Below are 114,452 nucleotides of genomic sequence, written 5' to 3'. Positions count from 1 at the left end.
ATTTTTTTTGATGTGATTTTCTGAAATCTTTGTCCTTTGTTCAAGACAGGAAGGGCTAAGAGGAAGATGATCAGAAAAGGACGCGTAATTTGGCCATAAACTAGGAAAACTGTCACAAAGATACTGACCAAAATATGACTGAGAATTAAAGTTTGTAGTGATTTCATAAGTTTCCTCCTAATCGTCGTCTTGATCTTCTCTAGCTTTTTGAATACGAAGAGTGACGACAATATGCACTGTTAATCCGAAAAAGAAGGCTGCAACGATGGTCGACAAGATACTTCTGGTATTCAGAAGAGAGGTAAGATAGCTCTTGCTATCATCCATTAGGATATTGAGAAGTGGCATTCCAAAGAACATGGCTATTCCATAGATCAGACCAGCTTTAAGTCCGGGATTACGTAACTGTTTCTTTTCCTTCTGGCTCAACATATCAGGATCGATAGCAGCAATACCAGTTTTTTTAGTTTGAGTAGTGACATAGAGAGCACAAACCAAGGAAACCAGAAAAATAATGATTGGATATCCGAAAGCGACCATTTGGGGATATTTATAAGCAAGGACAAAGGGGATGAAATTGCCTAGAGTCATGAGGTAAAAGAGAATCATAAAGACTTTATTCCCGATGTGGTCAGCCTCGCGTCGTTTGTGTTCATCAAGTGGCCCTGAAATGCCATAGATACGTTTGATTAGTTTTTCATAGAGGGGTTCTTTTTTCATTTTTCTTCTCCTTTTTAAAAATCATCCTCCCAAAAGAGACTGTTGAGGTCAGTTTGGAGGCTTCGAGCGAGATTGAGACAGAGTTCCAGGGTAGGATTGTACTTGTCGTTCTCAATCATGTTGATAGTTTGCCTAGAGACACCGATATCCTTGGCAAGTTCGAGTTGGGACTTTCCCAGTTCCTTGCGGAATTCTTTTACGCGATTCATGCTTCCTCCTTTTTAGTTTATGTCACATATATTTGACTATAGTATATTCTTTTAAGAACATAATGTCAACTATTTTTGACATATTTTTAAAAGAATCTTGGTGATAATATTCCTATGTGAAAATCTTTTAGCGATTTTATGCTATAATGAAGAAAAATAAGAGTGATTTGGATACCCTGAATGCTATCCAATAAAGAAAGAGCAGAAAATGAACCATAAGATTGCAATTTTATCAGACATTCACGGCAACACTACGGCTTTGGCTGGAGTGCTTGAGGACGCTAAAAATTTGGGAGCGACTGAATATTGGCTTTTGGGAGATATTTTTCTTCCTGGGCCGGGAGCAAATGACTTGGCGGCTCTTTTGAAAGACCTACCACTTACAGCATCGGTTCGAGGCAACTGGGATGATTGTGTCTTAGAGGCTTTATATGGGCAATATGGTTTAGAGGATCCAGAAGAAATTCAGCTTCTCAGGATGACCCAATATCTGATGGAGCGTCTAAACCCAGAGCATATTGATTGGTTGAGGAATCTACCTATGGTAGCCAAGAAAGAAGTCGAAGGCTTGCGTTTTTCTCTTTCTCATAATTTACCTGAGAAAAATTATGGTGGTGATTTGCTGGTTGAAAATGGTACAGAAAAATTTGACCAGTTACTTGATGAAACTATTGATGTAGCCGTCTATGGTCATGTTCACAAGCAGTTGCTTCGTTATGGTAGCCAAGGTCAACAAATCATCAATCCAGGTTCGATTGGTATGCCTTATTTTAACTGGAAAGAGCTGAAAAATCACCGAGCCCAGTATGCCTTACTCGAAGTTGAAAATGGTGAATTGGTCAATATCCAATTTAGAAAAGTTGCCTATGACTATGAAGCAGAGCTAGAATCAGCTAAGACCAAAGGCCTTCCTTTTATCGAAATGTATGAGGAATTACGACGTGAGGACAACTATCAAGGCCATAATAGAGATTTGTTAGCTAGTTTAATTGACAAGCATGGCTATGTAGAGGATGTGAAAAATTATTTTGATTTTTTGTAAGAGTTGCTTTAACTAACAGATACTAAATAAACGATTGGACTAGCCAATCGTTTTTAATATATCTTATTGTAATTGAGATTTATCTGGTAGGTAAGATCCACCGAGATAGGTCTTGCTGAGTTTTTCAAGGGTTCCATCTTGGTAGAGTTCTTTGAGAACCTTGTCGAATTGCTCTTTAAATTCTTTTTGGTCGCTTGAGAAGATGATGTAGTTGTTTGGATTGTCATTGCTTTTCAAGTCAACTACGTTCAAGTCTAAACCTCGGTCTTGGATAATTTTTTGAACAGAGATTTTATCAAAGATTAGGAAATCAAATTCACCGTTGGCGAGGTCAGTCAGACGCTTAGCCACATCTTCGCCAGAATATTGGATGGTAGCAGGATTGTCGGAGTGGCTTTGATTCCAGTCTGTAACAACCTTGGCAGTAGAAGTTCCAGTGTCATCCTGAGTAGTTTTACCAGCGATGTCTTGAAGAGAAGTAAGTGCCTTGTCTTTTTTGCTCACAAGAACCAAAGGATTTTTTGCGATAGGTAGAGAGTAGAGGTATTTGTCTGCTCTTTCTTTGGTGTAGCTCAAGTTGTTGGCAGCAGCTTGGTAACGGCCAGCATCCACTCCAGGGAAGATACTTTCCCAAGCAGTTTTTTGAAATTCAATCTTGTATTGATCCAGTTTTTCATCGACTGCTTTTAAAACCTCAACATCATATCCAGTTAGGCTTCCCTCTTGCTCAAAGTCAAAAGGAGGGATGTCTCCAGCAGTTGCTACGACAATGGTTTTAGGACTAGCAGTGGCAGTAGAAGTACTATCTTGTTTGGCTTGTCCACAGGCGACCAACAAGGGACTAATGGCTAATAATAAGAATAATTTTTTCATGTGTGTCTCCTTTACTTAATGGTATCTAGCTTACCAGACAATCAATCAAATAGCCAATATATATTCTTTATGGAAGTGATAGAAAAATATTATAATTTTCAGTTTGAGTTTGTAATCTAAAATTTAAATCAGATAAGAAAAAGATAATTTAGGCCACAAATGAAAAATCTCTGCAAGCTCTTTCAAAATATGGTAAAATGGAAGCAGTAGAAATAGAAAAGGAAATCAATTATGAAATTTCTTGAGTTAAATAAAAAACGTCATGCGACCAAGCATTTTATTGATAAACCAGTTGATCCTAAGGATGTTCGTACAGCTATCGAAATCGCAACCTTGGCCCCAAGCGCTCACAACAGTCAGCCTTGGAAGTTTGTTGTGGTTCGTGAGAGAAATGCTGAACCAGCAAAATTGGCTTACGGTTCAAACTTTGAGCAAGTAGCATCTGCCCCTGTAACCATTGCCTTGTTTACTGATACAGACCTAGCCAAACGCGCTCGCAAGATTGCTCGAATTGGTGGTGCCAATAATTTCTCAGAAGAACAACTACAGTACTTTATGAAAAATCTTCCAGCAGAATTTGCACGTTATAACGAACAGCAAGTCAGTGACTACTTGGCCCTTAATGCAGGGTTGGTTGCGATGAACTTGGTCCTTGCATTGACTGACCAGGGAATCGGTTCAAATATTATCCTTGGTTTTGATAAATCAAAAACCAATGAAGTCTTGGAAATCGAAGAACGCTTCCGTCCAGAGCTCTTGATCACAGTAGGATACACAGACGAGAAGTTGGAACCAAGTTACCGCTTGCCAGTAGATGAAATTATCGAAAAAAGATAGGAAGAAAAAAATGACAGTTTTTGATTTTACAGCAGAAGTAGAAAAACGTAAAGAAGACCTCTTGGCTGACTTGTTTAGCCTTTTGGAAATCAACTCAGAACGTGATGACAGCAAGGTAGATGCTCAACATCCATTTGGACCTGGGCCAGTAAAAGCTTTGGAGAAATTCCTTGAAATCGCTGACCGTGATGGCTATCCAACAAAAAATGTTGACAACTATGCAGGACATTTTGAGTTTGGTGAAGGTGAAGAAGTTCTCGGTATCTTTGCCCACATGGACGTGGTGCCAGCAGGTAGCGGATGGGACACTGATCCTTATACTCCAACCATCAAGGATGGTCGTCTCTATGCGCGTGGTGCTTCAGATGACAAGGGTCCTACAACGGCTTGTTACTATGGTTTGAAAATCATCAAAGAATTGGGACTTCCAACTTCTAAAAAAGTTCGTTTTATCGTCGGAACTGATGAAGAATCAGGTTGGGCAGATATGGACTACTACTTTGAGCATGTAGGACTTGCAAAACCAGACTTTGGCTTCTCTCCAGATGCTGAATTCCCTATTATCAATGGTGAAAAAGGAAATATAACAGAATACCTTCACTTTGCAGGTGAAAATACTGGTGCAGCTCGTCTTCATAGCTTTACAGGTGGCTTGCGTGAAAACATGGTACCTGAGTCAGCAACGGCAGTTGTTTCAGGTGACTTGGCTGACTTGCAAGCTAAACTAGATGCCTTCGTAGCAGAGCACAAACTCAGAGGAGACATTCAAGAAGAGAATGGTCAGTACAAGGTAACTGTAATTGGTAAATCAGCCCACGGTGCTATGCCTGCTTCAGGTGTCAATGGTGCGACTTATCTTGCCCTCTTCCTCAGCCAATTTGCCTTTGAAGGACCTGCAAAAGACTACCTCGATATTGCTGGTAAGATTCTCTTGAATGACCACGAAGGCAAGAACTTGAAAGTAGCTCATGTGGATGAAAAGATGGGTGCCCTTTCTATGAATGCGGGTGTTTTCCGCTTCGACGAATCAAGTGCTGACAATACTATTGCCCTCAACTTCCGTTATCCAAAAGGAACAAGCCCAGAGCAAATCAAGTCAGTTCTTGAAACCTTGCCAGTTGCTTCAGTTAGCCTTTCTGAACATGAGCATACTCCTCACTACGTACCAATGGAAGATCCACTCGTTCAAACCTTGTTGAATGTTTATGAAAAACAAACAGGTCTTAAAGGTCATGAACAAGTCATCGGTGGTGGAACCTTTGGACGTCTTTTGGAACGCGGTGTAGCCTACGGTGCCATGTTCCCAGATTCTATCGATACTATGCACCAAGCCAACGAATTTATCGCCTTGGATGATCTCTTCCGTGCAGCAGCTATCTACGCTGAAGCTATTTACGAATTGATCAAATAATGCTATAGAAGTCTGAGATTTAATGCTTAGACTTCTTTTTGGAGGAGAAAATGTCTCAAATCGAAAGAATCAAGCAAGCTATCATAGAGGATCCACAGAATGCCAGCTATACTGAGCAAGGCATCGAGCCACTCTTTGCAGCACCAAAAACAGCTCGTATCAATATCATTGGGCAGGCGCCAGGTCTCAAAACCCAGGAAGCAGGGCTATACTGGAAGGATAAAAGTGGGGACCGCTTGCGAGAATGGTTGGGTGTGGATGAAGACACCTTTTATAACTCAGGTTACTTTGCAGTCATGCCCATGGATTTCTACTTTCCAGGTCATGGGAAATCGGGTGACCTGCCACCTCGTCCAGGTTTTGCAGAAAAATGGCATCCAAAACTCTTGAAGGAGTTACCAGATATTCAATTAACACTCTTGATTGGGCAGTATGCCCAAGCCTACTATCTACATGAGAAAGTTAGTGGTAAGGTGACAGACCGTGTGCATCGGTTCAAGGATTATTTGCCTGATTATTTCCCTCTGGTGCATCCTTCACCACGCAATCAAATCTGGATGAAAAAAAATCCTTGGTTTGAGGCAGAAGTGGTTCCAGAATTACAAGCATTGGTACAAAAGATTATTCATCAATAAAGGAGAAAAAGGATGGATGCCTATCAACAAGTAGCTAATAAGTTACAAGAGTTGGGGATTACCTATGATGTGGTGGATCATCCACCTGCATTCTCGACAGAGCAGGCAGATAGCTATATTGAAGGCCTGGAAGGGGTTCGGACCAAATCTATGTTTTTGACCAACAAAAAGAAAACCCAGTACTATTTGCTCATCATGGATGACAAGAAACCATTGGATATGGATGACTTTAAAGTTCAAGTGGGAGCTAATCGGATCCGCATGGCCTCATTGGATTCCTTGGCTGAGAAAATGAACCTACCAGCAGGAACAGTATCACCTTTTGGTTTGTTAAATAATGAAGAAAAAGACATTCATGTTTATTTTGATAAGGATATTGTATCAGAGGATGTCATGACCTTCCACCCTAATACAAATGAAAAAACGATTTTTATTAAAACCCAAGACTTGTTTCGATTTTTAGAGTCGATTGGATTTACCTATGAGATAGTAATCTTACCTTAATGCCATTATAAAGGAGAAATGATGAAAGAAATTACTTTTAATGATTTTTACCAACTATACCAGAAAGAGTCGCTTTCTGTATTAGATGTGAGAGAAGTAGAGGAATTTGAGACTCTTCATTTAGAAGGCGCTCGTAATTTACCTCTGAGTCAACTGGCAGATACTTATGAGCAACTAGATAAAACCCAGCCTTACTACGTGATCTGTAAGTCAGGAATACGTTCCGCACGTGCCTGCCAATTTTTAGCAGAACATGGCTATGAGGTTGTCAATGTCCAAGGTGGCATGGATGCCTTTGAATAAGAAAAATTTCCTTCGAAACCTTTAAAAAAATGGGAAGGCTTCGAAGGATTTTTTTGCATTAAAATTTGGAAAATTGAAAACATTTCAGAATTGTTTCGTGACAGCCTTTTCTAGCCTTTAATCATGTTATACTAAGAAAGTATTTTATTTTTAATAAGGAGAGTTTATGGCTAAAAAAGGTGCTTTAACAGGATTACTCCTGTTTGGAATATTTTTTGGAGCAGGTAACTTGATTTTCCCTCCAACTCTAGGCGCACAGTCTGGAGAAAACTTCCTTCCTGCCATTGCAGGATTTGTATTTTCAGGTGTTGGGATTGCCGTCCTAACCTTAATCATTGGAACCCTTAATCCAAAGGGCTATATCTATGAAATTTCTAAGAAAATTTCACCATGGTTTGCGACAATTTATCTTGCAGCTTTGTACTTGTCGATTGGTCCATTCTTTGCCATTCCACGTACAGCAACGACATCATTTGAAGTTGGTATTAGTCCGCTATTAGATCAAGCAGATAAAGGTTTAGGTTTGATTGTCTTCACCATTCTCTACTTTGTAGCTGCCTACCTAATCTCGCTGAATCCTTCAAAAATCTTGGATCGTATCGGTCGAATCTTGACTCCAGTTTTTGCTATCTTAATTGTTATTCTGGTTATCCTTGGAGCTTTCAAGTATGGTGGGAACGCACCACAAGTAGCGTCAGGAGCTTATCAAGCATCAGCCTTTGGCGCAGGTTTCCTTGAAGGATACAATACACTTGATGCGCTTGCATCGGTTGCCTTCAGTGTTATTGCAGTTCAAACCTTGAAACAACTTGGTTTCTCAAGTAAGAAAGAGTATATTTCAACCATTTGGGTGGTTGGAATCGTTGTAGCACTCGGATTTAGTGCTCTCTACATCGGTCTAGGTTTCTTGGGCAATCATTTCCCAGTAACAGAAGAAGCAATGAAGAGTGGAACTCCTGGAGTTTATATCTTGTCTCAAGCGACTCAAGAAATCTTTGGTTCTACTGCTCAGCTTTTCCTTGCGGCTATGGTAACCGTTACTTGCTTTACAACGACTGTAGGGTTGATTGTATCAACTGCCGAGTTCTTTAACGGACGTTTCCCACAAATCAGCTACAAGGTTTATGCGACAGTCTTTACCTTGATTGGTTTTGCTATTGCAAATCTTGGTCTGAGTGCTATTATTAAGTACTCTGTACCAGTTCTCGTTATTTTGTACCCAATTACGATTGCCATTGTCATGATTGTGATTGTGAACAAGTTTGTCGCTCTTTCAAAACCAGGAATGCAACTAACGGTTGGCATTGTCACAGCTATTGCTATTGCAAGTGTTTTAGGATCTACTTTTAAAGTCGAGGTCCTTGCAAATATCGTGAACGCTCTACCATTTGCGGAGGCTTCTCTACCATGGTTGGTACCAGCTATTATCGGTATTCTACTTTCTCTTGTTCTTCCAAATAAACAAGAAAGTGAAGCTTTTGAAATGGAATAAAAAAACTTGGCATTGGCCAAGTTTTTTTCTATTTAGTCTTAGTTGCTTAGTTTTTTTCTGTATAACCAAGGTCTGTTAACATTTTCTTAGAGGCTTTAAAACTTACGTTTTTTCCAACGCCTGAGTATTCTTCTGGTAAAGCTTTTCTAAGTTCGTCAATGCTTGCAACTGAAAGATCGATTTCAAGATCTTGAACGACTTTACCATCTTTAACTTCGATTGAGAAGGTTACCCCTTTGAGTCCCTTATAGCCTTTGTAGGTTTCTTCAAGAATACTTTTTACAGCATCTGCAGTATTATTGAGGACTTCAGGGTCAGCTACATTATGAGCAGTTTGTTTGACAACATTATCACCGTCAACCGTATATGTTAAGGTTGATACGACACCAGGCTGAGAATCGTTCACAAAGGTAGCAGTTTTTAATTCTGATTTCTTTTCAGTAGTACTAGATTCAGAAGTTTTTACCTCAGTCGTTTCTGGTGTAGAAGAGCTAGAAGAAGTGGTTGAAGATTGTTTTGAACATCCCAACAAGAATACCAAAGGCAAGGCTAAGAAAAGTGTCGTTTTGAAATATTTGTTCATTTTGTATTCCTTTCATCATAACGCTTTACTTAATTTTACCATAGATTAATTTTAAAATCAAAGTATTTTAAGTTTTTCTTTTTTGCACATACTACGATGGGAAAAGTGATATAATGGTAACAAGAGGTGAAAAAATGAATCAAACTGTAGAATATATCAAAGAACTAACTGCTATTGCGTCACCAACAGGTTTTACGCGTGAAATTACGAATTATCTAGTTGAGACGCTTGAAAAACTAGGCTATCAACCAGTCCGCACGGCTAAGGGTGGAGTGAACGTTACCATTAAAGGGAAAAATGACGAGCAACAACGCTATGTGACTGCTCATGTGGATACTCTGGGAGCTATCGTCCGTGCTGTTAAACCAGACGGTCGTCTCAAGATGGACCGTATCGGTGGCTATCCTTGGAACATGATTGAAGGCGAAAACTGTACAGTCCATGTGGCTAGCACAGGAAAAACCGTTTCAGGTACGATTTTGATCCACCAAACTTCTTGTCACGTTTACAAAGATGCTGGAACTGCGGAACGTACACAGGACAATATGGAAGTTCGTTTGGATGAAAAAGTTACCAACGAAAAAGAAACACGCGCACTCGGTATCGAAGTTGGAGACTTTATCAGTTTTGACCCACGAACTGTCGTGACTGAGACAGGCTTTATCAAGTCTCGTCATTTGGATGACAAGGTCAGCGCAGCTATTCTCCTTAATCTCCTCAAAGTCTACAAAGAAGAAGGGATTGAACTTCCTGTCACTACGCATTTTGCCTTTTCAGTTTTTGAAGAAGTGGGACATGGTGCTAACTCAAGTATCCCTAGTCAAGTTGTTGAGTACCTAGCAGTAGACATGGGAGCAATGGGAGATGATCAGCAGACAGACGAGTACACAGTCTCTATCTGTGTCAAGGATGCTTCAGGTCCTTATCACTATGAATTCCGTCAACATTTGGTTGCTTTAGCAAAAGAGCAAGACATTCCATTTAAACTAGATATCTATCCATTTTACGGTTCGGATGCTTCTGCGGCCATGTCAGCTGGAGCAGAAGTCAAGCACGCGCTTCTAGGAGCGGGTATTGAGTCTAGTCACTCATACGAGCGTACCCATGTTGATTCTGTCGTAGCAACTGAACGTATGGTCGATGCCTATCTCAAGAGTGAGTTGGTGGACTGAAGGGTCGATAAAGTATTATGTATGAAATACTGAAACAAATAGCAACGCCTGCTATAATAACAGGGGTGATTTCGAGTTTGTATGCTTATTTTCAAAAGAAAAAAGAGGAATATCGTAAGTATGTGTATGAAAATAAACAAGAAAACTTTAAAGAACTAGTTGTTTATGTTGATGAACTGGTAGATAAAGGGATTACTAATCCAGATTTAGAAAAACTACTTTTTAAAATTTCTCAAAAAATTAATCCGTATGGACGAAAAATAAAAACTTTTGGAAAATATCAGTGGATAGAAGATGATGGATATGTTTGGTATCAAATAGAAATTATAGAGAAAAAACTTGCTTCTCAAATACTTCAAATAGAAGATTTAAAAGAACTAGCTCATCGGATACAAATTTCTAAACAATTACTAGATATTAAAGTAGAAAATAATATTCCGCTCATAAATTCAGCTAAAATATGGTTTTATTTATTTCAGTATATGATGTTATTACTTCAGCTATTTTTCATATACTCTGGGTATAAGAGTTTTATCGAACAATCCACTGAACTCTCTTCGTTTTTGATTTTTTGCTTGATTTTTGTAATGATTTTAATTTTTTTACTCCCAGAATTGACTGTTAATGAAAGCGATGATAGAAACTCTGAAATAGGCATTACAGTGCTCCCTTTCTTTATTGCCACAGTTGATGCTGGAATAGCGTATTATTTGTATAATAATTCTTCTATTGTTCTGTTTGTTGGAATGGTTTCACTTTGTCTAAGTCTTTGTGTAGTATTTTCAAAAGCTATTATTTTCGGGGAAAATGAAATTGGTAAAGTATCTACAATTTATATTGAAGAATATCGAAAACTTCAGGGACCCAAGTTAAGTAAGAGACGCTTTAGAAATTATTTTAAAGTCATTCCATTTTTAAATAAGATTAAGATTTTATTTCATAAAGATAAGAGGGAGGGGAATGATGACCTATAAACACAGACTCTTTGACCTTAATCACTCCCTTTTAGAGTTGAAAGGAGAAACTTATGTGCCTCATCTGTCAACGAATTGAACTCATCAAGTCTGGTGACAATCCTTACTTTGTGAAGGAACTGGAAACAGGCTATGTTGTTATTGGAGACCACCAGTATTTTGAAGGTTACACTCTATTCTTAGCCAAGGAACATGTCACAGAATTACACCAACTAGATCCAAGCGTTAAACTTCGCTTTCTAGAGGAAATGAGTCTGGTTCAGGAAGCTGTTTCTAAGGCTTTTTCTGCTCAAAAGATGAATGTAGAGTTGTTAGGAAATGGAGATGCACATGCCCACTGGCATATTTTTCCAAGACGAGAGGGTGATATGAAGGGACACGGTCTTAATGGTCGTGGTCCAGTTTGGTGGGTTCCATGGGAAGAAATGATTGCTGAAGAATATCAAGTTAAGGGAATTAAATTAGAAGACTTGATTGCAAGATTATCTGAGACTTTAAACCAGATGATTAAATGAAAGGATAACAGATGAAAAAAAGATACCTTATCTTATCAGGATTATTAGCCTTGACATTGGCAGCTTGTTCACAAGAAAAAACAGCAACTACAGAGGCCAAGTCTTCTACAGAACAAAAGACTGTACAAGAAGGAACCGCGGGAAGTAAGTCTCAAGAAGCTAGTCAAAAGAAAGCAGAAGTGGTCAACAAAGGAGATCACTACAGCATTCAAGGAAAGTACGATGAGATTGTTGTCGCTAATAAGCATTATCCTATGTCAAAAGATTACAATCCTGGAGAAAATCCTACTGCAAAGGCAGAACTGTTAAAACTCATTGCAGCTATGCAACAAGCAGGTTTCCCAATTAGTGATCACTATAGTGGCTTTAGAAGTTATGAAACTCAAACTCAGCTTTATCAAAACTATGTAAATAAAGATGGCAAGGCTGAAGCTGACCGCTATTCGGCAAGACCTGGTTATAGTGAACACCAAACTGGTCTGGCTTTTGACCTGATTGAAACAAATGGAGACCTAGTCACTGAAGAAAAGGCAGCCCAATGGCTTTTGGACCATGCAGCTGACTATGGTTTTGTCGTTCGTTATCTAAAAGGTAAGGAAAAGGAAACGGGTTATATGGCTGAGGAATGGCACCTTCGCTATGTTGGCAAAGAAGCCAAAGAAATCGCAGCTAGTGGTCTCAGTTTAGAAGAGTACTATGGCTTTGAAGGTGGAGACTATGTTGATTAGTCGCAAAACATCTTGCAAGATTACTTAAATTTTGATAAAATGAATAATAATTAAATAGGAATCTGCAAGACTAGTATCTCAGGGGAAGTATATCAGGGAGGAGAGCCGTGACTGAAAGCTCTCTATATGAAAGCTGGGTGAATTCACTTGCCTATGGATTCAGAAATAAAGGTCTGACTTGTCAGATGAAAACGGATGGTACCGCGTGTCAACGCTCCGAGTGGAGTTTTTGGCATGTGGTTTTCTTTTTATCTACGAGCGACTGATGGAGGAATTATGTCAACTATTGAAGAACAATTAAAAGCGCTTCGTGAAGAAACGCTAGCTAGCTTGAAGCAGATTTCTGCTGAAAATAAAAAAGAGCTGCAAGAATTGCGCGTCTCTGTCCTTGGTAAAAAAGGTTCCCTTACTGAAATCCTGAAAGGGATGAAAGATGTTTCTGCAGAAATGCGTCCTGTTATCGGGAAACACGTCAATGAAGCTCGTGATGTTTTGACAGCTGCATTTGAAGAATCAGCTAAGCTCTTGGAAGAAAAGAAAGTGGAAGCTCAACTAGCAAGTGAGAGCATTGATGTTACACTTCCAGGTCGTCCAGTTGCGACTGGTCACCGTCACGTCCTCACACAAACTAGTGAAGAAATAGAAGATATCTTCATCGGGATGGGTTACCAAGTAGTGGATGGTTTTGAAGTAGAACAAGACTACTACAACTTTGAACGTATGAACCTTCCAAAGGATCACCCAGCTCGTGATATGCAGGACACTTTCTATATCACAGAAGAAATCTTGCTTCGTACTCACACGTCTCCAGTTCAGGCGCGTGCTATGGATGCCCATGATTTTTCAAAAGGTCCTTTGAAGATGATCTCACCAGGACGTGTATTCCGCCGTGATACGGATGATGCAACCCACAGTCACCAGTTCCACCAAATCGAAGGTTTGGTTGTTGGGAAAAACATCTCTATGGCTGACCTTCAAGGAACCCTCCAGTTGATTGTGCAAAAAATGTTTGGTGAAGAGCGTCAAATCCGTTTGCGTCCATCTTACTTCCCGTTCACAGAGCCATCTGTTGAGGTGGATGTTTCATGCTTTAAGTGTGGAGGAGACGGCTGTAACGTATGTAAGAAAACTGGTTGGATCGAGATTATGGGTGCCGGTATGGTTCACCCACGTGTCCTTGAGATGAGTGGCATCGATGCAACTGTTTACTCTGGTTTTGCCTTTGGTCTTGGTCAAGAGCGTGTAGCTATGCTTCGTTACGGAATCAACGATATCCGTGGATTCTACCAAGGAGATATCCGCTTCTCAGAACAGTTTAAATAATGATTAGAAAAGTGGAAATAGCAGATGTTGAGGTGTTGGCAAAAATTGCCAAACAAACCTTTCGTGAAACATTTGCTCATGATAATACGGAAGAGCAGTTACAGGAATACTTTGAAGAGGCTTATAATCTGAGAGTTTTGTCAACTGAGTTGGAAGATCCTGACTCTGAAACCTATTTCATTATGCATGAAGAGGAGATAGCTGGTTTTCTCAAAGTCAACTGGGGAAATGCTCAAACCGAGAGAGAATTAGAGAACGCTTTTGAAATTCAACGTCTCTATGTGCTACAAACATATCAAGGATTTGGACTTGGTAAGCAACTATTTGAATTCGCTTTGGAACTTGCAGAAAAAAATGGTTTTTCCTGGGCTTGGCTAGGTGTTTGGGAGCATAATACAAAAGCTCAAGCATTTTATAATCGATATGGTTTTGAAAAATTTAGCCAACATCGTTTTATGGTTGGGCAAAAGGTAGATACGGATTGGTTACTGAAAAAGAAATTAAGGTAAGAAGATAATTCTTCTAATGAAATGATAGGAAAGGAAAAAAACTAGAGTGACAACTGTCATTCTGGAGAATTAAATTATGCTTGTATCTTATAAATGGTTAAAAGAATTGGTGGACATTGATGTACCATCACAAGAGTTGGCTGAAAAAATGTCAACTACAGGGATCGAGGTAGAAGGTGTGGAATCACCTGCTGCTGGTCTCTCAAAAATTGTCGTTGGTGAGGTCTTGTCTTGTGAAGATGTGCCCGAAACACACTTGCATGTCTGCCAAGTCAATGTGGGTGAAGAAGAAGCCCGTCAAATCGTCTGTGGAGCACCAAATGTGCGTGCAGGCATCAAGGTCATGGTGGCTCTTCCAGGTGCTCGCATTGCGGACAACTACAAAATCAAAAAAGGGAAAATCCGTGGTTTAGAATCTCTCGGAATGATCTGTTCACTTGGTGAATTAGGGATTTCTGACTCAGTTGTACCGAAAGAATTTGCAGATGGCATCCAAATCTTGCCAGAAACTGCTGTTCCAGGTGAGGAAGTCTTCTCCTATCTAGACTTGGATGATGAAATCATCGAACTTTCCATCACGCCAAACCGTGCAGACGCTCTTTCTATGCGTGGGGTAGCTCACGAAGTAGCAGCTATCTATGACAAGGCAGTCAACTTCAAAGAATTTACTTTAACAGAAACAGACCAAGTTGCGGCGGATGCTCTTTCTGTCAGCATTGATACAGACAAGGCTCCTTACTATGCAGCTCGTATCTTGGACAATGTGACCATCGAACCAAGTCCACAATGGTTGCAAAACCTCCTCATGAACGAAGGCATCCGTCCGATTAACAATGTCGTCGACGTGACCAACTATATCTTGCTTTACTTTGGTCAACCCATGCATGCCTTTGACTTGGATACTTTTGAAGGGACTGAAATCCGTGTGCGTGAAGCACGTGCTGGTGAAACATTGGTAACCTTGGACGGTGAAGAACGTGACTTGGAAACAAATGACTTAGTCATCACTGTAGCAGACAAGCCAGTAGCTCTTGCAGGTGTCATGGGTGGTCAGGCTACAGAAATCTCTGAAAAGTCTACTCGTGTGGTTCTTGAAGCTGCTGTTTTCAATGGCAAATCTATCCGTAAGACAAGTGGTCGCCTCAACCTTCGTTCTGAATCATCTTCTCGCTTTGAAAAAGGCATCAATGTGGCAACTGTTAACGAAGCTCTTGATGCGGCAGCAAGCATGATTGCGGAATTGGCTGGTGCGACAGTGCGGAAGGGCATCGTTTCAGCAGGGCAGTTGGATACATCTGATGTAGAAGTTTCTTCTACTCTTGCAGACGTCAACCGTGTCCTCGGTACAGAGCTTTCCTACGTAGATGTAGAAGATGTCTTCCGTCGTCTTGGATTTGGCCTTTCTGGAAATGCAGATAGCTTCACAGTAAGCGTACCACGTCGTCGCTGGGACATCACTATCGAAGCGGATCTTTTTGAAGAAATCGCTCGTATCTATGGTTATGACCGCTTGCCAACCAGTCTTCCAAAAGATGATGGAACAGCTGGTGAATTGACTGCGACACAAAAACTCCGCCGTCAAGTTCGTACCATCGCTGAGGGAGCAGGTTTGACAGAAATTATCACCTACGCTCTTACAACTCCTGAAAAAGCGGTCGAGTTTACGATTCAGCCAAGTCATTTGACAGAATTGATGTGGCCAATGACTGTGGACCGTTCAGTTCTCCGTCAAAATATGGTTTCAGGTATTTTGGATACAGTTGCCTACAACGTAGCACGTAAGAATAAAAACTTGGCTCTTTATGAGATTGGAAAAGTCTTCGAGCAAATCGGTAATCCAAAAGAAGAATTGCCAAATGAAATCAATAGCTTTGCCTTTGCCTTGACTGGCTTAGTTGCTGAAAAAGACTTCCAAACAGTAGCTGTCCCAGTTGACTTCTTCTATGCCAAGGGAATTTTGGAAGCTCTCTTTGCTCGCTTGGGTCTTGAAGTGACTTATACAGCAACCTCTGAAATCGCTAGCCTTCACCCAGGACGTACAGCCTTGATTTCACTCGGTGACCAAGTCCTTGGTTTCCTCGGTCAAGTACATCCTGTTACAGCTAAATCTTACGATATTCCAGAAACTTATGTAGCAGAGCTCAACCTTTCAGCTATCGAGAAAGTTCTTCAACCAGCAGCTCCATTTGTGGAAATTACTAAATTCCCAGCAGTCAGCCGTGATATCGCTCTTCTCCTCAAAGCAGAAGTGACTCACCAAGATGTGGTTGATGCCATCAAATCTGCAGACGTGAAACGTTTGACAGATATCAAACTCTTTGATGTCTTCTCAGGTGAAAAACTAGGACTCGGTATGAAGTCAATGGCTTATAGCTTGACCTTCCAAAATCCAGAAGATAGCTTGACTGATGAAGAAGTCGCACGCTACATGGAAAAAATTCAAGCATCACTTGAAGAAAAAGTGAATGCAGAAGTGCGTTAAAAATTTTCAATCCATCCCTAGGGATGGATTTTTTAGTAGAAAAAATCATCAAGCTTTAGCCTGATGATTGAATCAAATTGACGGGGAAACAACTCCTTTTTAATACTGTTACAAGATGATCAAACATCGGTATTTTTTGTCATCCAATCAGCTATGAAGTGATAGGTATCGTTTCGATTATTCTCGTTTAGAATTTCGTGACGAGCCTCTTCAACTAATCGGAGGCTTACTTTCGAATGTGAAGCCTTTAGGAGATTTACAAATCTTTCTATACCTTTACCATTTTCTCCTAGAGGATCTTCTTGTCCTGAAATCACGAGAATTGGGAGTTGGGTTGGAATCTCATCAATCACTTGTTTACTAGCTACTTGATTTGAGAAGTAAAAAATAGATCTGTACATAGGAATAGTAGGTATGAATTGACAGAATGGATCATTCAGATAAGCTTGGTTGGATTCTTCATTTTTTGAGAGCCAATCGACAGATGTTTTAGGGTTCTTAATACTTCGATTAAAGCTATCAGTTGATAGATAAGTCAAGAGTTTACTACGGTGTTTATTCCCTTTTATAAGTCGGATGCATTCTGTTAGGATGAGAGCGAATCGAGTCAGAAATTGAGGCTGTTGACCAGTCGCCATGATAATTAAGGCATTGATAGGTGGTTTTCGTTTAGCTACATAATAGCGACACATAAGAGACCCCATAGAATGCCCTAGAAGGACGATTGGAAGTTCTGGATAGCTTTCTTGAATGAAGGAGGTCACTCTTTCAATATCATCGATGAGTTCCTCGGGAGATTCAGGAAAGACTCCGAGTTGACTTGGATTTTGAGCAGTATAGCCGTGGCCGAGATGATCATGGCTGATAACAGTAAAGCCTTCGTTATTCATGGCTAGAGCAAATTCTTCATATCGTTCCACGTACTCTACCATTCCATGTACAAGCTGAAGAACGGCTTTTGGCTGTTCAGCTTCCCAAATGATTAAGTTATTGTTGTTTGGTTCGAGTTTAAGTCTTTTTTTCATATCAGATTCCTTGCCGATGATAATCTATAGTCTATCAAAAATATACCATAAAATAGCACGATAAGCTAGGCAGGATGATGAAGATTAGTAGTTACAATTCAGGACTGAAAATGAACATTTGAGGACATAGTCGACGGATTTATCAAGAGATGAGTATAATAAATTTATCACTTAAAATCTGGAGAACTAAAATGCTTGGTGATAAGCTAATAAAGTTCCTATCCAGAAAATATCCTTCTTGAAATAAAGATTTAAAAATGTACATAAATCATTGTAAAAGCTATCAAAAAGGAGTATAATGAGTGCAATAAATTTCGGAGGTGGATGATGCTCGAAGTAAGAAATCTAGAGAAAAGTTTTGGACCTAAGCAAGTTTTGTTTGGTGTTGACTTTCAAGCACGACCAGGTCGTATTTTGGGGCTGGTTGGGAAAAATGGAGCTGGGAAAACAACTATTTTTCACAGTATTTTGAAATTTTTAGACTATCAAGGGGAGATTGAGCTTGATGGTCAAGATATTCGTCAGGAGACTTATGCTCGCATTGGTTATCTCCCTGAAGAACGTAGTCTTATGCCTAAATTGACAGTCCTTGAACAAGTTCGTTACTTGGCGACCCTAAAAGGCATGGACACCAAGGAAATCAAAGAAAAACTCCCTCAATGGATGGAAAAACTGGAAGTCAAGGGAAAACTGACGGACAAGATTAAGAGTCTCTCAAAAGGAAATCAACAGAAGATTCAGTTGATTATCACTTTGATTCATGAACCCGACTTGATTATCCTAGATGAGCCTTTTAGTGGCTTGGATCCAGTCAATACCGAACTTCTTAAGCGGGTTATCTTGAAAGAAAAAGAGCGTGGAGCAACTATTATCTTTTCTGACCATGTCATGACCAATGTCGAAGAACTTTGTGATGATATCCTGATGATTCGTGATGGGCGTGTGGTCTTGCATGGACCGGTTCAAGAGGTTCGCAATCAATACGGCAAAACACGACTTTTTGTTTCAAGTGAACGAAGCAAGGAAGAACTGGAAAATCTTCCTCATGTTAAACAGGTTAGCTTGACCAAGCAAGGTAGTTGGAAGTTGATTTTAGATGATGAAAGTGCAGGTAGAGAACTCTTCCCAATCTTGACTCAAGGTCAATATATCGCGACTTTTGATCAACAAGCGCCAACAATCGATGAAATCTTTAAATTAGAATCAGGGGTGGAAGTATGAGAAATATGTGGGTTGTAATCAAAGAAACCTATCTAAGACATGTCAAGTCGTGGAGTTTCTTCTTTATGGTAATTTCGCCTTTCCTCTTTTTAGGTCTATCTGGAGGAATTGGTGTTCTCCAAGGTTCTTCCTTGGCTCAAAATAGTAAGATAGCAGTAGTTAGTTCTGTTCCTCTTGTTACAGAAGAACTTAAATCGACCAATGGTCTTAACTTTGACTATAAGGATGAAGCGAGTGCCCAAGAAGCCATCAAGGATGAAAAAATAAAAGGCTATCTAACCATTGACCAGGAGAACAGTGTCCTTAAGGCAGTCTATCATGGTGAAACTTCACTAGAGAGTGGCATTAAGTTAGCAGTGACCGCTAAGTTGAATGAACTCCAATCCCAACTCAACCGTTCAGAAGCAAATTTGTCTCAGGAACAGGAAAAACGCTTGGCTCAAACGGTTCAATTTACAGAACAGATTGATGAAGCCAAGGAAAATAAAAAGATGGTCCAAACCTTTGCGGCTGCAGGACTGGGCTTCTTCCTTTATATGATTTTGATTACTTATGCCAGTGTCACTGCTCAAGAAGTAGCCAGCGAGAAAGGAACCAAAATCATGGAAGTGGTCTTCTCAAGCATTCGTGCTAGCCATTATTTCTATGCACGCATGATTGCCTTACTTCTTGTGATTTTGACTCATATTGGTATTTATGTCGTTGGTGGTCTTGGAGCTATCTTATTCTTTAAGGATATGCCTATCTTGGCTAATTCAGGTATTCTAAACCACTTGGGAGAGGCCTTCTCGCTTAACACCTTATTATTTATCTTAGTCAGTCTCTTCATGTATGTAGTCTTGGCAGCCTTCTTAGGTTCCATGGTTTCTCGTCCCGAAGATGCAGGAAAGGCCTTGTCTCCGTTGATGATTTTAATAATAGCTGGTTTTGTTGGCGTTACTGCACTAGGAGCTGCAGGAGACAATTTGATTTTGAAAATCGGTTCTTATATTCCTTTCATTTCGACCTTCTTTATGCCTTTCAGAGCTATCAATGGTTACGCTAATGGACTAGAAGCTTGGATTTCGCTTGCTATAACGGTTATTTTTGCAGTTACTGCAACAGCCTTTATCGGACGCATGTATGCTAGTTTGGTCCTTCAAACAGATGATTTGGGGATCTGGAAAACCTTTAAACGAGCTTTGAGTTATAAATAAAGTCACGGACCTGTGAGTGTATCTCCCAGGTCTTTTATACTCTTCGAAAATAAAATTCAAACCACGTCAGCGTCCATCTGCAACCTCAAAACAGTGTTTTGAGCAGCCTGTGGCTAGCTTCCTAGTTTGCTCTTTGATTTTCATTGAGTATTAATTAGCTGAAATATTTCACATTTATTTCTCCTAAACCTTTGACTATTAGGCAAAATTATCGTACAATAAAGAGTACATGATAAAATGAGATCAGAGTTTATCCACTCTGGCGTTAGTAGTAAAAAATGAGGAGAAACGCTTTGGAATTAGAAGTATTTGCTGGGCAAGAAAAAAGTGAACTATCTATGATTGAGGTGGCTCGTGCCATCTTGGAACTCCGTGGTCGTGATCACGAAATGCATTTTAGTGATTTGGTTAATGAAATCCAAAACTATCTCGGTACCTCTAATAGCGATATTCGTGAAGCTTTGCCTTTGTTCTACACAGAGTTGAACTTTGACGGTAGCTTTATCTCACTTGGAGATAACAAATGGGGTCTTCGTTCATGGTATGGAGTTGATGAAATCGATGAGGAAATCATTGCTCTTGAAGAAAGTGATGATGAAGAAGTAGCACCTAAGGCTAAGAAAAAACGTGTCAACGCCTTCATGGATGGTGATGCAGATGCTATTGATTACAGTGCAGATGATCCAGAAGATGAGGATGCATACGAAGAAGATCCAGCTCTTTCTTATGATGATGAAAATCCAGATGATGAGAAGAATGAAGTGGAAGCCTATGATGCTGAAATCAATGAAATCGCCCCAGATGATCTAGATGAAGAAGTCGATCTTAATGAAGAAGACGACGAAGATTCTGAAGAAGAGGAAGAATAAAAATAAAAAGGAGTTGGAGCTGGAATCGGTCTATCAAGTCTCGATTTCCTAGATCCAGCCTCTTTTTACTTTTTAGTTTGAATGAGTTATGCAAGATGGAATGGCAAGCCAACGATTTGTTCTATTTGACAAATGCTTCATTTTGAGGTAATATATTGTTCGGGCACCTCCTTTAGAGGTCGGAGCTCCCTAGTTATTAGGGAGCTATTTTTGTTTTTTCCAGGAAGCTTTTCTTCTTGGGGTGTAGTTATTGATGAAGGTCTTGTTTTCTCAATCCCCTGTTAGTAAACAAGACCTTGAGCATTTTAGAAAGAGGAATCTATGTCTACGAAATATATTTTTGTCACTGGTGGTGTGGTGTCGTCAATTGGGAAAGGAATCGTTGCAGCGAGCCTTGGGCGTCTTTTGAAAAACCGTGGTTTGAAGGTGACCATTCAAAAATTTGACCCTTATATCAATATTGACCCAGGAACCATGAGCCCTTACCAGCACGGAGAAGTATTTGTAACAGATGATGGGGCTGAGACAGATTTGGACCTAGGCCACTATGAGCGTTTCATCGATATTAACCTTAATAAATACTCAAACGTGACAACTGGTAAAATCTACAGCGAAGTTCTTCGTAAGGAACGCCGTGGAGAGTACCTTGGAGCAACTGTCCAAGTTATTCCTCATATTACAGATGCCTTGAAAGAAAAAATCAAGCGTGCTGCTCTTACGACAGACTCTGATGTCATTATTACAGAGGTTGGTGGAACAGTCGGCGACATCGAGTCCCTTCCATTCTTAGAAGCTCTTCGTCAGATGAAGGCAGATGTGGGTGCAGATAATGTCATGTATATCCATACGACCTTGCTTCCTTACCTCAAGGCAGCTGGTGAAATGAAAACCAAACCAACTCAACACTCTGTCAAAGAATTGCGTGGTCTGGGAATCCAGCCAAATATGTTGGTCATTCGTACAGAAAAACCAGCAGGACAAGGGATTAAAAATAAACTAGCCCAGTTCTGTGATGTGGCGCCAGAAGCAGTTATCGAGTCCTTGGATGTGGATCATCTTTACCAAATCCCACTTAATCTGCAAGCACAAGGCATGGATCAAATCGTCTGTGACCATTTGAAAATTGATGCACCTGCAGCAGATATGACAGAGTGGTCAGCTATGGTTGACAAGGTCATGAATCTCAAAAAACAAGTCAAGATTGCCCTTGTTGGTAAGTATGTTGAGTTGCAAGATGCCTACATCTCAGTTGTTGAAGCTTTGAAACACTCTGGTTATGCCAATGATGCAGAAGTGAAGATTGATTGGGTCAATGCTAACGATGTGACAGCTGACAATGTGGTAGAACTTCTATCTGACGCTGACGGAATCATCGTTCCAGGTGGTTTTGGTCAACGTGGAACAGAAGGTAAGATTGAAGCGATTCGCTATGCGCGTGAAAATGATGTACCAATGCTTGGAGTCTGCTTGGGTATGCAGTTGACCTGTATCGAGTTTGCCCGTAATGTCTTAGGTCTTGAAGGAGCTAATTCAGCAGAGCTAAATCCTGATACCAAATACCCTATCATTGATATCATGCGTGATCAGATTGATGTTGAGGACATGGGTGGTACCCTTCGTTTGGGACTTTATCCTTCTAAGTTAAAACGTGGTTCTAAGGCAGCGACAGCTTATCATAACAAAGAAGTGGTCCAACGTCGCCACCGTCACCGTTATGAGTTTAACAATGCCTTCCGTGAACAGTTTGAAGGGGCAGGATTTGTCTTCTCAGGTGTTTCACCAGACAATCGTTTGGTAGAAATTGTGGAAATTCCAGAAAATAAATTCTTTGTGGCTTGTCAGTACCATCCAGAGCTATCAAGCCGTCCAAACCGCCCAGAAGAACTCTACACTGCTTTTGTAACAGCAGCGGTTGAAAATAGTAAATAGTCATGATTAAACCTTTGAGAGTCGTCTCAGAGGTTTTTCCTATATAAATTTAGGATATCACTTGCAAAAAAATATCATAGTGATATAATTAACATGAATAAAAACAGGAGGAAATCTCATGAAAAAAATTACACTATTTAGTTTGTCATTGGCAGGGTTGGCTATGTTTATTCTTCCTCAATCTGCCAAAGCTTTTGAATTACAAGAGGTATGGCCTATTAAAGGTGGTATTCGATACGAGAATGGGAAAGTCAGCAAGATTAATAATGGATATGAAGTAAATATTAAAGTGTTAGATTTACCTAGTAATAGCGCGATCGAATGGACAGTTAGATTGAATGGAGAAAAGCAAAATACTAACTTCTTAGCGGAGGAAAGAACTGTATCTAAAACTGAAGATAAGGGACGTTTCTTGCACTTTTATATCCCCTATGGATATCGTGGGGATATTGTAGTAGAGGCTAAGAGTGGAAATGAAGTAAAGACCTGGTCCACTAAAGTAGTTGACGATGTTTATTCAGATGACGCTAAGAGTGGTTACTTTGTTCTCGATGGGGACCAAATCTTAGAAAGTTCATGGGATTCTCTAAATGAATCTTATATTGCAACCCTTCCAACTGAAACATCAGGAAAATCTGTTGTTGCCTGGCGTGAAGAAGGAACTCTTAATTTAATTAAACCAGGAAGAATTGTTCGGAAATATAATAGTAGTGGATCGTATGTAGAACTTTCTCCAATCTTTGAAACTGCTAGCTGGCTAAAATCAAAACAAAACTGGTACTATCAAAAACAAGGCCAACTAGTTAAAGATGCTTGGATTAAGGATCAGGGAAGCTGGTATTTTATGGATGATAAAGGGGTTATGTTTAATCAAACATGGCTTCATCAAGGTGGCAGCTGGTATGCCTTTAAATCATCAGGAGCTATGATTTCAGCTGATTGGTTATATGATAACGGTTCTTGGTATTACCTAAAAGACTCAGGTTCAATGGCGACAGGCTGGCTTAAAGATGGTGGTACTTGGTATTATCTAAAAGACTCAGGTTCAATGGCAACAGGCTGGATCAAAGATAACGGTTCTTGGTATTACCTAAAAGATTCTGGTGCAATGGCAACAGGTTGGGTCAAAGATAATGGTAAGTGGTACTATCTGGCTTCATCTGGTAATATGCTTAGCAATACACGCACACCAGATGGATATTATGTAGATGCCAGCGGTGTTTGGAAATAATCATGAAACAGAGAAAATCTATTAGGGAGGTAGATTTTCTTTTTTTCATTTTCACAATTATGAAAATCTGGAAAAAGGACATTATTTTTGGTAAGATAAGGGTATGGATTTTGAAAAAATTGAACAAGCATATACCTATTTACTAGAAAATGTCCAAATCATTCAAAATGATTTGACGACAAATTTTTACGATGCCTTAATTGAGCAAAATGGAATCTATCTGGATGGTCAGACGAATCTGGAAGATGTCAAGAAAAACAATCAAGCTTTAAAACGATTGGCTCTTCGAAAAGAAGAGTGGTTACGAACCTACCAATTCTTATTAATGAAGGCAGCGCAAACGGAACCTCTTCAGGCCAACCACCAGTTTACACCAGATGCGATTGGTCACTTGATGATTTTTTTGATGGAGCAATTGTGGCCTGCTAAAGATCTAAGTCTACTAGAATTGGGCTCTGGGATGGGAATTCTGGGGGCTAGCTTTTTAACGTCCATGAACAAAAAGGTAGATTACCTAGGGATTGAGATAGACGACCTCTTGATTGATCTGGCGGCGAGTATGGCTGAAGTTATGGATCTTCAAATGGGCTTTGTCCAAGGAGATGCAGTACGTCCACAAGTATTAAAAGAAAGTGATTTTATTGTGAGCGACCTCCCGATTGGCTACTACCCAGATGATCAGATTGCCTCACGTTACCAAGTGGCAGCAAAGGATGAACATACTTATGCTCATCATCTATTAATGGAGCAATCTCTCAAGTATCTTAAGACGGGAGGCTATGCTATTTTCCTTGCTCCAACAGATCTTTTGACGAGCCCCCAGAGTGACTTCTTGAAATCCTGGCTGACTGATCAGGCTCAACTAGTAGCTATCGTAGCTTTACCAGAGGATCTCTTCGCTCAAGGAGCCCAGTCTAAGACCATTTTTGTTGTACAAAAGAAAGTGGTAGAAGGCTTTGAACCCTTCGTTTATCCACTTGCTAGTCTTCGTGATCCTGAAATTTTGTTGGAATTTAAGGAAAATTTTCAAAATTGGTGTCAAGAACATGAAATCTAGTATAAATTTTGATATAATAGTTGAAAACGCTTAAAAAAGGGGAAACATTATGACAAAAACCATTGCAATTAACGCTGGAAGCTCTAGCTTGAAATGGCAACTTTACCAAATGCCAGAAGAAAAAGTATTAGCAAAAGGGTTGATTGAACGAATTGGATTGAAAGATTCTATTTCTACAGTTAAATTTGATGGTCGTTCAGAACAACAAGTCCTTGACATTGACAACCATACTTTGGCAGTTAAGATTTTGCTTGATGACTTGATTCGTTTTGATATTATTAAATCTTATGATGAAATTACTGGTGTTGGACACCGTGTCGTTGCAGGTGGAGAGTACTTCAAAGAGTCAACAGTCGTGGAAGGTGATGTAATTGAAAAAGTTGAAGAGTTAGGTCTTCTTGCTCCATTGCACAACCCTGCAAACGCTGCAGGTATTCGTGCATTCAAAGAATTGTTGCCAGATATCACGAGTGTCGTTGTTTTTGATACTTCCTTCCATACAAGTATGCCAGAGAAAGCTTATCGCTACCCTCTACCAACAAAATATTACACAGAAAACAAGGTTCGTAAATATGGAGCTCACGGTACAAGCCACCAGTACGTTGCTCAAGAAGCAGCCAAGTTTTTGGAGCGTCCACTTGAAGAGTTGAAGTTAATCACCTGTCACATCGGTAATGGTGCTTCTATTACAGCTGTTAAGGGTGGGAAATCTGTTGATACCTCAATGGGATTCACTCCACTTGGTGGTGTAATGATGGGAACTCGTACAGGGGATATTGACCCAGCCATCATTCCTTATATAATGCAATATACAGAGGACTTTAACAAGCCTGAGGACATCAGTCGTATTCTCAATCGTGAGTCAGGATTGATGGGTGTTTCTGGTAAGTCTAGTGATATGCGTGATGTAATTGCTGCCATGGAGGCAGGAGATCACGATGCCACTTTGGCTTATGAAATGTATGTTGACCGTATCCAAAAACATATTGGTCAATACCTTGCAGTCCTAAATGGAGCAGATGCTATTATTTTCACAGCGGGTATCGGTGAAAATTCTGTTCATGTACGTAAAGATGTCATTTCAGGGATTTCTTGGTTTGGTTGCGATGTAGATCCAGAGAAAAATGTATTTGGTGCGACTGGAGATATTTCGACAGATGCAGCAAGTGTACGTGTACTGGTAATTCCAACGGACGAGGAATTGGTCATTGCACGTGACGTTGAACGTTTGAAAAAATAATAATCAGAAAATCGACCTTCAATGATAAAGGTCGATTTTTTTGATCTAGTAGAACTACCATTTAGTCAGTGAAACTTCACCACTATTGAGCCAAATTTTTTCACCAGTGGCTAATTCTATCTGTAGTTGTCCTTGGTCAGAGATGTCACAGGCTTTTCCTGAGATAGTTTGGTGATCTTGCTTAAAGGAGACTTCTTTTCCTAAAACGATAGAGTGCTTTTTATAGAGATAGAGGAGTTCATCGGCTTCTGTTTCGTAGAAACATTTCCAGATTTCAGCAATCAATTCATTGCGAGTAATGGGAGTATTTTGAGAAAATAAGCTTCCAGCTTTAGTTTGTAGATTCTTGGGAAATTCAGCGATAGAAAAGTTGATCCCGACCCCAATGATAACATCTGTAACGAGTCCAGTTTCGACAGAGGTAATGGCTTCTGTTAGAATACCAGCAATTTTTTTATGGTTCAGATAAATATCATTGACCCACTTGATATCCACATCAATCAAACTAAGATTCTTGATAGCCTTGTAGATAGCCCCAGCTGTTAGAAGTGTATAGGCGGGAAGTTTCTGGTAAGGGAGATTGGGTTGTAGGTGAAGGGACATGTAAATTCCCCCCTTATCAGGTGAGTAATAAGGACGTTGAAAACGACCGCGTCCCATAGTCTGGCTAGTGGAAAGGTAGAGTTTATCCCCTTTAGCACCAGCTTCCATAGCCTCTTTAGCATCGGTTTGGGTAGATTTTGTTGAGGGTTTAAACTGGACAGTAATGGGACTATCCGCTTCGATTTCCTGTGGCAAGATAAGGTCTCCGTCCAGAAGTTTATACCCACGATTTTTGATACTGTCAATCTCCAGCCCCTCTTGTTGGAGACGTTGGATCGCCTTCCATACGGAAGTTCGAGATAGGTTTAATCTCTCAGCTATTTTTTCTCCGCTTAGATAATCAGTTTCAGTAGCTAGTATTTTATAGACTTCTTGGTAGGATTTCATGCTAGACCCTTTCTGGAATAATTAGATTTATTGTACCATATTTTTAAAAAAGGGATAGCGATTTTCAAGTAATCTTAGCTAACTATAAAATTTTACCCAGTTTTAGTTAGGAGTATAGAGGTAAAGAGGTTTTCAAATCGCTTGAAAAATGGTAAAATGTTTTAATAACTTATTTATCTGAATGTGATATTCAGAAGGAAAGGATCTGTTGTGAAATCAATAGGTGTCATTGAAAAGTTAAAAAGTTTATCGAAACAAGAAGGACTTCTTTTAGGAGTTATTCTGAGTATTTTTCTCCCTTTTTATCTTTTTGTTATTATTTTTATCTCTTACTTACTTTGGTTAGTATATACCGGGGAGATGAAGGGAATCTTGAAACGTTTGTCTCAACACCCTATCTTGCTCTTTTTTATTGCTTATAGCACTGCAATTTCTCTTCTAGCACAAAATGTGATGGGAGTAGTTTCTTCGGTGGCCATGTTTCTGTTTGCCATCTTCTTTTACTATTACCAAGCTCAATTGACTCCTAAATTTTTCAGGTTGACGATTGAAGGAGTTTTAGCCTCGAGTGTCTTGGCAGCAGTCTTTGCAGCCTTGGAACATTTCCAAATTGTAAAGAAATTTGATTATACCTTCCTCTCACCACGGATGCAGGTTTGGCATCAAAACCGAGCGGAGGTTGCCTTCTTTAACCCTAATTACTATGGAATTATCTGTTGTTTCTGTATCATGATTGGTTTTTATCTGATTAGCACAACTAAGTTAAGGTGGTTACGAATCTTTTCTATGATTGCCATCTTTGCTAATTTATTCGGTTTAAACTTTACGCAGAATCGTACAGCTTTTCCAGCCATCATCTTTGGAGCCATCATTTACCTCTTCACGACCATTAAAAACTGGCGTGCCTTCTGGCTTAGTATTGGAGTTTTTGGGGTTGGTTTAGCCTTTCTATTTTCTAGTGATTTGGGTGTTCGAATGGGAACCTTAGATTCATCTATGGAAGAACGTGTTTCTATCTGGAATGCTGGAATGGCCTTGTTTAAGCAAAATCCATTCTGGGGTGAAGGACCGCTAACCTACATGCACTCTTTCCCTCGTATTGGAGCACCTTATCATGAACATGCTCATAGTATTTATATAGATACGATTTTGAGTTATGGAGTTGTCGGTACCGTTCTCTTGGGGATTGCTTCTGCCACTCCGGTACGAATGTTGATTGATATGAGTCAAGTACCTAGTAAGCGTCCTATCCTTGGACTTTACCTCTCTTTCTTGACAGTAGTAGCTGTGCACGGAATTTTTGATTTAGCGCTGTTTTGGATTCAATCATCTTTTATTTTCCTGTTAGTGATGTGTAGTTTACCACTAAAACATAGTATGATTGATGAATTAGTTGATTAAGAAAAAGATAGTAGAACTAACATTTTCTACTATCTTTTTTTCAATTCAATTATTGAATAGCTTGAACCAAGTCTTCAGCTTGTTGTTTTAGTGAAGTAGCAACACTGTCTTCAAGGACTAGTTTACCATCTCCCCAAGCAGAATCATTGATACGAGCTGCAGTGAATTCACCTACAACTTGTGTACGGATGAATGGCAAGAGGTCTTTGTAGATTGCAAAGAGTTGTTCATGACCTGCATTTGCTACTGAAGACACAGTAACAATTTTATCTTGAAGGGCAGATGGACCACGAGTTTCAGATAAGTCAAGAGCGCGTGAAAGCCAGTCAAGCAAGTTTTTAACTGTTCCAGGAATTGAGAAGTTGTAGACTGGAGAGAAAATCCAGATAGCATCAGCAACCAGAACAGCTTCACGAGCTGCTGCTACAGCTGGAAGAGTTGGAACTTCAAGTTCTTGGTTAAAAAGTGGGATTGCTGAGTAGTCAAGGTAGCTAATCTCAGCATTTCCTGCAAGAGCTTTTTCGGCTTCTAGCGCCATTTGGTGGTTGAAGGAACCTTCACGAAGTGAACCAACGATAAATAATACTTTTTTAGACATAGGGAGTCTCCTTTATATTTTAATCAGAGCTTTCTTTGTTGTTATAAATAATGTTACAACAAAACAAAATCATTTGCAAGAAATTTGCCCAGAAAATAAAAATCGATGATAGTCAAGATTATTTTTAGGAGTAGAGATTATGAAAAGTCTGTGAAATCAATGATTCAAGCGTCATATATTCCTGTCATAAGAGAAGTTCCGAGACAAATCCTCCTCTTTTACTCACTTGTAATTCACTTGGATAGATGGTAAAATAGACGAGTGAAAATGAGACAGAAAAAAGAAAAAAATTCCTTATTATTTCAGTACGGTATTGGTATGACCCTGCTGGCACTAGTTGTGACTTCTTCCTTTCTCTATTTGGTGTGGCTTAGCATGAAGCCTTATCAGACAGCGAAGGTAGAAGGGGAAAAACTTGCCAAGCAGTATGCGAATCTAGAAACGGTCAGTCAGGTTGATTTCTTCAATGGTTTAGAGAGCTATTATAGTGTCCTTGGCCAAGACAAGAATCAAAAGCCAGTAGCTGTTTTAATTGAGAAAAATAGTCAAAAAATCTATGTGTATCAACTAGAAAGTGGCACTTCACAAGAAAAAGCAGAAGCAGTTGTCAGAGAAAAAGGAGCAACTGATATTGACGCGATTACCTTTGGGCGGTATGCTGATAAGCCTGTCTGGGAAATCAAGTCTGGTGGAGACTACTATCTAGTGGATTTTGAATCTGGTGCCCTAATCGAAAAGGAGAAACTATGAAATTATCTAAACGTGTCTTAGAAATGGAAGAAAGTGTCACTCTGGCTAGTGATGCAAGAGCAAAGAAATTAAAGGCTGAAGGAAAAGATGTTCTTTTCTTAACTTTAGGTCAGCCCGATTTTCATACTCCTGAAAATATTCAAGATGCTGCTGTTGCAGCCATTCGAGATGGTCGCGCGTCTTTCTATACGGTAGCTTCAGGTTTGCCTGAATTGAAAGCAGCGGTCGATACCTATTTTGAACGCTATTATGGTTATTCTGTAGCGGCTAATGAAGTCACTTTTGCTACTGGTGCCAAGTTCTCCCTTTATACTTTCTTTATGGCTGTGATTAATCCTGGAGATGAGGTTATCATTCCAACACCTTACTGGGTTAGCTATGGGGATCAAGTGAAAATGGCTGAAGGTATTCCAGTATTTGTCCAAGCTAAGGAAGACAATCACTTTAAAGTAACCGTGGAGCAATTAGAAGCAGCTCGAACAGATAAGACTAAAGTCTTGGTACTAAACTCACCATCTAATCCGACTGGGATGATCTATTCTCGTGAGGAATTATTAGCCATTGGAAACTGGGCAGTTGAGCATGATATTCTGATTCTAGCAGATGATATTTATGGACGTTTGGTCTATAACGGAAATGAATTTGTCCCAATCTCTAGTCTGTCAGAAGCCATTCGCAAGCAAACCATCGTCATCAATGGTGTATCTAAAGCTTATGCTATGACAGGATGGCGTGTTGGTTATGCAGTAGGTGATCCAGAAATTATTGCTGCTATGAGTAAATTGACTGGTCAAACGACTTCTAACTTGACTGCTGTATCTCAATACGCAACAATCGAAGCGCTAACTGGCTCACAAGACTCTGTAGAAACTATGCGTCAGGCTTTCGAGGAACGTTTAAACACCATCTATCCACTCTTGTGTCAAGTCCCTGGCTTTGAAGTAGTCAAACCTCAAGGAGCTTTCTATCTCTTCCCAAATGTTAAAAAAGCTATGGAGATGAAAGGCTATACAGATGTAACAGCATTTACAACAGCTATTCTTGAGGAAGTTGGTCTGGCCTTGATTACGGGAGCAGGCTTTGGTGCGCCAGAGAATGTCCGTCTCAGCTATGCGACAGACTTGGAAACTCTTAAAGAAGCTATTCGTCGTTTGCACCTATTTATGGAAAAATAAGAAGTTAAACCTCCGTCCTCTTTGCGGAGGTTTTTGTAGCTAAAAACTTATGAATTTCTATCAAACTAGCTAGCTATCAGCCATTATTTGTGGTAAAATAGTGAGTAATAATGTCTTTGGACAAGTTAAACGAAAAAAGGAAGATAAATGATGACAAAACGTGTAACAATTATCGAAGTAAAAGATTACGTTGGTCAAGAAGTCACTATCGGTGCTTGGGTTGCCAATAAATCTGGAAAAGGGAAAATTGCCTTCTTACAATTGCGTGACGGAACAGCCTTTTTCCAAGGTGTGGCTTTTAAACCAAACTTTATCGAAAAATTTGGAGAAGAAGTAGGTCTTGAAAAATTTGACACCATCAAACGCCTAAGCCAAGAAACATCTGTTTTTGTGACAGGGATTGTCAAAGAAGACGAACGTTCTAAATTTGGTTACGAGTTGGATATTACAGACATCGAAGTGATCGGTGAATCTCAAGATTACCCAATCACTCCAAAAGAACATGGAACAGACTTCTTGATGGACAACCGTCACTTGTGGTTGCGTTCTCGTAAGCAAGTTGCTGTCATGCAAATCCGTAATGCTATCATCTATGCAACTTATGAGTTCTTTGATAAGAATGGCTTCATGAAATTTGATAGCCCAATCCTTTCAGGAAATGCTGCAGAAGATTCTACAGAACTTTTCGAAACAGACTACTTTGGAACACCAGCTTACTTGAGTCAATCTGGTCAGCTTTATCTTGAAGCAGGTGCTATGGCTCTAGGTCGTGTCTTTGACTTTGGTCCAGTATTCCGTGCGGAGAAATCAAAAACTCGCCGTCACTTGACAGAGTTCTGGATGATGGATGCTGAGTATTCATACTTGACACACGACGAGTCACTTGACTTGCAAGAAGCTTATGTTAAAGCGTTGCTTCAAGGTGTTCTAGATCGTGCTCCACAAGCCTTGGAAACATTGGAACGTGATACAGAGCTCTTGAAACGCTACATTGCAGAGCCATTCAAACGCATCACTTACGATCAAGCCATTGACCTTTTGCAAGAGCATGAAAATGATGAAGACGCTGACTACGAGCATCTTGAACATGGTGATGACTTTGGTTCACCACACGAAACTTGGATTTCAAACCACTTTGGTGTACCTACCTTTGTGATTAACTACCCAGCAGACATCAAGGCTTTCTACATGAAACCAGTTCCTGGGAACCCAGATCGCGTGCTTTGTGCAGACTTGCTTGCACCAGAAGGTTACGGAGAAATCATCGGTGGTTCAATGCGTGAGGAAGACTACGATGCCCTTGTCGCTAAGATGGAATCACTTGGTATGGATCGTACAGAGTATGAATTCTATCTTGACCTTCGTAAATACGGTACTGTACCACACGGTGGATTTGGTATCGGTATCGAGCGTATGGTAACTTTTGCAGCTGGAACTAAACACATCCGTGAAGCCATTCCATTCCCACGTATGTTGCACCGTATCAAACCTTAATAGCCATAAAAACGCCGTCTGGCGTTTTTATACTCTTCGAAAATCAAATTCAAACTACGTCAGCTTCACCTTGCCGTACTCAAGTACAGCCTGCGGCTAGCTTCCTAGTTTGCTCTTTGATTTTCATTGAGTATTACTTTAAATGAAAGAGGTGGAGAAAATGTAGGCAACTCTAAGTAAGTCTTTTAGAAACAATCATATTACATATTGAAAGAGAGAAAACAATGTTTAAAAGAACTTACAAACGCAATATTCCACTCTTAGCAGGTCTGGAATTCACTTCATATTTTGGGATTACCAGTTTTTGGATTTTATTTTTCATCCAAAATGGTCTATCCTTGCTTCAAATCGGCCTATTAGAGAGTATCTTTCATGGGACAAGTCTCTTGTGTGAAATCCCATCTGGTATGTTGGCTGATCGATTTAGTTACAAGACTAATCTTTATTTGGCTCGCTTGGCCAGTATTGTGTCCTCTATCTTGATTTTGTTTGGTCAGGGGAATTTTTGGATTTATGCGATTGCCATGATGGTTAATGCTTGGTCCTACAATTTTGACTCGGGGACCAGTACCGCTTTCTTATATGATTCGGCGGTTGAAGCGGGTCAAAAGGACCGTTATCTTCAGATTTCTAGCTTTTTGTCTGGTGTGGCAGAAGTCACCCGAACCCTAGGTACAGTTGTGGCAGGCTTCTTTATTCATGGAGCATTGGCTTGGACCTATCTGATTGCTATAGGATTTTCATTTCTTTCTATCATTTTGATTTATTTTATGAAAGAACCAATGGCTAAGAGAGAGAAAAATGAAGTCTTAACCTTTAAAACGATTGTCCTGCAAGTTCGAAAAGAATGGCAGGAAAAACCAGTACTCTTTTACTGGATGATGACTTATCAGCTAGTAGGGACACTCATGTGTATGTTTTACTTTTATTATCAGCAGAAAATAAGTGACTTAGCAGGATGGCAGGTTTCACTGGTTATGCTTATTGGTAGTGGGTTAAATCTTATAGCAGTTTATGTAGCTAGTCAAATCGGTAAAAAATGGAATAGCAATCGAGTTTTTCCGACTCTTGTTGCACTAACGGGCTTGTCCTTGTTGTTGGTGTTTTTAGGAACCCCCTTTGCTTTTCTTCTTGTATATCTTTTAACTGATACACTTTATGCAGTTTATCAGCCTATCTATTTCAATGACTTACAAGGTTATTTACCTTCCAGTGTAAGAGCAACTATGCTTAGTATCAATTCCATGCTCTTTAGTCTTTCCATGATTGTCATATTTCCACTGACAGGCTGGTTGATTGATCGTTGGGGTCTTGTAGCTGTCTTTTTAGTTCTAGGCCTTATCTTGCTTTTAACCTACCCTATCCTAATAATCGGTCTAAAAAGGATGGGCAAGGTATTGGACAAGGACTTAAAAACTGAGTAAAGCACGAAACCCTATTTGCCCAAAGAGCCTTCTTGTGATAAAATAACAAGAAGAAAAGGAGAAGAGTATGATCGATGTAGAAGAAATTCTAAGTAAGATGAATCCCAATCAAAAGATCAACTATGACCGAGTCATGCAAAAGATGGTTCAAGTTTGGGAAAAAAATGAAGAAAGACCAACCATTCTCATGCACGTCTGTTGTGCTCCCTGTAGCACCTATACTTTAGAGTATTTGACCAAGTATGCAGATGTAACTATTTATTTTGCTAATTCAAATATCCATCCTAAAGCTGAGTATCACAAGCGTGCCTATGTGACAAAAAAGTTTGTTAGTGATTTCAATGAACGAACTGGCAACAAGGTTCAATATCTAGAAGCACCCTATGAACCCAACGAATACCGTCAGCTGGTCAGAGGTTTGGAAGAAGAACCTGAAGGTGGCGATCGTTGCAAGGTTTGTTTTGACTATCGTCTGGATAAGACAGCGCAGGTGGCCATGGACTTAGGATTTGATTACTTCGGTTCTGCCCTGACGATCAGTCCTCACAAAAATTCGCAAACCATCAATAGTATCGGGATTGATGTGCAGAAAATCTATACCACCCATTATCTTCCGAGTGACTTTAAGAAAAATCAAGGCTATAAACGTTCAGTGGAGATGTGTGAAGAGTACGATATTTATCGCCAGTGTTACTGTGGCTGTGTCTATGCCGCTCAAGCACAGAATATTGACTTGGTACAGGTCAAGAAGGATGCAACTGCCTTTATGGTAGATAAGGATATCGAAAAAGACTATTCGCATATCAAGTTCACTGTTACGAAGTTAGATATCTAGACGAAAACCTGCCCAATGTGGCAGGTTTTTTGCTAGGAAAAGGTGATGGAGAGAAGTCGATGGACCGATCTATGAATTCCTAGTCCATGACTCGAGAGACTTCAATAAATTAGTTGAGACTTAAGATTTGTGGATAAAAATGAAGTTTTGCTCAAAGGAGCTTTTTGAAATTTAGAAGACCCCAAAATAGTTCAATACTGTGGTAAAATTATTCCTTTTTTGCATTTATACAACTTATTTAATGCTGTGTTTATTCTTGTGATATAATGTCAAATTATAGAGTGGAGGTCATTTAAAATGATTGATAAAGTAATTGAACAATATAAAAGTCATGATAATCTTGATATTCGAGTAGAATTGCATAAGAAGTATTCAAAAAATAAACTGGGATTTAATAATTGGATATTTTCTAACTATCAAATTACTGATGAAGTAAAGGTGCTAGAATTAGGATGTGGTACAGGAGAACTGTGGAAAAGTAATAGTGATTCTATAGATAAAATGAAGCAGTTGGTTATAACAGATTTTTCTAATGACATGGTAGAAACTACGAAGTCAGTGATTGGAAATAGAGACAATGTCACCTATGAAATAATGGATATTCAAAAGATTTCTTTTGAGAATGAAACCTTTGATATTGTTATTGCTAATATGCTTCTACATCATGTGAATGATATTCCTAAAGCTCTTTCTGAGGTGAATAGAGTCTTAAAAACAGGAGGCATTTTTTACTGTGCTACATTTGGTGAAAATGGGGTTGTAGATTATTTGGCAAGTTTATTTAGAGATGAAGTTAATCAAGATTTAGAAAATAAAACGTTTACTTTACAAAATGGTAAAAGGTACCTGAGTAGGTATTTTAACTCTGTCGATACATTACTCTATGATGATGAGTTACAGGTAACTAGAATAGATGACCTAGTTAAATACATCCAATCGTTTAAAGGAATTTCAGAAATAGGTTCACTAGAAAAGGAAATAATACGTAAAAGATTGGAAAGTGAGTTTAATAATGGTATGTTGATCATTCCTAAAGAATATGGTATGTTTATCGCTCGAAAAGAAAGTTAAGGGAACGAAAGTATGAAAAATTACGGAGAAGCTTTTCGATATTTTAGAAAATTAAACGGATATTCTTTAGAGTATGCTGCAGCTGATTCTATATCAAAATCTCAACTCTCTAGATTTGAAAGGGGAGAAAATGAAATTTCTCTCTCAACGTTTTTTGAATTATTATCAAATATCAATGTTTCGATAGAGAATTTTTGCAATTACTTAGAACATTATAAAAGATCGGAGCTTGATGATTTTTTGGTTAATTTATCTCCAAATTTTTATAGTTTGAATACTAAAGGATTGAAGGAAATAAAAAATGAGCAACAAAAACTTTTTGAGAAGAGTGGGGAAAAAACTCATAAAATAAATACAATTATGGTTCAGGGATTATTAAATCAAATAGATTGTAATCATATAGTTAGTAGAGAAGATCTAAATTTAGTATATGACTATTTATTCCAGAAGGAACGATGGGAGTCCTATGAGATAACACTGATTGGTAATTTATATCATCTTTTTGAGATAGATTATATTTACAGGGTCGGAAAAGAAATACTAGAGCGTACACATTATTACGAAAAAATTGGCAAGAATAGAAATTTAGTTGTGTCAGCTTGTTTAAATTTTTGGTTCTGCTGCCTTGAGAATTCACATCTAATATATGCAGACTACTTTGAAATGAAATTAAAAAAATTTTTAAAAGATGACACAAAAGTTTTTGAAAAATCTACATTCAAATTTGTAGAAGGATATAAAATATACCTGACAGAATCTAAAGAATCTGGAATTAAGCAAATGCAAAATGTCATTAAATATTTTGAGTTTATTGAGTCTAAAAATATTGCTTTATATTTTCAAAAACGATTAAATGAACTGGTAGATTAAATAGCATTTTCTCTGTTAAGTCATTTTTTTCAAAGATTGTACTATAGGATTGATGCTATGCGGAAATACAATAACTAAATTTTTTGATAGGAAGGTGACCTGTATTTTTTATACTAATCATCTTCTTATTTTTTGTATTAGACGATAGAAGATTGTTGTAAACTTACAGGGAACAAAGACATTAAAAAAGTATTAGTATATCTATTTATTTTGCATATCTTGCGAATTCTATCATAATGGATTTATTCCTTTTTGTGTTTACACAACTTATTTTACACTACCCAAAAAACGAGGTCAGGATTTTAATCCTGACCTCTGACAACTTTACCGATTCTTTAGTTCTACGTAGCGTTTGTACCAAATGTTGACATAGGCTTCTGAAAAGGGGCCTCGTTCATTGTTAATCCAATCAACAAGAATCTTGACATGCTCTTTCAAAATATAGTCTAAGTCAGAAGAATACTTCATTTTTCGCTTGTGTCGTTCATACTCCTCAACGTCCAAGAGGCGTTTCTCACCATCTGTAAAAACTTTAACATCCAAATCATAGTCAATGTATTTTAAAGCTTCTTCATCCAGATAGTAAGGACTAGCCATATTGCAGTAGTAGGAGATACCATTTTCACGAATCATAGCGATAATATTAAACCAATATTTCTTGTGAAAGTAAACAATAGCCGGTTCTCGAGTTACCCAACGACGACCGTCACTTTCGGTAACAAGTGTGTGGTCGTTGACGCCGATAATAGCGTTCTCTGTTGTTTTTAGTACCATGGTGTCCCGCCAAGTACGGTGGAGACTCCCATCATGCTTATAACTTTGAATTGTAATAAAGTCGCCTTCTTTTGGAAGTTTCATAACTAACCAACTTTCTACAATTTATAAGTTTATCGATTACTATTGTATCACATTTTTGTTTAAAGTTCTTAGTTTTTTCATGAAAAAATTAAAGATATTCTCTGAGAGCGCTGGCTATATCCGAAAAATCGTAACCTTTTCTAGCTAAAACTTGGGTCAAACGTTGCTTGAGTTCGTATCCTTCATACTTTCGTGAGTATTTGGGGTATTGCTTATCGAGCTCTTTAAAAATTAGCTCCTGAATAGTTTCTTCATCGACCTGGTTATCTAGTTGATCAAAGGCAGACTTGGCTTCTGTATAGGAAAATCCTTTATTGGTTAGGCCTTGGATAATCTTATCCTGTAGAGCACGGACAGGTAATTTCCCCTGGTATTTTTTCAATAGTTTTTTAGCTGTGCGCTCTGCGACTTCCGTCATATCAAATTCTTGTAAGACGTCTTGGATAACGGCCTTAGTAACTCCTTTTTGAGAAATCTTCTGCATCAGCATATAGCTTCCCTTATCTCCTGAAAGCTGATTGGAATTGATAATAGCGTAGGCATACTGACGATCATTGATCCAATTGTCATCCTTTAGAGACTGAATGACTTGGGGAATGATTTTCTCATCAACTTCATGTTTACTAAGATAATCTCTAACTTCTTTTTCAGTACGGTCCTTGAAGGATAAGTGGTAGAGAGCTAGATTTTTACTGTAGGAAAATTGCGCAAAGGATTTAATCTCAGTTAGTTCCTCAGCTGAGATCTCTTTCCCTTTTGTTAACATAAAGCGAACAATGGTATCCTCGGTAATGTAGCAGGTTTGGTCGCTATCAAGTTCGAGCAGATAGAGTCTTTTTTTCTTTTCAAGTTTTGTGATTTTCATATTTTCCTCTTACCCAAATGCTTCAAAGGCCGCAACGAGTCGAAGCTTGTTGCTATCAACCAGCTCTCTCCCGTAATAGTCGAGAAATAGTTCAGCATATTTGGGATCTTTTAAGTTGTAATTGAGGGACCAAATTGCCCAAAAGAGATCGATATGCCGATCACTGAAATCAGCCAAACCAAGATCAATAAAGCAAGAGAAATGGCTAGCGTCTTTGAGAATAAAGTTTGGTAGACAGGCGTCCCCGTGAATAAAGGCATCTGTCTTTAAAAGGTGCCCTTGTTCTTGGATGAGTTGGAAGGCCTCTTCGCGACTGTTAATCTGGAATTGGGGTAGGAGCGCCTTGGCATAGAACTCCCCTTTTTCATAGTTTTTAAAGGCTCTGTCTTTATAGGTCTGTAAATGATTTTCTGATGGAAAATTGTGTGGGTTTAAGCTGTGAAGCTTTTTAAGAGCCTCTGCCATTGTTCGGCAGATTTTTTCTGGCTGATCTAAAAAAGCGAGAGCATCACGACCAATAGCCTCTTTTGTCAGGAGGTAGTCTTTATCTGTAGATAGATATTCGATAACCGGAATTCCCAGTCCTCTGGTTTCAAACCACCTTGCAATGCTAGCTTCTCGCTCTAATCTTCCCTTTTGATCTATTTTTAAATAGTAACCTGAGTCAAGATAAAGGACCCTTGCGCCTGAATGAGAAGAGCTGTCAGAAAGGCTTGCTCCCTCTATATAAGTTCGTAATTGCTCAGGAAAATCCAATGAGGAAAAAGATATCTTTGTATTCATGGTTTTATTGTAACATATTCTTAACCATTGAGAAACTACGTGGTATAATAGACTTATGAATCTAAAAGTCAAACAAAAAATTCCATTAAAAATCAAGCGCATGGGGATTAACGGGGAAGGAATTGGTTTTTTCCAGAAAACCCTCGTTTTTGTTCCTGGTGCCCTCAAGGGAGAAGATATCTATTGTCAGGTAACTTCTGTTAAGCGTAACTATGTTGAGGCCAAACTGCTTGAGGTCAATAAAAAATCTAAGTTTCGAGTAGTTCCAGACTGTACTATTTATAATGAGTGTGGAGGCTGTCAAATCATGCACCTGCACTATGACAAGCAGCTGGAGTTCAAGACGGATCTCCTCCATCAAGCTCTGAAGAAATTTGCACCTGCTGGCTATGAAAACTATGAAATCAGACCAACCATTGGCATGCAGGAGCCTAAGTATTATCGGGCTAAACTACAATTCCAAACGCGAAAATTTAAGGGGCAAGTTAAGGCAGGTTTGTATGCTCAGAATTCTCACTACTTGGTTGAGCTAAAAGACTGTCTGGTTCAAGACAAGGAGACGCAGATTATTGCCAATCGCATTGCTGAACTCTTGACCTATCATCAAATTCCGATTACAGATGAACGGAAAATCCTTGGGGTTCGGACCATCATGGTTCGTCGAGCACGGAAAACTGGGCAGGTTCAAATCATTATCGTTACTAATCGCCAATTGAATCTGACTCTCTTAGTTCAAGACCTAGTCAAGGATTTTCCAGAAGTGGTGACAGTTGCAGTCAATACCAATACTGCGAAAACCAGTGAGATTTATGGAGACAAGACCGAGATTATTTGGGGGCAGGATAGTATACGTGAGGGTGTTCTTGATTATGAATTTTCTCTTTCACCTCGAGCTTTTTACCAGCTCAATCCTGAACAGACTGAAATCCTCTATAGTGAAGCTGTTAAAGCATTGGACGTGACTGAGGACGACAACCTGATTGATGCCTATTGTGGTGTTGGAACCATTGGTTTTGCCTTTGCCAAAAAAGTTAAAAATCTGAGGGGGATGGATATTATTCCAGAAGCTATTGAGGATGCCAAAGAAAATGCTAAGCGCATGGGTTATACCAATACTCACTATGAAGCAGGAACTGCAGAAGAAATTATTCCTCGTTGGTACAAGGAAGGCTACCGTGCAGATGCCTTGATTGTGGACCCGCCACGTACAGGTTTAGATGATAAGCTCTTGGATACCATTGTCAAGTATGCTCCTGAAAAGATGGTCTATGTTTCCTGCAATGTGTCTACCTTGGCGCGTGATTTAGTCCGTCTAGTAGAGGTCTATGATCTACACTATATCCAGTCTGTTGATATGTTTCCACACACGGCTAGAACAGAAGCAGTGGTCAAATTAACCAGGAGAAAGCCAGCTTCTAGATAAAAACGGCAACTGGAAAGTTTTTGAAAAGAAGACTTCTAGTTACAGAGTAAGATTTGCAAGCTATCTTTAAATATGATAAAATAAGTAGAAAATAAAATGAAAAAAGAGGTATGTGAAATGTCACGTAAACCATTTATCGCTGGGAACTGGAAAATGAACAAAAACCCAGAAGAAGCAAAAGCATTCGTTGAAGCTGTAGCATCAAAACTTCCTTCAGCAGACCTTGTTGAAGCAGGTATCGCAGCTCCAGCTCTTGATTTGACAACTGTGCTTGCTGCTGCTAAAGGTTCAAACCTTAAAGTTGCTGCTCAAAACTGCTACTTTGAAAATGCTGGTGCTTTCACTGGTGAAACTAGCCCACAAGTTTTGAAAGAAATCGGTACTGACTACGTTGTTATCGGTCACTCAGAACGTCGTGACTACTTCCACGAAACAGACGAAGATATCAACAAAAAAGCAAAAGCAATCTTTGCTAACGGTATGCTTCCAATCATCTGTTGTGGTGAAAGCCTTGAAACTTACGAAGCTGGTAAAGCAGCAGAATTCGTAGGTGCTCAAGTTTCTGCTGCTCTTGCTGGATTGACTGCAGAACAAGTAGCTTCAACAGTTATCGCATACGAGCCAATCTGGGCTATCGGTACTGGTAAATCAGCTTCACAAGATGATGCACAAAAAATGTGTAAAGTTGTTCGTGACGTTGTAGCTGCTGACTTCGGTCAAGAAGTAGCTGACAAAGTACGTGTTCAATACGGTGGTTCAGTTAAACCTGAAAACGTTGCTGAATACATGGCTTGTCCAGACGTTGACGGAGCTCTTGTTGGTGGTGCATCACTTGATCCAGAAAGCTTCTTGGCATTGCTTGACTTTGTAAAATAAGCTTCAAATATCTGAGACAGACAGTTCCCTCCTTCGAGGTTAAGACTGCCTGTCTTCTTTTTAGTAAAAAGGCGTGCGAAAGCACGCTCTTTTCTGCATTTTGAATGAAAAGGAAAGGAGAATTATGCTTTATATTTGGTCTTATCTCAAACGTTATCCTAAGTGGCTAGTGTTAGACTTCTTCGGAGCTATTTTCTTTGTCATTGTCAATCTAGGTCTACCGACTGTTCTTGCTCGTATGATTGACCAGGGGATTAATCAAGGTAATGAAGAAAAGCTCTATTTTTGGGCTGTCGTCATGTTGATTATTATCGTCTTGGGGACATTTGGGCGGGTTGTTCTATCCTATGCTGCTAGTAAACTGACCACCAATATGGTTAAGGACATGCGAAATGATGTTTATGCGAAATTACAAGAGTATTCTCATCACGAATATGAACAAATTGGAGTTTCTTCATTGGTGACTCGTATTACCAGTGATGCCTTTGTCCTCATGCAGTTTGCAGAGCAGACGCTTAAGTTGGGTGTTATCACTCCCATGATGATGTTGTCGAGTATTCTCATGATTTTCTTAACTAGTCCCTCACTAGCTTGGATTGTCGCTTTTTCCGTTCCTTTTCTAGCTGTAGTAGTCCTTTATGTGGCAGTGAAAACGCGTCCCTTATCTGAAAAACAACAAAAAACACTGGATAAAATTAATCAATATGTCCGTGAAAATTTGATGGGGCTTCGTGTCATTCGTGCCTTTGCTCGTGAAGACTTCCAAGAAAGCCGTTTTGAAGAGAAAAATGCAATCTATGCGGATAACTCAAATCGTTTGTTCAAATTGACTGGTTTGACGGAGCCACTATTTGTGCAAATCATTATTGCCATGATTGTAGCTATCGTTTGGTTTGCTTTGGATCCTCTCAAACAGGGAAGTTTGCAGATTGGGGATTTGGTAGCCTTCATCGAGTATAGTTTCCACGCCCTCTTGTCTTTCTTATTCTTGTCAAACCTCTTTACAATGTACCCTAGAACGGCTGTATCTAGTGAACGTTTGAAGGAAATCATGAACATGCCCATTTCCATTGATCCAAATGAGGACGGAATTCAAGAAACAGAAACCCATGGTTATCTAGAATTTGATAATGTAACCTTTGCCTATCCTGGGGAAACAGAAAGCCCTGTGTTGCATAACATTTCCTTTACTGCTAAACCGGGAGAAACCATTGCTTTTATCGGTTCGACTGGGTCAGGTAAGTCTACTCTGGTTCAGTTAATTCCTCGTTTTTATGATGTTACACTGGGGAAAATTAAGGTCGATGGTGTTGATGTCCGGGATTACCGTCTCAAATCACTCCGCCAGAAGATTGGTTTTATTCCACAAAAAGCCTTGCTCTTTACAGGGACTATCGCAGATAATCTCCGTTACGGAAAAGAGGACGCTAGTCATGAGGACTTGCACCAAGCAGCTGATGTAGCCCAAGCCAAAGACTTTATCGAAAGTCGAGAAGAAGGTTTTGCAACTCATCTGGCTGAAGGGGGAAGCAATCTATCAGGTGGTCAAAAGCAACGCTTGTCGATTGCCCGCGCAGTCATCAAGGGTCCAGATATCTATATCTTTGATGATTCCTTCTCAGCCTTGGACTACCGTACAGATGCTATCTTGCGCCGTCGTCTCAAGGAAGTGACGCAAGATGCTACAGTATTGATTGTTGCGCAACGTGTTGGAACTATCATGGATGCTGACCAGATTATTGTGCTTGATAAAGGCGAAATTGTTGGTCGTGGCCGTCACGAGGAATTGATGGAAACCAATGACATCTATCGAGAAATTGCTGAGTCGCAGTTGAAAAATGCGTCTCTGACAGAAGAATAGGAGGTAAAGGATGAAACAACAATCTAGTCTAGCTCGTCTATGGAGCTATTTAAAAGCCTACCGTTTCTCTGTTTTCTTTGCAGTCTTCTTGAAAATAGTCAGCGTCATAATGAGTGTTATCGAGCCATTTGTCTTAGGGCTTGCCATTACAGAATTAACCTCTAATCTCCTTGATATGGCTAAAGGAGTTGCAGGAGCAGGGATTAATACCAGCTATATCGCAGTGATTCTGGTGATCTATCTCTTGCGTGGTCTTTTTTATGAGTTGGGTTCATACTACTCAAACTACTTTATGACCAATGCTGTGCAGTCTATGATACAGGATCTGCGAAATGAGATGAGTAAAAAAATCAATCGCATCCCTGTGTCCTACTTTGATAAGCACCAGTTTGGGGATTTGCTAGGTCGTTTTACTAGCGATGTAGAGACCGTATCTAATGCTCTGCAGCAATCCTTCTTACAGATTGTCAATGCAGTCTTTACCATTCTTTTTGTTATGGGAATGGTCCTCTATCTAAATATTCAGCTGGCTATCATTGTTATCTTGTCGATTCCGATTACTTATTTTGGTGCTAAAACGATTCTAAATCGTTCCCAGCCTTATTTTAAACAACAGGCAGCTATCTTGGGACGCATGAATGGTTTTGTGCAAGAAAACTTGACAGGTTTTAATGTTTTGAAGCTCTATGGACGTGAAGAAAACTCGCAGCAGGAATTTGTAGCTATTACAGATGAATTGCAACAGGTCGGATTCAAGGCGAGCTTTATTTCAGGATTGATGATGCCTGCCCTTCATATCGTGTCTGATTTAACCTATCTGATTGTTGCAGTATTAGGTGGATTGCAGGTTATTGCAGGGCGCTTGACGATTGGTAACATGCAGGCCTTCGTTCAGTATGTGTGGCAAGTCAGCCAGCCAATCCAAAATATCACTCAGTTAGCTGGGCAAATGCAAAGTGCTAAGTCTTCGCTTGACCGTGTCTTTGAAGTTTTGGATGAACAGGAAGAAGTTCAAACTGCTGAAGTGAAAGAACTAGCACCATTGACAGGTCAAGTTAGCTTCAAAAATGTCGATTTCCAATATGTGGAAAACAAACCATTGATTCGTAATTTCAACTTAGATGTTGAACCTGGAGAGATGGTAGCTATCGTTGGACCTACTGGAGCAGGGAAAACAACCTTGATAAACCTTCTCATGCGTTTTTACGATGTAACAGCTGGTGCTATTTTAGTGGATGGACAAGATATTCGAGACTTGTCTCGTCAGGACTATCGTCGCCAGTTTGGCATGGTCTTACAGGATGCCTGGCTCTATGAAGGTAGCATCAAGGAAAATCTTCGCTTTGGAAATCTTGAGGCAACAGATGAAGAAATCGTTGAAGCTGCTAAGGCGGCCAATGTTGACCACTTTATCCGCACCCTTCCTGGTGGCTATAACATGGAAATGAACCAAGAGTCAAGTAATATTTCTCTTGGGCAAAAACAGTTGTTAACTATCGCGCGTGCTCTCTTGGCGGATCCTAAAATCTTAATTTTGGACGAAGCAACCTCATCAGTCGATACTCGTCTAGAGCTCTTGATTCAAAAGGCCATGAAACGTTTGATGAAGGGAAGAACAAGCTTTGTTATTGCCCATCGACTTTCGACTATTCAGGAAGCTGATAAGATTTTGGTGCTGAAAGATGGACAGATTATTGAACAAGGAAATCATGAAAGTCTTTTGGCTGCAAAAGGTTTCTATTATGATCTTTATCAAAGTCAATTCTCTGGGAAAGGCACAGAAAACAACTAAAAATTACAGTTTCCTATTCTTAAATTATCAGTCTATTACAACTTTTTTAATATGGGTTAATTTTCTTGCTTTTGTCTACTAGGTGTAGTATACTGAGATAGTAATCAATAAATATGGTTGCAAAAATAATATTATGAGGTGAGAAAAATGGTAGAATTGAAAAAAGATGCATTAAAAGACGTAGCAACATTATCTAAACCAGCGGCAGAAGCGCTAGTAAATACAAAGGAAGTTTTGAATCAAGCAGTAGCAGACTTGTATGTAGCCCATATCGCTCTTCATCAAGTACACTGGTACATGCGTGGACGTGGATTCATGGTATGGCATCCTAAGATGGATGAATACATGGATAGCCTTGATGGTTACCTTGATGAAATCAGCGAACGCTTGATTACACTTGGTGGCAAACCATACTCTACTTTGACAGAATTCCTTCAACACAGTGAAATCGAAGAAGAAGTTGGAGAGTTCCGCAATGTAGAAGAAAGTTTGGAACGTGTTCTTGAAATTTATCGTTACCTCATCACTCTTTTCCAAAAAGCCTTGGATGTAACAGATGAAGAAGGTGATGATGTAACCAATGATATCTTCGTTGGTGCTAAGGCAGACCTTGAAAAAACTGTCTGGATGCTTGCAGCAGAATTAGGACAAGCACCTGGTTTGTAAGATACTCTATTTTGTCAAAAATCCGTAGAAAGTTTCTACGGATTTTTTCTATTTCGGAGGGCGTTCCAAAACAGTCTTTTTTCAAGATTTTTGATAAAATAGAACTATCAATAAAAAGGATGAGAGCATGACAAAGAAAATCGTAGCCATCTGGGCACAAGATGAAAAGGGTGTAATCGGAAAAGAGGATCGCTTACCATGGCATTTGCCAGCAGAGTTAAAACATTTTAAAGAAACAACCTTGAATCATGCCATCTTGATGGGACGTGTCACCTTTGATGGGATGGGACGACGTTTGCTTCCAGGACGTGAGACTCTGATTTTGACGCGCAATCCTGAAGAGTCAATTGAGGGTGCTCTGGTTTTCCAAAATGTTGAGGACGTTTTAGACTGGTATCAGAACCAGGATAAAAATCTCTATATTATTGGAGGCAAGCAGATTTTTCAGCTTTTTGAACCATATCTCGATGAGATTATTGTGACACAAATCCACGCTCAAGTTGAAGGGGATACTTATTTCCCGGAAGATTTTGATTTGACTGTTTTTGAGACTCTTGCAAGCAAATCTTATACTAGAGATGAGAAAAATGCCTATGATTTCACCATCGAATATAGAAAGAGAAAGGAAGTCTAATGGAGCGCAGTATTTTTGGATTTTTTACAGCTCTTTTGTGTGCTGTCTGTCTTATAGCTGGAACACACGCTTTTCGTAAAAAGCGCTTTGGACTTGCTACTCTACTTTGGCTAAATGCTTTTACAAACCTGGTGAATAGCATTCATGCTTTTTATATGACCTTATTTTAGATAGAAAAATCATTTAGAACGGAAGGGAATCATGCCTACAAATAGGAAAAATGATATGATGGTTTATTGCTCATTTTGTGGCAAAAGCCAAGAAGAAGTTAAAAAAATAATCGCTGGGAACAACGCCTTTATCTGTAATGAATGTGTGGAGTTGGCCCAGGAAATTATTCGTGAGGAGTTGGCTGAGGAAGTCTTGGCAGACTTGTCTGAAGTACCAAAACCAATCGAACTCTTAAACATCTTGAACCACTATGTAATCGGTCAAGATCGTGCCAAACGTGCCTTGGCAGTGGCTGTATATAACCACTACAAACGCATCAATTTCCATGACACTCGTGAAGAGACAGAAGATGTGGATTTGCAGAAATCAAACATTTTGATGATTGGTCCAACTGGTTCAGGGAAGACTTTCCTTGCTCAAACACTTGCTCGAAGTTTGAATGTACCATTTGCTATTGCAGATGCAACAGCTCTTACTGAGGCTGGTTATGTCGGTGAGGACGTGGAAAATATTCTCCTCAAACTCTTGCAGGCAGCTGACTTTAATATCGAACGTGCAGAACGTGGAATTATCTACGTAGACGAAATCGACAAGATTGCCAAGAAGAGCGAGAATGTGTCTATCACACGTGATGTTTCTGGTGAAGGGGTGCAACAAGCTCTCCTTAAGATTATCGAAGGAACTGTAGCTAGTGTGCCACCTCAAGGCGGACGCAAACATCCACAACAAGAAATGATTCAAGTGGACACTAAGAATATCCTCTTTATCGTGGGTGGTGCCTTCGATGGCATCGAAGAGATTGTCAAACAGCGTCTAGGTGAAAAAGTTATTGGTTTCGGACAAAACAACAAGGCTATTGACGAAAACAGCTCTTACATGCAAGAAATCATTGCAGAAGATATTCAAAAATTCGGTATTATTCCTGAGTTGATTGGACGCTTGCCAGTATTTGCAGCCTTGGAGCAGTTGACAGTAGATGACTTGGTTCGCATCTTGAAGGAACCAAGAAATGCCTTGGTCAAACAATACCAGACCTTGCTTTCTTATGATGATGTTGAGTTAGAATTTGACGACGAAGCACTCCAGGAAATTGCCAATAAAGCTATCGAACGTAAAACGGGTGCCCGTGGTCTTCGCTCAATTATCGAAGAAACCATGCTAGACGTTATGTTTGAAGTTCCAAGTCAAGAAAATGTGAAAACAGTTCGTATCACAAAAGAAGCAGTCAATGGAACAGCTAAGCCAATCCTAGAGACAGCCTAGAGGTGACTATGGAAATCAATACACACAATGCTGAGATTTTGCTGAGTGCAGCCAACAAGTCCCACTATCCACAGGATGAACTTCCTGAAATTGCTCTTGCAGGGCGCTCAAATGTTGGTAAATCAAGTTTTATCAATACCATGCTCAATCGTAAAAATCTAGCTCGTACCTCTGGAAAACCAGGAAAAACACAACTACTCAATTTCTTTAACATTGATGATAAGATGCGTTTTGTGGATGTGCCTGGTTATGGTTATGCCCGTGTTTCCAAAAAGGAACGCGAAAAATGGGGACGTATGATTGAGGAGTACTTGACCACTCGAGAAAATCTTCGAGCGGTTGTTAGTCTCGTTGACCTTCGCCATGATCCATCGGCAGATGATGTACAGATGTACGAATTTCTTAAATATTATGAGATTCCTGTCATCGTTGTGGCGACCAAGGCAGACAAGATTCCGCGTGGTAAATGGAACAAGCACGAATCAGCTATTAAAAAGAAATTAAACTTTGATCCAAGTGATGATTTTATCCTCTTTTCATCCGTAACAAAAGCAGGAATGGATCAAGCTTGGGATGCTATTTTAGAAAAATTGTGAGGAATACAAATGGCAAAAACAATTCATACAGATAAAGCTCCAAAGGCAATCGGACCTTACGTTCAAGGGAAAATCGTGGGCAACCTTTTGTTTGCTAGCGGTCAAGTTCCACTATCTCCTGAAACTGGAGAAATCGTAGGTGAAACGATTCAAGAACAGACAGAACAAGTCTTGAAAAATATTGGAGCTATTTTAGCAGAGGCAGGAACAGACTTTGACCATGTTGTTAAAACAACTTGCTTCTTGAGTGATATGAACGACTTTGTACCTTTTAACGAGGTTTACCAAACAGCCTTTAATAAGGAATTTCCAGCTCGTTCAGCTGTAGAAGTAGCTCGTCTTCCTCGCGATGTAAAAGTCGAAATTGAAGTCATTGCAGAGATTGGATAAGCGAGTTGAAGTTTGGTTTTTCCAAACTTCTTTTGACATAAGGAGACAATGATGACAAAGAAACAACTTCACCTGGTGATTGTGACAGGAATGAGTGGTGCAGGAAAAACTGTAACCATTCAATCTTTTGAGGATTTAGGATATTTTACCATTGATAATATGCCGCCTGCCCTCTTACCAAAATTTTTGCAGTTGGTTGAGACCAAAGATGATGACCACAAGTTAGCCCTAGTGGTTGATATGCGTAGCCGTTCTTTCTTCTCAGAGATTCAGGCTGTCTTGGATGAATTGGAAAATCAAGATGATTTAGACTTTAAAATCCTCTTTTTGGATGCAGCAGATAAGGAATTGGTGGCACGCTATAAGGAAACTAGAAGAAGTCACCCTCTGGCAGCAGATGGTCGTATCTTGGACGGGATCAAGTTGGAACGCGAACTTTTGGCACCCTTGAAAAATATGAGTCAAAACGTAGTAGACACAACAGAGTTAACTCCCCGTGAACTTCGTAAGACGATTGCAGAGCAATTTTCAGATCAAGAACAGGCTCAGTCCTTCCGTATTGAGGTTATGTCTTTCGGGTTTAAATACGGCATTCCCATTGATGCTGACTTAGTTTTTGATGTCCGTTTCCTCCCAAATCCCTACTATCTACCAGAACTTCGCAATCAGACAGGTGAAGATCAGGCCGTTTATGACTATGTCATGAATCATGAGGAATCTGAAGATTTCTACCGCCATTTGTTGGCCTTGATCGAACCAATCCTACCTGGCTATAAAAAAGAGGGCAAATCAGTTTTAACCATTGCTGTAGGTTGTACAGGTGGACAACACCGAAGTGTTGCATTTGCCAAACGCTTAGCCAATGATTTGTCTAAGAATTGGTCTGTAAATGAAAGTCATCGTGATAAAGACCGAAGAAAGGAAACGGTAAACCGTTCATGAGAAAACCAAAAATTACGGTGATCGGTGGAGGAACTGGAATCCCAGTTATTTTAAAAAGTTTGCGGGAAAGAGATGTCGACATTGCAGCTATTGTAACCGTAGCTGATGATGGAGGCTCTTCAGGTGAACTGCGTAAAAATATGCAGCAGTTGACACCACCTGGGGATTTACGCAATGTACTTGTTGCCATGTCAGATATGCCAAAGTTCTATGAGAAGGTTTTTCAATACCGCTTTTCGGAGGATGCAGGTGCTTTTGCTGGACATCCTCTGGGGAATATTCTCATAGCAGGGCTTTCTGAAATGCAGGGTTCAACCTATAATGCTATGCAATTACTGAGTAAATTTTTTCATACGACAGGTAAGATTTATCCATCTAGTGATCATCCCTTAACCTTGCACGCAGTCTTTAAAGATGGTTCAGAAGTAGCTGGGGAAAGTCACATTGCAGACCATCCAGGCATGATTGATCATGTTTACGTCACCAATACCCTGGATGATGAAAAACCACAAGCAAGTCGTCGAGTTGTGAATACCATTCTTGAGAGTGATATGATTGTCTTAGGGCCTGGTTCACTCTTTACCTCCATTTTGCCGAATATCGTCATTGAAGAGATTGGAAAAGCCCTTCTTGAAACCAAAGCAGAGGTGGCTTATGTTTGCAATATCATGACCCAGCGTGGCGAGACAGAGCATTTCACAGACAGTGACCACGTAGAAGTCTTGCAACGTCATTTGGGTAGACCATTTATTGATACTGTGCTTGTTAATATCGAGAAGGTACCTAGAGATTATATGGATACCAACCGTTTTGATGAGTATTTAGTACAGGTTGAGCATGATTTTGAAGGCTTACGTAAGCAAGTCCCACGTGTCATTTCATCCAACTTCCTACGTTTGGAAAATGGTGGCGCCTTCCACGATGGGGATTTAATCGTTGATGAATTGATGCGCATCATACAGGTGAGAAAATGAGTTTCACAGTAGCAGTAAAAGAAGAAATCCTAGGTCAACACCATCTGAGTCGCTATGAATTATCAGCCATTATCAAGATGTCTGGAAGCGTAGGTTTGTCGAGTTCTGGCTTGACCTTGTCCGTTGTTACAGAGAGTGCTAAGCTTGCCCGCCATCTCTATGAATCTTTCTTACACTTCTATGGCATCAAGTCGGAGATTCGTCACCACCAGAGAAGTAATCTACGGAAAAATCGCGTCTATACTGTATTTACTGATGAGCGAGTCCAAGAACTTTTAGCGGATTTACGTTTGGCTGATTCTTTCTTCGGCCTGGAGACAGGGATTGATCCGGATATTTTAGGAGATGAAGAAGCAGGACGTGCCTATCTATGTGGCGCCTTCTTAGCGAATGGCAGCATTCGTGATCCCGAGTCAGGCAAGTATCAGCTGGAAATTAGTTCAGTTTATCTAGATCATGCCCAAGGGATTGCTTCGCTCTTGCAGCAGTTTTTGTTAGATGCCAAGGTGATTGAACGAAAAAAAGGTGCAGTGACCTATCTCCAGCGAGCAGAAGATATTATGGATTTCCTGATTTTGGTGGGAGCCATGCAGGCGCGAGATACTTTTGAAGGTGTCAAGATTCTCCGAGAAACTCGTAATGATCTCAATCGTGCCAATAATGCAGAGACGGCTAATATTGCTCGTACGGTTTCAGCGAGTATGAAAACCATTAACAATATCAGTAAAATCAAAGATAGAATTGGCTTGGATAATCTTCCAGCAGACTTGCAGGAAGTTGCCCGTCTGCGTATTCAGCATCCAGACTATTCTATCCAGAAGCTGGCAGATAGTCTGACAAATCCACTCACCAAAAGTGGTGTCAATCATCGACTAAGAAAGATTAACAAAATCGCAGAGGAATTGTAAAAACCACGAATCGTATAATTCGTGGTTCTTTTCTTATAGACTTGTAGAGTGTTTTGGTTGTACTTTTTGTTCGGGGTCGATATAGTTGATAGCATTATTAACAGCAGTTGGTGCTTCACCTAGACCGGTCGCAATCAAGTCAATCTTACCTTCGTAGTAGCAACAGTCACCGATAGCGTAAATTCCAGCTTGGCTAGACTCCTGCTTGCTATTGACGATAATCTTGTGACGGTTAAGGTCAAGTCCCCATTTTTTAAGATTACCGACAGAAGATTTAAAGCCATAGTTGACAAAGAGGTGGTCCAATTCAATGGTTTCGGTTTCATCGGATTTGACTTTTGTAATTTCAAGCTTGTCTAAAGTTTTTCCATCTCCAAGAAGTTGACTCGGAACAAATGGTGTTTTGATAGTTACAGAAGACTCTTGCAAGGCTTGTACGCTATGCTCAAGTGCACGGAAGTTATCGCGACGGTGCACAAGTGTAGTTGAAGCAATCTTTTCAAAAGCTAAAGCCCAGTCAACGGCAGAGTCACCACCGCCCAGAATGGTTACCTTCTGACCAGCGTATTGTTGAATATTAGAAACGTGGTAGCGGATATTGTCATAGCCTTCAACACCTTCTAATTCGAGTGGACGTGGTTTGAAAGCACCTCCTCCCATAGCAATAATAACGGTTTTAGAAGTATGGTTTCCCTTATTGGTTGTAATCTTAAAAACATCATCCTCTTTTTCAATCTCAAGAACAGTTTCATTGAGGTGAACAGGCGTCTCAAACCCTTCAAGTTGTTCCAAAAGGCGGTTAGTCAATTCTTCCCCTGTGAGGTTTGGAAAACCAGGAACATCGAGAATTTGTTTTTCAGGATATAGGATAGCAGGCTGACCACCTAGTTGAGGAAGAGAATCGATGATTTGTACTTTGGCTTGACGAAGGTGAGCATAAAAGGCTGCGAAAAGACCGACAGGTCCACCTCCTACAATGGTAATATCATATAGTTCAGACATGGTTTCTCCTTAATTCATTTCTATCATTTTATTCTATCATATTTTCTACCAATTTGTGATAAAATGCTTAAAGTCCCTGATATAGCTATTTCTTGGATAGAAGGGATTATAATTTGTGGACTTTTTTAGGAACTTTTTAAATTTTCGAGGACTTTTTCAAAAATGGAAACAGTCCTTTTTTTGCTATCTTTTGATAAGTGACTGTATGTGTCCATAGTCATTGAAATTTTAGAATGGCCTAGTCTAGTTTGAATTTCTTTATAACCAATACCAGCATTCAGTAAAATACTAGCGTGAGTATGACGAAAAGCATGAAAACTTAGACGAGGACAACCAGCGTCTTGTAAATGTTTCTCAAGTCTAAAACGGAGTCCTCCAGCTTCTCTGTAATTATCAAAAGTATTAGGGAATACTTTTTCAAAAGTCATACCTATTTCTTTCCCTAATTGTGCTTGCCTGTTTTTATAAAGGCGAAGCATAAGCATTGTTTTATTATCCAAGTCAATTACTCTTATGCTTGATTTAGTCTTAGGGCTTGTAATTTCTTTTGTCATAGTTAGAGTTTTAGTAACTTCTATTGACCCGTTTTTTAAGTCAATATCAGACCATTCCAGGGCTAGACATTCACGGATACGCAAACCAGTAGCTAAAAGCGTCTTATAAAGCACCGTGTCATAGAAATTTTTGTAAGTGTTAGGTAACTGATCCAGATAAGTTAAGAATTTTTTCAAATTCTCATCATCAAGATATTTCAATGTCTTTTCTTTTTTTGGCTTGCAACGTGGAACAATGATATCACTAGCTGGATTTGTAGAAATAACTTGTAATGAGACAGCATAAGACATGATACGCTTATTTAAAGCGTGTAAATGGTGGTATTGTTGATACCCTTTTCCAAGTTGGTTATAATCTTTAGCCCATTGGTTTACCTGGTGCTGAATGATAGCAGGGGTTATTCTATCAAGTTTATAATCTCCAAAAGCTGGTAGTAGGTACTTTTTTATATTGGTTTTTGTTCCTACTAGGGTGCTCTGCTTTACGGTATGGGAGTAATTTTCTAGCCAAAGATCCGTCAATTCTTGATATGTGGTAACTTTAACTACTTTTGTGACAGTCGAGCCGCTTTTCTCAAACTCTACTTTGGCTTGTATAGTCTTTGCTTTTATTTCCTTCTTCGTTCTTGCTGATATAGTAGTTTTGACCTTTTTACCTGTTATTTGGTCAATACCTAGATAAATGCTTGATCGATATACTATTGACCCGTCTTTTTTTGTGTGTTGTGTAATTTTCATGGGTTTAACTCCTTTTCCATCAGCAGGCAAGCAATTAGAAAAGGTTTTGAGTTTATACCATGCGAGGAACTACGATAACCCCTCTATTTTCGATTTTAAGAGGATGGGCGGTAAATTTGTACCAGAATAGGAAACAAGGGGGATATGGGGTTAAAATAAGAAAAAATTATTGATTCTTTTGGGGTAAATTTGCCACATTTCTATTCCAATCATTTGGGAAGCCTAAAAGATTTAATATCTTGTTGTGTGATATTGAAGTCAACTTATTTTCTAAGCTATTCATGCGCTTTTTAATGGTATTGTGTAAAATAGCATATTCCATTTTAGATAGGAAGCATTGGAGCACAATGAATATATGATATATTGATTGTTTAGGATCGGTGGGTTGAATATTATACAGTGAGTGTAATGGTTGATAATAGACAACATTATTCTTGCACTTAAAATCTAATAAGCGATTTCCGTGGGCACACAAATTTCGTAACTCGTAGATGTTATACATGAAACTCAATAGTTCTTTCTCGGTATAAGGCTTGGTGAGGGAAAATTTTTCTTTTAAAAAACTTTTCATTCCTCTTGCAACTTTATCTTGAATTTCTGGAACATTCTCTAATATTTTATAAAGATCGTTAAACGAAAGATAATTTACGATAACCCAGAATGGTACCTCGCCATGTTTTTCATGGTGATTTTTTATTGGATTGTTATTTCTGGAATTTATATTTTTATCAATAGTTTCCCAGATTTTTTTCCTTACAAAGAGAATATCTTTAGAATAAAAGCTTTTATCTCTATAAGCCTCTGCTTTTTTTAATATATGGCAACGTTCGCTTATATAATAAGCTATTACTCCTCGTAGATGTTTTTCTGCGCTAAGAGTAGCAGAAAAGAGAGAGTTTCTTATTGCAGTATCAAATTCATAGAGATGAGTCAATTCATCAAATGTTGTATCTTGGTATAAATTAGTATTGATCCAAAAAAACCGACCATATCCGTTTACAAGATTGTAGTAATTATTTGTTAATAAATATTGTTTAGTATATCTATATTTTGATAGTGTATCTATCTTAATCCCTCTATTATGAAGAGTACGTATTTGTTCTTTTATTTGGTTAAATGGCCTCAAAAAAAGCACCTCCTTACTAAGAGATGCTTTCCGCAAATGGGTCCCGGAGGATTGCCATAGCTATACTTCATCTCTAATTCTATTATTATTTTTGGAACTTGTCAACAGAAACAGCTATATTTGTCAATTTTGCCGTTTTTTACACTTTAGTCTGTAAAATTGGCTTTCTATTTTTCATTTTCCCTTGTTTTTGCACAATAGACCTTAGAAATAGGGGCGCTATTGGCGAATATGGGGAATTTTTATAGAATCTTCTCAAAAACCATTGTGGCTTGGATACGGTCACCACCGCCTAGTCCTTTACTTCCACCATTGGTGGTTGTGATGGTATGCAGGCGATAACCTTTTGAAGCTTGTTTATTGATAACATCTTCTAATTCTGTAAGGTTTCCTGATCCAGTGCCGAAAAACTTTTCTTTCAACGTTACCTTGAGGACAACGTAGTGTAGTCCATTTACTCCAGATGCGGTAGAAAAACTACCTTCTTGTTTTACAGTGTCAAAAAATCCCATAGGGGTTACTCCTTACCAGTTGTAGTAAACATTTCGTCTTCATCATCAACTTCTTTATTCAATGCAGTAGTTTTTGTTGCGAGTGAATCTATAATTTCAAAAATTTTGATTTGGTCTGATTTTTCTAATACTTGATAATTTATAAGTAATTTAGCGTAGTCAGTTTGCTTAATGTTATCTAGGTCTATGAGTTCTTGGATTGCCAAAGATAATTTTAGCGGAAAAGATTCCTGATACCTTTTGAATTTATCAGTGTCTTCCAAAAATTCTTTTATAATTCTATCGGCTTCAGAGATTCTTTCTAGATCCTCATAATTTCTTATACCTTGACTTGAAGCCTGGTCTTTAACTTTGTCAAATGCTTGTATAACCTTTTTAGAAACATAGTCGAAATTGTCTTCGTAGCCTAGCAAATAACCAACACTTACTTCAAAGTAGTCAGCAAGTTGTTTGGCTTTTTCTGGTTTGATTTGACTTTCTTCGTTTTCCCATTTTTGGTATCCTCTACGGGTCACGCCCATAGCTTTAGCGACGTCCTCTTGTGTGTCGCCTTTTTTTTGTCTCAATTCTTTTAGTCTGTTCATGTATATTACCTCATTTTTAATTATATCACAAAATAATAAAAAGCTAACAAAAAATTCACTTTTTATTAATTAACTATTGACAGCTAACAAAAAATACGCTATACTACAATTAAGCTAACAAATTGTTAGCAAAAGAAAGGAGAAATATCATTGCTTATTACCTCAACACAAGCAAAAGCGATTCGCCGAAAGCAGGCAGACAAGAAATTGACTGCAAAGCAAGCAGGCGAGGAAATCGGAGTTACACAAGTTACCTATCGAAAAATTCGAGACGGTGGCGAAGTAAAGCCTAGCATTTACCAAAAGGCCATGCAGTGGCTTGCAGAAGACTATTAGAAAGGAGCGAACCAATCACGATTTTAGTTCATATTTACAGATTTCTTGCATGGTGCTTTACCACTGGAGATTGATTGATCAGACTAGCTAACTATTCGCTAGATTAAGATGCTTGCTACCTATGGCAGTATCAAGGATTTATAACGGTTTTGTCTCCTATCTCAATTAGTAAATTCACATGGTACTGTCTTAAGTGGCAAGCATGAGCAAAAAAGCAGAAAGGAGCGAACCGATGGAATTGGTTTATATGGACGGCAAGAAAGAGCCGTACACTACGAGTGCAATCATAGCTGAATGTGCTGGAGTAAAGCACCACGCAATACAGGAACATATTAGAAAACAGATTGGACGACTGGAGCAATTTGGAAAGGTGTCATTTAAAATGCGACCTTTACAAAGTGGACAACAGGCAAAAGATTATATTTTGAACGAGCAACAGGCTACTTTGCTGATTACATTCTTAAAGAATACCGAGCAAGTGGCCAACTTCAAAACCAACCTAGTCAAAGCATTCTTTGAAATGCGTGATGAACTTTCTAAACGTTATCTTCAGAGAGAACTGGAAAAGCCAAAGCGCAAGACCTTAACCGAAGCTATCCAAGCATGGGAGAAAGCACCTAAGCATGCCTATAGTACCCTTACAAACTTACTACTAAAGGGAGTGACAGGGAAGAATAAAGCGCAACTCATGAAGGAGCGAGAAAGTAAGAACGGCATTGATGGCTTGACAAGCGCAGAACTGACAAATTACCAACGTTTGGAAGATATGGCAATAGCTATGATTAATTTGAATAGGGGGTATTCAGAAATTAAGGAATTAATTTTTAAAGTATAGGAGTATAGAAAATGGAAAATGATTTTAGGACAGTTACAAATGCCAAAGGGTTAGAAATTCCTAAGTATTCCAAGGATTTTAAAAAGCTAGTTGAGAAAGACAGACAACTAGCCGAATATCTTTGTATGAACTACGAGAACTTGGAGAGTGAAGACCTGGGCGCATTTCTTGAAACGGTGGAGCAGGGAATCAGCTGGATTCTAGATCTAATCGAAAGTAAAGACTTGCTTTATCAACCCAAGTCAGGGAAAAAAGCATGAAAAAGACAACAAAAAAAGTCACTTGCTCAAATTTTGGTCGAGGAGAGCAAGCGGCTAGATGAATGGTATAGATATTTTTTCTATACCTTGATTATAGCATAGAAAGACAAGGTACACAATGAGAAAACAACATCAAGCAGTAAAATTCAAGGATATTGCTGAAAAATTGCCTGAACTAGAGGGCAAAAACTTAGAAGAAATTGCTGGAGTATTAGGCTATCGTAACCTAGATAGTTGCAAGGTTAATCTTTACAATCTCAGACAAAATAAGCGACTAGGTTTCAAAGTAGAAAAAGGAGTTTACACTAAGTTTGAACTCTTGGACGATACTGTAAAAGAAGAACTGGAAGACAAGGAACTTGGGGAACGTGGTCGCTATTTGAAGAGTGTAGACCGATACAAGGCTATGTTAAACGCCTTTTCTATCGCCTTTGATAGCACGGTTAAGGCAGAAACTAGACAAAAAGCAGAACATGACGGACTGAAAGCCTTGGATAGGATTCCAGATAAATACTACGCCCTACTTTATGACATGATGGAGAGCTAGGGATGGAAGAAAAGACACATTTTGCTAGATTCATGCGTAGAGGTATGGAATTAGCAAGGCAATTACATAGCAAAGAAATTCAACGAGAAGAATTTGATAGAGCCTGGAAAAGATTAGGCGATCAAATCGAAAACGAAACAAAGACAAACTAAGAAAACCGAAGAGCAGGCAAGCAATTAGAAAAGGTTTTGAAAAAAGAGTGCTGACACGGCGACTCTAAGCACTTGTTTAGTAAAAATGTGGGTGATTACCCACGAAACATCACTACATGCGTCCGCCAACTAGGGGCAATCGCCCAGCGTTTGGAGTGGTGGGAAAACTGTATAGGAAAAAGGCAAGAAAAAGGAATAGTAGACTATGACAGAAACAACATACGATATTATCGCTAAAAGCTTGGATAGAATTAGTATGGAATTACACCAAGCAGACGAAAACAATGATTTTTTAAGAATAGGACTCTTATCAGGACAATTAAAAGCTATCAAAGAAAATTTACACCGCTTACTTTGGATTGAACTTCCTGAATTGAATGAAAGCCATAAAATCGAGGCAGTCTCTAAAAGCACTACGGGAATGTTTTTCCACCCTGGTATTTTTGAAATGGATGCTATGCGACAAGCATTCTTTAAACGCCAAGCCAAGCACTTTTTTGATAACGAAGCAGAGCAACAGGCATATATAGAACATGCTGAAAAGGAGTATTTAGAGGCTACTATAACCTTGAAGGATATCATTTTTAAGTCTAAAAATGAGACTCATCAAGTGAATAAGGATTGCCTAGTAGCGAAGTTTGAAGAGGCAATGCAATGACACTAGACATAAAAAACATGACACAAACAGAATTTGATAACTTCATGGCTAATTTAAAGGTAAACAATCCGAATTTATTCCAGTTTATCGTTGATTTTATCAATAAAAAAGTAACCGTTCAAGAAGTTGAAGCTTTCCAAAAGATGGAGCCTGAAGTGCAACAGTTATACATCAAGAATTACAAAGCGAGGACATAAGATGAATGAGTTAAATTTAACCAACACACAGGCACTTATCTTTTCCGTGTTAATCATTGGTTTGTTGATTTATTTAAACCATCGAGATCGTAAAAAAAGCGTCCAGATTGAGCGAGAAAATAGACAGATGAAAGAGACACCTAGCGAGGATTTAAGCCCTGATTATGGGCGTTATATTCAGCTTGCAGGGGTTAAGCCGTGGAGGTGATGATATGTTTGAAAAGATGATTGAGGAACTCAAAACAAAAATATTAGAAGCTATCGAGCGTTATCTAAAAAGCCGTGAGAAAGTACCGCCTAGAATGCTTAAGTTGATGAATAGAAGTGAAGTCAAGCAAGAGTTAAAAATCAGCGACAATACACTAAGTAAGTTTGAGAGATTGGGCTTACGGCGCTATCAACCGCCCGATGAAGATTCAAGAATTGTATTTTACTTAGTGGATGACATTCATAAATTTATGGGGGTGGAAGAATGCGAGTGATCGAGTTGATTTTATCAGCTGACAAATTAGCATTATTTGCCTTTCTAAAGTCTACCCCTACCCAAGTTTGGAAGAATGGAAATCACTATAAGTTTGTATACTACGAGCCAATAGGTGAGGGACTGACGGATTTTCGTTACAAAGGCTTATATGTAGCTATCCGAGACGAAAAGAGTGATAGGGAAGGATGGGAACTAGCTAGACCATTAGAAATTACCTTGGCTAGTCCTGAATTGCTGATGATCCTGAAAGATTTAGAGGTAAATAAATTGACAGAGCAACGGCAGGGGCTTGGAGTGGAGTTAAAAGGCTGGGTTTTTGACCTGATTTGTAATGGCATTTATACCAGGTATGAGACTTCACTTTTTGTCCGATTGCTATTTGTGAATGGTTACAGTTTTAGTCAGTTAGTGGATTTGTTTTCTACTATCGTCAAACGGAAAGAATTGGCCAGTTATTTCCTTGAAGTAGCGACAAAATTCTATAAGGAGGTGGCTTTTGAATAGTGAAGAAATTGTAACTAAAATTATCGAAGAGAATCAGCAACAAATACCGCCTACCGCGGTGGACTTGACCCAAGCAAGAGAGACCAACGAGGATAATAATAGTCTGAATCTAACACCGAAAACCAAAGGGAAAGGCTTTGCGGTTACCTTGGACAATCTTAAGAAGATTTTAAGTGGAGATAGCAAACTGAAGGGGGCGATACAGTACAATACATTCACTTATGAAATTGACGTGACAAAAGCAACAAAATTGAACGGTAGAACCTTAAGCGGAACCATTGACGACCTAATTATTAGAGAGATTAGGGCTTATATTGCTACAAAGTACAAGATAGATTATAAAAAAGGGGATATCGCTGATATTTTGGAGGTGGTGGCTGGTGAGCATAGCTACAACCCTTTAAAAGACTATCTGGAATCATGCGAAAGCGAATATAGAGAGTTAGTGAATCAGCGTGATCCCTTTGCTATTTTAAGGCATTATCTCAATATCAAAGATGATGAATATAACCGTATTATCATGGATTTGTTTTTCCGTGGTGCGGTTGCTAAGGTATTTGACCCCTCTATTAAGTTTGACTTTGTGCTGGACTTGACTGGAAGGCAGGGAGTAGGAAAGACCCAATTTTTTGAGGGACTATTCACTCACAAGTATTTTACAACCGTTGAAACTTTCACAGACAAAGACGATAAGGCTAGAATGGTTAGAAATTGGTGTGTATTTGATGATGAAATGGTGGCCAGTAAAAAGGCTAGTTTTTCAGAGTTGAAGAAGTTCATCACCGAAACCAAACTAGAGTATAGACCGCCTTATGCTTCCAGTGATAGACGACTACCCAAGAGTTTTATCATCGTGAGGGCAACTAATGATCATGATTATTTGAACGACTTAACAGGGGAAAGGCGCTTTCTTGTTGCTGAAGTACATAAGGATACCACTTATAAGGGCAGGAAGTGGACGGAAAAAGACCGCAGAGCTTTTTGGGGCGCTATGGTAGTAGCTTGGAAGTCTAACCAGTCTTTGACGCTGACAGACGAGCAGGAGAACCTGGTAAATGAGGTAAGAAGTAGGTACAAATTTGCTGATGAAACTCTTGAGGATTTGGAGCGTTATTTGGCTTTACCTTTTCCAAAAAACATGTACCATTACCCAGTTACAGATAGAACCAGGTATTACTATATTTACGACATGATGAACGAGGGCTATTTTAGAAATAGTAAAGGTGGAACTGTTGAACTTGATACAGATAAATATGGCGAATTGGTAGAACGTGACAAGATGACTATAAACCTATTTTTCCAAGAAGTCTATCTAACTGACAAAGCACCACCAAAGGATAAAGCAAAGGTTAAAAAGTATATGCAAAATAAAGAGGGATGGGAACACAAACGATCTTTGAAATTTGGAAAAAGCGTTAAACCTGGTTACTCAAAACATAAAAGGTAGTTAGGGTAGTCACTAACTCAAAAAATAACTACCTTTTAGAGGGGAGCTAGAGCCTTTAAATAAAAAGGATTTAGAAAAAGGGTAGTTTTTAAGTTTTTACTGACTACCCTATTAAACCCTTGATATTATTGACTTTTATGTTAAAAAGTAGTTATTTTACATTATTTATAAAGTAAATAGAATAAATAGATTAAAGGCGTTTATTATTTATTTTTTTTCGGAGCGAGGTGACTACCTGACTACGCATTTTCTAAACCCTTGTGGCTGTAAGGCAGAAGTGGTAGTCACTAGATATTCAAAAATGACTACTTTTTTTGAAATTGAGAGAATGATAGTTAAACAGAATTAAAAATCATGTCATAAATTAGCAAAAATTAATGCCTAAATACTCTTCTAATTTAACACATTGAAAAAATGTAAATTAAAAAACGCAAAATAGACCTACCCCCTTGATACAAAAGGGATTGAGGGAATCCTTTGAATTTAACAGAATAGAAGATATGTTAAATATATGACACTAAAAAAGAGAGGAAAAACAGATGAATCCGAACAAAGATTACACGCCATTTTTACAGGATAACTTTATTATTTTTGTCAAAAATGGTATAATAGAAATGAAAAAAATCCCAGACTTTGGAAGTGTAGTATTTACCAGTCAAGATGGTAATATTGTCCAGATTGAAACAACAATTAAAGAAAGATAGCTGACTAGAAAACTAGAGGCGTAACATTAAAGCTAAGCGGCTTTTTGTTACGTCTCTTTTTGCTTTTGGAAAGAGGAGAACAATGAGGAATAAAGATCCAGTAGACAATCGTAGGTAACAAGTACAATAAAAAAGAATAAAAGAAATAAGGAATAAAAACATGGAAACATTACAAACTATTGAAACAAAAGTAACTAAACTAATCGAACAAAACCAAAAAGATATTACAGAAGCTGAAGAAGAACTAATTAAGACAGGGCAAGTTATTTTAGAAGCACAGGCAGAGTTACTACAGGCTCAAAGAGAAATAAATGCCCAAAAGTATACAGAAGCAAAAACGAAACTATGGACAGCAGAGCAAACGAAAGAATTGTATGAAAAACAACTAGAGACAATAAGTAATCAGCCTGTAATTTCTTATGAAGAATATCATGAAATTATTGGTGATATTACAAAACTAGCTAATAAAGAGCAAGAGGACTGCTATACACAAGCTTGTGAAAAGTTGAAAGAAGTTGTGGCAATTGCTAATATTGCTGTAGAAAAGGCTAACAAAACTGATCAATTGCTTAAAAAAATAGAAGGTCAATTAACTAAGAATAGTGAATCATACAAGAAAAATAAAACAGGAGCATATCTGTTCTACTCAGGGATAGGCTATAACCCACAGAGAGCACTTTATAAACACAAAGAACAATTAGAAAGAATTATAGATAATTTTTCAAAATAAAGGAAAGGAAAGAAAACATGAACTTATTTAGTTATAAAAGAGACCTTGGAGAAATTATAGGAGAACTACAAGTAGGTGCTGAAAAAGAAAGAGAAGAACGACAAGAACAATATAACAAAATTAGAGAGCAGGAATTCGAAAGAGATTTAAAGGAACAAAGAGGATACGAGAGTTTAATAAAAGCGACAAGTATACACTTAGAGCAAGATAAAGAAAGAGCATATAATACTAAAGTGAAACAACTTACATCGGATGCAAAAAAAGAAATAGAAAAGAAGGTAGCGAAAGAAATTCATTATAAAACATCTGAAGAAAAGGCAGAAGATGATTGTTATCGTTCTCTGATAAAAGGAATAAATTTTGAAGAATAAAAAACATAAAAAATTAGGATAGGGGGGTATCCCCCTCCCACTAGGCGCTCGCGAGCTTCACGCCGTCACTGTACATTTTTTCTCGCGCCAAATCACAGAATTAAGTAATAATGAAATAAAATGTTAGGGCTTAGAAATATAAAAAAATGATATAATCGAGGTGTGGTAATTATGTATGAAAAAAGATGAAATTAAAAAATATTTAGACACAGATCTTGAATTTAATGTTAATGGCCGAGGTGCTTGTTTCTTATCTAGCATTTGTGTAGTTGGTTATGACTATGAAGGTCAGCAGTTTGATACAATTGATGAAGCTATGGAGGCTAAAGTTTTTGATGGTAAAAGTTTAGTGGATATATGGGATGAGGTTTTTCCACAAGTATCTTAAAATAAAAATATGTTCACATCATTTCAAGTGATGATAGAAGGAGCCTGAATGATGTTATATAACGACTTAATGGAATGTGATATACCGAGTTCATCCGATGAAATAGATGAAGTTCTTATTTCAGAGTCTAATCTTGAAGGATACAGTGATTTTTACAAAAATAATGAAGAATCAAAAATTTGGTGGATTGATAAGATAGATGTTAGAGGAGAGCTGTTGTTCAGTTTTGATCAGCAAAAAATTTATAATTTATTTCTTGATTATCCCCACAATATGACTGAAGAAGAAGTTAGAATTTTTGATAGCGAAAATCCGTTCTGGAGAGAATTTTTTCAATGAGTTGGGTAGTACGAAATGGAAGTAGACAACACAGAAACAGTTAAAAGAGCATATCATTTTTTGAAAAGTTACAAGTCGCTGAAGAAGTTAGCTAATCTTAGAGATACTCCAGGTGCATTTGAAATCAAAGCTATAGAGATGGTCAAAATGATAGACTCTTATAGTAGCAGCCTAGACGAAAAGAAACGTGATATATTTTATAATTTATTTATTGTTTCCCAAAAACAAAAGCATACTTTACAAGAACTATATAGATTACTGAATATTGATAAAACAGAGTATGATCGTCTCAAAAGTGAAATCTTACTAGATTTTGCTCATAGTTATAGGGAAGGAGCATTATTGACATATCACGATTAAAAACTACTGGTAGAATAAAATCCCTTAGAAACAAATCTAAGGGATTTTTGACTGGCCGATTTTATCAGCAATTTCAACTTTTAAAATTTCATTTTCAAACAATCTCATCCATCGTAAACTTGTTTTAACAGATAAAGCATCATACTCTTCATCAAAAGTACCCTTATCTTCAAAAAGACAAATTCCTTCAAAGGATTTGTTATCAACATCTGTAATTGTTACAACTTTATTGTTAAACTTTCTAAGTTCCATTTTTATTTTCCTTATTTTGTAGTAGCATAGTTTGTTATATTATTGGAATATCCTTAGCTTTTGCTAGTTTTATAGTATTATTATACTTCAATATTGGAGCTATTGCTAATGATTGAGAGAGTATTCTAGATATGCTATAATACTAGCAGGTAATAAAAAAAGCACGTTTGATCGTGCTAGTTTCTTGCCTGCTGAACTCATAAATGATACGCCCTTTTTAAGGGGCTTTTTTTGTGAACTTTTTTAGGAACTTTAAATGATTTGTAAGGTTCTCTAATGAATTGCGTTTTTTAAAAATTCGGCAACACTAGTTTTTTTAGAGAGCTAAAGTGATAAAGCAATATTCGTGAAATATTTTCTACCAATTTAAAATGAAGTAGGGGGAAGAAAATTTTCATATAAAATGATATAATGAAGAGTAGCTTTTTTATGGAGAGGAGGCCTAGAATGAATTTTCAACAATTATCTAATCTTCAATACTGGTCTAGTTTATTTTCCAGTCCTTGGAGTATTCTGATAAATGTGATTGATATTCTTATCGTTGCCTATATCTTATACCAATTTACAAAATCAATTGCAGGAACCAAGATTATGATCCTGGTTCGAGGTGTTTTAGTTTTTATCTTAGCTCAGATAGTGGCAAATACCCTAGGCCTGACAACTATTTCCTGGTTGATCAATCAATTGATTACTTACGGTGTTATCGCAGCGGTAGTTATTTTCTCTCCAGAAATTCGGACAGGTTTAGAGCGTTTGGGACGTGCGACTGATTTCTTTTCAAGTACACCAATGAGTTCAGAAGAACAGATGATTCAGGCCTTTGTCAAAGCGGTAGAATATATGAGCCCGCGTAAAATTGGAGCACTGGTCTCTGTTCAGCGTGTCAGAACCTTGCAGGAATATATTTCCACGGGGATTCCTTTAGATGCTAAAATTTCTGCAGAACTCTTAATCAATATCTTCATTCCAAACACACCTTTACATGATGGTGCAGTCATTATAAAAGGTGATCGAATAGCTGTAACATCTGCTTATCTTCCACTTACTGAAAACACTGGTATTTCTAAGGAGTTTGGAACGCGACACCGTGCAGCCATTGGTTTATCTGAAGTATCAGACGCCTTAACATTTGTTGTGTCAGAAGAAACTGGAGGCATTTCCATTACCTATAATGGTGTCTTTAAGCATGATTTAACGATGGAAGAATTTGAGGAAGAACTACGTCGTATCCTGATTCCGGAAAATTCACAAGAGCCAAGCTTAACAGAGCGTATATTAGGAGGCTGGAAGAATGAAAAAAAATAGTTTATATATCATCTCCTCACTCCTCTTTGCTTGCGTTTTATTTATCTACGCTACCTCTATTAATTACCAAAATAATAATAATGCAAGACCGGCTCGAACAGAAACCTATACCAATACGGTCGTAAATGTACCGATTGATATTCAGTACGATAGTGAGCAGTATTTTATTAGCGGTTTTAGTTCAGAAGTAACGGTATTTTTAACTGGATCCAATCGAGTGACCTTGGCTAGTGAGATGCAAGAAAGCACTCGTAAATTCAAGGTTATTGCAGATTTGACACAGGCGACAGAAGGAACCATTGAAGTTCCCTTGACCATTGAGAATCTTCCAAGCGGTTTAACAGCCCTAGCAACACCACAGAAAATCACCGTTAAAATTGGGAAGAAGGCAACACGGGATAATTTACCAGTCACTCCACAGATCGACACTGGTAAGGTTGATGAACGAATTCTCATCGATAGTGTGACCGTTTCAGACGAACGCGTTTCGGTTACTAGTGATATCGATACCTTATCTAAGATTGATAAGATTGTGGCTGTCTTACCAACGAGTGAAAAAATTACAGGAAATTATACAGGTTCAGTTCCCTTACAAGCTATTGATAAGAATGGAACAGTTTTACCAACGGTGATTACACCGTATGAAACAACCATGAAGATAACAACGAAACAAGCTAGATCAGCAAGTAGTTCTAGCTCATCAACGACTAGCTCATCTTCAACGAAATCTTCTACTACAGGGTCTGAAACCAAACCAGACTCTTCAAAGAAAGACTAAAAAATTAGAAAAGGATATAACATGGGTAAATATTTTGGAACGGACGGAGTCCGTGGAGAAGCAAACGTAGAATTAACACCAGAATTGGCTTTTAAACTTGGTCGCTTCGGAGGATATGTCCTCAGTCAACATACGACGGAAGCACCTAAGGTTTTTGTAGGACGTGACACACGTATTTCAGGTCAAATGCTTGAAGCAGCTTTGATTGCTGGCCTCCTTTCGGTCGGAATTCACGTTTATAAGCTTGGAGTTCTTGCAACACCAGCAGTAGCATATTTGGTGAAAACTGAAGGAGCGAGCGCAGGTGTCATGATTTCAGCTAGCCACAATCCAGCCCTTGATAACGGGATTAAATTCTTTGGTGGTGACGGCTTTAAACTTGACGATGATAAAGAAGCAGAAATCGAAGCCTTGCTAGATGCCAGTGAAGATACTCTCCCACGTCCAAGTGCAGAGGGCTTAGGTACGGTTGTTGACTACCCAGAAGGTTTACGTAAGTATGAATCCTATCTTGTTTCAACTGGAACTCCTCTTGAAGGGATGAAGGTTGCCTTGGACACTGCTAACGGAGCAGCTGCAACCAGTGCTCGTCAAATTTTTGCAGACCTAGGTGCTCAATTAACAGTTATCGGTGAAACACCAGATGGCCTTAACATCAACTTGAACGTTGGTTCAACTCATCCAGAAGCTTTGCAAGAACTTGTAAAAGAAAGCGGGTCAGCTATTGGTTTAGCCTTTGATGGTGATAGCGACCGTTTGATTGCTGTTGATGAAAATAGCGAAATTGTCGATGGTGACAAGATTATGTACATCATTGGGAAATACCTCTCTGAAAAAGGTCAATTGGCTCAAAACACGATTGTGACAACAGTTATGTCCAACCTCGGTTTCCATAAGGCCTTGGATCGTGAAGGAATCAATAAAGCAGTCACTGCTGTTGGAGACCGCTATGTAGTTGAAGAAATGAGAAAATCTGGCTACAATCTCGGAGGTGAGCAGTCAGGTCACGTTATCTTGATGGACTATAATACTACTGGTGATGGTCAGCTTTCAGCTGTTCAATTGACCAAGATCATGCAAGAAACAGGTAAGAGTTTGTCTCAATTGGCCTCAGAAGTGACAATTTACCCACAAAAATTGGTCAATATCCGTGTGGAAAATACCATGAAAGAAAAAGCTATGGAAGTTCCTGCTATCAAAGCTATTATCGAGAAGATGGAAGAAGAAATGGCAGGAAATGGTCGCATCCTCGTTCGCCCAAGTGGAACGGAGCCACTCTTGCGTGTCATGGCTGAAGCCCCAACCACTGAGGAAGTAGACTATTATGTAGACACTATTGCTGAAGTTGTTAAAACTGAGATTGGTATTTAGTAAATCTAGCAGAAAATAAAAAAATATGGTACAATGGCAACTATATTGTACCAATGGAGATGAAAATGAATTTAAAACGTGAACAAGAATTTGTCAGTCAGTATCACTTTGATGCGCGTAACTTTGAATGGGAAAATGAAAATGGAGCACCGGAAACTAAGGTAGATGTAAACTTCCAGTTGCTTCAGCATGATCAAGAAAATCAAGTTACCTCTTTAGTAGTTGTTTTGAGCTTTATGATTGTCTTTGATCGATTTGTCATTAGTGGAACGATTTCTCAAGTCAACCATGTTGAAGGTCGTATTATCGATCAACCGAGTGATTTTAGCCAAGAAGAGGTTGAGACCCTAGCTCGTCCATGTTTGGATATGCTTAATCGTTTGACTTATGAAGTAACAGAAATTGCCCTTGATTTACCGGGAATTAATTTGGAGTTTTAAGAAATGAAATTAGCGGTCATAACAGACTCATCTGCTTTTCTACAAGCGGAAACCTTGCGGAAAGAAGATTTATTTGTGCTAGACATTCCTGTGAATATCGATGGACAGGAGTATGTTGAAGGTGTAAATCTAACCGCTCAAGAATTTTATGAAAAAATGGCTTCAGCAAGCGAATTACCAAAAACGAGCCAACCAAGTATTGCCAAGTTGGATGAAATTTTATCATCATTAAAAGCTAAAGGCTATACACATGCCTTAGGTCTTTTCCTATCTTCTGGAATATCAGGATTTTACCAAAACATCCAGTATATGAAGGATGAATATGAAGGGTTAACCATTGCCTTTCCTGATACCCGTATTACAAGCGCTCCTCTAGGCTATATGGTTGAGAGTGTCTTGAAATGGGCAGAGCAAGGAGATGGCTTTGAGTCTATCTTAGATAAAGTAACTGAACAGATTGAAAATACCTCAGCCTTTATCATGGTGGATGATCTTGACCATCTAGTTAAGGGGGGACGACTCTCTAATGGCGCGGCTATTTTGGGGAATCTCCTAAGTATTAAGCCAATCCTATATTTCAATGACCAAGGTGTGATAGAAGTATATGAAAAGGTTCGTACAGAGAAAAAGGCTACAAAACGCTTAGTTGAAATTGTTAAAGAAGCAACAGCTAATGGGAATTACCAGATTACTGTCATTCACGGGAATGCTCCTCAAAAAGCAGCAGATTTGCGCCAGCTTTTAATCGATGGTGGAGTGGCTACAGATGTTTCAATTGCAACCTTCGGTAGTGTTATTGGGACTCACCTGGGAGAAGGAAGTATTGCTCTGGGATATACACCCATAATCTAGACTATTTTTCATGGACAGCTTATGTCCTTTGGATCTTAAAGTTGAACACGCCTGAAACCCTGTGTGAAAAAAATAGTTCTTCCAAGGAGTATCTACTCCTTGCTCAGACCTCCTATTTTCACTTTGTGTTCTTACAGGCTTTGTATCTTAGAAATTGAACACGGACTACCTGCCTCTTGAAAAAAGCTGCCTGTCTTGCCTTTCGTGGAAAGTCAGCGCTATTCCCTATTTTTCATGGGCAGCTAAGGTCCTTTGTATCTTAAATAGGAGTAGAGATTGAGATGAGTATTCGAGTAATTATTGCTGGTTTTAAGGGGAGAATGGGCCAATCTGCTTGTCAGATGGTTTTGTCTGATCCTGAACTTGAACTAGTAGCAGTATTGGATCCTTTCGAAACTGCAACAGAATGGCAGGGAATTCCAGTATTCAATGATAAGAATGACTTGGCAGGCTTTGAAGCAGATGTCTGGGTGGACTTTACAACACCAGCTGTTGCCTATGAGAATACCCGTTTTGCGCTTGAAAATGGCTTTGCACCTGTCGTTGGAACAACAGGTTTTACTAGTCAAGAGATTGAAGAACTAAAAGAATTTTCTCGTTCTAAAAACTTGGGTGGCTTGATTGCTCCTAACTTTGCCTTGGGTGCTGTCTTACTCATGCAATTTGCGGCACAAGCTGCAAAATACTTCCCAAATGTAGAGATTATTGAGCTTCACCATGACAAGAAAAAAGATGCCCCTAGCGGAACAGCTATCAAAACAGCGGAATTGATGGCAGAGGTTCGTGAGTCTATCCAACAAGGTGCTAGTGATGAGGAAGAACTCATCTCAGGTGCACGTGGAGCTAATTTTGATGGTATGCGTATCCATTCGGTCCGTTTGCCAGGTTTGGTAGCTCATCAGGAAGTTATATTTGGAAATCAAGGAGAAGGATTGACCCTACGTCATGACTCCTATGATCGTAGCTCCTTCATGACAGGGGTGAATTTGGGAATCAAAGAAGTTGTCAAGTGTCATGAGCTTGTCTATGGATTAGAACACTTATTATGAGATTAACACAAATGCCTTCTGAATTTCAGAAGGCTTTACCAGTATTAGAAAAAATTAAAGAAGCAGGCTTTGAAGCCTATTTTGTTGGAGGCTCTGTTAGGGATGCCCTACTCAATCGTCCCATCCATGATGTGGATATTGCGACTTCATCTTATCCAGAAGAGACCAAGCAGATTTTTCCACGGACAGCTGACATTGGCATTGAGCATGGAACCGTTTTGGTTTTAGACGGAGATGAAGAGTACGAAGTGACCACTTTTCGAACAGAAGATGTCTATGTAGACTACCGTAGACCAAGTTCAGTTTCTTTTGTTCGTTCGCTAGAAGAGGACCTCAAACGACGTGATTTCACAGTTAATGCCTTTGCCTTAGATGAGATGGGCGAAATCATTGATTTGTTTGATGGTCTCAAAGATTTAGAAAATCAAGTCCTGCGAGCGGTTGGTGTAGCTAGTGAACGTTTCAATGAAGACGCGCTACGCATCATGCGTGGATTTCGTTTTCAAGCTAGTCTCGGTTTTGAACTCGAGCAAGAAACATTTGAAGCGATGAAGACCTTAACGCCACTCTTAGAGAAAATCTCTGTGGAGCGCACCTTTGTCGAGTTTGATAAGCTTTTACTGGCTCCCTATTGGCGAGTAGGTTTATCTTCTATGATTGCAAGCAAAGCTTATGATTATCTTCCAGATATGGCTGGTAGTCAGGACAAACTCCAATCTTTGTTTGACTTAGAGGCTGATTTTACCTTTGAATCTTCTGAGCAAGCCTGGGCAGCACTTTTATGGGTTTTAGAAGTGGAAGATGCTCAACAATTTTTGAAACATTGGAAAACTTCGCGTCAATTTGCCAAGCAAGTTCAAGATTTACTTACGATCTTAGAACTTCGTGAAGAAGGAGAACTAAGCAAGCGCGATTGTTACCGCTTTGATCTAGATTTGCTTTTACAGGCTGAAAATCTTCGTCAGGCTCAAGGAAAAGAAGTCAATCCACAGGCCATCACAGAGACTTATCACAGCCTAACTATCCATGATAAGAAAGAAATTCAAATCAATGGTGGGATTTTGATCAAAGAATATGGCTATCAACCAGGACCAGAAATGGGTGAAATTTTAGCAGAGATTGAGTATGCTATTGTGGATGGAGATTTGGCAAATAACTTGGAAGCAATTCATGCCTACTTGAGGGAGAAAAAATGAGTGATTTTATTGTTGAAAAACTAAGTAAATCCGTTGGGGACAAGACCGTCTTTAAGGATATTTCCTTTATCATTCATGACTTGGACAGAATCGGTCTTATCGGCGTCAATGGAACTGGGAAAACAACCCTTTTAGATGTGCTTTCAGGAGTTTCTGGTTTTGATGGTGATGTTAGCCCATTTTCAGCAAAGAATGATTACAAAATTGGCTACTTGACTCAGGACCCAGATTTTGATGATAGCAAGACTGTCTTAGATACTGTTCTATCGAGTGATTTGAAAGAAATCCAGTTGATCCGTGAGTATGAATTGCTTATGCTCAACTACAGTGAGGACAAGCAGGCCCGTTTGGAACGTGTCATGGCCGAGATGGATTCCCTTCAAGCTTGGGAAATTGAGAGTCAGGTCAAGACCGTTCTCAGCAAGTTGGGAATTCAGGATTTATCAACTCCCGTTGGAGCCCTATCAGGTGGTTTGCGAAGACGGGTTCAGTTGGCGCAAGTCCTTCTGGGCAACCATGACCTCTTGTTACTAGATGAACCAACCAACCACTTGGATATTGCCACCATTGAGTGGCTGACCCTCTTCTTGAAAAATTCCAAGAAAACAGTGTTATTTATCACCCACGACCGTTACTTCCTAGATGCGCTTTCAACGAGAATTTTCGAATTGGACCGAGCTGGTTTGACAGAGTATCAAGGAAATTACCAAGACTATGTTCGTCTCAAGGCTGAACAGGATGAGCGCGACGCAGCTCTTCTTCACAAAAAGGAACAACTTTATAAGCAAGAATTGGCTTGGATGAGAAGACAACCACAAGCTCGTGCAACCAAGCAGCAGGCACGTATCAATCGATTCCATGACTTGAAAAAGGAGGTTTCTGATACTAGTGTTGAGACAGACTTAAGCATGAATTTTGAAACTAGCCGTATCGGAAAAAAAGTTATCGAGTTTAAGGATGTTTCCTTTGCCTATGACGACAAACAGATTCTGCAACATTTTAACCTTTTGGTTCAAGCCAAAGACCGTATCGGAATCGTTGGGGACAATGGTGTTGGTAAGTCAACTCTTCTCAATCTCATTGCGGGAAGTCTTGAGCCAACGGAAGGAGAGGTTATCATCGGTGAGACGGTTCGCATCGCCTATTTCTCTCAACAAATCGAAGGCTTGGATGAGAGTAAGCGGGTTATCAATTATCTGCAGGAAGTGGCAGAAGAGGTTAAGACCAGTAGTGGCTCTACGACTTCAATCGCTGAGTTACTAGAACAATTTCTCTTCCCACGCTCAACACACGGTACTTTGATTGAGAAGTTGTCTGGTGGTGAGAAAAAACGACTTTACCTCCTTAAACTACTCCTCGAAAAACCAAATGTTCTCCTCTTGGATGAGCCAACTAATGACCTAGACATTGCGACCTTAACTGTTCTAGAAAATTTCTTACAAGGTTTTGCAGGTCCAGTCTTGACCGTTAGTCACGACCGTTATTTCCTTGATAAGGTGGCGACTAAGATTCTTGCTTTTGAGAATGGCATCATACGTCCGTTCTTTGGCCACTATACCGACTACCTAGATGAAAAAGCCTTCGAAGCAGAAGCAACAAGTCAAGTTCAAAAGGCTGAGAAGGAAAAAGTCGTCAAAGTCCGTGAAGAGAAGAAACGAATGACCTACCAAGAAAAGCAAGAATGGGCAAGTATTGAAGGTGACATCGAAGCCTTGGAAAACCGTATCTCTGTCATTGAAGAGGAAATGCAGGCCAATGGCTCGGACTTTGGGAAGCTAGCTACTCTTCAAAAAGAGTTAGATGAAAAGAATGAAGTCTTGCTTGAAAAATATGAACGCTATGAATATTTAAGTGAGTTAACTTAATGGAAGAGAAAATCATCAAATGGAGCAGTAAGAAAATTATATGGACTATTCTTCTCTGCTTCCTTGAGTTAGCTTTTCTTCTTTGGATCCTATCTTTTATGATGACCTATCCCAAGGAGGCACCTGTGGGATTGGTGGCATTAAGACTCTTTGTCTTATTCTTAATCATCATTGTTGGATGGATTTTGTATGAACGTTTGCGACTTCTTTTTTCAGATAAAGAGTATTTGAAATGTACGGCCCAAGGTTTTTCCTATAAGCCACATCCTAAAAAAGATTGGCAGTTTTATTCCTGGGGGCAGGTAGAAACGTTTTCTCTTATGAGAATCAAGGGTGGTAGAAGTTCAAGGGATTTTTATACTATTGAAGTTCATTTTTATGACAAGAATTTTATAAAATCCAACTCTTTATGGAATCGTCTACGAAGTAGATTTTCGACTGCAAAGCAAACAAATGTTTTGAAAATCCCAATCTATTTGCTGGATGTCGGTTTACCGCGAAGAGTATTTGAAACCATGTCCTACTTTGAGCGAGAGTGGCGCATCCAACAAAATCGTCAACGCAATCAAAAATCTAAAAGCAAAAAGAAGAAATGATTTTATTAAGCGAGCAATAGTTATAGATCTGATTAGAAGCCTTGGACTCAGTTTCCAGGGTTTCTTTCTATTTCTCTTTTCTAAGATTTATGGTATAATAGGGAGTAAAAACTTAAAAAGAAAGAAATGCTATGAACTTAAAAGATTACATTGCAAGTATTGAAAATTATCCACAAGAAGGAATTACATTCCGTGATATCAGCCCCTTGATGGCCAACGGTAATGCCTACAGCTATGCTGTTCGTGAAATTGTTCAATATGCTACTGACAAAAAGATCGATATGATCGTAGGACCAGAAGCGCGTGGATTTATCGTTGGATGTCCGGTTGCTTTTGAGTTGGGAATTGGTTTTGCTCCTGTGCGTAAACCAGGAAAATTGCCACGCGAAGTCATTTCAGCTGACTACGAAAAAGAATATGGTGTTGATACTTTGACTATGCACGCAGATGCTATCAAACCAGGTCAACGTGTTCTGATCGTAGATGACCTTTTGGCAACAGGTGGTACTGTGAAAGCAACCATCGAAATGATTGAAAAACTTGGTGGTATCGTAGCTGGCTGTGCCTTCTTGATTGAGCTTGATGAGCTTAAAGGTCGCGAAGCTATCGGAGATTACGATTATAAAGTGCTTATGCATTATTAATGAAAAACAGTCCCTAGGGCTGTTTTCTCTTCATCTGATATAAAAAAAGGCTATATCTAGTTAGAGAAAAACTATAATTGAAAACTATATCTTCTTACAGTATAATAAAGGGAAGGACTTTCGTCAGCTGATTTTTTCATTTGATGACTGTATGTTCACTTGAGCCTAAACTTGATACAGTAAGGAGATTTCCATGCCGATTCGAATAGATAAAAAATTACCAGCAGTTGAGATTTTACGAACGGAAAATATTTTCGTCATGGATGACCAGCGGGCGGCTCATCAGGATATTCGACCACTGAAAATTCTGATTTTAAACTTGATGCCACAGAAGATGGTTACAGAGACTCAGCTTTTACGACATTTAGCTAATACTCCTTTGCAGTTAGATATTGATTTCTTATATATGGAAAGTCATCAGTCGAAAACAACTCGTTCTGAGCATATGGAGACTTTTTATAAGACCTTCTCGGAAGTTCAAGACCAGTATTTTGATGGCTTGATTATCACAGGAGCGCCGGTTGAGCATCTTCCTTTTGAAGAAGTGGACTATTGGGAGGAATTTACTCAGGTCATCGATTGGTCAAAGACACATGTCTTTTCAACCCTGCATATTTGCTGGGGAGCACAGGCTGGCCTCTACTATCGTTACGGTGTAGATAAACACCAGATGGCTCAAAAGCTTTCGGGAATTTATCCTCAGGATGTTTTAAAAGAAGGTCATCTTTTGCTGAGAGGTTTTGATGACTTGTATGTGTCTCCTCATTCTCGTCACACAGAAATTCTCAAAGAAGACATTGTAAATAAAACCAATCTAGAGATTTTAGCATCTGGAAAAGAGGTGGGAATCTCTATCCTTGCAAGCCGAGATTTAAGAGAAGTTTATAGCTTTGGGCATTTGGAGTATGATCGTGATACCCTAGCGAAAGAATATTTTAGAGATCTAGATGCTGGTTTAGATCCCCATATACCAGAAAATTATTTCAAAAATGACGACATCCATGAACTTCCTTGTATGCGTTGGAGTTCCTCAGCAGCTCTCTTTTTCAGTAACTGGGTAAATTATGCAGTTTACCAAGAAACGCCTTTTGAGTGGAAGAGTGCAGAAGAAGATGTCTCTCATTTTGGATATTTATAAGAGGAATTATGACATATTTAGATGCTTTCAAATCAGGGAACTTGGTGTTACCAAGTGCTCTGCTCTTAAACTACAATCAACTGTTCTCATCAAGCGATGACTTCTTAGTTTGGCAATTCTTTTACCTACAAAATACAACAGCCCTAGGGGAATTGTCCCCAAGTCAAATCGCAGAGAAAATTGGAAAGCAAGTCTTTGAAGTCAATCAGGCTATTTCACGTTTGACAGAAAAAGGCCTACTTCAATACAGAACCATTGAACTCAATGGTGAGATAGAAGTGATTTTTGATGCGACTTTAGCTTTAGAGCGCTTAGACCAACTTTTTGAAAAGCAAGAACCTAGCCAAGCACTACCCGCTAAAAATGATTTGAAAGACTTGGTGGAAACCTTCCAACAAGAGCTAGGTCGTCTCTTAAGTCCTTTTGAAATCGAAGATTTAGAAAAGAGTTTAAAAGAAGACGGAACCAGTGCGGACCTGATCAAAGAAGCCCTACGTGAGGCTGTTTTGAATGGAAAACCAAATTGGAAGTACATCCAAGCTATCCTAAGAAACTGGCGTCATGAAGGCATTAAGAGTGTAGTCCAGGTAGAGGCTAAGCGTCAGGAGAGAGAAGCGACTAATCCTCAAAATGTTCAAGTTTCTGCAGATTTTCAAAATGCTATGGATCTTTGGAAAGACTAATTTTAAGTATTGATAATAGAAAAAAATGCCTACAGGCTAGAAAGAAAATCTAGCTTGTGGGCATTTTTTGTGTGTTTTATACTCAATGAAAATCAAAGAGCAAACTAGGAAGCGAGCCGCAGGTTGCTCAAAACAATGTTTTGAGGTTGCAGATGGAAGCTGACGTGGTTTGAAGAGATTTTCGAAGAGTATTAATTGATTAGTTAGCCAGTCCCCATACACTAAGAGAGCGTTCTGTAACTGGGAAATCTCCATAACCTTCAGAATTAATCGTTACTTGGTCAGGATGGTTACCAAGCAAATCAACAAAGGTTTGGTCAGTCCATTCTTGACCGACGAACATGGTTTTAGAGTTTGCTTGGGCATTAGAAATCACGATGGCAAGTGGTGATTGATTTTCAGCTCCTGAACGGACCCAACCGATACAATTAGGGTCATCAAAGTAGTCTGTTTGCTCTCCATAAGCCAACTCTTTTCGAATAGCTAGCAAACGGTCAAGATCATCTTTGAAATCTTGCTGAGCATATTGACCAGAAATACCATAGTAGTCTCCATAAAATACACATGGAAGACCTTCTTGACGTAAGAGAATAAGAGCGTAGGCTGCTGGTTTAAACCATTCTTCAACAGTGGATTCAAGAGCCTGGCCACGTTGAGTATCATGGTTATCGACAAAGATTACAGCTCGATCTGGATTGAGTTGTACTAGACTATCCTCAAAGATGGTTGTCAAATCATAGTCTTCTCCAGCCTTGCTTGCTTCAAAGAGATTTTGGTGAAGGCGAACATCGACAAGGTCAAAGCGTTCTTCAATCTTTTCAAGGTAATCCAGATTTGCTTCCTTGTCTGGATTCCAGAATTCTCCAAAGACATAGAAATCTTGGCCATATTTTTCTTTGATATCGCGAATGAAGTTGCGCATAAAGAAAGAGTCTATGTGTTTGACTGCATCTAAACGGAAACCAGCTACACCAGTTGTTTCCATAAACCAATCTGCCCAATCGTAGATATTATTTATCACTTCAGGATGTTTGAAATCTAGATCGGCATACATGAGATAGTCGTAATTGCCATTCTCATTGTCGACTAATTCTTCATGAGCCCAGCCTTTGTTGTCTCCCTGTATCAGATAGATCCCAGATTTATGGCGTTTAGCATCATAGTCAGTTCCAGTAAAGTGGTACCAGTGCCAGTGGAAGTCATTGTAGGTGTTTTGTCGTCCGTCAAAGGTAAAACCAGTCCAGCCATTGATGGTAAAAGGTTCTCCTAGTTCCACAGTTCGATCTTCTGGATCCACTTCTATTACTTGGAAAGATTCTAAATGGTCAGCGGCTGCCTTATGATTTAAGACGATATCAGCCATTGGTTGAATCCCATGAAATTTTAAAGTTTGGATGGCATGAAGATAGTCTTCTTTAAAGCCATACTTGGTACGTACAGTACCCTTCTGATTAAATTCTCCAAGGTCAAACAAGTCATAGACGCCATAGCCAACATCTTTTTCATTTGTTGCTTTAAAAGCAGGGGGCATCCAAATGTGACTAATGCCTAAGTTGGCTAGATGTTCAGCGTCGTCAGCTAGGCGTGTCCAGTGATTTCCATCGTGGGGGAGATACCACTCAAAATATTGCATTAGGGTTTGATTCTTCATAGTTGATCCTCTTACTTACAGTGATGAGAATTATTGTAGCATAAAGCCAAAGAATATGCAAACGTTTGCGTTATAATTAAACTCTTTGAATTTTATGTCTATTTTTCAACTAGAAGTGTTGAAATACTATAAAAGAAAAATAGCAGGACTGATGGGAGGAAAAATTCTCTCAGATAGGGTAGGATGATGGATGAATCAATAGTTTCTATTTTGTGAATTGTCACAAAATTTGTTATAATAGTATTTATGAATAAAGTATTCGTCAGTAGACGTGTTGAAAAAAAAATAAACCAAGGTCTAGTACTTTTGGAGGAAATTGATTTTTCAGAACTATCTGAAACTGATCAAGAAGTTGAGTTATTTAGTCAAAACAAGCAGTTTTTGGGCATGGCTTATTTATCTCGTCAAAATAAGGGGATTGGTTGGTTTGTAACGAACCAGAAGCTTTCTTTTAACCAAAAATTCTTTGAAAGTTTGTTTGAAAAAGCCAAACAAAAACGTTCTTCTTACTATCAAGATGAGTTGACAACTGCCTTTCGTTTGTTTAATCAAGAAGGCGATGGCTTTGGTGGAATGACTTTGGATCTCTATGGAGATTATGTTGTTTTTTCATGGTATAACTCCTATATCTATGGACTTCGCCAAGAGATCTTAGCAGCCTTTGTTCAGGTTTTCCCTGAAGTCTTAGGTGCCTATGAAAAGATTCGTTTTAAAGGTCTAGACTATGAGTCTGCCCATATCTATGGTCAAGAAGCACCAGAAAATTTTACAGTTCTTGAGAATGGCGTCCTCTATCAAGTCTTTATGAATGACGGTCTTATGACAGGCATCTTCTTGGACCAACATGAAGTGCGTGGTAGCTTGGTTGATGGTTTAGCTATGGGGAAGTCCTTGCTTAATATGTTTTCTTACACAGCAGCTTTCTCAGTTGCTGCAGCAATGGGAGGAGCTAGTGAAACAACCTCTGTAGACCTAGCCAAACGTTCCAGAGAACTGTCAGAAGCTCATTTTCATGCCAATGGACTCAGTCTTGACAGTCATCGTTTCATTGTTATGGATGTCTTTGAATACTTTAAATACGCTAAACGTAAGGTTTTATCTTATGATGTGATCGTTCTTGATCCACCTAGCTTTGCCCGTAATAAAAAGCAAACTTTCTCTGTAGCTAAGGACTATCACAAGTTGATTTCCCAGAGTTTAGAGATTTTAAATCCGGGAGGTATGATCATTGCTAGCACCAATGCTGCCAATGTTTCCCGTCAAAAATTTATAGAACAAATCGACAAAGGATTTGCAGGAAGAAAGTACCAGGTTCTTAATAAATATGGACTTCCAGCAGACTTTGTCTACAATGAAAAAGATGAAAGTAGTAATTACCTTAAGGTGATTAGCATGAAGGTAACTAAATGAAATTAGTCGTTTCAGTAATGCCAAAGAGTTTAGAAGAGGCGCAAGGAATCGATGCCATGCGGTATATCGATGCTGATATCATTGAGTGGCGTGCCGACTTCCTACCAAAGGAAGCTATTTTACAGGTAGCTCCTGCTATTTTTGAAAAATTTGCAGGTCGCGAACTCCTCTTCACCCTACGTACTCGTGCTGAGGGAGGCGAGATCGATTTGGATTCGGCGGAGTATGTACAAATTATCAAAGATGTAGCTCAACTCTATCAACCTGAATATATCGATTTTGAGTATTTTTCTCACAAGGATGTTTTTGAAGAAATGCTTGATTTTCCAAATCTAGTCTTGAGTTATCATAATTTCCAAGAAACTCCAGAGAATATGATGGAAATCTTATCCGAGCTAACCAGCCTAACGCCAAAAGTGGTTAAAGTATCGGTTATGGCTCATACAGAACAAGATGTATTGGACCTTATGAACTTTACGCGTGGCTTTAAAACACTGAACCCAGAACAAGAATATGTGACGATTTCTATGGGGAAAATGGGTAAGGTTTCTCGTATCACTTCAGATGTGACGGGTTCTAGCTGGTCTTTTGCAAGTCTGGACGAAGCCAGTGCTCCAGGACAGATTTCTCTATCTAGCATGAAAAAAATTCGGGAGATACTAAATGAAGATTGATGGCTACACACGTTTAGCAGCTGTAGTCGCCAATCCTATCAAACACTCCATTTCACCCTTCATTCACAATCAAGCTTTTGAGGCAACCAATATCAATGGGGTTTATCTTGCTTGGGAGGTAGAAGGAACTGACTTGGCAGAAACAGTTGCCAACATTCGTCGTTTCCAGATGTTTGGAATCAATCTTTCTATGCCCTACAAGGAACAGGTGATTCCTTATTTGGATCAATTGAGTGAAGAAGCTCGTTTGATTAGTGCTGTCAATACAGTGGTGAATCGAGAGGGAACTTTAATTGGATATAACACAGATGGCAAGGGATTCTTTAAGAGCTTGCCTTCTTTTAAAATATCTGGGAAAAGAATGGTCTTGTTAGGAGCAGGCGGTGCAGCCAAGGCAATTTTGGCGCAGGCAATCTTGGATGGAGTCAGTCAGGTTTCTGTCTTTGTACGTTCGGCTTCAATAGAAAAAACAAGACCTTACTTAGAAAAACTGCAAAATGAAACAGGGTTTAAAGCAGATTTATTTGCTTTAGAAGATGTTTCTGAACTGCAAGCAAGGATAACTGATTCGGATTTACTGGTAAATGCGACTAGTGTTGGTATGGATGGAGTATCTCTGCCAATCTCAGCAAGTATCCTTTTACCAGAGAGGCTCTTGGTAGCTGATGTGATTTATCAACCCTTTGAAACACCATTTTTTAAGTGGGCAAGAAACCAGGGCAATCACGCTGTTAATGGCCTAGGCATGTTGCTTTACCAAGCTGCGGAAGCTTTTCAGTTATGGACAGGTAAGGAAATGCCAACCGATCAAATCTGGGAATTACTAAAACAAAAGTATCAAAAATGAAAAAAGGAGAACTGCTATGAAAATCAGAATAGACCTTCCCCACCATCCTTATGATATTCAGATTGAAAAAGGATGCTTGTCTCAAGCAGGAAAATGGTTGCGGGAACTTTGGCAACCGCAAAAAGTCGTTATCATTACCGATAACCATGTGGCCTCTCTCTATGCAGAAAAAGTTAAATTGAGCCTAGAGGATGCTGGTTTTCAAGTGGCAGTTTTTGACTTTCTAGAGGGTGAAGAGCGAAAAAATCTAACCACAGTTCAAAAGGCTTATGAATTTCTAGTTAAGCAGGACTTGACTCGTAGCGATGGTATCGTAGCTCTAGGTGGTGGAGTTGTTGGTGATTTGGCTGGCTTTGTAGCCTCAACTTACATGCGAGGTATTCACTTTGTTCAAATTCCGACCAGTTTGACTGCTCAAGTGGACTCTTCAATCGGTGGTAAGACAGGAGTGAATACTCCTTTTGCTAAGAATATGGTGGGAACTTTTGCCCAACCAGACAGCGTTTTGATTGATCCAACCGTTCTTGAAACCTTAGGTAAGAGAGAATTGATTGAAGGAATGGGTGAAGTCATCAAGTATGGCTTAATTGAAGATCCAGAACTCTGGGACTTGTTATCTGAAATGGATGGTTCTGTAGAGAGTATTTTGGAGCATTCAGAAAGTTTGATTGAGCATTCTTGCCAGGTGAAGCGTAAGATGGTAGTTGAGGACGAATTGGACAATGGCATTCGTTTGTATCTCAACTTTGGTCATACAATTGGCCATGCTATTGAAGCAACTGCTGGTTATGGACGTGTTATGCATGGTGAGGCAGTAGCGATGGGAATGGTTCAGGTTTCTAAGGTAGCCGAACAAAAAGGCCTTATGCCAGCTGGAATCACTCAGTCTATCCGAGAAATGTGTCAGAAATTTGGACTTCCTGTGGATTATGAAAACTGGGATGTTGATAAGCTGTATCAGGCTTTGACTCACGATAAAAAAGCGCGTGGGAATACCATGAAATTAGTTTTGGTGCCAGAACTTGGTTCAGCCACCATTCACCCAGTTTCTCTTGAAGAAATGAAAGATTACTTGGTAAAATAAGGAGAATGTATGAGATATTTAACAGCAGGAGAATCACACGGTCCTCGTCTGACAGCAATTATTGAAGGAATCCCAGCAGGCCTTCCTTTGACTGCCGAGGATATCAATGAGGATCTCAAACGTCGTCAAGGTGGCTACGGCCGTGGTGGCCGCATGAAGATTGAGAGTGATCAGGTTGTCTTTACTTCTGGCGTTCGCCACGGGAAGACGACAGGGGCTCCCATTACCATGGATGTCATTAACAAAGACCACCAAAAATGGCTAGATATCATGTCTGCCGAGGATATTGAAGATAAACTTAAAAGTAAACGAAAAATCACTCATCCTCGCCCAGGTCACGCAGACTTGGTTGGGGGCATCAAATACCGCTTTGATGATTTGCGAAATTCCCTAGAACGTTCATCTGCTCGTGAAACGACTATGCGAGTAGCAGTCGGGGCTGTGGCCAAGCGTTTATTGGCTGAGCTTGATATAGAAATTGCTAACCATGTTATTGTTTTTGGTGGTAAGGAAATCGATGTTCCAGAAAACTTGACAGTCGCAGAGATTAAGAAACTGGCTGCCCAGTCAGAAGTTTCTATCGTTAACCAAGAACGTGAGCAGGAAATCAAGGACTATATTGACCAAATCAAACGCGATGGTGATACCATCGGTGGTGTTGTCGAAACGGTTGTCGGTGGCGTTCCAGTAGGTCTTGGTTCCTACGTCCAATGGGATTGCAAACTAGATGCAAGATTAGCTCAAGCGGTTGTCTCCATCAATGCCTTTAAGGGTGTGGAGTTTGGACTAGGCTTTAAAGCAGGTTATCTCAAGGGTAGCCAAGTCATGGATGAAATCCTCTGGTCACCAGAAGATGGCTATACTCGTCGTACCAATAATCTTGGAGGTTTCGAAGGTGGTATGACCAATGGTCAACCGATTATTGTTCGTGGGGTTATGAAACCTATCCCGACCCTCTATAAACCATTGATGAGCGTTGATATTGGAACCCATGAACCTTATAAAGCAACGGTGGAGAGAAGTGATCCAACCGCTCTTCCAGCGGCTGGTGTCGTTATGGAAGCAGTCGTAGCAACGGTCTTGGCCCAAGAAATTCTAGAGAAATTCTCCTCAGATAATCTGGAAGAATTAAAAGAAGCTGTTGCAAAACATCGGGAGTATACAAAGAATTATTAAGGAGTTCTTATGGCAAAAACCATCTATATTGCAGGACTAGGTTTGATTGGTGCTTCCATGGCACTGGGAATCAAGAGGGATCATCCTGATTATGAAATTTTAGGATACAATCGCAGTCAGGCATCTAGAGATATTGCCTTGGAGCGAGGAATGATTGATCGTGCGACGGATGATTTTGCCAGTTTTGCTCCACTTGCAGACGTCATCATTCTTACCCTGCCAATTAAGCAAACCATTACTTTTTTACAAGATTTGGCAACTTTGAATTTGAAAGAAGGTGTCATTATTTCCGATGCTGGATCGACCAAGTCAGCTATCGTGGCTACAGCTGAGAACAGTTTTGCTGATAAACCTGTTCGCTTTGTAGGGGCTCATCCTATGGCAGGGAGTCATAAGACAGGCGCAGCCTCTGCCGATGTTAATCTTTTTGAAAATGCCTACTATATCTTCACACCTTCGAGCCTAACGACTCCAGATACGCTTGAAGAAATGAAAGACTTGCTGTCAGGTTTGCACGCTCGTTTCATTGAAATCGATGCTGAAGAGCATGACAGAGTGACTTCTCAGATCAGCCATTTTCCGCATATTTTAGCATCAGGTTTAATGGAACAAACTGCCAACTATGCTGAAGAGCATGAAATGGCACGACGTTTTGCGGCCGGTGGTTTTCGTGATATGACTCGGATTGCCGAAAGTGAGCCAGGCATGTGGACTTCTATCCTCTTATCCAATCGAGAGACTATTATTGAACGCATCGAGGATTTTAAGCGACGTTTAGACGAGGTTGGACAAGCTATTAGTAAGGGTGACGAAAACCAAATCTGGAACTTTTTTAATCAAGCGCGTGAGCAACGCCAAGCTATGGAAATCCATAAACGTGGTGGTGTAGATAGCTCATTTGACCTCTATGTAGACGTTCCCGATGAGGAAGATGTTATCTTGCGCATCTTGGAATTGCTACGAGGAACTTCCTTGGTCAATATCCATATCAATGAGGAAAACCGTGAAGATATTCACGGGATTCTGCAAATTTCCTTTAAGAATGCTCAGGATTTAAAACGAGCTGAGCAAGTCATTACAGAAAATACTGATTACACAGTCGTAATAAAATAAGGAGGATAATCATGTCAAATATTTATGATAGTGCAAATGCACTTAGTCGTGGACTACGCGAATTGCCTGAATACAAGGCGGTTAAAGAAGCTAGAGATGCTATCCAAGCAGATGCAGAAGCTAGCAAAATCTTTGCGGATTATATTGCTTTTCAGCATGAAATCCAAGTCATGGCCCAAACTGGTCAAATGCCCGACGCTTCTTTCCAAGAAAAAATGGAATCCTTTGGTAAGTTGATTCAAGGCAATGCTCTCTTGTCAGCCTTCTTTGCCAAACAGCAACAACTTTCTATTTATCTATCTGATATTGAAAAAATTGTTTTTGAACCAATTTCAGAATTGCTAAAATAAAAAATTTATTTTGTTTATGATTTATCGTTATTTTCTCAATCGTATTTTTATTATTGGTAACTACTGTATAAGCTAGAATTATTAGCCTGATCTGTTTAATAATGACTGTGGGAATGATTGTCTTTACTAATAAACAAAATGAAAATAAATTTGAAAGTTTCTAACTATAGAGCTGAGTTAATTGGAGCAGAGAAAGATGCAAAGTTTATCCCTAAAATCAATTTAACTGATTAGTCTTGTGGGGGATCTCCTATGAAAAAGTTAATTTTACTCTTAATTATCCCTTTATTCTTTTTTATGCCGCTAGTGGCGGCTAATATAGCTGTTCCAGATCGGCCTTTAAATGGGATATACGATCCTAATGGTTATTTAACCACTAGTGTTGCAGAAACGTTAGAGAGTATGAATGCTGGAAGCGAAACTCAAGTAGGTATTTACATTGTAGATACTCTGGACGGTTCCAGTATCGAAGAGGTAGCCAACGAGGTTGCACGCAAATGGAAAATTGGGAAACAAGATTCCAACAGTGGAATTTTAATCGCTATTGCTATAAAGGATAGGAAGTTTCGTATTGAAACATCCAACGAAGCAGCAATTTGGCTTACTGACTCGAAGGCTAGTTCTTTACTAAATGATTCGAAGCCTTACATGAAAGAAGGGAAATATACTGATGCTCTTAACAGAATTCTAGTAGGTATCTCTAAAGCCGAATCAGGAAAAGCTGAAATCATAAACAAGAAAGAGAATAAGAATAGTTGGCTTCCAAAAATCTATGAAAAATCATTAAAAAATAATGAAGGCCTTAGTAAGTATTTCGATTACATTCCGTTTCCGATATTGTTCTATCTAATATTCTTTCTTTTACTGAGTTTAGTAACGTGGTTCAGGTATTTCAAAAGATGTCGCTTTTCTAAGTATGAGTATGAGGGAAAGGGGAAGCTGTATCCAGATTTTCCTAACTTTGTACCTAACGATACATGGACTGAAGAACGTGAATCGGACTATAAAAAAATAAGCGTTTAATTAGGTCTCAATATAACTACACAGGATATAACAAACTCTATCCAGATTCAAAAGGTTTTTTACCTAATGATACTTGGACTAGATTACTGATAGAAGAATACTACGCAGAAGTTAAAAGAAAGCAACTAGATAGGCTGAACCGCTCTCAATACTCTTATAATGGGAAGGGGAAACTCTATCCAAACGATAAAGATTTTGTGAAGAATGCTTCTTGGACTTCCGAGCTCAAAAAAAGCTACTTTGCTTCACAAAGAGTACAGTCAAGTTCTTATGGTAGATTAGATTCTTCTACATCTAGATATGATACTAGTAGTTCTAGTTCATCTTGGTCTTCAGATGATTGGGATGGCGGAGGATTTGATGGTGGTGGCTCTTCAGATAGCTGGTAAATTGAAAGTGAAAAAGAATTGCTATTAACAAACTTCAGGTTGAAATAAATCAAAAAGGTAAAAGTGTATTGAAAAAATATTATTAACTATCATAAAGTCAGGAATTTTTAAGAAATTTCTGACTTTTTATGATAAAATAAGAAAAAGTATTGTCAGTATGAGGTCTAGCATGAAGTTAAAAACAAACATTAACCATTTGAATGGTAGTATTCGAGTGCCAGGAGATAAGTCTATCAGTCATCGCTCTATCATTTTTGGGAGTTTGGCTGAAGGTGAGACTAAGGTTTATGATATTTTACGTGGTGAAGATGTCCTATCAACCATGCAAGTATTTCGTGACCTAGGCGTTGAGATAGAGGACAAAGACGGTGTCGTTATCATACAAGGTGTTGGCATGTATGGATTGAAAGCCCCTAAGAACGCTCTCGATATGGGAAATTCTGGGACCTCTATTCGTTTGATTTCAGGCGTCCTTGCTGGTGCAGACTTTGAAGTAGAGATGTTTGGAGATGACAGTCTTTCCAAACGTCCTATGGACCGTGTGACCCTTCCTTTGAAAAAAATGGGAGTTAGCATTTCTGGTCAGACAGAGCGAGACTTGCCACCTTTGCACTTAAAAGGAACGAAAAATTTAACACCTATTCATTATGAATTGCCAATTGCCTCTGCTCAAGTCAAGTCAGCCTTGATTTTTGCAGCTTTGCAGGCTCAGGGTCAGTCTGTCATCATTGAGAAGGAGTGCACTCGTAATCATACAGAAGATATGTTGCGTCAATTTGGTGGAGACTTGAGTGTCGATGGTAAGAAAATCACTGTCCAGGGACCACAAAAACTAAGTGGGCAAACGGTTGTCGTACCTGGAGATATTTCGAGTGCAGCCTTTTGGTTGGTCGCAGGTCTGATTGTGCCGGATTCTCGTGTGGTACTTAAGAATGTCGGTATTAACGAAACACGTACAGGGATTATTGATGTTATCCGTGCTATGGGTGGCAAATTAGAGATTACTGATATTGATCCAATTGCTAAGTCTGCAACCTTGACTGTTGAAACTTCAGATTTGAAGGGAACAGAAATTGGTGGAGCTTTGATTCCACGTTTAATTGATGAATTACCAATTATTGCTCTCCTAGCTACCCAAGCTCAAGGGCAAACGGTCATCAAAGATGCAGAAGAACTCAAGGTTAAAGAAACTGACCGTATTCAAGTTGTCGCAGACGCTTTAAATAGCATGGGAGCAGCTATTACTCCTACAGCAGACGGCATGATTATCAAAGGGAAATCTGCCCTCCATGGAGCCAGAGTCAACACCTTTGGAGACCACCGTATCGGTATGATGACAGCCATTGCAGCGCTTTTAGTGGCAGATGGAGAAGTTGAATTGGATCGTGCAGAAGCCATTAATACTAGCTACCCAAGCTTCTTTGATGATTTGGAGACTTTGATTCATGGCTAAGGTTTTACTTGGATTTATGGGGGCAGGAAAATCAACTATTGCTAGAGGATTAAATCCTGACTTTGTAGACATGGATGCCTTGCTTGGAGACCGACTGGGGATGCCAATTGCTCGTTTCTTTGAAGAAAAAGGAGAAGCAGCCTTCCGTCAAGTAGAAGAAGAAGTTTTGGCTGACCTACTAAAAACGGACCAAGTCGTGTCTACTGGTGGTGGAGTGGTCATTTCTCAGAAAAATCGTGACTTGCTCAAGCAAAATCCAGACAACATCTATCTTAAAGCAGATTTTGAGACCCTTTACCAGCGAATTGCAGATGATAAGGACAATCAACGCCCGCTATTTCTAAAAAATAGTAAGGGAGATTTGGCTGTAATTTTTAATGAAAGACAGGCTTGGTATGAGGAAGTGGCTAGTAAAGTTATCGATGTGTCCAAGCTAAGCCCGGAGGAAATTATAGAGGAATTGATATGAAAATTGCCTATCTAGGTCCCAAAGGATCTTTTTCGCACCATGTTGTGCAGACGGCTTTTCCTCATGAGGAACTGGAGCCATTTTCAAATATTACAGACGTTATCAAGGCCTATGAACAAGGTTTGGTAGACTATTCAGTAGTGCCAGTTGAAAATTCTATTGAAGGTAGTGTTCATGAGACCTTAGACTATCTTTTCCATCAAGCTCGCATTCAAGCTGTGGCAGAGATTGTTCAGCCAATCCATCAACAGCTGATGGCGGTACCAGGACAGTCTAAAATAGAGAAAATCTTTTCTCATCCGCAGGCATTAGCCCAAGGGAAGAAATTTATTGACGAGCATTTTCCAGATGCTCAACTAGAAGTCACTGCCAGTACAGCCTACGCTGCGCGCTATGTTTCCGAACACCCTGATCAACCATTTGCGGCCATTGCCCCAAGAAGTTCTGCAGAGGAATATGGTTTAGAACTGATTGCTCAAGATATTCAAGAGATGGAAGCCAATTTTACTCGTTTTTGGGTTTTGGGACCTAAATTACCACAAATCCCCTTGAGTCCAGGTTCTGAAAAGATGAGTCTAGCTTTGACCTTGCCAGATAATCTTCCAGGTGCATTATACAAAGCACTTTCTACCTTTGCATGGCGCGGGATTGACTTGACTAAAATTGAGAGTCGTCCCCTAAAAACAGCCTTGGGCGAATACTTTTTTATCATTGATGTCGCTTATACTGATAAAGAACTGGTCCACTTTGCTCAAAAAGAACTAGAAACGATTGGAATCCAGTATAAAGTACTAGGTGCTTATCCTATCTATACCATACAGGATAAAGGAAAGGAGAAGGAATGACTAGAGAGAATCCTTTGACACACCATGAAAAACTGAGATATGACTATCTTTTGAAAAATATTCATTATTTGAATGAAAAAGAAAAGAGAGAATTTGACTTTTTACATGCTAAGTTAGAAGGTCAAAAAGGTACAGAGGAAGTTTTCAATCCAGAAGCCAAAGAACAACTTCTTTCAGACTCTGGTATCGACCTGCCAACCTATGCTAATCGTAGCCGTTCTAGTCGCCGTAGTGGCGGGGCTCAACTGGAAACGAAGGTTCCAAAAGCTAAGAAGCAAAAGAAAAAAAGAGGTTTTCGTTTTAAACGCTTATTTGCTTGGTTAGGGATGTTATTCCTTTGTGTAGCAGTTGGAATGATCGTTATGTTCTTAAAGGGATTCCAATCGGCGAATCCTAATAGCTCAAATGGGCCCAAAGATGCCAAAGCTGCTCAGGTTGAAGTCTTCAATGGACAAGATACGCGTGATGGGGTTAATATTCTTATTTTGGGTACGGATGGACGTATCGGACAGAATAGTGCAGAAACACGGACAGATTCCATTATGGTTCTGAATGTAAGTGGCAAAGATAAAAAATTGAAGCTCGTTAGCTTTATGCGTGATAACTTGGTCTATATTGATGGATATAGCCAAGTCATCAATGGTCAAAAACAGACCGACCATAAATTAAACTTAGCCTACGAATTAGGGGAACAAGAAGGTAAACAAGGAGCTGAAATGGTCCGCAAGGTCCTCAAGGATAATTTTGATCTAGACATCAAATATTATGCCCTTGTCGATTTCCAAGCCTTTGCGACAGCCATTGATACGCTTTTCCCTGATGGTGTGACCATTGATGCTCAGTTTTCAACTCTAAACGGGGTCCCAGTTACAGAAGCGACTGTAGGAGATGACTTGCACGCAACGGAAACTGAGTCACCGACTCAAACCATTCGAGCTGGGAAACAACAGATGAATGGTTCGACTCTTCTCAACTATGCACGTTTCCGTGATGATGATGAAGGGGACTATGGCCGTACTCGTAGACAGCAACAAGTCATGACTGCTGTTTTACAACAAATTAAAGATCCGACAAAACTTTTCACTGGTTCGGAAGCTCTTGGTAAAGTATTCGCCATGACCTCTACAAACCTTCCATATACTTTCTTATTGACCAATGGCTTATCAGTCCTTGAAGGTGCGCAGAATGGTATTGAAAGATTGACAGTTCCAGAACTTGGAGACTGGGTAGACGACTTTGATGTATACGGTGGTCAATCCCTTCGAGTGGACCAAAAAGCTTATCAAAATAAATTGGCCCAGATGGGATTTAGATAAAATGTAAAATGAATCAGAGCTTAAGATACCTATGAAAATAGGTATCTTGGGCTTTGATTTTTCACATGGTCAGATGGATTTATAAACTATTTTTATGGTATAATAGAATGATGTATTCTATAGAAGAGGAAGAGAATAAGATGAGTGATTTAAAGGCAATTCAAGCTCGTAGCCTAGAGATGGCTGAATATTTTGTCGCCTTTTGTAAAGAACACGATTTGCTCTGTTATTTGTGTGGTGGAGGAGCTATTGGAGCTCTACGAAATAAAGGTTTTATTCCTTGGGATGATGATTTAGACTTCTTTATGCCCCGCAAGGATTATGAAAAATTAGCAGAGTTATGGCCTCGTTATGCGGATGAGCGTTACTTCTTATCAAAAAGTGATAGAGACTTTGTTGACCGCAACCTCTTTATCACTATTCGAGACAAGGAAACAACTTGCATAAAGCCTTACCAACAAGATTTGGACCTCCCACATGGCTTGGCTCTGGATGTTCTTCCCTTGGACTACTACCCTAAAAATCCAGCTGAACGTAAGAAACAGGTACGTTGGGCTTTGATTTATTCTCTCTTTTGTGCCCAAACCATTCCAGAAAATCATGGAGCTCTCATGAAATGGGGAAGCACGATTTTATTAGGATTAACTCCTAAAGCCCTTCGTTATCGTATTTGGAAAAAGGCTGAGAAAGAAATGACCAAGTATGGACCCGCTGAAAGTGATGGCATCACAGAATTATGTTCAGGGCCAGGATACATGAAGAAGAAGTATCCAATTCAGGCCTTTGAAGATAGCATTTTCTTACCATTCGAAGGAACAGAAATGCCTATTCCAGTTGGTTATGATGCCTATCTCAGTACAGCTTTTGGTGACTACATGACACCACCACCAGCTGACAAGCAAGTGCCTCACCACGATGCCCTTATAGCAGATATGGATAAGAGCTATACAGAATATAAGGGAGAATATGTTGGATAAGAAGAAAATTTTATTTTTTATGTGGTCCTTCTCTCTAGGCGGAGGTGCCGAAAAAATCCTTTCTACGATTGTTTCAAACTTGGATCCGGAAAAGTATGATATTGATATCCTTGAAATGGAACATTTTGATAAAGGATACGAACCTGTGCCTGAAAATGTGAGAATTTTAAAAGCTTTTCAAGACTATCGTCAACCAAGATGGTTAAGAGCGCTTTTATGGAGATTGAGAATTTATTTCCCAAGACTCACTAGATGTTTACTAGTAAAAGATCAATATGATGTAGAGGTTTCCTTTACCATTATGAATCCTCCTCTTTTATTTTCTAAACGAAAAGAAGTGAAGAAGATTTCTTGGATTCATGGAAGTATTGAAGAATTTTTAACTGATAGTTCGAAGCGTGACTCTCATAGACGACAATTGGATGATGCTGATAGGATAGTAGGAATTTCAAAAAAAACCAGCAATTCTATCAAAGAAGTTTATCCAGATTACTCACATAAATTAGTAACAATCTATAATGGTTATGATTTTGAAAGCATTTTGGAAAAATCAAAAGAGAAGGTGGCTATTGAGATAGCTCCTCAGAGTATCTGCACCATTGGACGTATTGAAGAAAATAAAGGTTCTGACCGAGTAGTAGAAGTTATACGACTGTTGCACCAGCAAGGCAAGAAATACCATCACTACTTTATAGGGGCTGGTGATATGGAAGAGAAGCTGAAAAAACGAGTCAAAGAGTATCAACTTGAGGATTACGTTCACTTCCTTGGTTATCAAAAGAATCCGTATCAGTATCTTTCTAAGATGCAAGTTCTTTTATCCATGTCCAAACAGGAAGGTTTTCCTGGAGTCTATGTTGAGGCATTGAGTCTGGGAGTTCCCTTTGTATCTACTGAAGTAGGCGGTGCAGAGGAATTATCTCAGGAAGGACGATTTGGTAAAATCATTAAAAGCAATCAAGAAGCAGCTCAAGCAATTGAGAACTACATGACAGTTGCATCAAGCTTTAATGTCGATGAAGCCAGTCAATTTATTCAGCAATTTACAATTGCTAAACAAATTGAACAAGTAGAAAAACTAATAGAGGAGTAGCATGGAAACTGCATTAATTAGTGTCATTGTTCCAGTCTATAATGTGGCGCAATACCTTGAAAAATCAATAGCATCCATTCAGCAACAAACCTATCAAAACCTCGAAATCATTCTCGTTGATGATGGGGCGACAGATGAAAGTGGTCGCTTGTGTGAACAAATTGCTGAACAAGATGAACGAGTTTTGGTTTATCACAAGGAAAATGAAGGCTTGTCTCAAGCTCGAAATGATGGATTGAAGCAAGCCCACGGAGACTATGTTATTTTTATAGATTCGGATGATTATATACATCCTGAAATGATTGCTAGCTTATATCAACAATTAGTCAAAGAAGATGCAGATGTTTCCAGCTGTGGGGTTATGAATGTCTATGCCAATAGTGAGAGTCCGCAAACTGAAAACCAGGATGATTATTTTGTATGTGATACTGAAACATTCCTTAGAGAATATTTAATTGGTGAGAAAATACCTGGTACTATTTGTAACAAACTCATCAAGAAGGAAATTGCAGCACAGTTAACTTTTCCAAAAGGCTTGATTTATGAAGATGCCTATTATCATTTTGATCTCATTAAAGTAGCTAAAAAGTATGTTGTGAATACCAAACCGTACTATTATTATTTCCACCGAGGAGATAGTATTACTACCAAACCATATGCGGAAAAAGACTTAGCTTACATTGATATTTATCAAAAATTTTATACTGAAGTCGTCAAGGAATATCCAAACTTAACAGAAGTATCTTTCTTTAGACTGGCATATGCACATTTCTTTATCTTGGATAAAATGCTTCTAGATGATAATTTCAAAGAGTTTAAAGACTATCCAAGGATTTATGGCTACTTGAAAAAACATGCCTTTGCTATTTTCAAAAATACCATTTTTAGAAAAGGAAGACGTATTAGTGCTTTAGCCTTATTTGTAAATGTAAGATTGTATAGAATATTATTGTTTAAAAATATTGAGCAATCGAAAAAAATTAATTAGAAAAGGAGGGCTGAGATGGTTGATGGCAAACGAATGTTGCTAACAGTTACGATTCTAAGCTATATCGTAACCATAATAAGCGGAATCACTTATTTGTTTACCAGTAACAACGTAGGACTTCTGACAACTTTGCTTTTGCTCTTAATTAGCAGTCTGCTACTTTGCTGGAATAATATCAAATACTATTTGATTCACTTTATATTCTTTATCACAATTTTTATATTTTTGGTATCCAGACCCACCATTGATTATTTTAGAGATGGAGCGCTAGACACCTACCAACCAATTGCCTATCGATTTGCTTTCCTAGTTGTCATTGTTTCTATTTTAGGACTGACAATAGGTGGTTTTATAGCCAATTATTATCTTGTTCGAAAAAGCAAAGCTCCTGTAAAAGTAGAAAAAACAGTGAATGTCAATTATATAAAAAAATTACGTTTTGTTTCATTGAGTGTATTTCTACTCACCTATCCATTTTATTTCCTTAGACTATTTGAGCGCCTGCTATACCGTTTGCAAACTTCTTATTACAATTATTATGCAAATTTTGAAAGTCAATTGCCCTACTTTACCTATATCTTATCGACTTTCACGGTTTATGCCATGTGTGTTTACTTAGCAACCAAACCTAAAAAGTCACATGCGACAATGGTTTTAGTTGCCTATATCGCGGCTAACTTGATTCACTTAGTAATTGGTACCAGAAATCCCTTTATTCTAAGTTTGATTTTCGCCTTTGTTTACTACTTTATGCGTGAACAAACGGAGAAAGGGAAATGGATTGGTTTCAAAGAAAAAATGGCTATTTATCTTGGAACACCTGTTCTCATGCTTGCGATGGGAGCACTAAACTATGTTCGTGATAACGCTCAAGTATCCCATAGTGGAGTTTTTGATTTATTACTCGATTTCATTTATAAACAAGGAACTAGTTTTGGAGTTTTAGCGAGAGGATTCTTGTACAATAGTAGTCTTCCTTATAGAGACTTCCGAAATTTCACTTTTGGTCCGGTTGTTGACTATTTTGCGAGAGGTAGTATCGGAATCATATTTGGTGCCAAACCATTTGAACATACGACAAATAGTATTGAACTAGCGATCGATAGTAATAGTTATGCCCACAATTTATCTTATCTTGTTCTAAATAAAGAATATCTAAGAGGCCATGGTATTGGAAGTAGTTATATCATGGAATTGTATACTGATTATGGTATGTTGGGACTATTTCTACTAAGTATCTTACTTGGTATGCTATTTATAGCCATGCTGCAAGTAGCTTATCGCTCAAGAACAATCTTATTTGCATTATCTTTGCTAATCTTGAATAATTTATTCTTTATGCCTAGAAGTAGCTTCTCAGAAAGTTTCTTTAATCTTTTTACAATGCAATTCTGGGGAATTGTTCTTATTATCATTTTCGTGGCAAAAATGCTTACAAAAGAAAATCATCACTTAATCAAAAAAGGGGAAATACATGTTTGAACATTATTCTGTAGCTGATTTGTTCGCAAATCTTTATAAAAAACGTAAAGTAAATTTGCTAGCTTTACTAGCCTTATTTGCTCTCATAGCTGTACCATTTACTTTAAAAGCTGTTAAAAATAAAAATACAGTCAAAGATTCTACTAGTTATTCTACTTATATCACCTATAAAATAACTGCTCCAGAAACATCATCAAAAACAATTTTGAATCATCAAGTTGGTGGTTATAGTGACTTCTATGCAAAATTGATTGATGGTAATCTAAACGGTGCCTTTCTTTTCAATGATGTTGATTCTGATAAGATGAAGGAAATTGCAAAAGATTTAGATACCACAGAAACAGCATTGAAGAATTCTGCAAGTGACTATTGGACAAAAAAATTAACGATTAACCCATTGATTGATGATGCAGGTGTAACTGTTAAAATTTTAACTCCAAGTAAGGAAGTAAATGATTTCCTTGAAAGCAAGTTTGATTCATTGATTGACAAGTTCAAGTCTACCTATACAGATGTTAAGATTGAAAAACTTGAAACAGTGAATTCTAAAGAATTGACTCCGAATGGAGAAGTTGCTCTTGGCTTTAACTTGAAAAATCTTATTTTGCGCTTAGTGATTATTGGTATTCTCTGTGTCATCCTAGTGATCATGGCGAATGTTCTAGTTTACCTCTTCAACCCAACTATCAATCGTGCAGGCGATTTCTCTGCTTATCAAGTAGACTTCGTTTCAACTATTACAACTCTTGAAAATCTTTCTGAACTATTGAGTTACAAGTGTCAAGGTCAACCACTAGCAATCGTAAGTTCAGATAATCGTATTTTGAATAAATTACAAGCAGAATACAAATTGAATCTTGAGGGTGTTCAGTTTGTTAACTTGCAAAATGTCAAAGATCTTTTAGCATTTGAGAATGTACTTTTCGTAGAAGAATATGGTGTCACTCGCTATAAGAAATTTGAAGAAAGTATGCAAGAAGTGAGAAATCTAAACCGTTCAGTTTTAGGTGTGATTACTTTTGCACTCTAATGATTTGATTTACATAAAGAATTAAAAATCATCCAAGACAAAGGAGGACTCGAATGGTCCTCCTTTGTCTTTGGGAAAAATTCAGATTTGACAGAATACTGTAGAAAAGATTTCCTAGAGGATTTGGATAAGGTTTCGTCAGGGAGGACAAACATGGCTTGAGGAACAGATTTCCCAGTCAAATAGTTTTTTTAACTAACTTTATGATATAATAAATCAACGAGGTAAATTGAATGAAAAGTATAAAATTAAATGCCCTGGCTTATATGGGGATTCGTGTTTTAAATATTATTTTCCCAATTTTGACGGGTACCTATGTTGCGCGTGTTCTAGATCGAACAGACTATGGTTATTTCAACTCTGTTGATACCATTCTGTCTTTTTTCTTGCCTTTCGCAACCTATGGAGTCTATAATTACGGACTTCGAGCTATTAGTAATGTAAAAGATAATAAGAAGGAATTAAATAAAGTCTTTTCAAGTCTTTTTTATTTGTGTGTAGCTTGTACGATTATTACAAGTGCCGTCTATCTTTTATCGTATCCTTTGTTCTTTAATAGTAATCCTGTTATTAAGAAAATCTTCTTGGTAATGGGAGTTCAACTCATAGCTCAGATTTTCTCAATCGAATGGGTGAATGAAGCGCTTGAAAATTATAGCTTTTTATTTTATAAAACAGCCTTCATCCGCATTCTCATGCTGGTATCTATCTTTTTATTTGTGAAAAATGAGCATGATATTGTTATCTATACACTGATTATGAGTCTTTCAACTCTCATCAATTATCTCATTAGTTATTTTTGGATTAAAAGAGATATTCAGTTTGTTAAGGTTACATTAGAAGAATTTAAACCTCTTTTTCTACCTTTGACAGCCATGCTGATCTTTGCCAATGCCAATATGCTATTTACCTTTCTGGATCGTCTCTTTTTGGTAAAAACTGGAGTTGATGTGAACGTCAGTTATTATACGATGGCACAACGGATTGTGACTGTCATCGCAGGTGTTGTTACGGGTGCGATTGGAGTCAGTGTTCCTCGCTTGAGCTACTATCTAGGTATTGGAAAAAAAGAAGAGTATGTAAATTTGGTAAATCGAGGAAGTCGCATTTTCAACTTCTTCATCATTCCACTTAGTTTTGGATTGATGATTTTAGGGCCAAATGCAATCCTTTTGTATGGTAGTGAAAAGTATATTGGTGGTGGCATCTTGACATCCCTCTTTGCTTTTCGTACCATTATTCTTGCCCTAGATACTATTCTAGGCTCTCAAATTCTCTTTACAAATGGGTTTGAAAAAAGAATTACAGTCTATACCTTATTTGCTGGTGGACTGAACCTAGTGCTTGATAGTCTCCTCTACTTTAATAATATTATTACACCGGAGTATTATTTGATTACGACGATGTTATCGGAAAGTTTTCTCCTAGTACTCTACGTTATCTTTATTCATAAGACCAAGCTCATTAATCTAGGACATATTTTCAAATATACGGTGCGTTATTCTCTTTTCGCATTGACATTTGTTCCGATCTACTTTTTAGTTAATCTTGTTTATCCGGTCAAAATGGTCATCAACCTACCTTTCTTGATCAATATGTTGATTATCATGGTCTTATCCGCTCTTAGCTATATTGGTTTACTCGTTTGGACCAAAGATAGTATCTTTTATGAATTTTTAGGTCATGTCATCTCGCTCAAAAAACGTATTAAAAAATCTTAGGAGGAATAGATGAGAAGATTAAGTATCGAAGAGGCTAAACAAATTGAACTTGATATTTTAGTTTTTATTGACTCGTTTTGTAAAAAGCATGATATTGATTATTTTATCAATTATGGCACCTTGATTGGAGCTATTCGTCACAAGGGTTTTATCCCCTGGGATGATGATATAGACCTCTCTATGACACGTGAAAACTACGAACGTTTTATCCAGTTATTTCATCAAGAACAATCGAAATATAAGATTTTAGCTTTGGAAACCGATGATCACTACTATAATAATTTTATAAAGGTTGTAGATTCGACAACGAGAATAGTGGATACACGAAATACAAAAACTTATGATTCTGGAATTTTCATTGATATTTTTCCAATGGATTCTTTCAACGATACTAAGGTTATCGATGTTTGCTATAAGTTGGAAAGCTTTAAGTTATTGTCCTTCAGTAAGCATAAGAATATTGTTTATGGAGACAGTAAGTTAAAAGACTTAATTCGTTCCTTCTTCTGGTTTATCTTTCGTCCGATTTCTCCCCGTTATTTTGCGAGTCGAATTGAACAGCAAATTCAAAAGTATAGGGTAAAAGATGGTAAATATATCGCTTTTATTCCTTCCAAGTTTAAGGAAAAAGAAGTCTTTGCCAAAGAAGTTTTTGAAGATTTAATTGAAGTTCCTTTTGAACATCTGATGCTTTCAGCACCGAAACAATACGATGCTATTTTGAAGCAGTATTATGGTGATTATATGACTCTCCCACCAAAAGAAAAACAGTTTTATAGTCACGAATTTGAAGCCTATAAATTGGAGGATTAAATGCAGTACTTAGAAAAAAATGAGATTAAAGAAATTCAACTAGGTATTTTGGACTATGTTGATGAAATTTGTAAGAAAAATGATATTTCTTATTTCCTCAGCTATGGAACCATGCTGGGAGCTGTTCGCCATAAGGGAATGATTCCCTGGGATGATGATATCGATATCTCACTGTATAGAAAAGACTATGAGCGTCTATTAAAAGCGATTGAGGAGGATAATCATCCTGTTTATCGTGTTCTTTCTTACGATACTTCTTCATGGTATTTCCATAATTTTGCAGCTATTTTAGATACATCAACTGTAATTGAAGATAACGTAAAATATAAGCGCCATGACACTAGTTTGTTCATTGATGTCTTTCCAATCGATCAATTTTCAGATTTGAGCATCGTTGACAAGAGCTATAAATATGTTGCCTTGCGTCAGCTTGCCTATATCAAAAAAGAACGTGCGGTTCACGGAGATAGCAAATTAAAAGATTTCCTTCGCTTGTGTACTTGGTATCCTCTCAGACTAGTTAATCCGAGATATTTCTATAAGAAAATAGATGAGTTAGTTAAAAATAGTGTGACAGACAATCCTGCTTATGAAGGAGCCATTGGAGTTGGAAAAGAAAAAATGAAAGAAGTCTTTCCAGCAGGAACCTTAAAAGAACTGATTTTAACAGAGTTTGAAGGTCGCATGGTGCCTATTCCAAAGAACTACGATGCCTTTTTAACCCAGATGTATGGAGATTATATGACTCCGCCATCAAAAGAAATGCAGGAGTGGTATAGCCATAGTATAAAGGCTTATCGAAAGTAAGTGTAAATGTATTGAAATCAATTGCGATTAGTGGAGCTATGGTTCCTTATTGAGAAATGGAACAACACCTGATGGTTACAAGGTCAATCAAGATGGTATTGGAGCTTGAATCCTGATAAAGTAGAAGTTCAGGGAAGTCAAGAAGAGCCTAAGAAGGATTCTGATAAGCCAGTAGAGAAGGAAGAAAAATCGGCAGAAGTCAATGAAAAAGATGAAGCTGCTGAAACAAAACCGATTTTGAAGGCAGATAAAGAATGATCTTAGTTGCTTTGCTAGAAAGCTGATTAGGTGCTGCGTTCAGCTCTGTCAGATACTTCTCTTTTAAAATAGTATTTATATACATCTCAGAGAATCGATCAATGTTTTTTGGATAAGAAACTTGATCTGCTCTGAGATGTTTTTCGATTTCTCACACACTAAATGATTGAGAATAGCCTTCTCGTCTTCAAATAGAAATATTTTGATAAGAAATTTTAAAAAACACCGATTAGATAAATAAGAAAAATTATGGTATAATAAAACGATACAAAAAAGGAGTATATATGGACATTTCAGAAATTCGTCAAAAAATTGACGCCAATCGTGAAAAATTAGCTTCTTTTAGGGGGTCTCTTTGACCTCGAAGGGTTAGAAGAAGAAATTGCCATTTTGGAAAACAAAATGACAGAACCTGATTTTTGGAACGATAATATTGCGGCCCAAAAAACGTCGCAAGAATTAAATGAACTAAAAAATACCTACAATACTTTCCACAAGATGGAGGAGTTGCAGGATGAAGCTGAAATCTTACTAGACTTTTTAGCAGAGGATGAGTCTGTTAAAGATGAGTTGGTGGAGAAGTTAGCTGAGCTAGATCAGATGATGACTAGCTACGAGATGACTCTGCTCTTGTCAGAGCCCTATGATCATAATAATGCTATTTTAGAGATTCACCCAGGTTCTGGTGGAACAGAAGCCCAAGACTGGGGCGATATGCTTCTTCGTATGTACACTCGTTATGGTAACGCTAAAGGCTTTAAGGTTGAAGTCTTGGATTATCAAGCAGGTGATGAAGCAGGTATTAAGTCAGTGACCTTGTCTTTTGAAGGGCCAAATGCTTATGGACTTCTCAAGTCAGAGATGGGAGTTCACCGTCTGGTACGTATCTCGCCATTTGACTCAGCTAAGCGTCGTCACACCTCGTTTACTTCTGTAGAAGTTATGCCAGAGTTGGATGATACTATTGAAGTTGACATCCGAGAAGATGATATCAAGATGGATACTTTCCGCTCAGGTGGAGCAGGTGGACAAAACGTCAACAAGGTTTCAACAGGTGTCCGTTTGACCCACATTCCGACTGGGATTGTCGTTGCATCAACTGTTGACCGTACTCAGTACGGAAACCGTGACCGTGCGATGAAGATGCTCCAGGCAAAACTCTATCAAATGGAGCAGGAAAAGAAAGCTGCTGAGGTAGATGCCCTTAAGGGGGATAAGAAAGAAATCACATGGGGAAGCCAGATTCGCTCCTATGTATTCACCCCTTATACCATGGTGAAAGATCACCGTACTAGTTTTGAAGTTGCGCAGGTAGATAAGGTTATGGATGGAGACTTAGATGGTTTCATCGATGCCTATCTAAAATGGCGTATTAGTTAAAAGAAAGGAAGTCACATGTCGATCATTGAAATGAGAGATGTTGTCAAAAAGTATGACAACGGGACAACAGCCCTACGTGGCGTCTCTGTGAACATTGAACCAGGAGAGTTTGCCTATATCGTAGGTCCTTCAGGTGCAGGTAAGTCAACTTTTATCCGTGCCTTGTACCGTGAAGTTAAAGTTGAAAAAGGAAGTTTGCAGGTTGCAGGTTTTAATCTTGTTAAGATTAAAAAGAGAGATATCCCGCTTTTGCGTAGAAACGTAGGCGTCGTCTTTCAGGATTACAAACTCTTGCCAAAGAAAACTGTTTATGAGAACATTGCTTACGCAATGGAGGTTGTCGGTGAAAGCCGTCGCAATATCAAAAAACGTGTTATGGAAGTTTTGGATCTTGTCGGCTTGAAGCATAAGGTTCGTTCATTCCCTAATGAATTATCAGGTGGTGAGCAACAACGTATCGCCATTGCTCGCGCTATCGTAAACAATCCTAAGGTATTGATTGCCGACGAACCGACAGGTAACTTGGACCCGGATAACTCATGGGAAATCATGAACCTCTTGGAGCGCATCAATCTCCAAGGTACGACTGTTTTGATGGCGACCCACAACAGCCAAATCGTAAATACCTTGCGCCACCGTGTCATTGCCATCGAGAATGGTCGTGTGGTTCGTGACGAAGCGAAAGGAGAGTACGGATACGATGATTAGTAGATTTTTCCGCCATCTATTCGAAGCTTTAAAGAGTTTAAAGCGTAATGGGTGGATGACCATTGCTGCTGTCAGTTCAGTAATGATTACCTTGACCTTGGTTGCAATTTTTGCCTCAGTTATCTTTAATACTGCAAAATTGGCAACGGATATCGAAAACAACGTCCGCGTCATGGTTTATGTCCGTAAAGACGTTGAAGACAATAGTGAAACCATCGTCAAAGAAGGTCAAACAGTTACTAACAATGACTACCACAAGGTTTATGATGCCCTCAAGGCTATGTCAGCTGTTAAAAGTGTAACTTTCTCAAGTAAAGAAGAGCAGTACCAAAAGCTGACTGAAACCATGGGTGACGAGTGGAAGGTTTTTGAAGGAGATGCCAATCCTCTTCATGATGCCTACATAGTAGATACCAATTCACCAAGTGATGTGAAACCAGTAGCTGAAGAAGCTAAGAAAATCGAAGGAGTTTCTGAGGTTCAAGACGGTGGTGCCAATACGGAGCGTCTCTTCAAGTTGGCTTCCTTCATCCGTGTTTGGGGATTGTTCATTGCAGGACTCTTGATTTTCATCGCGGTCTTCTTGATCTCAAATACCATTCGTATTACTATCATTTCACGTAGTCGTGAAATCCAAATCATGCGTTTGGTTGGTGCTAAAAACAGCTACATCCGTGGCCCATTCTTGCTAGAAGGTGCCTTTATTGGTTTGTTGGGAGCAGCTCTTCCATCAGTTCTGGTTTACTTTATCTATAACCGAGTATTCCAATCTGTCAACCCATCCTTGGTTGGACAAAACCTATCCTTGATTACCCCAGATACCTTTATTCCACTGATGATCGGTCTTTTGTTCCTCATTGGAATCTGTATCGGTTCACTTGGTTCAGGAATCTCAATGCGCCGATTCTTGAAAATCTAAGTAAGATAGTTTACTAAAATCTATAAAAGTAGGATACCATCAAGGCTTCTCCGAGTCTGATGGTCCTACTTTTTATGTTGAACTTATAAATCATACTCTTCAAAAATCTCTTCAAACCACGTCAGCTTCGTCTTGGCGTATATTTGTTACTGACTTCGTCAGTTCTATCCACAACCTCAAAACAGTGTTTTGAGCAACCTGCGGCTTGCTTCCTAGTTTGCTCTTTGATTTTCATTGAGTATCAGTTGCTTGCCAATTTTTGGGAAACAGTGTATGATAGGAAAGGACCTTTTTGCTAAAAGAGTGATAGGGACTAGATGAAAGATATCTTTTATCTCTAGAGTAATATCTAGCTCTTTTGACTTAACATAAATAATGAATGAGGATAAAATGAAACAATTTTTGGAAAAAGTGAGTATACTTTCCCTGTCGTTAGTATTGATCACATCATTTTCAATATCGAGTGCCCTACCAGCCATGTTTGACTATTATCAGGGCTACTCGACAGGTCAGGTCGAGCTCTTGGTCAGCCTTCCATCCTTTGGGATTATGGCCATGCTCCTTTTAAATGGAGTTTTAGAACGGATTTTTCCTGAACGACTTCAGTTGACCTTGGGACTTTTGATTTTATCAATCAGTGGAACAGCTCCCTTCTGGTATCAGGGATACTACTTTGTTTTTGCCACTCGTCTTCTCTTTGGGATTGGAGTGGGGATGCTTAACGCCAAGGCTATCTCTATCATCAGTGAACGGTACCATGGCAAGACTCGTATCCAGATGCTTGGTTTTCGTGGTTCAGCTGAGGTGGTGGGAGCCTCTATCTTGACCTTGACAGTTGGTCAGCTTTTGGCCTTTGGGTGGACTGCAACCTTCCTAGCCTATGCTGCAGGTTTAGTGGTTCTTGTACTCTTCCTTCTCTTTGTCCCTTATAACAAAGAAGAAGTTCATGAGTCCAAGCAAAAGACAGAAGAAGCAGCGAAACTAACTCGCTCCATGCTACAGCTGATTTTCTTCCTAGCTGTCGGAGCAGCAGTCATTGTATGTACCAATACAGCCATTACCTTCCGTATTCCTAGTCTCATGATTGAGGCAGGCTTTGGAGATGCTCAGTTGTCTAGTCTGGTACTCAGTGCCATGCAGTTGATTGGGATTCTGGCGGGAATTAGCTTTTCTTTCCTCATCTCTGCCTTTAAGGAAAAATTGTTATTGGTTGCGGGTGTAACCTTTGGTATTGGGCAAATCATCATCGCTCTTTCACCTTCTCTTTGGGTAGTCGTTGCAGGTTCTGTTTTAGGAGGATTTGCCTACAGCATTGCCCTTACGACTGTCTTTCAGTTAATTTCTGAGAGAATCCCAGCAAAGCTTCTCAACAAAGCAACTTCCTATGCTGTTTTGGGATGTAGTTTTGGTGCCTCCTTAACACCTTTTGTTCTTTCAGGAATTGGCTTAGTAACAACGAATGGTCGAATGACCTTTATCATTCTAGGAGCATGGATGATTGCGACATCAGTCCTTGTTTCTCTCCTATTGAAAAAAGAAGCTTAACAAAAAGAGGTTGAGAAAAAATCTTTACAATCAGAAAAACGCATACTATCAGGTGTTGAAAAACCTTGATACTATGCGTTTTATTTTTTTCATTTTCTGATAATACTCTTCGAAAATCTCTTCAAACTGCGTCAACGTGTTCTATCCACAACCTCAAAACAGTGTTTTGAGCTGACTTCGTCAGTTCTATCCACAACCTCAAAGCAGTGCTTTGAGCAACCTGCGGCTAGTTTCCTAGTTTGCTCTTTGATTTTCATTGAGTATAAAATTGAGTTTTTGATCAACTTTTTTTAGTGATCAGGCGAACATTTGCCAAAAGTAATCAATGATGTAGGTCAAGCCGTATGTGTAAACAACTAGGGTGAAGGGCTTGGTCAGGACGATGATGGTCATGTAACGCTTGAAGCTCATCTTGGTCAAAGCAGCTAACATACAGAGAAAGTCCGCTGGACTAACCGGCCAAATCATCATAAAGATAAAGAATCGATCAAAGCGATTGCCCTCATCCAGCCAACCGATATACTTGTCATAGGTGCGCTTGCTGACGACAGACTGAACAAAGGGTGCTCCGTAGAGGCGAACCAGGTAAAAGATAATGGCGCAACCAATAACGATTCCAATATAGTTATAAATAGTTCCAATAACGTGCCCGTAGATAAAGACACCTGCCACAGAGGTTAGAGCACCTGGGATGATAGGAACCACCGTCTGTAAAATTTGTAAAAAGATAAAGAGTGGAGGTCCCCAGATACCGGCCTGTTGGATAAAGGCAGATAGGGTTTCCTTGGAATGCAAGACTCCAGCCTGATAGGCCCAGATACAGAAAATCAAAGTACCAACTCCACCGATGATGGAAGAAATATTAATTGCTTGCTGTAGAAGGGGAGAAACAGCTTTCATTTGTTTATCGTGTGACATGTAAACTCCTCTTGAGTAGTATGATTCTACTATACCATATTTTAAGGAGAAAGACTATATGGGGTACTTCATGTGACTTTGCCTCAAGTATGGTAAAATGGGAGTAAGAAAATGGCAGCTTAGAATGAGGAAAATCATGTTAGGATTGAAGTTTAATGGCACTTGGCGCAACTACCAAAGGCAGGTCTTGGATAACTTTCAGGAATATCAAACAGATGGCCATGTCCACTTGGTGGCAGCACCAGGTTCTGGTAAAACAACCATTGGGATCGAGTTGATTGCCCGCTTTGATAAGCCAGCTCTGGTTTTGGTGCCGACGGTTACCATTCGGGAACAGTGGGTGGATAGGATTCGCCTGGCCTTTTTAGAGGATAAGGACCAGGTCACAAGTCTCGTGTCTCAAAATCTCAAGGACATGAAGCAAATTACCATTGCCACCTACCAAGCCTTTCACAGCGCTATGCAACAAGTACAATCTCAAGAAGATAATGGCGAGGTTGAAGACTTTGTCGGCTTTGACCTGATTGCTAGACTCAAGGAAAGGGGCGTTGAAACCCTCTGTCTGGACGAATGCCATCACTTGAGAAATGAATGGTGGAAAAGTCTAGAAGATTTCCGTAAAAATTACCAACAACTGCAAGTCATCTCTCTCACAGCAACACCTCCTTATGACAGTGAGCCAGAACTCTGGGATCGCTATCTCCAAATGTGTGGCGAAATCGACCAAGAAATCACGGTGCCAGAACTAGTCAAGGAAGACACTCTCTGCCCTCATCAGGACTTTGTCTATATCTGTTTTCCAACCAAGGAAGAAGACAAGAAACTGGAAGAATTTGAGGACACCAAGTGGCAATATGTCAGCCAACTAGTCGTTGATCCTGACTTTCAAGAGTTGATTAAGAGTTCCAAGGTTCTCAAAGGGGAAATCTCTGCGGATATGCTCCTCGAAGATCCCAAGTATCTCTCAGCCATCCTCATTTATCTACAGGCTCAAAAGCTGGAAATCCCCAAGCATCTACGAGATTTACTAGGAGCTGAAGGCTTGCCTGCTCTTAATTACTACTGGCTAGAAGTCCTCTTGCAAGGCCTTCTCTATCAGACACCCGACTGGTATGAGGATCCACAGGAGACAAAGAAAAAGATAGAAGCTGAGTTGAAATCAAGAGGATTGATTGAAAAACGTCAGGTCTTCTTGGTCAAATCCAAGGCCAATGACCAAATCCTCAATCAATCTCTAGGAAAACTGGCTGGCATCGCATCTATCTTTGAAACCGAGTATGCTAGTCTAGGTCAGGACTTGAGACAGTTAGTCTTGGCGGACTATATCCGCAAGGATTTTGCCAGTTATCTGGGATATGACCAAGCACCGATCACGCAATTAGGTGTCCTCCCATACTTTGAAACTATTCGCCGAAGTGCGCAAAAACAAGGCCTTTCTGTCCCCATAGCAGTCCTTTCAGGTAGTGTCGTTATCATACCGGCCAGTGTCAAGGAAGAACTCCAAGCACTCTTGCCAACAGTCGCTTTGACCTTCTCAGCCATCGGAAAACTCGATCAAGGCGCCTATCTCCAAGTAGAATTTCCATCTAGCTTTAAGGGGATGGTCGCAGCAGTGACTGAGCTCTTCCAATGTGGTTCTATCCAAGTCTTGGTCGGAACCAAGTCTCTCTTGGGAGAAGGATGGGATGCGCCTTGTGTCAACTCTCTCATCCTAGGAAGTTTTGTCGGAAGCTTTATGCTTAGTAATCAGATGCGGGGCCGTGCTATCCGTATCTGGCCAGGACATCCAGATAAGACCAGCAATATCTGGCACCTTGTAGCCATCAAACCATACAAAAATCCAGCCTTTTCTAAGGAGGATCAAGAAGAACAAGACCTCAATCCATATCAGGACTTGCAAACTCTTGCCCGTCGTATGGACCACTTCCTTGGCTTGTCCTATAAGGAGGATACCATCGAGACAGGTCTGGATCGCTTGGACTTCCCTAAACCACCCTTTAAGAAAAATAAGATTCAAGCCTATAATCAGAAAATCAAGGAATTGTCCAAGGACCGTACCACCCTTCGCAAAAAATGGCAGGAGGCGTTGGTAGTTGCGGATAAGCTAGAGATTGTCAATGAGGTAGCAACAGATCGCAAGCAGATCCCTCTGCTCACTCTTGTTGATGCTGAAAAATGGCTCCGTTATTCCTTTATGCTAACGGCCCTCAATCTCCTCTTTTATATCTTTAGGGTCCGTGGAACTAGTATTCGCTGGTTGTTTGGACTGAGCATCCTCTTTCTAGCCTACACCGTGATTCGCTATTTCTTTTATAAGAGTCCTTATGTACGCCTACGGCAGGCGGGTGAAGGTATTCGTAATGCCATGCTAAAGATGGGGCATTTGTCCGATGACCAGTCGCGCGTGCAGGTAGAGGAAGATAAGGAAAGTTATAGCATTTTTGCCTATCTTAAGGGGGGCAGTATGAGAGATAAGGAGCTCTTCTCTCAGACCTTGGGTGAATTCTTTGCTCCCGTGGACAATCAACGCTACCTCTTAGTAGCAAAAAAAGCACCAGCAGGTCAATCCAAGTATTTTGTAGTTCCTAGCCTCTTTGAAAAGCGCAAGGAAGAAGCTCAGCTCTTTCTGAACTCCGTCGCACCTCACCTAGGTGATTATCAGCTGGTCTACACCCGTAACGAAGCGGGTAGAAAAGTCTTACTCGAAGCCCGGCTCAAATCCCTAGCCAACAAAAACGACCGCCTCCTCACCAAGAAGAAGGTCAAAAGTGCGTTGAAGTAGAAAAAGTACTTTTTGGCTCAAACATGGTATAATGTCAATTATGAATAACAACAACCAACGTGCCCTTTGTCAGCAACTCTGGGCGGAAAATAAATACCTTGTTTTGAGCCATTCAAGCAATATTTACAAGGATATTCGCCAGTATCTCAAGCAAGAAGTGGTGGAGCTGAGTCAGGTTCAAGAGATGATTGATCGTGCCTGCCAGATTCCAGAACACAGGGGTCAGGTTTGTAATGCCTTTCAGCATATTTGGGGCTATTTTAAAAAGCAAGCTAGCCCTGACGAGCGCAAAGACTATATGCTCTTGCTGGATCGCTATCGCTTTGGTCAGGCTTCCAAGGAAGATTTGATTGCTAAGACTCGAGATTTGCTTGAACGTTACCCAAATGCTTATCTGCAAGATTCGACCTTGTTGAAAGGAGACTCCCATGAGACTTTGGCATGAAGATTTGATTCCACAACTACCACGTCCTCAGCTCTTGGGGCAACATCGAGAGTGCTGCGCCCTGCGTGGCAATGGCTGGGGCAGAAAGCATGCGACGGTTGACTATGTCTTTACCCACTCGCCTTATCATCTCTATGCCTATCATCGTTTGATCATGGAGGAGATGGCTGACCGTGGCTACAATGTCAGTCCAGAGTGGCTGGATAAGAACTACCGAGGTAAGACCTGCCCTCCTTATGAAAATTTAACAGAGGAAAAGCTGAAAAGTCCTATCTATAGTGAACATGACGCTGCCTACTATGAGGAGTGTCTGGCTAATCTCCGAGAGAAGGGGATAGAGCTGGAGTAAGAGTCAGGATTAGCTCCACTTTATAACTCTTTTCGTATTTTTTCGAATAATAAAAATGGGACCTTTAGAATGATTCTAAGGTCTTCTTTTTATGAATACAAGGATTTACTTTTAATAACTTTTAAGTTATAATTTAAAAAAGCCAAGCGTGAACTGAAGGACTTAAAAGAAAGAGGAGTAAGTGATGAAAAATAGTGCCATTGGGAGTAACTGGAAGGATGTTCGGTCTCAACTCTTTACCAAGGAGGAAATCCTTGAGAGTGATATGCGAGTGACTATCATGAGTGAGTTAATTGAAGCTAGACATGAGCAAGGTATCAGTCAGAAAAAACTAGAAGAACTCAGTGGAGTGAGCCAGCCTGTCATAGCTAGGATGGAAACAGGAAAGACGAGTCCTCAGTTGGATACCGTCTTAAAAGTTCTAGCCAGTTTAGGCAAGACACTCGCAGTCGTCCCGCTTGAACAGGAAAAAGGTTGATAGGGATGAAATGACTTGGTTTGCTAAAATCATCCACTGGATAATTTTACCTCCCGTCCGCACTTTTTCAGGGAAATATCAGAATTACAAAAGAAAACCAACTTATAGTCTTTTCTAATACCAAGCCATAGTCAGCTCTCGGTTCACTAATATTTTGTTCTAAACGTATATATTTAAAAACTCTATTAACCATTATCTATCAAGGATTTGGGGAATCTTCTCCAAATCTTTTTTTGTACTTCAAATAACGATATAGTTTCAAACTATATCAAAGCCTAATTTTTTACAATTATACAGATGATTTCTTTTCTGTTAAGATAGTTTCAACAACAATTTTTGGAGGACAAAACATGTCAACTACAATTATCGGTTTCCCACGTTTGGGTGAATTCCGCGAATTAAAATTTACAACTGAAAAATATTTTAGAAAAGAAATCTCAGAAGAAGAACTTTTAGCTGCTGCGAAAGAATTGCGTGCAAAACACTGGAACATCGTTAAAGAAAAAGGCATCACTGAAATTCCATCAAATGACTTTTCTCACTATGACAACTTCCTTGATGCTGCCTTCCTTTTCAACGTAGTGCCTGCATCTGTTCAAAACTTGGACTTATCAGACCTTGAACGTTACTTTGCTTTGGGACGCGGTTACCAAGGAGAAAAAGGGGATGTTCGTGCCCTTCCGATGAAGAAATGGTTCAACACCAACTACCACTACATCGTTCCTAAATTTGAAAAAGACACTCAAGTAAAATTGGCTGGTCACAAGATCTTTGATGAGTTCCAAGAAGCTAAAGAACTTGGTCTTAACACTCGTCCTGTCCTTGTAGGTCCATTCACGTTCCTTCAATTGTCAGACTTTGAAGAAGGTGTGAAAGCAGAAGATTTCGTGGATAGCTTAGTAGCTGCTTACCAAGATGTTTTTGCGAAATTGGCTGAACTTGGTGCAACTCGTATCCAACTCGACGAAGCTGCTCTTGTCAAAGACTTGACAGAAGAAGAAAAAGCTCTCTTCTTGAACCTCTATAACAAACTATTGGCTGACAAAAAAGGTCTTGAAGTCTTGCTTCAAACTTACTTCGGTGACGTGCGTGACGTTTACGCTGACCTTGTGAAATTGCCAGTAGATGCGATCGGTCTTGACTTCGTTGAAGGTAAGAAAACTCTTGAACTCGTTAAAGGTGGCTTCCCAGCTGACAAGACTCTTTATGCAGGTATTGTCAATGGTAAGAACATCTGGCGCAACAACTACGAAAAGAGTTTGGCTGTTCTTGAGCAAATCCCAGCTGAAAATATCGTTTTGACAAGCTCATGTTCACTTCTTCATGTGCCATTTACAACAGCAAATGAAGACTTTGAACCAGCTATCTTGAACCACTTTGCTTTTGCAGTTGAAAAATTGGATGAAATCCGTGACTTGGATGCTATTCGCAACGGTCAAGGAGCAGAAGCTCTTGCAGCAAACAAAGAACTCTTTGCGACTGAACGTGTTGGTGAAAATGCGGAACTTCGTGCACGTATCGCTGGATTGACTGACGCAGACTACACTCGTTTGCCAGCCTTCGCAGAACGTGAAGCTATCCAAGAAGAAGCATTCAAACTTCCAGCTCTTCCAACAACAACGATCGGTTCATTCCCTCAAACTAAGGAAGTTCGTGCTAAACGTTTGGCCTTCCGTAAGGGTGAATTGTCACAAGAAGAATACGATGCCTTCCTTGCTGAAACGATCGACGAATGGATCAAATGGCAAGAAGAAGTTGGATTTGACGTGCTTGTACACGGTGAATTCGAGCGTAACGACATGGTTGAGTACTTCGGTCAAAACTTGTCAGGTTACCTCTTCTCTAAGAACGGTTGGGTACAATCATACGGTATGCGTGGGGTTAAACCACCAATCATCTGGGGTGATGTGACTCGTCTCAACCCTATCACTGTGAAATGGTCTAGCTATGCACAAAGCCGTACGGACAAACCTGTTAAAGGTATGTTGACTGGACCTGTTACTATCCTTAACTGGTCATTCCCACGTGAAGACATCTCTATCAAGGATTCTACTCTTCAAATCGCTCTTGCTATCAAAGATGAAGTTCTTGACCTTGAAGCTGCAGGCGTGAAAATCATCCAAATCGACGAGGCTGCTCTTCGTGAAAAATTGCCACTCCGTCGTAGCGACTGGTACGAAGACTACCTTGACTGGGCTATCCCAGCCTTCCGTTTGGTACACTCAACAGTAGCACCAGACACACAAATCCACACTCACATGTGTTACTCAGAATTTACAGATATCATCCCAGCTATCGACAACTTGGATGCAGACGTTATCTCATTTGAAGCTAGCCGTTCAAACCTTGAAATCTTGGATGAACTAAAAGCGAAAAACTTCCAAACAGAAGTTGGACCTGGGGTTTACGATATCCACTCACCTCGTGTGCCTAACGAAGGCGAAATCGACCACACAATCGAAGCAATCCTTGCTAAAGTTCCAAGCAGAAAAGTTTGGATTAACCCTGACTGTGGTTTGAAAACACGTGGTATTCCAGAAACGAAAGAAAGCTTGATCCGCCTTGTAGAAGCTGCGAAAGCTGCGCGTGAGAAATTGTAAGAAAAGACAGTTCTCCATGCATCGTTGATCAGTAAGAAATCAACTAGAAAAAGGTTTATACATTATGTCACGTCAAACACCGTCCCTCTCATTTGAAGTTTTCCCTCCAAACCCAGCAGTAGGCAATGACAAAATTATTGCAGCCCTGAAAGATATGCAGGACTTGGCGCCACACTTCATCAGTGTGACTGCCAGCAATAATAAATTTAATATCAAAGAGACGACAGTTCGTTTGGCAGACTATATCCAAAATGACTTGGAGATTCCAACCATTGCTCACTTGCCAGCTATCTATCTGACTAAGGATAAGGTGGCTGATACCATTGCAGATTTGGATAAGGTTGGGGTTCAGAAAATCTTGGCTCTTCGTGGAGATCTCATTCCTGATGTGGAACCACAAAAAGATTTCCGTTATGCCACAGACTTGATTGAGTTTATCAAGGACCAAGCCCCGCACTTTGAAATCATTGGAGCTTGTTACCCAGAAGGGCACCCTGATTCGCCAAACCAAATCTCAGATATTCAAAATCTGAAAAGAAAAGTAGATGCAGGCTGTTCAAGTCTTGTCACCCAGCTTTTCTTTGACAATGAGCGTTTCTACGATTTCCAAGATAAATGTACCTTGGCTGGGATTGATGTTCCTATCCATGCTGGAATTATGCCAATCCTGAATCGTAACCAAGCGCTTCGTCTCTTGAAGACTTGTGAGAATATCCATCTCCCACGTAAGTTCAAGGCTATTTTGGACAAGTATGAGAATGACCCTGAGTCACTCAGAGCAGCAGGACTTGCCTATGCCGTAGACCAAATCGTGGACTTGGTAACGCAAGACGTAGCAGGTGTGCATCTCTACACCATGAACAATGCAGATACTGCTCAGTACATTCACCAAGCAACCCATGCCTTGTTTAATCACCAACCTCAAGGATCATAATCAATAAACCATTCCTCTTTTCATAGAGGAATGGTTCCTTTTTAATAGAAAAGCCAGCACTTTTTAAGAAAAATATGATAAAATAGACTCTGTACGTACTTGATACAAAGATGAGGGTATTTAGGTTATTAAGGTTGCAAAAACTCAACTCAAAAAGTCCAAAATATCTTGAGTAATTGAATTTTGGTCTCATTTCTTAGGAAAAAAGATAAGCTTCCTAGCACTCATCGAGTGCGACGTCACCTTCCTATTTTTCTACAGAAATGTTCGGCAATCCGAACCGTCCAAAATATCTTGAGTAATTGAACCCGGCCGAAAAGCTGTGTAAAAAAGATAAACTGTCTTGTCTTCATCGAAGACTTCACCAGTTTCCTATTTTTACTTTGCTTTTGACGTCCTTAGTATCTTGATCTTTGTAGGCAAGGCGTATAATTTTATCAATCCAAAGGGGATTAAAATGACAAAACAAGTGTTTCAAACGACTTTTGCGGGTCGTGAGTTGATCGTAGAGACTGGTCAGGTTGCGAAGCAAGCAAATGGCTCTGTTGTCGTGCGTTACGGTGAGTCAACTGTCTTGACTGCTGCCGTTATGTCTAAGAAGATGGCAACTGGGGATTTCTTCCCACTTCAAGTCAACTACGAAGAAAAAATGTATGCGGCTGGGAAATTTCCTGGTGGCTTTATGAAACGTGAAGGACGTCCTTCAACAGATGCGACTTTGACAGCGCGTTTGATCGACCGTCCAATACGTCCAATGTTTGCGGAAGGTTTCCGTAACGAAGTGCAAGTCATCAACACAGTTCTTTCTTACGATGAAAATGCATCTGCACCAATGGCAGCTATGTTTGGTTCATCATTGGCACTTTCTATCTCAGATATTCCATTTGACGGACCAATCGCTGGGGTACAAGTAGGTTATGTTGACGGGGAAATCATCATCAACCCAACTCAAGAACAAGCAGAGCAATCGCTTCTTGAATTGACAGTAGCTGGTACGAAACATGCTATCAACATGGTAGAGTCTGGTGCCAAAGAATTGTCAGAAGAAATCATGTTGGAAGCTCTTCTCAAAGGACACGAAGCTGTTAAAGAATTGATTGCCTTCCAAGAAGAAATCGTTGCGGCAGTCGGTAAGGAAAAAGCAGAAGTAGAATTGCTTCATGTAGATGCTGACTTGCAGGCGGAAATCATCGCAGCCTACAACAGCGACCTTCAAAAAGCAGTCCAAGTAGAAGAAAAATTGGCGCGTGAAGCTGCAACTCAAGCAGTGAAAGACCAAGTTACAGCAGTTTACGAAGAAAAATATGCAGACCACGAAGAATTTGACCGCATCATGCGTGATGTGGCTGAAATCTTGGAACAAATGGAACACGCAGAAGTGCGCCGTTTGATCACAGAAGACAAGGTTCGTCCTGACGGTCGTAAGGTCGATGAAATCCGTCCTTTGGATGCGGTTGTTGACTTCCTTCCTCGCGTACACGGTTCAGGACTCTTTACGCGTGGACAAACTCAGGCTCTTTCTATCTTGACTTTGGCGCCAATGGGTGAAACGCAAATCATCGATGGTTTGGATCCAGAGTACAAGAAACGCTTTATGCACCACTATAACTTCCCACAATACTCTGTTGGGGAAACTGGTCGTTACGGTGCGCCAGGTCGTCGTGAAATTGGTCACGGTGCTCTCGGTGAGCGTGCCCTTGCTCAAGTATTGCCAAGCTTGGAAGAATTCCCATACGCG

Annotated in this window: 122 protein-coding genes (2 of these 122 running past the window's edge); 103 read left to right on the top strand and 19 right to left on the bottom strand. The window is 39.3% G+C overall.

The features are described from left to right. The 3 genes in view from ACESOD_RS06270 to ACESOD_RS06260 are tightly spaced (at most 14 nt apart) and all read right to left on the bottom strand, a layout consistent with a single transcriptional unit that may run on beyond the window. Window positions 1-167, bottom strand: the 5' end (the start) of a protein-coding gene (locus ACESOD_RS06270) for a hypothetical protein (RefSeq protein ID WP_373094535.1). 175 nt of this gene lie to the left of the window's left edge; 167 of the gene's 342 nt are visible here — the first part of the coding sequence; it begins with the start codon at window positions 165-167; the stop codon falls past the left edge of the window. A 10-nt stretch (window positions 168-177) separates the two neighbouring features. After that, window positions 178-720: a DUF3278 domain-containing protein gene (locus tag ACESOD_RS06265; RefSeq protein ID WP_373094534.1), complete on the bottom strand. Its 543-nt coding sequence runs from the start codon at window positions 718-720 to the stop codon at window positions 178-180. Between the two features lie 14 nt (window positions 721-734). After that, window positions 735-929 (bottom strand): helix-turn-helix transcriptional regulator, encoded by a 195-nt coding sequence (locus ACESOD_RS06260; protein WP_006152985.1) that lies wholly within the window; start codon window positions 927-929, stop codon window positions 735-737. Between the two features lie 208 nt (window positions 930-1,137). Between ACESOD_RS06260 and ACESOD_RS06255 the strand changes: the two genes are divergently transcribed. Beyond that, entirely contained in the window at window positions 1,138-1,971 is an 834-nt protein-coding gene (locus ACESOD_RS06255) for a metallophosphoesterase family protein (protein ID WP_373094533.1), read from the top strand. Between the two features lie 63 nt (window positions 1,972-2,034). On the opposite strand, the gene ACESOD_RS06250 is transcribed toward ACESOD_RS06255, so the two are convergent. After that, complete coding sequence (locus ACESOD_RS06250; protein ID WP_373094532.1) at window positions 2,035-2,844, bottom strand: amino acid ABC transporter substrate-binding protein; 810 nt, start codon at window positions 2,842-2,844, stop codon at window positions 2,035-2,037. 231 nt (window positions 2,845-3,075) lie between these two features. Between ACESOD_RS06250 and ACESOD_RS06245 the strand changes: the two genes are divergently transcribed. From ACESOD_RS06245 to brnQ, 6 genes are all read left to right on the top strand, one after another. Then, a complete protein-coding gene (locus ACESOD_RS06245; RefSeq protein WP_373094531.1) occupies window positions 3,076-3,681 on the top strand; it encodes a nitroreductase family protein in 606 nt (201 codons plus the stop codon). 10 nt (window positions 3,682-3,691) lie between these two features. Then, window positions 3,692-5,092: a dipeptidase PepV gene (gene pepV / locus ACESOD_RS06240; protein WP_373094530.1), complete on the top strand. Its 1,401-nt coding sequence runs from the start codon at window positions 3,692-3,694 to the stop codon at window positions 5,090-5,092. 50 nt (window positions 5,093-5,142) lie between these two features. Next, complete coding sequence (locus ACESOD_RS06235; protein WP_301559045.1) at window positions 5,143-5,727, top strand: uracil-DNA glycosylase family protein; 585 nt, start codon at window positions 5,143-5,145, stop codon at window positions 5,725-5,727. A 12-nt stretch (window positions 5,728-5,739) separates the two neighbouring features. After that, on the top strand, window positions 5,740-6,231 hold the full coding sequence (locus ACESOD_RS06230) for a prolyl-tRNA synthetase associated domain-containing protein (RefSeq protein ID WP_301559046.1): 492 nt from the start codon (window positions 5,740-5,742) through the stop codon (window positions 6,229-6,231). A gap of 21 nt (window positions 6,232-6,252) precedes the next feature. Beyond that, entirely contained in the window at window positions 6,253-6,534 is a 282-nt protein-coding gene (locus ACESOD_RS06225; protein ID WP_061862761.1) for a rhodanese-like domain-containing protein, read from the top strand. A 166-nt stretch (window positions 6,535-6,700) separates the two neighbouring features. Then, complete coding sequence (brnQ, locus tag ACESOD_RS06220) at window positions 6,701-8,026, top strand: branched-chain amino acid transport system II carrier protein (RefSeq protein ID WP_373094529.1); 1,326 nt, start codon at window positions 6,701-6,703, stop codon at window positions 8,024-8,026. A gap of 46 nt (window positions 8,027-8,072) precedes the next feature. On the opposite strand, the gene ACESOD_RS06215 is transcribed toward brnQ, so the two are convergent. Next, window positions 8,073-8,609 carry a DUF1307 domain-containing protein gene (locus tag ACESOD_RS06215; RefSeq protein WP_049502908.1) on the bottom strand — a complete coding sequence of 179 codons (537 nt, stop codon included), beginning with the start codon at window positions 8,607-8,609 and terminating at the stop codon, window positions 8,073-8,075. A 134-nt stretch (window positions 8,610-8,743) separates the two neighbouring features. On the opposite strand from ACESOD_RS06215, the gene ACESOD_RS06210 reads away from it, so the two are divergent. The 7 genes from ACESOD_RS06210 (at window position 8,744) to pheT (ending at window position 16,312) form a co-directional block, all read left to right on the top strand. Next, window positions 8,744-9,781 (top strand): M42 family metallopeptidase, encoded by a 1,038-nt coding sequence (locus ACESOD_RS06210; RefSeq protein ID WP_371620464.1) that lies wholly within the window; start codon window positions 8,744-8,746, stop codon window positions 9,779-9,781. 17 nt (window positions 9,782-9,798) lie between these two features. Then, on the top strand, window positions 9,799-10,755 hold the full coding sequence (locus ACESOD_RS06205) for a hypothetical protein (RefSeq protein ID WP_373094528.1): 957 nt from the start codon (window positions 9,799-9,801) through the stop codon (window positions 10,753-10,755). A gap of 53 nt (window positions 10,756-10,808) precedes the next feature. Next, window positions 10,809-11,270: an HIT family protein gene (locus ACESOD_RS06200; RefSeq protein WP_320693167.1), complete on the top strand. Its 462-nt coding sequence runs from the start codon at window positions 10,809-10,811 to the stop codon at window positions 11,268-11,270. 11 nt (window positions 11,271-11,281) lie between these two features. Next, window positions 11,282-11,998 (top strand): LD-carboxypeptidase LdcB/DacB, encoded by a 717-nt coding sequence (gene ldcB / locus ACESOD_RS06195; RefSeq protein ID WP_320693166.1) that lies wholly within the window; start codon window positions 11,282-11,284, stop codon window positions 11,996-11,998. 276 nt (window positions 11,999-12,274) lie between these two features. Continuing rightward, window positions 12,275-13,321 carry a phenylalanine--tRNA ligase subunit alpha gene (pheS, locus tag ACESOD_RS06190; protein WP_373094527.1) on the top strand — a complete coding sequence of 349 codons (1,047 nt, stop codon included), beginning with the start codon at window positions 12,275-12,277 and terminating at the stop codon, window positions 13,319-13,321. Then, entirely contained in the window at window positions 13,321-13,830 is a 510-nt protein-coding gene (locus ACESOD_RS06185; RefSeq protein WP_070677101.1) for a GNAT family N-acetyltransferase, read from the top strand. The genes pheS and ACESOD_RS06185 overlap by 1 nt, the downstream gene beginning before the upstream one ends. 76 nt (window positions 13,831-13,906) lie before the next feature. After that, window positions 13,907-16,312, top strand: coding sequence for a phenylalanine--tRNA ligase subunit beta (gene pheT, locus ACESOD_RS06180; protein ID WP_373094526.1), 2,406 nt, complete (start codon window positions 13,907-13,909; stop codon window positions 16,310-16,312). A gap of 119 nt (window positions 16,313-16,431) precedes the next feature. Here the strand turns inward: pheT and ACESOD_RS06175 are convergent, their stop codons facing one another. Next, window positions 16,432-17,337 (bottom strand): alpha/beta fold hydrolase, encoded by a 906-nt coding sequence (locus tag ACESOD_RS06175; protein ID WP_373094525.1) that lies wholly within the window; start codon window positions 17,335-17,337, stop codon window positions 16,432-16,434. Window positions 17,338-17,664: 327 nt separating this feature from the next. Between ACESOD_RS06175 and ACESOD_RS06170 the strand changes: the two genes are divergently transcribed. From ACESOD_RS06170 to ACESOD_RS06140, 7 genes are all read left to right on the top strand, one after another. Next, entirely contained in the window at window positions 17,665-18,558 is an 894-nt protein-coding gene (locus ACESOD_RS06170) for an ABC transporter ATP-binding protein (RefSeq protein WP_373094524.1), read from the top strand. Continuing rightward, window positions 18,555-19,754, top strand: coding sequence for an ABC transporter permease (locus ACESOD_RS06165; protein ID WP_373094523.1), 1,200 nt, complete (start codon window positions 18,555-18,557; stop codon window positions 19,752-19,754). Before ACESOD_RS06170 ends, ACESOD_RS06165 begins: the two co-directional genes overlap by 4 nt. Window positions 19,755-20,047: 293 nt before the next feature. Continuing rightward, window positions 20,048-20,623 (top strand): DNA-directed RNA polymerase subunit delta, encoded by a 576-nt coding sequence (rpoE, locus tag ACESOD_RS06160; protein WP_000418422.1) that lies wholly within the window; start codon window positions 20,048-20,050, stop codon window positions 20,621-20,623. 321 nt (window positions 20,624-20,944) lie between these two features. Further along, window positions 20,945-22,552 carry a CTP synthase gene (locus ACESOD_RS06155; RefSeq protein ID WP_373094522.1) on the top strand — a complete coding sequence of 536 codons (1,608 nt, stop codon included), beginning with the start codon at window positions 20,945-20,947 and terminating at the stop codon, window positions 22,550-22,552. A gap of 118 nt (window positions 22,553-22,670) precedes the next feature. Beyond that, window positions 22,671-23,783 (top strand): N-acetylmuramoyl-L-alanine amidase family protein, encoded by a 1,113-nt coding sequence (locus tag ACESOD_RS06150; protein ID WP_373094521.1) that lies wholly within the window; start codon window positions 22,671-22,673, stop codon window positions 23,781-23,783. Window positions 23,784-23,886: 103 nt separating this feature from the next. Further along, window positions 23,887-24,840 carry a class I SAM-dependent methyltransferase gene (locus ACESOD_RS06145; protein WP_373094520.1) on the top strand — a complete coding sequence of 318 codons (954 nt, stop codon included), beginning with the start codon at window positions 23,887-23,889 and terminating at the stop codon, window positions 24,838-24,840. A gap of 49 nt (window positions 24,841-24,889) precedes the next feature. Continuing rightward, window positions 24,890-26,080 (top strand): acetate kinase, encoded by a 1,191-nt coding sequence (locus tag ACESOD_RS06140; protein ID WP_049527500.1) that lies wholly within the window; start codon window positions 24,890-24,892, stop codon window positions 26,078-26,080. Window positions 26,081-26,134: 54 nt separating this feature from the next. Here ACESOD_RS06140 and birA read toward each other — a convergent pair whose 3' ends face one another. Beyond that, a complete protein-coding gene (gene birA / locus ACESOD_RS06135; protein WP_049527503.1) occupies window positions 26,135-27,070 on the bottom strand; it encodes a bifunctional biotin--[acetyl-CoA-carboxylase] ligase/biotin operon repressor BirA in 936 nt (311 codons plus the stop codon). A gap of 210 nt (window positions 27,071-27,280) precedes the next feature. Between birA and ACESOD_RS06130 the strand changes: the two genes are divergently transcribed. Then, on the top strand, window positions 27,281-28,471 hold the full coding sequence (locus ACESOD_RS06130; RefSeq protein ID WP_061862776.1) for an O-antigen ligase family protein: 1,191 nt from the start codon (window positions 27,281-27,283) through the stop codon (window positions 28,469-28,471). Between the two features lie 49 nt (window positions 28,472-28,520). Here the strand turns inward: ACESOD_RS06130 and ACESOD_RS06125 are convergent, their stop codons facing one another. Beyond that, window positions 28,521-29,069: an NADPH-dependent FMN reductase gene (locus ACESOD_RS06125; protein WP_373094519.1), complete on the bottom strand. Its 549-nt coding sequence runs from the start codon at window positions 29,067-29,069 to the stop codon at window positions 28,521-28,523. Between the two features lie 261 nt (window positions 29,070-29,330). Here ACESOD_RS06125 and ACESOD_RS06120 point away from each other — a divergent pair, with 261 nt between their 5' ends. The 7 genes from ACESOD_RS06120 (at window position 29,331) to ACESOD_RS06090 (ending at window position 36,688) form a co-directional block, all read left to right on the top strand. After that, on the top strand, window positions 29,331-29,819 hold the full coding sequence (locus ACESOD_RS06120; protein WP_049527511.1) for a cell wall elongation regulator TseB-like domain-containing protein: 489 nt from the start codon (window positions 29,331-29,333) through the stop codon (window positions 29,817-29,819). Beyond that, the gene (locus tag ACESOD_RS06115; RefSeq protein WP_373094518.1) at window positions 29,816-30,994 is read left to right on the top strand and encodes a pyridoxal phosphate-dependent aminotransferase; all 1,179 of its coding nucleotides are present in this window, start codon (window positions 29,816-29,818) and stop codon (window positions 30,992-30,994) included. Before ACESOD_RS06120 ends, ACESOD_RS06115 begins: the two co-directional genes overlap by 4 nt. 150 nt (window positions 30,995-31,144) lie before the next feature. Then, complete coding sequence (asnS, locus tag ACESOD_RS06110; RefSeq protein ID WP_045763626.1) at window positions 31,145-32,488, top strand: asparagine--tRNA ligase; 1,344 nt, start codon at window positions 31,145-31,147, stop codon at window positions 32,486-32,488. 224 nt (window positions 32,489-32,712) lie between these two features. Then, complete coding sequence (locus tag ACESOD_RS06105) at window positions 32,713-33,912, top strand: MFS transporter (RefSeq protein ID WP_373094517.1); 1,200 nt, start codon at window positions 32,713-32,715, stop codon at window positions 33,910-33,912. A gap of 67 nt (window positions 33,913-33,979) precedes the next feature. Next, window positions 33,980-34,747, top strand: coding sequence for an epoxyqueuosine reductase QueH (locus ACESOD_RS06100; protein ID WP_000567559.1), 768 nt, complete (start codon window positions 33,980-33,982; stop codon window positions 34,745-34,747). Between the two features lie 297 nt (window positions 34,748-35,044). Further along, entirely contained in the window at window positions 35,045-35,818 is a 774-nt protein-coding gene (locus ACESOD_RS06095) for a class I SAM-dependent methyltransferase (protein ID WP_373094516.1), read from the top strand. Between the two features lie 12 nt (window positions 35,819-35,830). Then, window positions 35,831-36,688, top strand: coding sequence for an Rgg/GadR/MutR family transcriptional regulator (locus ACESOD_RS06090; protein WP_373094515.1), 858 nt, complete (start codon window positions 35,831-35,833; stop codon window positions 36,686-36,688). Window positions 36,689-37,012: 324 nt separating this feature from the next. Here ACESOD_RS06090 and ntdP read toward each other — a convergent pair whose 3' ends face one another. The 3 genes from ntdP to ACESOD_RS06075 all read right to left on the bottom strand — a co-directional run bounded on the left by ntdP (window position 37,013) and on the right by ACESOD_RS06075 (window position 39,194). After that, window positions 37,013-37,546 (bottom strand): nucleoside tri-diphosphate phosphatase, encoded by a 534-nt coding sequence (ntdP, locus tag ACESOD_RS06085; protein WP_000775325.1) that lies wholly within the window; start codon window positions 37,544-37,546, stop codon window positions 37,013-37,015. A gap of 88 nt (window positions 37,547-37,634) precedes the next feature. Continuing rightward, entirely contained in the window at window positions 37,635-38,411 is a 777-nt protein-coding gene (gene recX / locus ACESOD_RS06080; protein ID WP_373094514.1) for a recombination regulator RecX, read from the bottom strand. Between the two features lie 9 nt (window positions 38,412-38,420). Then, the gene (locus ACESOD_RS06075) at window positions 38,421-39,194 is read right to left on the bottom strand and encodes an aminoglycoside 3'-phosphotransferase (protein ID WP_373094513.1); all 774 of its coding nucleotides are present in this window, start codon (window positions 39,192-39,194) and stop codon (window positions 38,421-38,423) included. Between the two features lie 55 nt (window positions 39,195-39,249). On the opposite strand from ACESOD_RS06075, the gene rlmD reads away from it, so the two are divergent. The 13 genes from rlmD to whiA all read left to right on the top strand — a co-directional run bounded on the left by rlmD (window position 39,250) and on the right by whiA (window position 51,690). Next, window positions 39,250-40,617 (top strand): 23S rRNA (uracil(1939)-C(5))-methyltransferase RlmD, encoded by a 1,368-nt coding sequence (rlmD, locus tag ACESOD_RS06070; protein WP_373094512.1) that lies wholly within the window; start codon window positions 39,250-39,252, stop codon window positions 40,615-40,617. 117 nt (window positions 40,618-40,734) lie between these two features. Next, window positions 40,735-41,493: a triose-phosphate isomerase gene (gene tpiA / locus ACESOD_RS06065; RefSeq protein ID WP_000087887.1), complete on the top strand. Its 759-nt coding sequence runs from the start codon at window positions 40,735-40,737 to the stop codon at window positions 41,491-41,493. A gap of 124 nt (window positions 41,494-41,617) precedes the next feature. After that, a complete protein-coding gene (locus ACESOD_RS06060) occupies window positions 41,618-43,354 on the top strand; it encodes an ABC transporter ATP-binding protein (protein ID WP_373094511.1) in 1,737 nt (578 codons plus the stop codon). Between the two features lie 10 nt (window positions 43,355-43,364). Continuing rightward, a complete protein-coding gene (locus ACESOD_RS06055) occupies window positions 43,365-45,146 on the top strand; it encodes an ABC transporter ATP-binding protein (RefSeq protein ID WP_373094510.1) in 1,782 nt (593 codons plus the stop codon). Between the two features lie 147 nt (window positions 45,147-45,293). Next, window positions 45,294-45,812, top strand: coding sequence for a Dps family protein (locus ACESOD_RS06050; RefSeq protein ID WP_045763543.1), 519 nt, complete (start codon window positions 45,294-45,296; stop codon window positions 45,810-45,812). Between the two features lie 127 nt (window positions 45,813-45,939). Then, window positions 45,940-46,446, top strand: coding sequence for a dihydrofolate reductase (locus ACESOD_RS06045; RefSeq protein ID WP_373094509.1), 507 nt, complete (start codon window positions 45,940-45,942; stop codon window positions 46,444-46,446). Continuing rightward, window positions 46,446-46,616, top strand: a complete 171-nt coding sequence (locus ACESOD_RS06040) for a hypothetical protein (RefSeq protein ID WP_214262269.1) — start codon at window positions 46,446-46,448, stop codon at window positions 46,614-46,616. The genes ACESOD_RS06045 and ACESOD_RS06040 overlap by 1 nt, the downstream gene beginning before the upstream one ends. Window positions 46,617-46,647: 31 nt before the next feature. Next, window positions 46,648-47,880: an ATP-dependent Clp protease ATP-binding subunit ClpX gene (gene clpX / locus ACESOD_RS06035; RefSeq protein ID WP_373094508.1), complete on the top strand. Its 1,233-nt coding sequence runs from the start codon at window positions 46,648-46,650 to the stop codon at window positions 47,878-47,880. A gap of 8 nt (window positions 47,881-47,888) precedes the next feature. Beyond that, complete coding sequence (gene yihA / locus ACESOD_RS06030) at window positions 47,889-48,476, top strand: ribosome biogenesis GTP-binding protein YihA/YsxC (protein ID WP_251935025.1); 588 nt, start codon at window positions 47,889-47,891, stop codon at window positions 48,474-48,476. A 9-nt stretch (window positions 48,477-48,485) separates the two neighbouring features. Beyond that, window positions 48,486-48,866: a RidA family protein gene (locus tag ACESOD_RS06025; RefSeq protein WP_001140424.1), complete on the top strand. Its 381-nt coding sequence runs from the start codon at window positions 48,486-48,488 to the stop codon at window positions 48,864-48,866. Window positions 48,867-48,917: 51 nt separating this feature from the next. Beyond that, complete coding sequence (gene rapZ, locus ACESOD_RS06020; RefSeq protein WP_373094507.1) at window positions 48,918-49,808, top strand: RNase adapter RapZ; 891 nt, start codon at window positions 48,918-48,920, stop codon at window positions 49,806-49,808. Further along, entirely contained in the window at window positions 49,805-50,782 is a 978-nt protein-coding gene (locus ACESOD_RS06015) for a YvcK family protein (RefSeq protein ID WP_001231098.1), read from the top strand. Before rapZ ends, ACESOD_RS06015 begins: the two co-directional genes overlap by 4 nt. After that, window positions 50,779-51,690, top strand: coding sequence for a DNA-binding protein WhiA (gene whiA / locus ACESOD_RS06010; RefSeq protein ID WP_061863585.1), 912 nt, complete (start codon window positions 50,779-50,781; stop codon window positions 51,688-51,690). Before ACESOD_RS06015 ends, whiA begins: the two co-directional genes overlap by 4 nt. Window positions 51,691-51,723: 33 nt before the next feature. Here the strand turns inward: whiA and ACESOD_RS06005 are convergent, their stop codons facing one another. The 5 genes from ACESOD_RS06005 to ACESOD_RS05985 all read right to left on the bottom strand — a co-directional run bounded on the left by ACESOD_RS06005 (window position 51,724) and on the right by ACESOD_RS05985 (window position 56,206). Then, window positions 51,724-52,692, bottom strand: coding sequence for an NAD(P)/FAD-dependent oxidoreductase (locus ACESOD_RS06005; RefSeq protein WP_070459924.1), 969 nt, complete (start codon window positions 52,690-52,692; stop codon window positions 51,724-51,726). A 125-nt stretch (window positions 52,693-52,817) separates the two neighbouring features. Further along, on the bottom strand, window positions 52,818-53,984 hold the full coding sequence (locus tag ACESOD_RS06000) for a tyrosine-type recombinase/integrase (protein WP_373094506.1): 1,167 nt from the start codon (window positions 53,982-53,984) through the stop codon (window positions 52,818-52,820). A 166-nt stretch (window positions 53,985-54,150) separates the two neighbouring features. Continuing rightward, window positions 54,151-55,110 carry an Abi family protein gene (locus tag ACESOD_RS05995; RefSeq protein ID WP_373094505.1) on the bottom strand — a complete coding sequence of 320 codons (960 nt, stop codon included), beginning with the start codon at window positions 55,108-55,110 and terminating at the stop codon, window positions 54,151-54,153. A gap of 242 nt (window positions 55,111-55,352) precedes the next feature. Next, entirely contained in the window at window positions 55,353-55,622 is a 270-nt protein-coding gene (locus ACESOD_RS05990) for a DUF4177 domain-containing protein (RefSeq protein WP_373094504.1), read from the bottom strand. A 5-nt stretch (window positions 55,623-55,627) separates the two neighbouring features. Further along, complete coding sequence (locus tag ACESOD_RS05985; protein WP_373094503.1) at window positions 55,628-56,206, bottom strand: helix-turn-helix domain-containing protein; 579 nt, start codon at window positions 56,204-56,206, stop codon at window positions 55,628-55,630. Between the two features lie 150 nt (window positions 56,207-56,356). Between ACESOD_RS05985 and ACESOD_RS05980 the strand changes: the two genes are divergently transcribed. The 17 genes from ACESOD_RS05980 (at window position 56,357) to ACESOD_RS05900 (ending at window position 64,518) form a co-directional block, all read left to right on the top strand. Next, complete coding sequence (locus tag ACESOD_RS05980) at window positions 56,357-56,542, top strand: hypothetical protein (protein WP_000909283.1); 186 nt, start codon at window positions 56,357-56,359, stop codon at window positions 56,540-56,542. A gap of 232 nt (window positions 56,543-56,774) precedes the next feature. Beyond that, a complete protein-coding gene (locus ACESOD_RS05975) occupies window positions 56,775-57,377 on the top strand; it encodes a Rha family transcriptional regulator (protein WP_373094543.1) in 603 nt (200 codons plus the stop codon). 11 nt (window positions 57,378-57,388) lie between these two features. Beyond that, window positions 57,389-57,637 carry a hypothetical protein gene (locus ACESOD_RS05970; RefSeq protein WP_373094502.1) on the top strand — a complete coding sequence of 83 codons (249 nt, stop codon included), beginning with the start codon at window positions 57,389-57,391 and terminating at the stop codon, window positions 57,635-57,637. A gap of 118 nt (window positions 57,638-57,755) precedes the next feature. After that, complete coding sequence (locus ACESOD_RS05965) at window positions 57,756-58,184, top strand: hypothetical protein (protein ID WP_033630516.1); 429 nt, start codon at window positions 57,756-57,758, stop codon at window positions 58,182-58,184. Window positions 58,185-58,186: 2 nt separating this feature from the next. Further along, window positions 58,187-58,336, top strand: coding sequence for a hypothetical protein (locus tag ACESOD_RS05960; RefSeq protein ID WP_198921228.1), 150 nt, complete (start codon window positions 58,187-58,189; stop codon window positions 58,334-58,336). Between the two features lie 205 nt (window positions 58,337-58,541). Continuing rightward, the gene (locus ACESOD_RS05955; protein WP_373094501.1) at window positions 58,542-58,994 is read left to right on the top strand and encodes a hypothetical protein; all 453 of its coding nucleotides are present in this window, start codon (window positions 58,542-58,544) and stop codon (window positions 58,992-58,994) included. Continuing rightward, window positions 58,991-59,191 (top strand): hypothetical protein, encoded by a 201-nt coding sequence (locus ACESOD_RS05950; RefSeq protein WP_049510232.1) that lies wholly within the window; start codon window positions 58,991-58,993, stop codon window positions 59,189-59,191. The genes ACESOD_RS05955 and ACESOD_RS05950 overlap by 4 nt, the downstream gene beginning before the upstream one ends. Before the next feature lies 1 nt (window position 59,192). After that, window positions 59,193-59,399: a hypothetical protein gene (locus tag ACESOD_RS05945; RefSeq protein WP_049510230.1), complete on the top strand. Its 207-nt coding sequence runs from the start codon at window positions 59,193-59,195 to the stop codon at window positions 59,397-59,399. Window positions 59,400-59,403: 4 nt separating this feature from the next. After that, a complete protein-coding gene (locus ACESOD_RS05940) occupies window positions 59,404-59,673 on the top strand; it encodes a hypothetical protein (protein WP_049510228.1) in 270 nt (89 codons plus the stop codon). Then, entirely contained in the window at window positions 59,664-60,179 is a 516-nt protein-coding gene (locus ACESOD_RS05935) for a hypothetical protein (RefSeq protein WP_373094500.1), read from the top strand. The genes ACESOD_RS05940 and ACESOD_RS05935 overlap by 10 nt, the downstream gene beginning before the upstream one ends. Continuing rightward, window positions 60,172-61,626: a virulence-associated E family protein gene (locus ACESOD_RS05930; RefSeq protein WP_373094499.1), complete on the top strand. Its 1,455-nt coding sequence runs from the start codon at window positions 60,172-60,174 to the stop codon at window positions 61,624-61,626. The genes ACESOD_RS05935 and ACESOD_RS05930 overlap by 8 nt, the downstream gene beginning before the upstream one ends. 539 nt (window positions 61,627-62,165) lie before the next feature. Further along, window positions 62,166-62,330, top strand: a complete 165-nt coding sequence (locus ACESOD_RS05925; protein ID WP_096421471.1) for a DUF2292 domain-containing protein — start codon at window positions 62,166-62,168, stop codon at window positions 62,328-62,330. 160 nt (window positions 62,331-62,490) lie between these two features. Beyond that, entirely contained in the window at window positions 62,491-63,060 is a 570-nt protein-coding gene (locus ACESOD_RS05920) for a hypothetical protein (protein WP_373094498.1), read from the top strand. 17 nt (window positions 63,061-63,077) lie between these two features. Continuing rightward, a complete protein-coding gene (locus ACESOD_RS05915) occupies window positions 63,078-63,431 on the top strand; it encodes a hypothetical protein (RefSeq protein ID WP_373094497.1) in 354 nt (117 codons plus the stop codon). A gap of 175 nt (window positions 63,432-63,606) precedes the next feature. Then, window positions 63,607-63,819, top strand: coding sequence for a hypothetical protein (locus ACESOD_RS05910; RefSeq protein WP_373094496.1), 213 nt, complete (start codon window positions 63,607-63,609; stop codon window positions 63,817-63,819). A gap of 48 nt (window positions 63,820-63,867) precedes the next feature. Beyond that, window positions 63,868-64,158: a DUF7675 family protein gene (locus ACESOD_RS05905; RefSeq protein ID WP_373094495.1), complete on the top strand. Its 291-nt coding sequence runs from the start codon at window positions 63,868-63,870 to the stop codon at window positions 64,156-64,158. A gap of 15 nt (window positions 64,159-64,173) precedes the next feature. Next, window positions 64,174-64,518, top strand: coding sequence for a hypothetical protein (locus ACESOD_RS05900; protein ID WP_373094494.1), 345 nt, complete (start codon window positions 64,174-64,176; stop codon window positions 64,516-64,518). Window positions 64,519-64,554: 36 nt separating this feature from the next. On the opposite strand, the gene ACESOD_RS05895 is transcribed toward ACESOD_RS05900, so the two are convergent. Further along, window positions 64,555-64,770 carry a hypothetical protein gene (locus ACESOD_RS05895; RefSeq protein WP_373094493.1) on the bottom strand — a complete coding sequence of 72 codons (216 nt, stop codon included), beginning with the start codon at window positions 64,768-64,770 and terminating at the stop codon, window positions 64,555-64,557. A 447-nt stretch (window positions 64,771-65,217) separates the two neighbouring features. On the opposite strand from ACESOD_RS05895, the gene cdaA reads away from it, so the two are divergent. From cdaA to ACESOD_RS05835, 12 genes are all read left to right on the top strand, one after another. Beyond that, window positions 65,218-66,075 (top strand): diadenylate cyclase CdaA, encoded by an 858-nt coding sequence (cdaA, locus tag ACESOD_RS05890; RefSeq protein WP_373094492.1) that lies wholly within the window; start codon window positions 65,218-65,220, stop codon window positions 66,073-66,075. Then, window positions 66,062-66,853, top strand: coding sequence for a CdaR family protein (locus ACESOD_RS05885; protein WP_373094491.1), 792 nt, complete (start codon window positions 66,062-66,064; stop codon window positions 66,851-66,853). The genes cdaA and ACESOD_RS05885 overlap by 14 nt, the downstream gene beginning before the upstream one ends. A gap of 21 nt (window positions 66,854-66,874) precedes the next feature. Next, window positions 66,875-68,224, top strand: coding sequence for a phosphoglucosamine mutase (gene glmM, locus ACESOD_RS05880; RefSeq protein WP_373094490.1), 1,350 nt, complete (start codon window positions 66,875-66,877; stop codon window positions 68,222-68,224). A gap of 65 nt (window positions 68,225-68,289) precedes the next feature. Beyond that, on the top strand, window positions 68,290-68,664 hold the full coding sequence (locus ACESOD_RS05875) for a DUF1149 family protein (RefSeq protein ID WP_001050093.1): 375 nt from the start codon (window positions 68,290-68,292) through the stop codon (window positions 68,662-68,664). 3 nt (window positions 68,665-68,667) lie between these two features. Continuing rightward, window positions 68,668-69,516 (top strand): DegV family protein, encoded by an 849-nt coding sequence (locus tag ACESOD_RS05870; RefSeq protein WP_060955434.1) that lies wholly within the window; start codon window positions 68,668-68,670, stop codon window positions 69,514-69,516. A 281-nt stretch (window positions 69,517-69,797) separates the two neighbouring features. Continuing rightward, window positions 69,798-70,565, top strand: coding sequence for a 4-hydroxy-tetrahydrodipicolinate reductase (gene dapB / locus ACESOD_RS05865; protein WP_373094489.1), 768 nt, complete (start codon window positions 69,798-69,800; stop codon window positions 70,563-70,565). Continuing rightward, a complete protein-coding gene (locus ACESOD_RS05860) occupies window positions 70,562-71,761 on the top strand; it encodes a CCA tRNA nucleotidyltransferase (protein ID WP_373094488.1) in 1,200 nt (399 codons plus the stop codon). Before dapB ends, ACESOD_RS05860 begins: the two co-directional genes overlap by 4 nt. Next, on the top strand, window positions 71,758-73,626 hold the full coding sequence (locus tag ACESOD_RS05855; RefSeq protein WP_373094487.1) for an ABC-F family ATP-binding cassette domain-containing protein: 1,869 nt from the start codon (window positions 71,758-71,760) through the stop codon (window positions 73,624-73,626). The genes ACESOD_RS05860 and ACESOD_RS05855 overlap by 4 nt, the downstream gene beginning before the upstream one ends. Continuing rightward, the gene (locus ACESOD_RS05850; protein ID WP_373094486.1) at window positions 73,626-74,222 is read left to right on the top strand and encodes a hypothetical protein; all 597 of its coding nucleotides are present in this window, start codon (window positions 73,626-73,628) and stop codon (window positions 74,220-74,222) included. Before ACESOD_RS05855 ends, ACESOD_RS05850 begins: the two co-directional genes overlap by 1 nt. A gap of 131 nt (window positions 74,223-74,353) precedes the next feature. After that, entirely contained in the window at window positions 74,354-74,866 is a 513-nt protein-coding gene (locus tag ACESOD_RS05845) for an adenine phosphoribosyltransferase (protein WP_006145170.1), read from the top strand. A 193-nt stretch (window positions 74,867-75,059) separates the two neighbouring features. Beyond that, on the top strand, window positions 75,060-76,004 hold the full coding sequence (gene metA, locus ACESOD_RS05840; RefSeq protein WP_001122704.1) for a homoserine O-acetyltransferase MetA: 945 nt from the start codon (window positions 75,060-75,062) through the stop codon (window positions 76,002-76,004). A gap of 8 nt (window positions 76,005-76,012) precedes the next feature. Beyond that, complete coding sequence (locus ACESOD_RS05835; RefSeq protein WP_223140707.1) at window positions 76,013-76,687, top strand: DnaD domain-containing protein; 675 nt, start codon at window positions 76,013-76,015, stop codon at window positions 76,685-76,687. Window positions 76,688-76,886: 199 nt separating this feature from the next. Here ACESOD_RS05835 and ACESOD_RS05830 read toward each other — a convergent pair whose 3' ends face one another. After that, on the bottom strand, window positions 76,887-78,338 hold the full coding sequence (locus ACESOD_RS05830) for an alpha-amylase (protein WP_373094485.1): 1,452 nt from the start codon (window positions 78,336-78,338) through the stop codon (window positions 76,887-76,889). Window positions 78,339-78,584: 246 nt separating this feature from the next. On the opposite strand from ACESOD_RS05830, the gene ACESOD_RS05825 reads away from it, so the two are divergent. The 25 genes from ACESOD_RS05825 (at window position 78,585) to ACESOD_RS05705 (ending at window position 104,208) form a co-directional block, all read left to right on the top strand. Then, window positions 78,585-79,748 carry a class I SAM-dependent rRNA methyltransferase gene (locus tag ACESOD_RS05825; RefSeq protein WP_373094484.1) on the top strand — a complete coding sequence of 388 codons (1,164 nt, stop codon included), beginning with the start codon at window positions 78,585-78,587 and terminating at the stop codon, window positions 79,746-79,748. After that, entirely contained in the window at window positions 79,745-80,422 is a 678-nt protein-coding gene (gene aroD / locus ACESOD_RS05820) for a type I 3-dehydroquinate dehydratase (RefSeq protein ID WP_301559084.1), read from the top strand. Before ACESOD_RS05825 ends, aroD begins: the two co-directional genes overlap by 4 nt. Next, window positions 80,412-81,269, top strand: a complete 858-nt coding sequence (locus ACESOD_RS05815) for a shikimate dehydrogenase (protein WP_373094483.1) — start codon at window positions 80,412-80,414, stop codon at window positions 81,267-81,269. The genes aroD and ACESOD_RS05815 overlap by 11 nt, the downstream gene beginning before the upstream one ends. 16 nt (window positions 81,270-81,285) lie before the next feature. Next, window positions 81,286-82,353 carry a 3-dehydroquinate synthase gene (gene aroB / locus ACESOD_RS05810; protein WP_373094482.1) on the top strand — a complete coding sequence of 356 codons (1,068 nt, stop codon included), beginning with the start codon at window positions 81,286-81,288 and terminating at the stop codon, window positions 82,351-82,353. Window positions 82,354-82,362: 9 nt separating this feature from the next. Then, window positions 82,363-83,529: a chorismate synthase gene (gene aroC / locus ACESOD_RS05805; RefSeq protein WP_373094481.1), complete on the top strand. Its 1,167-nt coding sequence runs from the start codon at window positions 82,363-82,365 to the stop codon at window positions 83,527-83,529. Window positions 83,530-83,538: 9 nt separating this feature from the next. After that, entirely contained in the window at window positions 83,539-84,642 is a 1,104-nt protein-coding gene (locus ACESOD_RS05800; protein WP_373094480.1) for a prephenate dehydrogenase, read from the top strand. An 11-nt stretch (window positions 84,643-84,653) separates the two neighbouring features. Then, a complete protein-coding gene (locus ACESOD_RS05795; RefSeq protein WP_373094479.1) occupies window positions 84,654-84,992 on the top strand; it encodes a YlbF/YmcA family competence regulator in 339 nt (112 codons plus the stop codon). Window positions 84,993-85,244: 252 nt separating this feature from the next. Continuing rightward, window positions 85,245-86,015 (top strand): TPM domain-containing protein, encoded by a 771-nt coding sequence (locus tag ACESOD_RS05790; RefSeq protein ID WP_373094478.1) that lies wholly within the window; start codon window positions 85,245-85,247, stop codon window positions 86,013-86,015. A gap of 558 nt (window positions 86,016-86,573) precedes the next feature. Continuing rightward, window positions 86,574-87,857: a 3-phosphoshikimate 1-carboxyvinyltransferase gene (aroA, locus tag ACESOD_RS05785; protein ID WP_373094477.1), complete on the top strand. Its 1,284-nt coding sequence runs from the start codon at window positions 86,574-86,576 to the stop codon at window positions 87,855-87,857. Continuing rightward, window positions 87,850-88,326, top strand: coding sequence for a shikimate kinase (locus ACESOD_RS05780; RefSeq protein WP_373094476.1), 477 nt, complete (start codon window positions 87,850-87,852; stop codon window positions 88,324-88,326). Before aroA ends, ACESOD_RS05780 begins: the two co-directional genes overlap by 8 nt. Then, window positions 88,323-89,171, top strand: a complete 849-nt coding sequence (gene pheA / locus ACESOD_RS05775) for a prephenate dehydratase (protein WP_373094475.1) — start codon at window positions 88,323-88,325, stop codon at window positions 89,169-89,171. The genes ACESOD_RS05780 and pheA overlap by 4 nt, the downstream gene beginning before the upstream one ends. Next, the gene (locus ACESOD_RS05770; protein WP_320692915.1) at window positions 89,168-90,487 is read left to right on the top strand and encodes an LCP family protein; all 1,320 of its coding nucleotides are present in this window, start codon (window positions 89,168-89,170) and stop codon (window positions 90,485-90,487) included. Before pheA ends, ACESOD_RS05770 begins: the two co-directional genes overlap by 4 nt. A 140-nt stretch (window positions 90,488-90,627) precedes the next feature. Further along, window positions 90,628-91,464: a LicD family protein gene (locus ACESOD_RS05765; protein WP_373094474.1), complete on the top strand. Its 837-nt coding sequence runs from the start codon at window positions 90,628-90,630 to the stop codon at window positions 91,462-91,464. Then, window positions 91,454-92,557 carry a glycosyltransferase gene (locus ACESOD_RS05760; RefSeq protein ID WP_373094473.1) on the top strand — a complete coding sequence of 368 codons (1,104 nt, stop codon included), beginning with the start codon at window positions 91,454-91,456 and terminating at the stop codon, window positions 92,555-92,557. The genes ACESOD_RS05765 and ACESOD_RS05760 overlap by 11 nt, the downstream gene beginning before the upstream one ends. Before the next feature lies 1 nt (window position 92,558). Beyond that, a complete protein-coding gene (locus ACESOD_RS05755; RefSeq protein ID WP_373094472.1) occupies window positions 92,559-93,545 on the top strand; it encodes a glycosyltransferase family 2 protein in 987 nt (328 codons plus the stop codon). 15 nt (window positions 93,546-93,560) lie between these two features. Then, window positions 93,561-95,027: an O-antigen polysaccharide polymerase Wzy family protein gene (locus ACESOD_RS05750; RefSeq protein ID WP_373094471.1), complete on the top strand. Its 1,467-nt coding sequence runs from the start codon at window positions 93,561-93,563 to the stop codon at window positions 95,025-95,027. Next, a complete protein-coding gene (locus ACESOD_RS05745; RefSeq protein WP_373094470.1) occupies window positions 95,020-96,057 on the top strand; it encodes a prephenate dehydratase in 1,038 nt (345 codons plus the stop codon). Before ACESOD_RS05750 ends, ACESOD_RS05745 begins: the two co-directional genes overlap by 8 nt. A gap of 233 nt (window positions 96,058-96,290) precedes the next feature. Continuing rightward, complete coding sequence (locus ACESOD_RS05740) at window positions 96,291-97,778, top strand: oligosaccharide flippase family protein (RefSeq protein WP_045763506.1); 1,488 nt, start codon at window positions 96,291-96,293, stop codon at window positions 97,776-97,778. A gap of 9 nt (window positions 97,779-97,787) precedes the next feature. Beyond that, a complete protein-coding gene (locus ACESOD_RS05735; RefSeq protein ID WP_373094469.1) occupies window positions 97,788-98,591 on the top strand; it encodes a LicD family protein in 804 nt (267 codons plus the stop codon). Next, window positions 98,592-99,398, top strand: coding sequence for a LicD family protein (locus ACESOD_RS05730; RefSeq protein ID WP_373094468.1), 807 nt, complete (start codon window positions 98,592-98,594; stop codon window positions 99,396-99,398). A 105-nt stretch (window positions 99,399-99,503) separates the two neighbouring features. Beyond that, window positions 99,504-99,656, top strand: coding sequence for a hypothetical protein (locus ACESOD_RS05725; RefSeq protein WP_373094467.1), 153 nt, complete (start codon window positions 99,504-99,506; stop codon window positions 99,654-99,656). Window positions 99,657-99,940: 284 nt separating this feature from the next. Beyond that, window positions 99,941-101,036, top strand: a protein-coding gene (prfB, locus tag ACESOD_RS05720; protein ID WP_148131633.1) for a peptide chain release factor 2 whose coding sequence is annotated in 2 segments (ribosomal slippage) — window positions 99,941-100,012 and window positions 100,014-101,036 — 1,095 coding nt in all. Because the reading frame shifts where the segments join, the coding sequence is not laid out codon by codon here. 15 nt (window positions 101,037-101,051) lie between these two features. After that, a complete protein-coding gene (gene ftsE / locus ACESOD_RS05715; RefSeq protein ID WP_000022259.1) occupies window positions 101,052-101,744 on the top strand; it encodes a cell division ATP-binding protein FtsE in 693 nt (230 codons plus the stop codon). Further along, entirely contained in the window at window positions 101,737-102,663 is a 927-nt protein-coding gene (ftsX, locus tag ACESOD_RS05710) for a permease-like cell division protein FtsX (protein ID WP_301559102.1), read from the top strand. The genes ftsE and ftsX overlap by 8 nt, the downstream gene beginning before the upstream one ends. 390 nt (window positions 102,664-103,053) lie before the next feature. Beyond that, window positions 103,054-104,208 carry an MFS transporter gene (locus tag ACESOD_RS05705; protein WP_373094466.1) on the top strand — a complete coding sequence of 385 codons (1,155 nt, stop codon included), beginning with the start codon at window positions 103,054-103,056 and terminating at the stop codon, window positions 104,206-104,208. 297 nt (window positions 104,209-104,505) lie between these two features. Here the strand turns inward: ACESOD_RS05705 and ACESOD_RS05700 are convergent, their stop codons facing one another. After that, window positions 104,506-105,126, bottom strand: coding sequence for a TVP38/TMEM64 family protein (locus ACESOD_RS05700; protein WP_373094465.1), 621 nt, complete (start codon window positions 105,124-105,126; stop codon window positions 104,506-104,508). Window positions 105,127-105,262: 136 nt separating this feature from the next. Between ACESOD_RS05700 and ACESOD_RS05695 the strand changes: the two genes are divergently transcribed. The 7 genes from ACESOD_RS05695 to pnp form a co-directional block, all read left to right on the top strand. Further along, on the top strand, window positions 105,263-107,908 hold the full coding sequence (locus ACESOD_RS05695) for a DEAD/DEAH box helicase family protein (RefSeq protein WP_373094464.1): 2,646 nt from the start codon (window positions 105,263-105,265) through the stop codon (window positions 107,906-107,908). Between the two features lie 40 nt (window positions 107,909-107,948). After that, window positions 107,949-108,353 carry a YbgA family protein gene (locus ACESOD_RS05690; RefSeq protein WP_373094463.1) on the top strand — a complete coding sequence of 135 codons (405 nt, stop codon included), beginning with the start codon at window positions 107,949-107,951 and terminating at the stop codon, window positions 108,351-108,353. Then, window positions 108,337-108,702, top strand: a complete 366-nt coding sequence (locus ACESOD_RS05685; protein WP_373094462.1) for a TIGR02328 family protein — start codon at window positions 108,337-108,339, stop codon at window positions 108,700-108,702. Before ACESOD_RS05690 ends, ACESOD_RS05685 begins: the two co-directional genes overlap by 17 nt. 184 nt (window positions 108,703-108,886) lie before the next feature. Beyond that, window positions 108,887-109,180: a helix-turn-helix domain-containing protein gene (locus ACESOD_RS05680; RefSeq protein ID WP_373094461.1), complete on the top strand. Its 294-nt coding sequence runs from the start codon at window positions 108,887-108,889 to the stop codon at window positions 109,178-109,180. A gap of 350 nt (window positions 109,181-109,530) precedes the next feature. Then, complete coding sequence (metE, locus tag ACESOD_RS05675) at window positions 109,531-111,780, top strand: 5-methyltetrahydropteroyltriglutamate--homocysteine S-methyltransferase (protein WP_373094460.1); 2,250 nt, start codon at window positions 109,531-109,533, stop codon at window positions 111,778-111,780. 64 nt (window positions 111,781-111,844) lie between these two features. After that, entirely contained in the window at window positions 111,845-112,714 is an 870-nt protein-coding gene (gene metF, locus ACESOD_RS05670) for a methylenetetrahydrofolate reductase [NAD(P)H] (protein ID WP_373094459.1), read from the top strand. 457 nt (window positions 112,715-113,171) lie between these two features. Continuing rightward, window positions 113,172-114,452, top strand: the 5' portion of a protein-coding gene (gene pnp / locus ACESOD_RS05665) for a polyribonucleotide nucleotidyltransferase (protein ID WP_373094458.1). The gene runs 942 nt beyond the window's last position; the window shows 1,281 of its 2,223 coding nt (coding positions 1-1,281); the start codon lies at window positions 113,172-113,174; its stop codon lies beyond the right edge, outside the window.

The organism is Streptococcus oralis, from assembly GCF_964238205.1.
Classification (GTDB): domain Bacteria; phylum Bacillota; class Bacilli; order Lactobacillales; family Streptococcaceae; genus Streptococcus; species Streptococcus oralis_CZ.
This window is presented reverse-complemented; position numbering and strand designations above follow the sequence as displayed.

Excerpts from the sequence above, each read along its gene's own strand:
- ACESOD_RS06165 (WP_373094523.1), top strand. The coding sequence starts at position 18,555 with ATGAGAAATATGTGGGTTGTAATCAAAGAAACCTATCTAAGACATGTC.
- dapB (WP_373094489.1), top strand. The coding sequence starts at position 69,798 with ATGAGTATTCGAGTAATTATTGCTGGTTTTAAGGGGAGAATGGGCCAA.
- ntdP (WP_000775325.1), bottom strand. The coding sequence starts at position 37,546 with ATGAAACTTCCAAAAGAAGGCGACTTTATTACAATTCAAAGTTATAAG.
- ACESOD_RS05755 (WP_373094472.1), top strand. The coding sequence starts at position 92,559 with ATGGAAACTGCATTAATTAGTGTCATTGTTCCAGTCTATAATGTGGCG.
- ACESOD_RS05885 (WP_373094491.1), top strand. The coding sequence starts at position 66,062 with ATGAAAAAAAATAGTTTATATATCATCTCCTCACTCCTCTTTGCTTGC.
- ACESOD_RS06060 (WP_373094511.1), top strand. The coding sequence starts at position 41,618 with ATGCTTTATATTTGGTCTTATCTCAAACGTTATCCTAAGTGGCTAGTG.
- ACESOD_RS06265 (WP_373094534.1), bottom strand. The coding sequence starts at position 720 with ATGAAAAAAGAACCCCTCTATGAAAAACTAATCAAACGTATCTATGGC.
- ACESOD_RS05920 (WP_373094498.1), top strand. The coding sequence starts at position 62,491 with ATGGAAACATTACAAACTATTGAAACAAAAGTAACTAAACTAATCGAA.
- ACESOD_RS05815 (WP_373094483.1), top strand. The coding sequence starts at position 80,412 with ATGAAGATTGATGGCTACACACGTTTAGCAGCTGTAGTCGCCAATCCT.
- ACESOD_RS05950 (WP_049510232.1), top strand. The coding sequence starts at position 58,991 with ATGACACTAGACATAAAAAACATGACACAAACAGAATTTGATAACTTC.
- tpiA (WP_000087887.1), top strand. The coding sequence starts at position 40,735 with ATGTCACGTAAACCATTTATCGCTGGGAACTGGAAAATGAACAAAAAC.
- birA (WP_049527503.1), bottom strand. The coding sequence starts at position 27,070 with ATGAAATCCTACCAAGAAGTCTATAAAATACTAGCTACTGAAACTGAT.
- ACESOD_RS06185 (WP_070677101.1), top strand. The coding sequence starts at position 13,321 with ATGATTAGAAAAGTGGAAATAGCAGATGTTGAGGTGTTGGCAAAAATT.
- metF (WP_373094459.1), top strand. The coding sequence starts at position 111,845 with ATGTCACGTCAAACACCGTCCCTCTCATTTGAAGTTTTCCCTCCAAAC.
- rlmD (WP_373094512.1), top strand. The coding sequence starts at position 39,250 with ATGAATCTAAAAGTCAAACAAAAAATTCCATTAAAAATCAAGCGCATG.
- recX (WP_373094514.1), bottom strand. The coding sequence starts at position 38,411 with ATGAAAATCACAAAACTTGAAAAGAAAAAAAGACTCTATCTGCTCGAA.
- ACESOD_RS06145 (WP_373094520.1), top strand. The coding sequence starts at position 23,887 with ATGGATTTTGAAAAAATTGAACAAGCATATACCTATTTACTAGAAAAT.
- ACESOD_RS06255 (WP_373094533.1), top strand. The coding sequence starts at position 1,138 with ATGAACCATAAGATTGCAATTTTATCAGACATTCACGGCAACACTACG.
- ACESOD_RS05955 (WP_373094501.1), top strand. The coding sequence starts at position 58,542 with ATGACAGAAACAACATACGATATTATCGCTAAAAGCTTGGATAGAATT.
- ACESOD_RS06050 (WP_045763543.1), top strand. The coding sequence starts at position 45,294 with ATGGTAGAATTGAAAAAAGATGCATTAAAAGACGTAGCAACATTATCT.
- ACESOD_RS05835 (WP_223140707.1), top strand. The coding sequence starts at position 76,013 with ATGACATATTTAGATGCTTTCAAATCAGGGAACTTGGTGTTACCAAGT.
- ACESOD_RS06175 (WP_373094525.1), bottom strand. The coding sequence starts at position 17,337 with ATGAAAAAAAGACTTAAACTCGAACCAAACAACAATAACTTAATCATT.
- ACESOD_RS05760 (WP_373094473.1), top strand. The coding sequence starts at position 91,454 with ATGTTGGATAAGAAGAAAATTTTATTTTTTATGTGGTCCTTCTCTCTA.
- ACESOD_RS06045 (WP_373094509.1), top strand. The coding sequence starts at position 45,940 with ATGACAAAGAAAATCGTAGCCATCTGGGCACAAGATGAAAAGGGTGTA.
- ACESOD_RS05770 (WP_320692915.1), top strand. The coding sequence starts at position 89,168 with ATGACTAGAGAGAATCCTTTGACACACCATGAAAAACTGAGATATGAC.
- ACESOD_RS06200 (WP_320693167.1), top strand. The coding sequence starts at position 10,809 with ATGTGCCTCATCTGTCAACGAATTGAACTCATCAAGTCTGGTGACAAT.
- ACESOD_RS06210 (WP_371620464.1), top strand. The coding sequence starts at position 8,744 with ATGAATCAAACTGTAGAATATATCAAAGAACTAACTGCTATTGCGTCA.
- ACESOD_RS05870 (WP_060955434.1), top strand. The coding sequence starts at position 68,668 with ATGAAATTAGCGGTCATAACAGACTCATCTGCTTTTCTACAAGCGGAA.
- ACESOD_RS06150 (WP_373094521.1), top strand. The coding sequence starts at position 22,671 with ATGAAAAAAATTACACTATTTAGTTTGTCATTGGCAGGGTTGGCTATG.
- ACESOD_RS05730 (WP_373094468.1), top strand. The coding sequence starts at position 98,592 with ATGCAGTACTTAGAAAAAAATGAGATTAAAGAAATTCAACTAGGTATT.
- rapZ (WP_373094507.1), top strand. The coding sequence starts at position 48,918 with ATGACAAAGAAACAACTTCACCTGGTGATTGTGACAGGAATGAGTGGT.
- ACESOD_RS06125 (WP_373094519.1), bottom strand. The coding sequence starts at position 29,069 with ATGTCTAAAAAAGTATTATTTATCGTTGGTTCACTTCGTGAAGGTTCC.
- ACESOD_RS06075 (WP_373094513.1), bottom strand. The coding sequence starts at position 39,194 with ATGAATACAAAGATATCTTTTTCCTCATTGGATTTTCCTGAGCAATTA.
- metA (WP_001122704.1), top strand. The coding sequence starts at position 75,060 with ATGCCGATTCGAATAGATAAAAAATTACCAGCAGTTGAGATTTTACGA.
- ACESOD_RS05945 (WP_049510230.1), top strand. The coding sequence starts at position 59,193 with ATGAATGAGTTAAATTTAACCAACACACAGGCACTTATCTTTTCCGTG.
- ACESOD_RS06090 (WP_373094515.1), top strand. The coding sequence starts at position 35,831 with ATGAAAAATTACGGAGAAGCTTTTCGATATTTTAGAAAATTAAACGGA.
- ACESOD_RS05875 (WP_001050093.1), top strand. The coding sequence starts at position 68,290 with ATGAATTTAAAACGTGAACAAGAATTTGTCAGTCAGTATCACTTTGAT.
- ACESOD_RS06055 (WP_373094510.1), top strand. The coding sequence starts at position 43,365 with ATGAAACAACAATCTAGTCTAGCTCGTCTATGGAGCTATTTAAAAGCC.
- ldcB (WP_320693166.1), top strand. The coding sequence starts at position 11,282 with ATGAAAAAAAGATACCTTATCTTATCAGGATTATTAGCCTTGACATTG.
- ACESOD_RS05825 (WP_373094484.1), top strand. The coding sequence starts at position 78,585 with ATGAATAAAGTATTCGTCAGTAGACGTGTTGAAAAAAAAATAAACCAA.
- ACESOD_RS05915 (WP_373094497.1), top strand. The coding sequence starts at position 63,078 with ATGAACTTATTTAGTTATAAAAGAGACCTTGGAGAAATTATAGGAGAA.
- ACESOD_RS06205 (WP_373094528.1), top strand. The coding sequence starts at position 9,799 with ATGTATGAAATACTGAAACAAATAGCAACGCCTGCTATAATAACAGGG.
- ACESOD_RS05750 (WP_373094471.1), top strand. The coding sequence starts at position 93,561 with ATGGTTGATGGCAAACGAATGTTGCTAACAGTTACGATTCTAAGCTAT.
- ftsE (WP_000022259.1), top strand. The coding sequence starts at position 101,052 with ATGTCGATCATTGAAATGAGAGATGTTGTCAAAAAGTATGACAACGGG.
- glmM (WP_373094490.1), top strand. The coding sequence starts at position 66,875 with ATGGGTAAATATTTTGGAACGGACGGAGTCCGTGGAGAAGCAAACGTA.
- yihA (WP_251935025.1), top strand. The coding sequence starts at position 47,889 with ATGGAAATCAATACACACAATGCTGAGATTTTGCTGAGTGCAGCCAAC.
- ACESOD_RS05925 (WP_096421471.1), top strand. The coding sequence starts at position 62,166 with ATGAATCCGAACAAAGATTACACGCCATTTTTACAGGATAACTTTATT.
- ACESOD_RS05700 (WP_373094465.1), bottom strand. The coding sequence starts at position 105,126 with ATGTCACACGATAAACAAATGAAAGCTGTTTCTCCCCTTCTACAGCAA.
- ACESOD_RS05975 (WP_373094543.1), top strand. The coding sequence starts at position 56,775 with ATGGAATTGGTTTATATGGACGGCAAGAAAGAGCCGTACACTACGAGT.
- ACESOD_RS05940 (WP_049510228.1), top strand. The coding sequence starts at position 59,404 with ATGTTTGAAAAGATGATTGAGGAACTCAAAACAAAAATATTAGAAGCT.
- ACESOD_RS05895 (WP_373094493.1), bottom strand. The coding sequence starts at position 64,770 with ATGGAACTTAGAAAGTTTAACAATAAAGTTGTAACAATTACAGATGTT.
- ACESOD_RS05735 (WP_373094469.1), top strand. The coding sequence starts at position 97,788 with ATGAGAAGATTAAGTATCGAAGAGGCTAAACAAATTGAACTTGATATT.
- ACESOD_RS06215 (WP_049502908.1), bottom strand. The coding sequence starts at position 8,609 with ATGAACAAATATTTCAAAACGACACTTTTCTTAGCCTTGCCTTTGGTA.
- ACESOD_RS05910 (WP_373094496.1), top strand. The coding sequence starts at position 63,607 with ATGAAAAAAGATGAAATTAAAAAATATTTAGACACAGATCTTGAATTT.
- ACESOD_RS05745 (WP_373094470.1), top strand. The coding sequence starts at position 95,020 with ATGTTTGAACATTATTCTGTAGCTGATTTGTTCGCAAATCTTTATAAA.
- ftsX (WP_301559102.1), top strand. The coding sequence starts at position 101,737 with ATGATTAGTAGATTTTTCCGCCATCTATTCGAAGCTTTAAAGAGTTTA.
- ACESOD_RS05935 (WP_373094500.1), top strand. The coding sequence starts at position 59,664 with ATGCGAGTGATCGAGTTGATTTTATCAGCTGACAAATTAGCATTATTT.
- ACESOD_RS06005 (WP_070459924.1), bottom strand. The coding sequence starts at position 52,692 with ATGTCTGAACTATATGATATTACCATTGTAGGAGGTGGACCTGTCGGT.
- ACESOD_RS05685 (WP_373094462.1), top strand. The coding sequence starts at position 108,337 with ATGAGACTTTGGCATGAAGATTTGATTCCACAACTACCACGTCCTCAG.
- ACESOD_RS05795 (WP_373094479.1), top strand. The coding sequence starts at position 84,654 with ATGTCAAATATTTATGATAGTGCAAATGCACTTAGTCGTGGACTACGC.
- ACESOD_RS06170 (WP_373094524.1), top strand. The coding sequence starts at position 17,665 with ATGCTCGAAGTAAGAAATCTAGAGAAAAGTTTTGGACCTAAGCAAGTT.
- ACESOD_RS06115 (WP_373094518.1), top strand. The coding sequence starts at position 29,816 with ATGAAATTATCTAAACGTGTCTTAGAAATGGAAGAAAGTGTCACTCTG.
- ACESOD_RS06025 (WP_001140424.1), top strand. The coding sequence starts at position 48,486 with ATGGCAAAAACAATTCATACAGATAAAGCTCCAAAGGCAATCGGACCT.
- ACESOD_RS05855 (WP_373094487.1), top strand. The coding sequence starts at position 71,758 with ATGAGTGATTTTATTGTTGAAAAACTAAGTAAATCCGTTGGGGACAAG.
- ACESOD_RS05695 (WP_373094464.1), top strand. The coding sequence starts at position 105,263 with ATGTTAGGATTGAAGTTTAATGGCACTTGGCGCAACTACCAAAGGCAG.
- aroC (WP_373094481.1), top strand. The coding sequence starts at position 82,363 with ATGAGATATTTAACAGCAGGAGAATCACACGGTCCTCGTCTGACAGCA.
- ACESOD_RS05765 (WP_373094474.1), top strand. The coding sequence starts at position 90,628 with ATGAGTGATTTAAAGGCAATTCAAGCTCGTAGCCTAGAGATGGCTGAA.
- brnQ (WP_373094529.1), top strand. The coding sequence starts at position 6,701 with ATGGCTAAAAAAGGTGCTTTAACAGGATTACTCCTGTTTGGAATATTT.
- ACESOD_RS06230 (WP_301559046.1), top strand. The coding sequence starts at position 5,740 with ATGGATGCCTATCAACAAGTAGCTAATAAGTTACAAGAGTTGGGGATT.
- aroB (WP_373094482.1), top strand. The coding sequence starts at position 81,286 with ATGAAAATCAGAATAGACCTTCCCCACCATCCTTATGATATTCAGATT.
- aroD (WP_301559084.1), top strand. The coding sequence starts at position 79,745 with ATGAAATTAGTCGTTTCAGTAATGCCAAAGAGTTTAGAAGAGGCGCAA.
- ACESOD_RS06105 (WP_373094517.1), top strand. The coding sequence starts at position 32,713 with ATGTTTAAAAGAACTTACAAACGCAATATTCCACTCTTAGCAGGTCTG.
- ACESOD_RS05790 (WP_373094478.1), top strand. The coding sequence starts at position 85,245 with ATGAAAAAGTTAATTTTACTCTTAATTATCCCTTTATTCTTTTTTATG.
- ACESOD_RS05860 (WP_373094488.1), top strand. The coding sequence starts at position 70,562 with ATGAGATTAACACAAATGCCTTCTGAATTTCAGAAGGCTTTACCAGTA.
- ACESOD_RS06140 (WP_049527500.1), top strand. The coding sequence starts at position 24,890 with ATGACAAAAACCATTGCAATTAACGCTGGAAGCTCTAGCTTGAAATGG.
- ACESOD_RS06040 (WP_214262269.1), top strand. The coding sequence starts at position 46,446 with ATGGAGCGCAGTATTTTTGGATTTTTTACAGCTCTTTTGTGTGCTGTC.
- ACESOD_RS05985 (WP_373094503.1), bottom strand. The coding sequence starts at position 56,206 with ATGAACAGACTAAAAGAATTGAGACAAAAAAAAGGCGACACACAAGAG.
- ACESOD_RS05845 (WP_006145170.1), top strand. The coding sequence starts at position 74,354 with ATGAACTTAAAAGATTACATTGCAAGTATTGAAAATTATCCACAAGAA.
- ACESOD_RS05965 (WP_033630516.1), top strand. The coding sequence starts at position 57,756 with ATGAGAAAACAACATCAAGCAGTAAAATTCAAGGATATTGCTGAAAAA.
- ACESOD_RS05990 (WP_373094504.1), bottom strand. The coding sequence starts at position 55,622 with ATGGGATTTTTTGACACTGTAAAACAAGAAGGTAGTTTTTCTACCGCA.
- ACESOD_RS06235 (WP_301559045.1), top strand. The coding sequence starts at position 5,143 with ATGTCTCAAATCGAAAGAATCAAGCAAGCTATCATAGAGGATCCACAG.
- ACESOD_RS05800 (WP_373094480.1), top strand. The coding sequence starts at position 83,539 with ATGGCAAAAACCATCTATATTGCAGGACTAGGTTTGATTGGTGCTTCC.
- ACESOD_RS06095 (WP_373094516.1), top strand. The coding sequence starts at position 35,045 with ATGATTGATAAAGTAATTGAACAATATAAAAGTCATGATAATCTTGAT.
- ACESOD_RS05680 (WP_373094461.1), top strand. The coding sequence starts at position 108,887 with ATGAAAAATAGTGCCATTGGGAGTAACTGGAAGGATGTTCGGTCTCAA.
- pheS (WP_373094527.1), top strand. The coding sequence starts at position 12,275 with ATGTCAACTATTGAAGAACAATTAAAAGCGCTTCGTGAAGAAACGCTA.
- ACESOD_RS06100 (WP_000567559.1), top strand. The coding sequence starts at position 33,980 with ATGATCGATGTAGAAGAAATTCTAAGTAAGATGAATCCCAATCAAAAG.
- ACESOD_RS05970 (WP_373094502.1), top strand. The coding sequence starts at position 57,389 with ATGGAAAATGATTTTAGGACAGTTACAAATGCCAAAGGGTTAGAAATT.
- ACESOD_RS06245 (WP_373094531.1), top strand. The coding sequence starts at position 3,076 with ATGAAATTTCTTGAGTTAAATAAAAAACGTCATGCGACCAAGCATTTT.
- ACESOD_RS06225 (WP_061862761.1), top strand. The coding sequence starts at position 6,253 with ATGAAAGAAATTACTTTTAATGATTTTTACCAACTATACCAGAAAGAG.
- asnS (WP_045763626.1), top strand. The coding sequence starts at position 31,145 with ATGACAAAACGTGTAACAATTATCGAAGTAAAAGATTACGTTGGTCAA.
- cdaA (WP_373094492.1), top strand. The coding sequence starts at position 65,218 with ATGAATTTTCAACAATTATCTAATCTTCAATACTGGTCTAGTTTATTT.
- pheT (WP_373094526.1), top strand. The coding sequence starts at position 13,907 with ATGCTTGTATCTTATAAATGGTTAAAAGAATTGGTGGACATTGATGTA.
- ACESOD_RS06260 (WP_006152985.1), bottom strand. The coding sequence starts at position 929 with ATGAATCGCGTAAAAGAATTCCGCAAGGAACTGGGAAAGTCCCAACTC.
- metE (WP_373094460.1), top strand. The coding sequence starts at position 109,531 with ATGTCAACTACAATTATCGGTTTCCCACGTTTGGGTGAATTCCGCGAA.
- pepV (WP_373094530.1), top strand. The coding sequence starts at position 3,692 with ATGACAGTTTTTGATTTTACAGCAGAAGTAGAAAAACGTAAAGAAGAC.
- ACESOD_RS05960 (WP_198921228.1), top strand. The coding sequence starts at position 58,187 with ATGGAAGAAAAGACACATTTTGCTAGATTCATGCGTAGAGGTATGGAA.
- ACESOD_RS05900 (WP_373094494.1), top strand. The coding sequence starts at position 64,174 with ATGGAAGTAGACAACACAGAAACAGTTAAAAGAGCATATCATTTTTTG.
- ACESOD_RS05830 (WP_373094485.1), bottom strand. The coding sequence starts at position 78,338 with ATGAAGAATCAAACCCTAATGCAATATTTTGAGTGGTATCTCCCCCAC.
- ACESOD_RS06015 (WP_001231098.1), top strand. The coding sequence starts at position 49,805 with ATGAGAAAACCAAAAATTACGGTGATCGGTGGAGGAACTGGAATCCCA.
- ACESOD_RS05850 (WP_373094486.1), top strand. The coding sequence starts at position 73,626 with ATGGAAGAGAAAATCATCAAATGGAGCAGTAAGAAAATTATATGGACT.
- aroA (WP_373094477.1), top strand. The coding sequence starts at position 86,574 with ATGAAGTTAAAAACAAACATTAACCATTTGAATGGTAGTATTCGAGTG.
- pheA (WP_373094475.1), top strand. The coding sequence starts at position 88,323 with ATGAAAATTGCCTATCTAGGTCCCAAAGGATCTTTTTCGCACCATGTT.
- ACESOD_RS05905 (WP_373094495.1), top strand. The coding sequence starts at position 63,868 with ATGATGTTATATAACGACTTAATGGAATGTGATATACCGAGTTCATCC.
- ACESOD_RS06000 (WP_373094506.1), bottom strand. The coding sequence starts at position 53,984 with ATGAAAATTACACAACACACAAAAAAAGACGGGTCAATAGTATATCGA.
- ACESOD_RS06250 (WP_373094532.1), bottom strand. The coding sequence starts at position 2,844 with ATGAAAAAATTATTCTTATTATTAGCCATTAGTCCCTTGTTGGTCGCC.
- ACESOD_RS06155 (WP_373094522.1), top strand. The coding sequence starts at position 20,945 with ATGTCTACGAAATATATTTTTGTCACTGGTGGTGTGGTGTCGTCAATT.
- whiA (WP_061863585.1), top strand. The coding sequence starts at position 50,779 with ATGAGTTTCACAGTAGCAGTAAAAGAAGAAATCCTAGGTCAACACCAT.
- ACESOD_RS05690 (WP_373094463.1), top strand. The coding sequence starts at position 107,949 with ATGAATAACAACAACCAACGTGCCCTTTGTCAGCAACTCTGGGCGGAA.
- ACESOD_RS05740 (WP_045763506.1), top strand. The coding sequence starts at position 96,291 with ATGAAAAGTATAAAATTAAATGCCCTGGCTTATATGGGGATTCGTGTT.
- clpX (WP_373094508.1), top strand. The coding sequence starts at position 46,648 with ATGCCTACAAATAGGAAAAATGATATGATGGTTTATTGCTCATTTTGT.
- ACESOD_RS05705 (WP_373094466.1), top strand. The coding sequence starts at position 103,054 with ATGAAACAATTTTTGGAAAAAGTGAGTATACTTTCCCTGTCGTTAGTA.
- ACESOD_RS05780 (WP_373094476.1), top strand. The coding sequence starts at position 87,850 with ATGGCTAAGGTTTTACTTGGATTTATGGGGGCAGGAAAATCAACTATT.